The sequence below is a fragment of the Streptomyces sp. NPDC048277 genome (genome assembly GCF_040652235.1).
Lineage (GTDB): Bacteria > Actinomycetota > Actinomycetes > Streptomycetales > Streptomycetaceae > Streptomyces.
On record NZ_JBEZLQ010000021.1, the window covers coordinates 57,672 to 170,531 of the forward strand.

106 protein-coding genes and 3 pseudogenes (2 of these 109 running past the window's edge) are annotated in these 112,860 nt (G+C 72.3%); 60 read left to right on the forward strand and 49 right to left on the reverse strand.

Annotated features, from left to right (window positions below):
• Positions 1-777: the 5' portion of an FAD-dependent monooxygenase gene (locus AB0D85_RS36205; RefSeq protein ID WP_362329735.1), read on the reverse strand. The gene continues 321 nt to the left of window position 1, outside the view; 777 of the gene's 1,098 nt are visible here — the first part of the coding sequence; its start codon is at positions 775-777; its stop codon lies beyond the left edge, outside the window.
• Positions 778-881: 104 nt separating this feature from the next.
• On the opposite strand from AB0D85_RS36205, the gene AB0D85_RS36210 reads away from it, so the two are divergent.
• Positions 882-1,778 carry a LysR family transcriptional regulator gene (locus AB0D85_RS36210; RefSeq protein WP_362329738.1) on the forward strand — a complete coding sequence of 299 codons (897 nt, stop codon included), beginning with the start codon at positions 882-884 and terminating at the stop codon, positions 1,776-1,778.
• 210 nt (positions 1,779-1,988) lie between these two features.
• Positions 1,989-4,091, forward strand: coding sequence for a SpoIIE family protein phosphatase (locus AB0D85_RS36215; RefSeq protein WP_362329741.1), 2,103 nt, complete (start codon positions 1,989-1,991; stop codon positions 4,089-4,091).
• A gap of 23 nt (positions 4,092-4,114) precedes the next feature.
• Here AB0D85_RS36215 and AB0D85_RS36220 read toward each other — a convergent pair whose 3' ends face one another.
• Complete coding sequence (locus tag AB0D85_RS36220) at positions 4,115-5,449, reverse strand: alpha/beta fold hydrolase (RefSeq protein ID WP_362329744.1); 1,335 nt, start codon at positions 5,447-5,449, stop codon at positions 4,115-4,117.
• A 68-nt stretch (positions 5,450-5,517) separates the two neighbouring features.
• Here AB0D85_RS36220 and AB0D85_RS36225 point away from each other — a divergent pair, with 68 nt between their 5' ends.
• Positions 5,518-6,135: a TetR-like C-terminal domain-containing protein gene (locus AB0D85_RS36225; protein ID WP_362329747.1), complete on the forward strand. Its 618-nt coding sequence runs from the start codon at positions 5,518-5,520 to the stop codon at positions 6,133-6,135.
• A gap of 25 nt (positions 6,136-6,160) precedes the next feature.
• Here the strand turns inward: AB0D85_RS36225 and AB0D85_RS36230 are convergent, their stop codons facing one another.
• From AB0D85_RS36230 to AB0D85_RS36240, 3 genes are read right to left on the reverse strand one after another with little or no spacing between them, the layout of a single operon-like run.
• The gene (locus AB0D85_RS36230; protein ID WP_362329751.1) at positions 6,161-6,394 is read right to left on the reverse strand and encodes a hypothetical protein; all 234 of its coding nucleotides are present in this window, start codon (positions 6,392-6,394) and stop codon (positions 6,161-6,163) included.
• 20 nt (positions 6,395-6,414) lie between these two features.
• On the reverse strand, positions 6,415-8,562 hold the full coding sequence (locus AB0D85_RS36235; RefSeq protein ID WP_362329754.1) for an acetate--CoA ligase family protein: 2,148 nt from the start codon (positions 8,560-8,562) through the stop codon (positions 6,415-6,417).
• A 29-nt stretch (positions 8,563-8,591) separates the two neighbouring features.
• Positions 8,592-9,740, reverse strand: coding sequence for an acyl-CoA dehydrogenase (locus tag AB0D85_RS36240; RefSeq protein ID WP_362329757.1), 1,149 nt, complete (start codon positions 9,738-9,740; stop codon positions 8,592-8,594).
• Positions 9,741-9,873: 133 nt separating this feature from the next.
• Here AB0D85_RS36240 and AB0D85_RS36245 point away from each other — a divergent pair, with 133 nt between their 5' ends.
• From AB0D85_RS36245 to AB0D85_RS36255, 3 genes are all read left to right on the forward strand, one after another.
• A complete protein-coding gene (locus AB0D85_RS36245; RefSeq protein WP_362329760.1) occupies positions 9,874-10,662 on the forward strand; it encodes an SDR family NAD(P)-dependent oxidoreductase in 789 nt (262 codons plus the stop codon).
• A 20-nt stretch (positions 10,663-10,682) separates the two neighbouring features.
• Positions 10,683-11,492, forward strand: coding sequence for a crotonase/enoyl-CoA hydratase family protein (locus AB0D85_RS36250; protein ID WP_362329763.1), 810 nt, complete (start codon positions 10,683-10,685; stop codon positions 11,490-11,492).
• A 166-nt stretch (positions 11,493-11,658) separates the two neighbouring features.
• On the forward strand, positions 11,659-12,270 hold the full coding sequence (locus tag AB0D85_RS36255) for a TetR/AcrR family transcriptional regulator (protein WP_362329766.1): 612 nt from the start codon (positions 11,659-11,661) through the stop codon (positions 12,268-12,270).
• A 19-nt stretch (positions 12,271-12,289) separates the two neighbouring features.
• On the opposite strand, the gene AB0D85_RS36260 is transcribed toward AB0D85_RS36255, so the two are convergent.
• From AB0D85_RS36260 to AB0D85_RS36270, 3 genes are read right to left on the reverse strand one after another with little or no spacing between them, the layout of a single operon-like run.
• On the reverse strand, positions 12,290-12,673 hold the full coding sequence (locus AB0D85_RS36260; protein ID WP_362329769.1) for a hypothetical protein: 384 nt from the start codon (positions 12,671-12,673) through the stop codon (positions 12,290-12,292).
• Complete coding sequence (locus tag AB0D85_RS36265) at positions 12,670-13,824, reverse strand: thiolase family protein (RefSeq protein WP_362329772.1); 1,155 nt, start codon at positions 13,822-13,824, stop codon at positions 12,670-12,672. Before AB0D85_RS36265 ends, AB0D85_RS36260 begins: the two co-directional genes overlap by 4 nt.
• Entirely contained in the window at positions 13,821-14,189 is a 369-nt protein-coding gene (locus AB0D85_RS36270; protein WP_362329776.1) for an OB-fold domain-containing protein, read from the reverse strand. Before AB0D85_RS36270 ends, AB0D85_RS36265 begins: the two co-directional genes overlap by 4 nt.
• A 181-nt stretch (positions 14,190-14,370) precedes the next feature.
• Between AB0D85_RS36270 and AB0D85_RS36275 the strand changes: the two genes are divergently transcribed.
• Positions 14,371-14,988 carry a PadR family transcriptional regulator gene (locus tag AB0D85_RS36275; protein ID WP_362329779.1) on the forward strand — a complete coding sequence of 206 codons (618 nt, stop codon included), beginning with the start codon at positions 14,371-14,373 and terminating at the stop codon, positions 14,986-14,988.
• Between the two features lie 105 nt (positions 14,989-15,093).
• On the opposite strand, the gene AB0D85_RS36280 is transcribed toward AB0D85_RS36275, so the two are convergent.
• Both AB0D85_RS36280 and AB0D85_RS36285 read right to left on the reverse strand, forming a co-directional pair.
• Positions 15,094-15,522, reverse strand: a complete 429-nt coding sequence (locus tag AB0D85_RS36280; RefSeq protein ID WP_362329782.1) for an SRPBCC family protein — start codon at positions 15,520-15,522, stop codon at positions 15,094-15,096.
• A 114-nt stretch (positions 15,523-15,636) separates the two neighbouring features.
• Positions 15,637-15,831 carry a hypothetical protein gene (locus AB0D85_RS36285; RefSeq protein WP_362329785.1) on the reverse strand — a complete coding sequence of 65 codons (195 nt, stop codon included), beginning with the start codon at positions 15,829-15,831 and terminating at the stop codon, positions 15,637-15,639.
• Between the two features lie 199 nt (positions 15,832-16,030).
• Here AB0D85_RS36285 and AB0D85_RS36290 point away from each other — a divergent pair, with 199 nt between their 5' ends.
• Positions 16,031-16,606 (forward strand): Clp protease N-terminal domain-containing protein, encoded by a 576-nt coding sequence (locus AB0D85_RS36290; protein WP_362329788.1) that lies wholly within the window; start codon positions 16,031-16,033, stop codon positions 16,604-16,606.
• A 46-nt stretch (positions 16,607-16,652) separates the two neighbouring features.
• Positions 16,653-17,627: an EamA family transporter gene (locus tag AB0D85_RS36295; RefSeq protein ID WP_362329791.1), complete on the forward strand. Its 975-nt coding sequence runs from the start codon at positions 16,653-16,655 to the stop codon at positions 17,625-17,627.
• 52 nt (positions 17,628-17,679) lie between these two features.
• Here AB0D85_RS36295 and AB0D85_RS36300 read toward each other — a convergent pair whose 3' ends face one another.
• Positions 17,680-18,372, reverse strand: a complete 693-nt coding sequence (locus tag AB0D85_RS36300; protein WP_362329794.1) for a pyridoxamine 5'-phosphate oxidase family protein — start codon at positions 18,370-18,372, stop codon at positions 17,680-17,682.
• A gap of 35 nt (positions 18,373-18,407) precedes the next feature.
• Between AB0D85_RS36300 and AB0D85_RS36305 the strand changes: the two genes are divergently transcribed.
• From AB0D85_RS36305 to AB0D85_RS36330, 6 genes and pseudogenes are all read left to right on the forward strand, one after another.
• Positions 18,408-19,739, forward strand: coding sequence for an aminotransferase class I/II-fold pyridoxal phosphate-dependent enzyme (locus AB0D85_RS36305; RefSeq protein ID WP_362329797.1), 1,332 nt, complete (start codon positions 18,408-18,410; stop codon positions 19,737-19,739).
• Between the two features lie 89 nt (positions 19,740-19,828).
• A pseudogene (locus AB0D85_RS36310) lies at positions 19,829-20,485 on the forward strand (transposase); the annotation flags it as partial.
• A 31-nt stretch (positions 20,486-20,516) separates the two neighbouring features.
• Positions 20,517-20,881, forward strand: a pseudogene (locus AB0D85_RS36315) (glycoside hydrolase family 3 C-terminal domain-containing protein); the annotation flags it as partial.
• Positions 20,882-20,987: 106 nt separating this feature from the next.
• Positions 20,988-21,503: a hypothetical protein gene (locus AB0D85_RS36320; RefSeq protein WP_362329800.1), complete on the forward strand. Its 516-nt coding sequence runs from the start codon at positions 20,988-20,990 to the stop codon at positions 21,501-21,503.
• Between the two features lie 213 nt (positions 21,504-21,716).
• The gene (locus tag AB0D85_RS36325) at positions 21,717-22,844 is read left to right on the forward strand and encodes a histidine kinase (protein ID WP_362329803.1); all 1,128 of its coding nucleotides are present in this window, start codon (positions 21,717-21,719) and stop codon (positions 22,842-22,844) included.
• On the forward strand, positions 22,841-23,563 hold the full coding sequence (locus AB0D85_RS36330; RefSeq protein WP_362329806.1) for a response regulator transcription factor: 723 nt from the start codon (positions 22,841-22,843) through the stop codon (positions 23,561-23,563). The genes AB0D85_RS36325 and AB0D85_RS36330 overlap by 4 nt, the downstream gene beginning before the upstream one ends.
• A 170-nt stretch (positions 23,564-23,733) precedes the next feature.
• Here AB0D85_RS36330 and AB0D85_RS36335 read toward each other — a convergent pair whose 3' ends face one another.
• Entirely contained in the window at positions 23,734-24,321 is a 588-nt protein-coding gene (locus AB0D85_RS36335; protein ID WP_362329809.1) for a TetR/AcrR family transcriptional regulator, read from the reverse strand.
• An 80-nt stretch (positions 24,322-24,401) separates the two neighbouring features.
• On the opposite strand from AB0D85_RS36335, the gene AB0D85_RS36340 reads away from it, so the two are divergent.
• Positions 24,402-25,370, forward strand: a complete 969-nt coding sequence (locus AB0D85_RS36340) for an NADP-dependent oxidoreductase (protein WP_362329812.1) — start codon at positions 24,402-24,404, stop codon at positions 25,368-25,370.
• Positions 25,371-25,446: 76 nt separating this feature from the next.
• On the forward strand, positions 25,447-26,430 hold the full coding sequence (locus AB0D85_RS36345) for an IS481 family transposase (RefSeq protein WP_362329815.1): 984 nt from the start codon (positions 25,447-25,449) through the stop codon (positions 26,428-26,430).
• Positions 26,431-26,539: 109 nt separating this feature from the next.
• Here the strand turns inward: AB0D85_RS36345 and AB0D85_RS36350 are convergent, their stop codons facing one another.
• Positions 26,540-27,472 carry a DMT family transporter gene (locus AB0D85_RS36350; RefSeq protein WP_362329818.1) on the reverse strand — a complete coding sequence of 311 codons (933 nt, stop codon included), beginning with the start codon at positions 27,470-27,472 and terminating at the stop codon, positions 26,540-26,542.
• Between the two features lie 74 nt (positions 27,473-27,546).
• Between AB0D85_RS36350 and AB0D85_RS36355 the strand changes: the two genes are divergently transcribed.
• Positions 27,547-28,449, forward strand: a complete 903-nt coding sequence (locus tag AB0D85_RS36355; protein ID WP_362329821.1) for a LysR family transcriptional regulator — start codon at positions 27,547-27,549, stop codon at positions 28,447-28,449.
• Positions 28,450-28,482: 33 nt separating this feature from the next.
• On the opposite strand, the gene AB0D85_RS36360 is transcribed toward AB0D85_RS36355, so the two are convergent.
• Positions 28,483-28,950 carry a pyridoxamine 5'-phosphate oxidase family protein gene (locus AB0D85_RS36360; protein WP_362329824.1) on the reverse strand — a complete coding sequence of 156 codons (468 nt, stop codon included), beginning with the start codon at positions 28,948-28,950 and terminating at the stop codon, positions 28,483-28,485.
• A gap of 76 nt (positions 28,951-29,026) precedes the next feature.
• Between AB0D85_RS36360 and AB0D85_RS36365 the strand changes: the two genes are divergently transcribed.
• Positions 29,027-29,674: a cysteine hydrolase gene (locus AB0D85_RS36365; RefSeq protein ID WP_362329827.1), complete on the forward strand. Its 648-nt coding sequence runs from the start codon at positions 29,027-29,029 to the stop codon at positions 29,672-29,674.
• A gap of 2 nt (positions 29,675-29,676) precedes the next feature.
• Here the strand turns inward: AB0D85_RS36365 and AB0D85_RS36370 are convergent, their stop codons facing one another.
• From AB0D85_RS36370 to AB0D85_RS36395, 6 genes and pseudogenes are all read right to left on the reverse strand, one after another.
• Positions 29,677-30,186, reverse strand: a complete 510-nt coding sequence (locus tag AB0D85_RS36370; protein WP_362329830.1) for a Rieske (2Fe-2S) protein — start codon at positions 30,184-30,186, stop codon at positions 29,677-29,679.
• 158 nt (positions 30,187-30,344) lie between these two features.
• Positions 30,345-30,853, reverse strand: a pseudogene (locus tag AB0D85_RS36375) (flavin reductase).
• A 125-nt stretch (positions 30,854-30,978) separates the two neighbouring features.
• On the reverse strand, positions 30,979-31,764 hold the full coding sequence (locus tag AB0D85_RS36380; protein ID WP_362329833.1) for a polysaccharide deacetylase family protein: 786 nt from the start codon (positions 31,762-31,764) through the stop codon (positions 30,979-30,981).
• Between the two features lie 30 nt (positions 31,765-31,794).
• The gene (locus AB0D85_RS36385) at positions 31,795-32,073 is read right to left on the reverse strand and encodes a hypothetical protein (RefSeq protein ID WP_362329836.1); all 279 of its coding nucleotides are present in this window, start codon (positions 32,071-32,073) and stop codon (positions 31,795-31,797) included.
• Positions 32,074-32,165: 92 nt separating this feature from the next.
• Entirely contained in the window at positions 32,166-32,309 is a 144-nt protein-coding gene (locus tag AB0D85_RS36390) for a hypothetical protein (protein WP_362329838.1), read from the reverse strand.
• A complete protein-coding gene (locus tag AB0D85_RS36395) occupies positions 32,306-32,737 on the reverse strand; it encodes a GntR family transcriptional regulator (protein WP_362329841.1) in 432 nt (143 codons plus the stop codon). Before AB0D85_RS36395 ends, AB0D85_RS36390 begins: the two co-directional genes overlap by 4 nt.
• Before the next feature lie 200 nt (positions 32,738-32,937).
• Between AB0D85_RS36395 and AB0D85_RS36400 the strand changes: the two genes are divergently transcribed.
• From AB0D85_RS36400 to AB0D85_RS36430, 7 genes are all read left to right on the forward strand, one after another.
• Positions 32,938-33,702, forward strand: coding sequence for a HipA family kinase (locus tag AB0D85_RS36400; protein ID WP_362329844.1), 765 nt, complete (start codon positions 32,938-32,940; stop codon positions 33,700-33,702).
• Positions 33,699-34,148 carry a DUF3037 domain-containing protein gene (locus AB0D85_RS36405; RefSeq protein ID WP_362329847.1) on the forward strand — a complete coding sequence of 150 codons (450 nt, stop codon included), beginning with the start codon at positions 33,699-33,701 and terminating at the stop codon, positions 34,146-34,148. The genes AB0D85_RS36400 and AB0D85_RS36405 overlap by 4 nt, the downstream gene beginning before the upstream one ends.
• 150 nt (positions 34,149-34,298) lie before the next feature.
• Complete coding sequence (gene fabG, locus AB0D85_RS36410; RefSeq protein ID WP_362329850.1) at positions 34,299-35,060, forward strand: 3-oxoacyl-ACP reductase FabG; 762 nt, start codon at positions 34,299-34,301, stop codon at positions 35,058-35,060.
• Between the two features lie 41 nt (positions 35,061-35,101).
• Positions 35,102-35,863 (forward strand): SDR family oxidoreductase, encoded by a 762-nt coding sequence (locus AB0D85_RS36415; RefSeq protein WP_362329853.1) that lies wholly within the window; start codon positions 35,102-35,104, stop codon positions 35,861-35,863.
• Positions 35,864-36,074: 211 nt separating this feature from the next.
• Positions 36,075-37,652 (forward strand): ABC transporter substrate-binding protein, encoded by a 1,578-nt coding sequence (locus tag AB0D85_RS36420; RefSeq protein ID WP_362329856.1) that lies wholly within the window; start codon positions 36,075-36,077, stop codon positions 37,650-37,652.
• A 93-nt stretch (positions 37,653-37,745) separates the two neighbouring features.
• Entirely contained in the window at positions 37,746-38,429 is a 684-nt protein-coding gene (ung, locus tag AB0D85_RS36425; protein ID WP_362329858.1) for a uracil-DNA glycosylase, read from the forward strand.
• A 197-nt stretch (positions 38,430-38,626) separates the two neighbouring features.
• The gene (locus tag AB0D85_RS36430; RefSeq protein WP_362329860.1) at positions 38,627-39,127 is read left to right on the forward strand and encodes a hypothetical protein; all 501 of its coding nucleotides are present in this window, start codon (positions 38,627-38,629) and stop codon (positions 39,125-39,127) included.
• A 29-nt stretch (positions 39,128-39,156) separates the two neighbouring features.
• Here AB0D85_RS36430 and AB0D85_RS36435 read toward each other — a convergent pair whose 3' ends face one another.
• Entirely contained in the window at positions 39,157-39,621 is a 465-nt protein-coding gene (locus AB0D85_RS36435; RefSeq protein WP_362329862.1) for a hypothetical protein, read from the reverse strand.
• A 112-nt stretch (positions 39,622-39,733) separates the two neighbouring features.
• Positions 39,734-40,246 (reverse strand): DinB family protein, encoded by a 513-nt coding sequence (locus AB0D85_RS36440; RefSeq protein WP_362329865.1) that lies wholly within the window; start codon positions 40,244-40,246, stop codon positions 39,734-39,736.
• Positions 40,247-40,344: 98 nt separating this feature from the next.
• Here AB0D85_RS36440 and AB0D85_RS36445 point away from each other — a divergent pair, with 98 nt between their 5' ends.
• On the forward strand, positions 40,345-41,256 hold the full coding sequence (locus AB0D85_RS36445) for a Gfo/Idh/MocA family oxidoreductase (RefSeq protein ID WP_362329868.1): 912 nt from the start codon (positions 40,345-40,347) through the stop codon (positions 41,254-41,256).
• On the opposite strand, the gene lnt is transcribed toward AB0D85_RS36445, so the two are convergent.
• Positions 41,174-42,739 carry an apolipoprotein N-acyltransferase gene (gene lnt / locus AB0D85_RS36450; protein ID WP_362329871.1) on the reverse strand — a complete coding sequence of 522 codons (1,566 nt, stop codon included), beginning with the start codon at positions 42,737-42,739 and terminating at the stop codon, positions 41,174-41,176. The two genes, AB0D85_RS36445 and lnt, sit on opposite strands and share 83 nt — an antisense overlap.
• A gap of 76 nt (positions 42,740-42,815) precedes the next feature.
• A complete protein-coding gene (locus AB0D85_RS36455) occupies positions 42,816-43,301 on the reverse strand; it encodes a nuclear transport factor 2 family protein (protein WP_362329879.1) in 486 nt (161 codons plus the stop codon).
• A gap of 197 nt (positions 43,302-43,498) precedes the next feature.
• Here AB0D85_RS36455 and AB0D85_RS36460 point away from each other — a divergent pair, with 197 nt between their 5' ends.
• The 3 genes from AB0D85_RS36460 to AB0D85_RS36470 all read left to right on the forward strand — a co-directional run bounded on the left by AB0D85_RS36460 (position 43,499) and on the right by AB0D85_RS36470 (position 45,414).
• Complete coding sequence (locus tag AB0D85_RS36460) at positions 43,499-43,660, forward strand: hypothetical protein (RefSeq protein WP_362329882.1); 162 nt, start codon at positions 43,499-43,501, stop codon at positions 43,658-43,660.
• A 330-nt stretch (positions 43,661-43,990) separates the two neighbouring features.
• Positions 43,991-44,545, forward strand: coding sequence for a hypothetical protein (locus AB0D85_RS36465; protein WP_362329884.1), 555 nt, complete (start codon positions 43,991-43,993; stop codon positions 44,543-44,545).
• A 128-nt stretch (positions 44,546-44,673) separates the two neighbouring features.
• On the forward strand, positions 44,674-45,414 hold the full coding sequence (locus AB0D85_RS36470) for an SDR family oxidoreductase (protein WP_362329887.1): 741 nt from the start codon (positions 44,674-44,676) through the stop codon (positions 45,412-45,414).
• 64 nt (positions 45,415-45,478) lie between these two features.
• Here AB0D85_RS36470 and AB0D85_RS36475 read toward each other — a convergent pair whose 3' ends face one another.
• Together AB0D85_RS36475 and AB0D85_RS36480 are read right to left on the reverse strand one after the other, a co-directional pair.
• Complete coding sequence (locus AB0D85_RS36475; protein ID WP_362329890.1) at positions 45,479-45,658, reverse strand: hypothetical protein; 180 nt, start codon at positions 45,656-45,658, stop codon at positions 45,479-45,481.
• A 262-nt stretch (positions 45,659-45,920) separates the two neighbouring features.
• Positions 45,921-46,745: a helix-turn-helix transcriptional regulator gene (locus AB0D85_RS36480; protein WP_362329893.1), complete on the reverse strand. Its 825-nt coding sequence runs from the start codon at positions 46,743-46,745 to the stop codon at positions 45,921-45,923.
• A gap of 134 nt (positions 46,746-46,879) precedes the next feature.
• Here AB0D85_RS36480 and AB0D85_RS36485 point away from each other — a divergent pair, with 134 nt between their 5' ends.
• Positions 46,880-47,587, forward strand: coding sequence for an alpha/beta fold hydrolase (locus tag AB0D85_RS36485; protein ID WP_362329896.1), 708 nt, complete (start codon positions 46,880-46,882; stop codon positions 47,585-47,587).
• 53 nt (positions 47,588-47,640) lie between these two features.
• On the forward strand, positions 47,641-48,018 hold the full coding sequence (locus AB0D85_RS36490; RefSeq protein WP_362329899.1) for a DUF4440 domain-containing protein: 378 nt from the start codon (positions 47,641-47,643) through the stop codon (positions 48,016-48,018).
• A 122-nt stretch (positions 48,019-48,140) separates the two neighbouring features.
• Here AB0D85_RS36490 and AB0D85_RS36495 read toward each other — a convergent pair whose 3' ends face one another.
• Entirely contained in the window at positions 48,141-49,016 is an 876-nt protein-coding gene (locus tag AB0D85_RS36495) for an undecaprenyl-diphosphate phosphatase (protein WP_362329902.1), read from the reverse strand.
• A gap of 302 nt (positions 49,017-49,318) precedes the next feature.
• On the opposite strand from AB0D85_RS36495, the gene AB0D85_RS36500 reads away from it, so the two are divergent.
• From AB0D85_RS36500 to AB0D85_RS36510, 3 genes are read left to right on the forward strand one after another with little or no spacing between them, the layout of a single operon-like run.
• Complete coding sequence (locus AB0D85_RS36500) at positions 49,319-50,476, forward strand: Gfo/Idh/MocA family oxidoreductase (RefSeq protein WP_362329905.1); 1,158 nt, start codon at positions 49,319-49,321, stop codon at positions 50,474-50,476.
• Complete coding sequence (locus tag AB0D85_RS36505) at positions 50,473-51,402, forward strand: PmoA family protein (RefSeq protein WP_362329908.1); 930 nt, start codon at positions 50,473-50,475, stop codon at positions 51,400-51,402. Before AB0D85_RS36500 ends, AB0D85_RS36505 begins: the two co-directional genes overlap by 4 nt.
• Positions 51,399-52,124, forward strand: a complete 726-nt coding sequence (locus tag AB0D85_RS36510) for a cupin (RefSeq protein WP_362329910.1) — start codon at positions 51,399-51,401, stop codon at positions 52,122-52,124. The genes AB0D85_RS36505 and AB0D85_RS36510 overlap by 4 nt, the downstream gene beginning before the upstream one ends.
• An 8-nt stretch (positions 52,125-52,132) precedes the next feature.
• Here AB0D85_RS36510 and AB0D85_RS36515 read toward each other — a convergent pair whose 3' ends face one another.
• The gene (locus AB0D85_RS36515; RefSeq protein ID WP_362329913.1) at positions 52,133-52,603 is read right to left on the reverse strand and encodes a helix-turn-helix domain-containing protein; all 471 of its coding nucleotides are present in this window, start codon (positions 52,601-52,603) and stop codon (positions 52,133-52,135) included.
• 114 nt (positions 52,604-52,717) lie between these two features.
• Between AB0D85_RS36515 and AB0D85_RS36520 the strand changes: the two genes are divergently transcribed.
• Positions 52,718-53,890 carry a thiolase family protein gene (locus tag AB0D85_RS36520; protein WP_362329916.1) on the forward strand — a complete coding sequence of 391 codons (1,173 nt, stop codon included), beginning with the start codon at positions 52,718-52,720 and terminating at the stop codon, positions 53,888-53,890.
• A gap of 98 nt (positions 53,891-53,988) precedes the next feature.
• Here AB0D85_RS36520 and AB0D85_RS36525 read toward each other — a convergent pair whose 3' ends face one another.
• Positions 53,989-54,756 carry a TVP38/TMEM64 family protein gene (locus tag AB0D85_RS36525; RefSeq protein ID WP_362329919.1) on the reverse strand — a complete coding sequence of 256 codons (768 nt, stop codon included), beginning with the start codon at positions 54,754-54,756 and terminating at the stop codon, positions 53,989-53,991.
• A 334-nt stretch (positions 54,757-55,090) separates the two neighbouring features.
• On the opposite strand from AB0D85_RS36525, the gene tuf reads away from it, so the two are divergent.
• Both tuf and AB0D85_RS36535 read left to right on the forward strand, forming a co-directional pair.
• Positions 55,091-56,266, forward strand: a complete 1,176-nt coding sequence (tuf, locus tag AB0D85_RS36530; RefSeq protein WP_362329922.1) for an elongation factor Tu — start codon at positions 55,091-55,093, stop codon at positions 56,264-56,266.
• Positions 56,267-56,360: 94 nt separating this feature from the next.
• Positions 56,361-57,206 carry a fused MFS/spermidine synthase gene (locus tag AB0D85_RS36535; RefSeq protein WP_362329925.1) on the forward strand — a complete coding sequence of 282 codons (846 nt, stop codon included), beginning with the start codon at positions 56,361-56,363 and terminating at the stop codon, positions 57,204-57,206.
• Here AB0D85_RS36535 and AB0D85_RS36540 read toward each other — a convergent pair.
• Together AB0D85_RS36540 and AB0D85_RS36545 are read right to left on the reverse strand one after the other, a co-directional pair.
• Positions 57,168-58,490: an MFS transporter gene (locus tag AB0D85_RS36540; protein ID WP_362329928.1), complete on the reverse strand. Its 1,323-nt coding sequence runs from the start codon at positions 58,488-58,490 to the stop codon at positions 57,168-57,170. The genes AB0D85_RS36535 and AB0D85_RS36540 overlap by 39 nt on opposite strands.
• 67 nt (positions 58,491-58,557) lie before the next feature.
• Complete coding sequence (locus AB0D85_RS36545; RefSeq protein WP_362329931.1) at positions 58,558-59,571, reverse strand: hypothetical protein; 1,014 nt, start codon at positions 59,569-59,571, stop codon at positions 58,558-58,560.
• 209 nt (positions 59,572-59,780) lie between these two features.
• Here AB0D85_RS36545 and AB0D85_RS36550 point away from each other — a divergent pair, with 209 nt between their 5' ends.
• Complete coding sequence (locus tag AB0D85_RS36550) at positions 59,781-60,233, forward strand: DUF4442 domain-containing protein (protein ID WP_362329933.1); 453 nt, start codon at positions 59,781-59,783, stop codon at positions 60,231-60,233.
• A gap of 229 nt (positions 60,234-60,462) precedes the next feature.
• Here the strand turns inward: AB0D85_RS36550 and galU are convergent, their stop codons facing one another.
• Entirely contained in the window at positions 60,463-61,431 is a 969-nt protein-coding gene (gene galU, locus AB0D85_RS36555; RefSeq protein WP_362329936.1) for a UTP--glucose-1-phosphate uridylyltransferase GalU, read from the reverse strand.
• 424 nt (positions 61,432-61,855) lie between these two features.
• Here galU and AB0D85_RS36560 point away from each other — a divergent pair, with 424 nt between their 5' ends.
• Positions 61,856-63,688, forward strand: coding sequence for an RICIN domain-containing protein (locus AB0D85_RS36560; RefSeq protein ID WP_362329938.1), 1,833 nt, complete (start codon positions 61,856-61,858; stop codon positions 63,686-63,688).
• A gap of 55 nt (positions 63,689-63,743) precedes the next feature.
• On the opposite strand, the gene AB0D85_RS36565 is transcribed toward AB0D85_RS36560, so the two are convergent.
• The gene (locus AB0D85_RS36565; protein WP_362329942.1) at positions 63,744-65,462 is read right to left on the reverse strand and encodes an endo-1,4-beta-xylanase; all 1,719 of its coding nucleotides are present in this window, start codon (positions 65,460-65,462) and stop codon (positions 63,744-63,746) included.
• A 356-nt stretch (positions 65,463-65,818) separates the two neighbouring features.
• Between AB0D85_RS36565 and AB0D85_RS36570 the strand changes: the two genes are divergently transcribed.
• From AB0D85_RS36570 to AB0D85_RS36600, 7 genes are all read left to right on the forward strand, one after another.
• Positions 65,819-68,311 (forward strand): glycoside hydrolase family 3 N-terminal domain-containing protein, encoded by a 2,493-nt coding sequence (locus AB0D85_RS36570; RefSeq protein WP_362329945.1) that lies wholly within the window; start codon positions 65,819-65,821, stop codon positions 68,309-68,311.
• A gap of 529 nt (positions 68,312-68,840) precedes the next feature.
• Complete coding sequence (locus tag AB0D85_RS36575) at positions 68,841-75,707, forward strand: SDR family NAD(P)-dependent oxidoreductase (protein WP_362329948.1); 6,867 nt, start codon at positions 68,841-68,843, stop codon at positions 75,705-75,707.
• Between the two features lies 1 nt (position 75,708).
• Entirely contained in the window at positions 75,709-80,355 is a 4,647-nt protein-coding gene (locus AB0D85_RS36580) for a beta-ketoacyl synthase N-terminal-like domain-containing protein (protein WP_362329951.1), read from the forward strand.
• Complete coding sequence (locus AB0D85_RS36585) at positions 80,352-80,669, forward strand: acyl carrier protein (protein WP_362329954.1); 318 nt, start codon at positions 80,352-80,354, stop codon at positions 80,667-80,669. The genes AB0D85_RS36580 and AB0D85_RS36585 overlap by 4 nt, the downstream gene beginning before the upstream one ends.
• A 3-nt stretch (positions 80,670-80,672) precedes the next feature.
• Entirely contained in the window at positions 80,673-81,488 is an 816-nt protein-coding gene (locus AB0D85_RS36590; RefSeq protein ID WP_362329957.1) for an alpha/beta hydrolase, read from the forward strand.
• On the forward strand, positions 81,485-82,651 hold the full coding sequence (locus tag AB0D85_RS36595) for a glycosyltransferase (RefSeq protein ID WP_362329960.1): 1,167 nt from the start codon (positions 81,485-81,487) through the stop codon (positions 82,649-82,651). The genes AB0D85_RS36590 and AB0D85_RS36595 overlap by 4 nt, the downstream gene beginning before the upstream one ends.
• Positions 82,648-83,703 (forward strand): class I SAM-dependent methyltransferase, encoded by a 1,056-nt coding sequence (locus AB0D85_RS36600; RefSeq protein WP_362329963.1) that lies wholly within the window; start codon positions 82,648-82,650, stop codon positions 83,701-83,703. Before AB0D85_RS36595 ends, AB0D85_RS36600 begins: the two co-directional genes overlap by 4 nt.
• Positions 83,704-83,707: 4 nt before the next feature.
• On the opposite strand, the gene AB0D85_RS36605 is transcribed toward AB0D85_RS36600, so the two are convergent.
• Entirely contained in the window at positions 83,708-84,706 is a 999-nt protein-coding gene (locus AB0D85_RS36605) for a lysylphosphatidylglycerol synthase transmembrane domain-containing protein (protein WP_362329966.1), read from the reverse strand.
• A 201-nt stretch (positions 84,707-84,907) separates the two neighbouring features.
• Here AB0D85_RS36605 and AB0D85_RS36610 point away from each other — a divergent pair, with 201 nt between their 5' ends.
• A complete protein-coding gene (locus tag AB0D85_RS36610; protein ID WP_362330094.1) occupies positions 84,908-85,546 on the forward strand; it encodes a DedA family protein in 639 nt (212 codons plus the stop codon).
• Positions 85,547-85,634: 88 nt separating this feature from the next.
• Here AB0D85_RS36610 and AB0D85_RS36615 read toward each other — a convergent pair whose 3' ends face one another.
• Complete coding sequence (locus AB0D85_RS36615; RefSeq protein ID WP_362329969.1) at positions 85,635-86,162, reverse strand: gamma carbonic anhydrase family protein; 528 nt, start codon at positions 86,160-86,162, stop codon at positions 85,635-85,637.
• A gap of 110 nt (positions 86,163-86,272) precedes the next feature.
• Here AB0D85_RS36615 and AB0D85_RS36620 point away from each other — a divergent pair, with 110 nt between their 5' ends.
• Positions 86,273-87,037, forward strand: coding sequence for an acyltransferase (locus tag AB0D85_RS36620; RefSeq protein WP_362329972.1), 765 nt, complete (start codon positions 86,273-86,275; stop codon positions 87,035-87,037).
• Positions 87,038-87,123: 86 nt separating this feature from the next.
• On the opposite strand, the gene AB0D85_RS36625 is transcribed toward AB0D85_RS36620, so the two are convergent.
• Entirely contained in the window at positions 87,124-87,981 is an 858-nt protein-coding gene (locus AB0D85_RS36625) for a DMT family transporter (protein ID WP_362329975.1), read from the reverse strand.
• Between the two features lie 115 nt (positions 87,982-88,096).
• Here AB0D85_RS36625 and AB0D85_RS36630 point away from each other — a divergent pair, with 115 nt between their 5' ends.
• On the forward strand, positions 88,097-88,669 hold the full coding sequence (locus tag AB0D85_RS36630) for a helix-turn-helix domain-containing protein (RefSeq protein WP_362329978.1): 573 nt from the start codon (positions 88,097-88,099) through the stop codon (positions 88,667-88,669).
• Positions 88,670-88,700: 31 nt separating this feature from the next.
• On the forward strand, positions 88,701-89,255 hold the full coding sequence (locus AB0D85_RS36635; protein ID WP_362329981.1) for a YbaK/EbsC family protein: 555 nt from the start codon (positions 88,701-88,703) through the stop codon (positions 89,253-89,255).
• On the opposite strand, the gene AB0D85_RS36640 is transcribed toward AB0D85_RS36635, so the two are convergent.
• Positions 89,252-90,385: a cation diffusion facilitator family transporter gene (locus AB0D85_RS36640; protein WP_362329984.1), complete on the reverse strand. Its 1,134-nt coding sequence runs from the start codon at positions 90,383-90,385 to the stop codon at positions 89,252-89,254. The genes AB0D85_RS36635 and AB0D85_RS36640 overlap by 4 nt on opposite strands.
• Before the next feature lie 63 nt (positions 90,386-90,448).
• On the opposite strand from AB0D85_RS36640, the gene AB0D85_RS36645 reads away from it, so the two are divergent.
• Positions 90,449-90,826: a metalloregulator ArsR/SmtB family transcription factor gene (locus AB0D85_RS36645; protein ID WP_362329987.1), complete on the forward strand. Its 378-nt coding sequence runs from the start codon at positions 90,449-90,451 to the stop codon at positions 90,824-90,826.
• Positions 90,827-90,848: 22 nt separating this feature from the next.
• Here AB0D85_RS36645 and AB0D85_RS36650 read toward each other — a convergent pair whose 3' ends face one another.
• From AB0D85_RS36650 to AB0D85_RS36660, 3 genes are all read right to left on the reverse strand, one after another.
• Entirely contained in the window at positions 90,849-92,072 is a 1,224-nt protein-coding gene (locus tag AB0D85_RS36650) for a 4-hydroxybenzoate 3-monooxygenase (protein ID WP_362329990.1), read from the reverse strand.
• A gap of 75 nt (positions 92,073-92,147) precedes the next feature.
• Positions 92,148-93,785, reverse strand: coding sequence for an APC family permease (locus AB0D85_RS36655; protein ID WP_362329993.1), 1,638 nt, complete (start codon positions 93,783-93,785; stop codon positions 92,148-92,150).
• Between the two features lie 274 nt (positions 93,786-94,059).
• Positions 94,060-94,473, reverse strand: coding sequence for a CoA-binding protein (locus AB0D85_RS36660; RefSeq protein ID WP_362329996.1), 414 nt, complete (start codon positions 94,471-94,473; stop codon positions 94,060-94,062).
• 207 nt (positions 94,474-94,680) lie between these two features.
• Here AB0D85_RS36660 and AB0D85_RS36665 point away from each other — a divergent pair, with 207 nt between their 5' ends.
• From AB0D85_RS36665 to AB0D85_RS36685, 5 genes are all read left to right on the forward strand, one after another.
• On the forward strand, positions 94,681-95,412 hold the full coding sequence (locus AB0D85_RS36665; RefSeq protein WP_362329999.1) for a hypothetical protein: 732 nt from the start codon (positions 94,681-94,683) through the stop codon (positions 95,410-95,412).
• The gene (locus AB0D85_RS36670) at positions 95,409-95,951 is read left to right on the forward strand and encodes a histidine phosphatase family protein (RefSeq protein ID WP_362330002.1); all 543 of its coding nucleotides are present in this window, start codon (positions 95,409-95,411) and stop codon (positions 95,949-95,951) included. The genes AB0D85_RS36665 and AB0D85_RS36670 overlap by 4 nt, the downstream gene beginning before the upstream one ends.
• Positions 95,952-96,232: 281 nt before the next feature.
• Positions 96,233-96,859, forward strand: coding sequence for a YigZ family protein (locus tag AB0D85_RS36675; RefSeq protein ID WP_362330004.1), 627 nt, complete (start codon positions 96,233-96,235; stop codon positions 96,857-96,859).
• A gap of 171 nt (positions 96,860-97,030) precedes the next feature.
• Complete coding sequence (locus AB0D85_RS36680) at positions 97,031-98,194, forward strand: exonuclease SbcCD subunit D (RefSeq protein WP_362330007.1); 1,164 nt, start codon at positions 97,031-97,033, stop codon at positions 98,192-98,194.
• A gap of 70 nt (positions 98,195-98,264) precedes the next feature.
• Positions 98,265-101,255, forward strand: a complete 2,991-nt coding sequence (locus AB0D85_RS36685) for an SMC family ATPase (RefSeq protein ID WP_362330010.1) — start codon at positions 98,265-98,267, stop codon at positions 101,253-101,255.
• Positions 101,256-101,265: 10 nt separating this feature from the next.
• On the opposite strand, the gene AB0D85_RS36690 is transcribed toward AB0D85_RS36685, so the two are convergent.
• On the reverse strand, positions 101,266-101,712 hold the full coding sequence (locus AB0D85_RS36690) for an Lrp/AsnC family transcriptional regulator (RefSeq protein WP_362330013.1): 447 nt from the start codon (positions 101,710-101,712) through the stop codon (positions 101,266-101,268).
• Between the two features lie 145 nt (positions 101,713-101,857).
• Between AB0D85_RS36690 and AB0D85_RS36695 the strand changes: the two genes are divergently transcribed.
• Both AB0D85_RS36695 and AB0D85_RS36700 read left to right on the forward strand, forming a co-directional pair.
• On the forward strand, positions 101,858-102,340 hold the full coding sequence (locus tag AB0D85_RS36695; protein ID WP_362330016.1) for a rhodanese-like domain-containing protein: 483 nt from the start codon (positions 101,858-101,860) through the stop codon (positions 102,338-102,340).
• A 47-nt stretch (positions 102,341-102,387) separates the two neighbouring features.
• The gene (locus AB0D85_RS36700; RefSeq protein ID WP_362330020.1) at positions 102,388-102,903 is read left to right on the forward strand and encodes an immunity 21 family protein; all 516 of its coding nucleotides are present in this window, start codon (positions 102,388-102,390) and stop codon (positions 102,901-102,903) included.
• A 7-nt stretch (positions 102,904-102,910) separates the two neighbouring features.
• On the opposite strand, the gene AB0D85_RS36705 is transcribed toward AB0D85_RS36700, so the two are convergent.
• From AB0D85_RS36705 to AB0D85_RS36735, 7 genes are all read right to left on the reverse strand, one after another.
• Positions 102,911-104,140: a cytochrome P450 gene (locus tag AB0D85_RS36705; RefSeq protein WP_362330023.1), complete on the reverse strand. Its 1,230-nt coding sequence runs from the start codon at positions 104,138-104,140 to the stop codon at positions 102,911-102,913.
• Between the two features lie 34 nt (positions 104,141-104,174).
• Positions 104,175-105,569 carry an FAD/NAD(P)-binding oxidoreductase gene (locus tag AB0D85_RS36710; RefSeq protein WP_362330026.1) on the reverse strand — a complete coding sequence of 465 codons (1,395 nt, stop codon included), beginning with the start codon at positions 105,567-105,569 and terminating at the stop codon, positions 104,175-104,177.
• Positions 105,556-105,783, reverse strand: coding sequence for a ferredoxin (locus AB0D85_RS36715; protein ID WP_362330097.1), 228 nt, complete (start codon positions 105,781-105,783; stop codon positions 105,556-105,558). The genes AB0D85_RS36710 and AB0D85_RS36715 overlap by 14 nt, the downstream gene beginning before the upstream one ends.
• A 144-nt stretch (positions 105,784-105,927) precedes the next feature.
• Positions 105,928-106,599 carry a hypothetical protein gene (locus AB0D85_RS36720; RefSeq protein WP_362330029.1) on the reverse strand — a complete coding sequence of 224 codons (672 nt, stop codon included), beginning with the start codon at positions 106,597-106,599 and terminating at the stop codon, positions 105,928-105,930.
• Between the two features lie 94 nt (positions 106,600-106,693).
• Entirely contained in the window at positions 106,694-108,385 is a 1,692-nt protein-coding gene (locus tag AB0D85_RS36725) for a DUF885 domain-containing protein (RefSeq protein WP_362330032.1), read from the reverse strand.
• A 131-nt stretch (positions 108,386-108,516) separates the two neighbouring features.
• Entirely contained in the window at positions 108,517-110,205 is a 1,689-nt protein-coding gene (locus AB0D85_RS36730) for a DUF885 domain-containing protein (RefSeq protein WP_362330035.1), read from the reverse strand.
• A 33-nt stretch (positions 110,206-110,238) separates the two neighbouring features.
• Complete coding sequence (locus tag AB0D85_RS36735; RefSeq protein ID WP_362330038.1) at positions 110,239-110,730, reverse strand: Lrp/AsnC family transcriptional regulator; 492 nt, start codon at positions 110,728-110,730, stop codon at positions 110,239-110,241.
• A 59-nt stretch (positions 110,731-110,789) separates the two neighbouring features.
• Here AB0D85_RS36735 and AB0D85_RS36740 point away from each other — a divergent pair, with 59 nt between their 5' ends.
• On the forward strand, positions 110,790-111,947 hold the full coding sequence (locus AB0D85_RS36740; protein ID WP_362330041.1) for a PLP-dependent transferase: 1,158 nt from the start codon (positions 110,790-110,792) through the stop codon (positions 111,945-111,947).
• A gap of 101 nt (positions 111,948-112,048) precedes the next feature.
• On the opposite strand, the gene AB0D85_RS36745 is transcribed toward AB0D85_RS36740, so the two are convergent.
• Positions 112,049-112,860, reverse strand: the 3' portion of a protein-coding gene (locus AB0D85_RS36745; RefSeq protein ID WP_362330043.1) for a GNAT family N-acetyltransferase. Its footprint extends 610 nt past the window's final position; 812 of the gene's 1,422 nt are visible here — the last part of the coding sequence; its start codon lies off the right edge, out of view; its stop codon occupies positions 112,049-112,051.

Here is a 112,860-nt window from a genome sequence, read left to right on the forward strand (position 1 = left end):
GTTCTCCAGGATCGCCTCCTCGGGGGTGTCGGCGATCATCCGCAGCAGATCGTCGTGCCAGCCCGCCTCGGCCAGGTTCCGTGCGCGGTCAAGGGCCCGGTCCCGCTTGCCCCCGGTGAGCGGACCCGCTTCGAACTGGTTGACCATCCACATGGTCTGCCCGTCCGACACCCGCGCGTAGCCGCCCCGGGTGCGGTCCCTTCCGACCGTGAGCACCGTGCCCCCGGGCCGCTCGTCCCCGGCGGGCACGAGCGCGCGCCAGGCGTAGTGGCCGGCGTGCGGCGCGGCCTCGCTGCCGGGCGCGAGCTGCGCGCGCACCCGGGAGTGCACGCCGTCCGCGCCGATCAGCAGGTCCGCGCGCAGCTCCGCCCCGTCGGCCAGGTGGACGACGACCTCCGGCCCGTCCTCGGTGTACCCGCTCACGTGCGCGTCGAGCCGGATCCGGTCCCGGCCGACCGCGTCGGCGAGCACGATGTTCAGCGCGGGGCGGGGGACGAGCAGGAACCGGTGGTCGCTCGCGTCGTAGCCGTCGGCGCGTATCGGGCGGCCGGCGGCGTCGTGGAACCAGGTGTCGATCCCGTTGCCCAGGGCGCGGACCGCCGCGCCGATGCCGATCCGGTCGAACTCGCGCAGCGCGTTGGGCCACAGCCCGATGCCCGCTCCGGCGGCCCGCACCGCCGGCGCCTGCTCCAGCACGGTGACCTCGTGCCCGATCAGCCCGAGAGACGCGGCGGTGGTGAGCCCGACCAGTCCGCCCCCGACGATCACTGTACGCATCGCTGACTCCCCTCGACTCGGGCGCCGTTCGGCGCCGATGTCCAGTTAAGAAGGAGAGGCACATAACTTCAAATGCATAGTCGGCCATGCATAGCATTACTCTCATGCATCTGGATCTGAACCTTCTGATCGCGCTCGACGCCCTGCTCGAAGAGCGCGGCGTCGGTGCCGCCGCCGACCGGCTGCATCTCTCGCAGCCCGCCATGAGCCGCACGCTCGGCCGCATCAGGAAGGCGACCGGGGACGAGATCCTCGTGCGCTCGGGTCGCGCGATGCTGCCGACGCCGTACGCCGAGCAGATCCGCGACGAGGTCCACCAGCTCGTCACCCGGGCCCAGGCCGTACTCTCCCCGACGGCCGAGGTGGATCCCGCCACGCTGGAGCGCACGTTCACCCTCCAGTGCAACGACGTCGTCGCCGACGCCCTCCTGCCGCGCCTCGCCGCCCCGCTCGCCGTCGGCGCACCCGGCGTCTGCCTGCGGGTGCTCGGCGAGGCGGACACCTCCGTCGACGAGCTCCGCCGGGGGCGCGTCGATCTCCAGGTCACCGACGAGGCCCCGCAGCACGCCGACACGCGCTCCACGACCCTGCTCACCGACACCCTGGCCGTCGTCGGCCGCCGCGACCTGCCCCACGACCCGTCGACCTGGGCCGGATTCGCCGCCCTGCCCCAGGTCGTGATCTCCCGCCGCGGCCGCGTCCGCGGTCGTATCGACGACCTGCTGGAGGCCCGGGACCTGCGCAGACGCATCGCGTTCAGCGTGCCCACCCTGGCTCTGGCGCTGCGGACCGTGGCCGCCCACGAGCTCATCACCGTCGCCCCTGTGCTGCTCGGCGGCCAGGCGCTGCCGACTCCGCTCCGGACCTACCCCCTGCCCGTCGAGACCCCGGCCGTCCCCGCCGTCCTGGCCTGGCACGCCCGCCACGACCGCGACGCCGCACACCGCTGGCTGCGGACGCTGGTCGCGGACACCCTCATGGCGATCGGCCGCGACGGCTGACGGACGGAGAGTCGAGCGGCCCACCGTCCATGAGGTAGCAGGTGTTAACGTGATTTTGCGGTGGCTGATTGTCCATATATTTAACAACTTGTGTGGAGTGTTCCCTGCGAACGGGCAGGAGGCGAGACAGTGGCAGCTGGAAAGCCCGGCCTCGGGAGCCATGCGCAGGGGCCGCAGCCGACGTGGCCCGGTCTGTCGGCGGTCCCGGACGTGAAGCCGCGAGATGACGTGAAGCCGCGGGACGCGGAGACGGTGGCGGTGGCGCTCCAGCAGGTGACGACATGTCTGGGAGGCCTGGGGGCCGTTGTGCATCGACTCGATCCCGACGGCCACAGGCTGCTCCTGGTCGCCGCGGACGGGCCGGCCTCGGCCGCCGCGCAGGCGTGGGCGGAGCTGGGTGAGGAAGAGGAGGAGGCCCCTGTCCTCGCTCTTCGGCGTGGCGCCTACGCGTGGGTGGGCGGGGACAGTCTCGGAGTCGGAGCGGCCGGCACGGTGGCGATGCCCCTGGTCGGTACCGACGGGCCGATCGGTGCGCTGTCGGGGCTCGTGGCCGGGCCGGGTGAACCGGACGAGGTGCGGCGGTCGTTTCTGCGTACGGTGGCGCAGTGGGTCGGCACGGGCCTGATCGGCCCGCCAGGCACGCCACCCGGTCCGAGTGCTGTCTCCGCCGCCACGCGTTCCGTCCGGATGAGCGAGCTGACCGTCGCGCTCGCCGAGGCGATCACCACCCGGGACGTGGTCCGTGCCGTCGCGGACTACGTCCAGGCTCCGTTCGGCGCCGACGGGCTGGTCCTCGAGGTGCTCGAAGCCGGCTGGCTCCATGTGGTCGGTTCCGCCGGTTACCCGCGGGAATTCCTGCGCGTGCTCGAAGGAATCCCGCTCGAAGCCAATGAGACGGTCCACGACGTGGTGCGGACGCGCACTCCGCGGTTCATCGAGTCGCGAGCCGAGATCTACCAGCGCTATCCGGCGCTGCGGCCGGTGAACGAGCTGTCGCCGAAGGAGGCGTGGGCGTTCCTGCCCCTGATCGCCTCCGGGCGTGTCATCGGCCTGTGTGTCGTGTCCTTCAGTCAGCCGCGCACCTTCAGCGAAGGGGCGCGTATCTGGCTGATGGCGCTGAGCGGCCTGGTCGGCCAGGCGCTGGAGCGGGCCCGCCTGTACGACATGGAGCACGCCCGGGCTCGGGAACTGCAGCGCGGGCTGCTGCCGAGGGCCCTGCCCCGGCTGCCCGCCGCCTGCGCCGTCGCCCGCTATCTGCCGGCGGGCCAGGGCGAGGAGGTGGGCGGCGACTGGTACGACGTGATCCCGCTGCCGGCCGACCGGGTCGCCCTGGTGATCGGCGACGTGATGGGCCACGGCATCACGGAGGCGGCCACCATGGGGCGGCTGCGTACCGCGGTGCGCACGCTGGCCGACCTGGACATCCCGCCCGACGAGCTGTTCAGCCGCCTGAACGACCTGGTCAGCGACCTCGGCGAGGACACCTACGCCACGTGTCTGTACGCCGTCTTCGATCCGGTCGCCTGCACCTTCTCGTACTCCCTGGCCGGTCACCCTCCACCGGTCGTCGTCCACCCCGACGGCACCGTCCGCACGCCCGACGCGGCGCCCGACCCGCCGCTGGGCGCCGCCAAGCCCCCCTTCGGGCTCCACCGGCTGCACCTTCCGGACGGGAGCATGCTCGTGCTGTGCACCGACGGACTCGTCGAATCCGCCACCCGGGACGTGGACCAGGGAATGGCGCAGCTCCGGCAGATCCTCGCCGAGGCCGCGTCCCCCGCCGTACATTCCGCGGCAGCCGACGAGGATGACGACATCCGCTACCTGGAGGACCTGTGCGACAGGGTCGTCTCGGCACTGCTGCCCGACCGGGGGCAGATGAACGACGACGCGGGGCTGCTCATCGTCCGGGTCCGGCGCACCGCTCCCCGGGACGTCGTCTCCTGGAGTCTTCCGGTGGATCCCCGGGCCGCCGGGGAGGCACGGGACCACGTCCGCAAGCGGCTCGGCACCTGGGGTCTCGACGACCTGGTGCTCACCACCGAGTTGCTGGTGAGCGAACTGGTCGGCAACGTCGTCCGGCACGCCACGGGCCCGGTCCATCTGCGCATGCTGCGCAGCCGCACCCTGACCTGTGAGGTCTATGACGGCAGCCTCACCACTCCCCGCATCCGCCATCCCACCCACACCGACGAGGGCGGACGCGGCCTGCAACTCGTCGCCGCCCTCTCCCGGCGCTGGGGCGCCCGCTACCTCCAGGACGGCAAATGCATCTGGACCGAACAGGACCTGCCGGAACGGGTCGGCCACTGATCCGGTTGCGGGCTGCACCGTCTTCATTTGAGGTCGCGCAGGAACGCGGGGATCTCGTCGCGGGTCGGGTAGTTCGGCAGGGGGGCCGGCTTGCCCTGAAGGAACGCGGTGATGACGGCGGCGGCCCGGTCGTTGTTGTCGTCGAGGCCGTTCCACATGTGGTGTCCGACTCCTGGCAGGTACTGCGTGCGCTGGACGGCGGGGTCGTCGGCGAGGACGGTGGTCTCCCATTGACGGACCTGGGAGGAGCACTCGGCGATCATCAGCATCGCGGGGGTCCGGGATCGCCTCAGCCGCGGGGCGATGGAGGGTGAGTCCTTGACCGTCTGCTGGATGCGGAGGCTGGCGGCGGGGCTGAAGGAGAAGTTCTGTGCGGTGTCCTCGGCGGGGATGCGGTCCGCGTCGCGCGCGCAGTATCCGGATGCGGTGTCGCTGCCGAGGTCGGCGGCCGTGAACGCGTTGTCGCCTTCGGCCTGACCGATCAGTCCGGTGCCGGGGGTGAGGAGTCCGAGTCGCATGAGGCCGAACGCCACGGCGTACCGGGGGACGTGCGTCGATCGCGGTCCGGCCGGGGCCGGTGCGAGGCCGCGTGCGGACTTTCGGCCCCTGTGCCCGGTGATGTGTGCGGTGGGGCCGTCCATGGGGCCGGGCTCGGCGATGATCGCCCGGTGCAGGCGTGCGGCGACGCCCGGGTCGGCCAGGGCACGGGTGAGCACGGCCCCGCCCGAGGAGAATCCGAGGACGTCGACCTTGCCCCTGCCCAGGCGGTCGACGAAGGCGGCGAGGTCGCGGACCGACCTGGAGATCGTGTACCGGCCCATGGGGAGCAGGTCGCTTCGGCCGCCGCCGGCCTGTTCGTAGGCGTAGACGTCGTAGCCCCGGCGTGCCAGGAGTCGCAGGAACCGGTGGTCGAGCAGCGAGATGCCGCGGACCGGTCCGCCGTTGAGGTACACGAGCGGGACGGGACGGCGGGTGCCGGGGTTCGCGGGCGGGTAGTGGTACACCGCTACCCGGCTGCCCGTGGCCAGCCTCCAGTGCTGTGTGACCACGAAGGGCAGGGAGGGCGGGTACCGCCGGGCCGTCGGCACGGTCGGGATGCAGACCGTCGCTGTCAACGCCGCCGCGACGACCACCGGCAGGAACGGCACGAGCCGCGCCGGCCAGGTGCGGCGCCGGCCCCGCCACAGTGCGGCGACGGTTCCGACTCCAAGGGCCGGTAACCATGCGCCGAGCCCTGAGCCTGCCCCGTCCGTGAGGACGATCAGGACGAGGAAGACGCCGATCAGCGCTACGACGGCCGCAAGGGTCAGCAGCAAGCGTCCGGTGAAGTGGACGAGGCGTATGGCGGATGTGGGCACGGCGGACCTCCGACAGTTTCAGAACGGCGTTTCAAAACGACGTTATCAGAGGGGGTAGGCTGCTGGCCGTGGGTAGGCCGAGAACAAACGACGAGGCCGTCAAAGAGCGGCTTGTGGAGTGCGCGAGCGAGATGCTCGCCACCCGTCCGCGGGAGTCGGTCACGGTCCGCGCCGTGGCCGCCGCCGCCGAGGCGTCGACCACGGCGGTGTACTCCTTGTTCGGCGGTAAGGACGGGCTGATCGGTGCGGTGCGCGACAGAGCCGTCGCCGGCCTGTTCCAGGACTTGGCGGCGGTGCGGACCTCCGCGGACCCTCTCGCCGACCTCTACGCGCTGGCCGTCGCCTACCGTCGTTGGGGGCGCGGACACAGCCACCTCTACACGGTGCTGTTCGGTGGCGTGCAGTCCTTCGACCCGTCGGGGGAGGTCGGTGCCGGTGACCCGATCCGTCCGCTCCTGGCGGCGATCGACCGCGCCTTGACGGCGTCCGTCCTCGCCGGCGACGCGACCTCGATCGCCCTGTCGGTCTGGGGAACACTGCATGGGCTCGTGGCTCTCGAACTGGCCGGGGCCCTCGACGCCACCACGGCCGAGGCCGCGTTCCGCCCCACGATTCACGCCATGCTGCGCGGATGGACGACCCCGGAGTTGTTCCGCGGTCTCCGCGAAGCCGAACTCGCTCGGTGACGGGACCAGGGCCGTATCCGGGGTTTCACGGTCCTGGCCGAGGCGGTGGTGCGCGGTCGGCGAGGACCGGCATGCCAAGGTCTACCAGCCGCGGCCCCGGCCGCTCGACCTTGGCGGCGTGGGCGGCGAGTTCGGCCAGGTTCCGGGTGAGGGTCGGACCGGGCAGCAGTTCGCCGAAGCCGAAGTCGACGGCGGTGATCCCGGCGAGCGGGGCGAACCCGTCGCCGGTCCCGGCCGCGGTGTGCGCGGCATCGCTCATGCCGTCGGCACTCGTTCTGCCTAGGGGGCCGTGGCCGGCACGACGAGCGCGTCCAGGACGAGGGCGCCCGGTCCCCCGGCTCCGACCGGCCGTACCCGGACCGGGTTGAGGTCCAGCGAGTCCAACCCGTCCGCGTGGTCGCTCACCAGCCGCGACACCGCCAGCAGCAGTTCCACCAGCGCGTCGACGTCGCAGCGCGGGCGGCCGCGTACCCCGTCCAGCAGGGGCCACGCGCGCAGGCGCCGGAGCATCGCGTGAGCGCGCGGCGCGTCGAGGGGCAGCAGTTCCCGTTCCACGTCCTTGAGGACCTCGACGTGGATGCCGCCGAGCCCGACGGTGAGCAGATGCCCGAAGACCGGGTCGCGATGCACGCCGACCAGCATCTCCACGCCGTCGTCGGGTGCCATCCGTTCGACGAGCACCCCGTCCAGCACCGCGTCCGGGGCGCGGTCGGCGACCGAGCGGAGGATGCGCTCGCGCGCGGCCACCGCCTCCTCGGGGGTGGTGAGGCCCACCGCGACCGCGCCGGCTTCGGTCTTGTGCGGCAGGCCGGTGCTGACGCCTTTCAGTACGAGCGGACCGCCGAGCCGTGCCGCCGCGGCACGGGTGTCCTCCGCGTCGCGGGCGACGACGCCGTCGGGCACGGGGATTCCGTGGGCGGCCAGCCACGCTTTGGCCGCGGGTTCGGTGGTGACGTCGGGGAGAGGGGACGTGACCACCGAACCAGCGGTGCCCAGGGCGAGTGGTGCCGGGGCGGGCTCGCCGATGCGTGCCGCGAGCCAGGCGCCGTACCCGGCCCAGCGGGTGATCGCGAGCATGGCCTTGTCGAGGCTGTGGACCGGGGCCAGACCGCCCTCGGCCAGGACCTGGTGGCCGGGGCCGCGGCGGTCGCTCATCCACACCGGCAGCAGCGGGGTCGCGCTGTGCTGCTGCGCCTCGACCATGGCGTGGCAGCTCAGCGTGGACAGCTCGCCGTAGTCGAGCGGGATGGGCAGCAGGACCAGGTCGACCCCGGGATCGGCGGCGACGGCGCGCAGCGCCTGGTCGGTGAGGTCGGGGTCGGTGATGACCGTGGCGGTGGTGTCCACGGGGTTGCCGACGGCGGCGAAGTGGGGGAGTACCTCGCGCAGCCGGGCGGTGGTCTCCTCGGTGAACTCCGCCAGCTCCAGACCGGCCGCGCCGGCCAGGTCGGCGGCGAAGGCGAGGGCACCGCCGGACCCGCCGAAGACTGCGAGGCGCGGGGTGTGCGCGGGGGCGGGTGCCCGCGACAGCAGCCAGGCGACGTCGATCATCTCGTCGAGGTCCCCGGCCTCGACGATGCCGGCCCGCCGGAACGCCGTACTGGTGACGGCCGCCGAACCGGCCAGGGCCGCGGTGTGCGACCGCACGGCCCGCGCACCGAGTTCGGAGCGGCCGACCTTGAGAGCGACGACGGGCTTGCCCGCCTCCGCGGCGCTTTCGGCGGCGGCCAGGAGGCGACCGCCGTCCCGTATGCCCTCCAGGACGGTGAGGACGACCGAGATCCGCTCGTCCCCGGCCATGTGGTGGATGAAGTCCGGTACGTCGAGGTCGGCGGCGTTTCCCACGGACGCCCACAGGGCGGTGCCGACGCCGCGTTCCCCGGCCTGGATCAGGTTGCGGCCCAGTCCGCCGCCCTGGGTGGCGATACCGAGCGGGCCGGTGATCCTGTCGGTGGCGAAGGCGGGGGAGAAGCTCATGCCGACGCGGTCGGCGAGGTTGACCAGGCCGGGGCAGTTGGGCCCGTAGATCCGGGTGCCGCTGTCGGCGGCCAGTTCGCTGATGCGGCGCTGTACGGCCGCTCCGTCGTCGCCCGTCTCGCCGAACCCGGAGGAGAGGATGACGGCGAACGGGACCTTGCGCGCCGCGCACTGTTCCAGCGCGGGCAGCACGGCCGGGCCCGGGACGACGATCACCGCGACGTCGGGGGTCTCCGGCAGCGAGGCGAGGTCCGGGTGGCAGGGCAGTCCGTCGATGGTGTCGCGGCTCGGGTTGACCAGGTGGATGCGGTCCTCGTCGAGGGTGCGGGTGATCCGCAGGTTGGCCAGGGTGCGGTGGCCCATGCTGCCCGGGGTCGCGGAGGCACCGACCAGGGCGACGGAGCGGGGGCGTACCAGCCGTTCGAGATCGGGAAAGCTGTGGTTGTGCATGGTGCGGCTCCTTGCGCGGCGGGCGGCGGTCAGCGGATGGCGGAGATGCCGAGGAGCTCACGGCCGATGATGAGGGTCTGGACCTCGGTGGTGCCCTCGGGGATGGTGCCGCCGCGGGTGTCGCGGAAGATCCGCTCGATGGGGTACTCCTCGCTGTAGCCGATCGCGCCGTGCACCTGCAGGGCCATGTTCGCGACCTCGTGGGCGGCCTCGGTGGCGTAGAGCTTGGCGATCGAACCCTCCAGGCGGGCCGGACGCCCGGCGTCGAGGGCGGCGGCGGCCTGGTAGCACAGCGCGCGGGAGGCGTCGATGCGCATCTTCATGTCGACCAGGTGCTTCTGGATCAGCTGGAAGGAGCCGATGGGCCGGCCGAACTGCTCGCGCTTCCTGGCGTAGTCGAGGGTGAGGTCGAAGGCGCGCTGGGCGGTGCCGACCGCGCCCATGCCGACGTTGACGCGGGCCACACCGAGGCCGGTGAGGGTGGACCGCAGCGCGTCGCCCTGCTCGCCGAGCAGGTTCTCCCTGGGGATGCGCAGCCCGTCGAAGGTCAGCTCCGCGGTGCCGGTGCAGCGCAGCACCATCGTGTCGATCTTCCGTGACTCGAACGGCGTCTCGCGCCGGTCGACGAGGAAGAGGGACAGCCCGCCGTCGCAGTCGGGGCTGTAGGTGCGGGCCACCACGGTGCCGAAATCGCCGTCCGCGCCGCCGGTGATCCACATCTTCGAGCCGGTGATCACCCATTCGTCGCCGTCCAGCTCGGCCCGGGTGCGGACGGAGGAGACGTCGGAGCCGACGTCGGGCTCGGTGATGCCGTTGAACACCTTCGCGCGGCCCGCCAGCAGCGGCTCGAGATAGCGCCGCTTCTGTTCCTCGGTGCCGTAGCGGGAGAGACGCTCGACGGGGCCGTTGGAGATGTTGACCATGACGCGCAGCGAGGTCCAGGCCCAGCCCAGCTGCTCGATCATCATCGCCCAGGTCACCCGGTCGATCCCCAGGCCGCCCTCCTCCTCGGGAAGGTAGCCCCCGAAGTAGCCGAACCGGGCGAGGCCCGGAAGCAGCGAGTAGGGGATGGTCCGGCTCTTCTCGTGCTCGTCGACGACCGGCAGGACCTCCTGTTCCAGGAACCTGCGGATCGAGGCCCGCAGGTCCTGCTGCTCGGTGGTCAGATCGAAGTTCATCGGCTCCTCCTTGAGCTGTTCAGCTGTCCCGAGGACCGGGGTGCGCGTGACTCGGGCATCCGCGGTCTTCTCCGGTTCTTCTCCATGGCAGCATATTTGCTGTACGGTCAGCAAGGATCTTACGGAGGTTTCCATGACCGATCTTCTGGACATCAAGGGGCGCACCGCCTTCGTCACCGGTGCGGGGCAGGGCGTGGGGCGCCGTGTCGCCCTGCATTTCGCCGAGCACGGAGCCGGCGCCGTCGTCGTCAACGACTTCCGGCCGGAGCGTGCCGAGGCCGTCGCGGAGGAGGTGGAGAAGGCCGGAGCCAAGGCGCTCGCCGTCTCCGGTGACGTCAGCGACCTGGAGTCGGTGCGCGAGGGGGTGCGGCGGGCGCTGGCGGCGTTCGGCGGCGTCGACATCCTCGTCAACAACGCGGGCAACGCCGGTCCGAACCCGACCGAGGCCATGAACCGCCCGTTCTGGGAGCAGACCCCGCAGGAGTGGCAGGGCTACCTGGGCACGAACCTCTACGGCGTCCTCAACACGACCCACAGCGTGCTGCCGGGCATGATCGAGCGGCAGTACGGCCGGATCGTCAACGTCATCTCCGAGGCGGCCCGGCACGGCGAGCCGGGACGCGAGTGCTACTCCGCCGCCAAGGCCGGCGCCGCGGGCTTCACCCGGGCCGTCGCCGCGAGCGGCGGGCGCCACGGCGTTACCGCCAACTGCGTCTCGCTGGGCGCCACCTACACCCCGCGCACCGCGCAGGGGCTGGACAACGCGGAGCTGCTGAAGAAGGCGATGCAGAAGTACGTCGTCCGCCGCCCCGGCCGGCCCGAGGACGCCGCCAACATGATCCTCTTCCTGGCCTCCGACGCCGCGCCCTGGATCACCGGCCAGACCGTCCCGGTCAACGGCGGCTACACCTACTCCCTCTGAGCCCCGGGGAAGGAGGCATCATGACCCGCACCGTCACCACCGCCCCTACGGCCACGGCCACCGAGCCCGTGGTCCTCTCCGAGATCCGCGACCGCGTCGGCATCCTCACACTCAACCGGCCCAGGGTGCGCAACGCGCTCGACCTTCAGCTCCGCGAGGAGATGCAGCGGGTGCTGAAGGAGTTCGACGCCGACCCGGCGGTCCGGGCCGTCGTGCTCATGGGCGCGGGCGGCAGCTTCTGCTCCGGGCAGGACCTGAAGGCCGCCGCAGCGGGGGAGCCGATGTACCGCGACCGGGCGGCGCAGCAGTCGGCCTTCAACCGCACCTCCGTCCGCAAGCCGGTCATCGCCGCGGTGCAGGGCCACTGCCTGGCCGGAGGCTTCGAACTCGCCCTGTCCTGCGACCTGATCGTCGCCGACCGGGACGCCTCCTTCGGACTTCCGGAGGTCAGGCGCAACCTGGTCGCGGTCGGCGGCGGGCTCATCCGGCTCCCGCTGCGCATCCCGTACCACCGGGCGATGGAACTGGCGCTCACCGGAGAACCGGTCGGCGCCGAGAAGATGGCCGAATGGGGCGTCGTCTCCCGCGTCGTGGACCCGGGAACCGCGCCCGGGGCGGCCGTCGACCTCGGCCGGCTCATCGGCCGGAACGGCCCGACCGCCGTACGGGCCACGAAGGAGATCGTGCGCCGGGCCCACGCCTGGGGCAGCGAGGCCGACGCCTTCGACGCACAACTCGCGGCGGCCGAGCCGGCGTTCTCCTCCCCGGACCGCAAGGAGGGCGTCGCGGCCTTCCTGGAGAAGCGGGACCCGGTCTGGACCTGCGACTGAGGCGGGCGCACGCGACAGGCGGTCCAGGAATCTCCCGGACCGCCTGAGCTCTCCGTGCCGGAACGAGGCGCCGGGCACTTCCCCGAGCGTGCGCACCGAACCTCATAAACTTAGTGAACGGCCAGCAACTTCATGACTGGCTCTCCCCTGTGACAAGGAGCCCGGCATGCCCGCGACCCAGGCGGAGCGCAGCGACGCCTCCCGCCGCACCCTCGTCCAGACCACCATCGAGCTGCTGGCACGCGAGGGCTACCGCGCCGCATCCATCGTCCGCATCCAGGAGGCGTCCGGACTCAGCCGCGGCCTGGTCGGCTACCACTTCGGCTCCAAGCTCAAGCTGATGGAGGCCGTGGTCACCGAGATGCGCCGGGTGTTCGTCGAGGAGACCGAGGGCGAGGACGACGCGCGTGCCCTCACCGGCGCCCAGCGCATCGTCGGGTTCTTCGACTCCTACTTCACCCGGCTCGCCCGCAACCCGGACCCTGCCCGGGCCATGCTCGTCCTGGCCGTCGAGTCCGTCGCGAACGCGCCGGAGCTGAGGCCGCGCGTTCGGGAGGCGTACGCGGGCGTACGCGAAGGTCTCGCGGACCGGCTCCGCGCCGGGGTCGCGGACGGGAGTGTCCGTCCGAACCTGGACCCCGACGCGCATGCCGCCGTGCTGGAGGGGATGCTCCGGGGAATCGTGCTGGAACACTTCGTCGACCCGGACGGTTTCGACCTGGGCGCCGCGCACCGGGCCGCGGTGGCATCACTGGAGCACGACCTGACCGTACGGTGAGGCCGCGCGGCGCCGGCCGTCACCCGCGGCGGCGTGCGGACAGCCGCACCGGCAGCCCCGGGACCGCCGCCGAGAGGCGGTCGGGGACCCCGCGTCCGCACCGCACGGCCCGTGGAACCGCGGACACAACCGTCCGGCACCTCGCCGTATCGCCGGTCCGGCGCCCCGCCGTACCGCGCCGGTCGAGCGCGCGGTGCAACTCGTCTCCCCGCGCGACGACACCGGCCGTGTGCACCACCTCGTCCGGCACCAGGCGCGTCAACTCCGCCCAGCGACCCGGCGAGGAAGTCCGCGACAGCGCGTGCGGCCGGACGGCCAGGCCGCCGGAGGAGGCATCGGCGGCCACGTCCAGCCGGGCGGCCTCCAGCGACGGCGCGGACTTCACGCGCCCGGTGCTGCTCACGCGCCCGGTGCCGCGAGTACGTGGACCAGGCACACGGCGCCGATGCCGACCAGGTGCGCGAGTCCGAACCGTGCGCCCGGCTGTTGCCGGTCTCCGGCTTCCCCGCGCAGCTGGCGCACCACTTCCGCGATCTGACCGGCGCCGGTCGGCCCGATCGGATGGCCCATCGCCAGCAGCCCGCCGGACGGACTGACCGCCACCCGCCCGCCGATCGCGAACTCGCCGTCCTTGAGCCGGCCCGGTGCCTCGCCCTCCGGGCACAGGCCCATGGCCTCCACGTACTGCAACTCCTCGATGGCGAAGGCGTCGTGCAGTTCCACCACGTCCACCTGCCCGGCGCCGATCCCGGCCTCGGCCAGCGCCTGGGCGGTGGTGGCACGGGTGAGCTCGGCGTCGAAGCTCTTGCTGCCGTACAGCTCCTCGCTGCGCTGCGCCGAGGCCAGCACGCGCACCGCGCGCCCGGCGTCCACGCCCAGCCGTTCGACCGCCGCGGCGGAGGCGACCAGCACCGCCGAGGCGCCCTCTCCGACCGGGCAGCACCCCAGCCGGGTGATCGCCCCGGCGATCGGACGGTCCGCCAGCACCTCCTCCAGCGTCCGCTCGCGCTGCCGCTGGGCGTACGGATTGCGGGCGCCGTTGGCGTGGTTCTTGACCGCGACCCGGGCCAGGTCCTCCGGTCCGGCGCCGCGTTCGCGCAGGTACTCCTCGGCGAGCAGCGCGTAGTGCGCGGCGGGGAAGAGCAGGCCGTCCTCCGGCCGCCGCACTCCGGTGAGGTCCTCGGCGCGCGGGACGTTACGGGGCTTGTCGACACCGCAGGCCAGCGCCACGTCCGCGTATCCGGCGGCGACATCGCGCACGGCGAGCCGGAACGCGCTGGAGCTGGAGGCCGAGGCGTTCTCCACCTGGGTCATGGGGATGCCGGTGACGCCGAGATGGCGCAGCAGCGGGCGGGAGACGGCCATGCCGAGCCGGGTGGTGCCGGTGTAGGCGGCCTCGACCTCGGACCACTGGACGCCTGCGTCCGCGAGCGCGGCGCGTACCGCGGTCAGTCCGAGGCGTACGAAGCTGGTCTCGCTCTCGCGCTGGTAGCGGTGCAGTCCGACGCCGATGACGTACACCGGGCGCCGCTCGCTCAGCCGGCGGGCGTTCATGCGTCGGTCTCCTTCTCGGCATGCCGGACCGCGAAGGCGGGCCGGCCGTCGGCCGCCAGGTCCACGACGACCGGTGCCCCCGCGCGCAGTTCGGGGCCGTGCAGCAGGGCACGGACCACGGGTCCCTCGTCGAGCCGCACGCTGCCGAGGGTGAAGGGCGGCTCGACGGCGGGGGCGGGGTGGCGGTGGACGGTCGTCAGCGCGAGGACGACACCGCGTCCGCTGAGCTCGACCTCCTCCAGATCGAGGTCGTGCGCGCCGCAGCTCTCACAGCCGAAATCCTGCACGGGCACTGCTGCCCGGCCGCAGCGACGGCAGCGCAGGGCACGCAGCGGAAGGGCCGGCTCGGGCCCGGAGTCGTCCATGAGAAGTTCCCTTCGGCGGGGTGTGAGGCGACCACCGTAAACAACTTGCTGGACGTATAGCAAGTAAGTTTCTCGCGGATCGCTCGATCCGGCAGGGGGTTGCCATCCGAACTCTTCCGATATATCGTTGAGGCATCGCGAACGATACGCGACAGATCAACGATGGAATGGAGTGATGGAGATGCGTTCCCACGGATTCGAGCGTGGACATGGACAGGACCGTTCCCGCCCGCAGGGCGGCTTCGGTGGACGTGAGGGTCGCCGTGCGGCGTTCGGGCCCTTCGGTCCCGGCGGCCCCGGTGGGCCCGGTTTCGGGCCGGGGCACTGGGGGCCGCGAGGGCGCGGCGGCCCGAGGGGAAGGGCGCGGCGCGGTGATGTACGGGCCTCGATCCTGGCCCTGCTGAAGGACCGCCCGATGCACGGTTACGAGATGATCCAGGAGATCGCCGAGCGCAGCGGCGGTGCGTGGAAGCCCAGCCCCGGCTCGGTCTACCCCACCCTGCAGCTGCTGGAGGACGAGGGCCTGATCACCAGTGAGAGCGAGGGCGGCAAGAAGCTGTTCTCCCTCACCGGCAGCGGCCGTACCGCCGCCGACGAGGGCCCCGACGCCCCTTGGGAAGAGGCTTCCCGTGGGGTCGACTTCGAGGCGCTGAGCGAGATCCGGCAGGCCGGGTTCGGTCTGATGGAGGCCTTCGGGCAGGTCTGGAAGACCGGCAGCAAGGAACAGCGCGAGAAGGCGCTGGCCGTCATCAACGAGACCCGCAAGAAGCTGTACCTCATCCTCGCCGACGAGGACTGACCGCCGTACGGACGGAGATCGATCCCCGTCCGTACGCGGAACAGGGCGCCCCGTGGAGTGATCCGCGGGGCGCCCTGCCGTGTCCGCGGGGCCGGGTCCGGTCGCTCAGGCCACCAGTCCGCCCAGCTTGCGCAGCGACTCGTTGAGGGCCGCCGACGCCGAGTCCTTGAGCTTGCCCGCCATCAGCGACACGGCCGCGCCCGTGAACTCCCCGTCGATCCGCACCCCGGTCGCGTCCCCGTCCGGGGTCAGCGTGTAACGCGTCGCGACGGTCACCGCCATCGGGCCCTTGCCGCGGATCGCCAGCACTCGCGCCGGCTCCAGCTCCTCGATGGTCCACTCGACCTCCGCCGGGAAGCCCATCAGCTTCATGTTCTCCTGGAAGGTCCCGCCCACCGCGAGGGTCTCGGGGCCGCCCTTGGGGAAATTGGTGTGGGTGGCGTTCCACTCCCCGTACGCCGACCAGTCCGTGAGCTGTGCCCACACCTTCTCGGCCGGTGCCTGGATGCGTGCCTCCGCGCTGACTTCGGCCATGCGACCACCCCTTCGTATCACGCTACGGTGTCGCGGAACGTAGCCGCAGGGCCTCGAACATTCAATACTGATGAACCGTCAGGAAATGTGCGGATCCCGGGCCGAGGCCTGCCCTCAGTCCAGCCGCCGTATCTCCGCCGCGTCGAACAGGTCCCACGCGCGCGGGAACGCGCTCTCGTCGTGGCAGTGCCAGGCGTCCCAGAACAGGTCGGCGAGCAGCGCGTCCCGCGGGGCGTACACCCGGTACACGTACTGCCTGCCGTCGACGGCAGGCAGGGCGACCAGCCAGCATCCGCACCAGCTCTCCATGTCGGTGGGAGACGTGCGACCGGTGCGCGACGGTTGCGCGCGGGGCGCACAGCAAGGCGGCGCGCGCCCCTGTGGGGGAATCGGCCTGATCTCATCCGTAAGGAGGAGATTCCGTCCGAGGGTGTCCACTCTGCGTGGGACGCGGAAATGCTTCCCCTTGGCGATGACTCGAGCCCTTGAGATTGATGGGGTAGGGGATGTGCAACCCCGTATTCCCCGCCAGCCCGTCCAGGACCAGGGCAGTATCCACGCGGACGACGATGCCGGGCTCGGTGCCGAGCTGGCAGCGGTGGTCGCCGGTGCCCGCCGCAGGGCCGTGCGGGACGGGGACCGCCAGGTCGACACCGCCCATCTGCTGCACTCCCTGATCGAGTACGACCCCGAGGTCCGCGCCGCCATCGGAGACGCCCCGCAACTCGCCCGGCTGCTCGGCTACCTCGTGCAGCGCAGCATCGGCTACGGGCTGCGCTGGCAGAGCGGGGTCGAGGACTCCGGCGCGCTGCCGGTCGTCCCGGAGGCCGGGGGGAAGGGCGACGGCGCCCGGTCGCCGGTCGCCGCGGCCGCCCTGGAGTACGCCCGCAGCCGGGCCCGGCGTCGCGGCGCGGACCACGCAGCGGGCATCGACCTGCTCGCGGGCCTGGTCGTCGACCCGGAGTCCAGGGCCGTCGAGGTGCTGGAGCGGGCCGGTGTGGCCGCCCGTGACCTGGCCGTGCGGATCGACGGGGACGGCGCGGTGCGGGACCCCGGGGCGGAGCGCCGCACGTCCAGCCGTTGAGACAGGTGTCATGGGTGGTGACGCTCATGTCGTCCCCTGTCATCATGTGCCGGTGCGTACCACTGACAGCAGCCATGGAAAGGGCCTCGGGCTCTCCCTCGCCATCGGATCGGCGCTCGCCTTCGGCGGGTCCGGCGTCGCGGCCAAGCCCCTGATCGAGGCCGGGCTCGCGCCGCTGCACGTGGTGTGGCTGCGGGTGGCGGGTGCCGCGCTGGTGATGCTTCCGCTCGCCGTCCGCCACCGCGATCTGCCGCGCCGCCGGCCCGCGCTGCTCGCCGGGTTCGGTCTGCTCGCCGTCGCCGGCGTCCAGGCCTGCTACTTCGCCGCGATCTCCCGCATACCGGTGGGCGTGGCGCTGCTCGTGGAGTACCTCGCCCCCGCGCTGGTGCTCGGCTGGGTCCGCTTCGTGCAGCGGCGGCCGGTCACCCGAGCGGCCGCGCTCGGTGTCGTTCTCGCGGCCGGCGGTCTCGCGTGCGTCGTGGAGGTGTGGTCGGGGCTGAGCTTCGACGCGCTGGGGCTGGTGCTGGCGCTGGGGGCGGCGTGCTGCCAGGTGGGGTACTTCGTCCTGTCCGACCACGGCGGGGGCGACGGGGCGGATCCGCTCGGGGTCATCGCCTACGGGTTGCTGGTGGGGGCCGGGCTGCTGACGGTGGTGGCGCGGCCGTGGGAGATGGACTGGTCGGTGCTGGGGGGCTCCGCGCGGATGAACGGGGCAACGGTGCCGGCGGCTGTGTTGCTGGTGTGGATCGTGCTGGTCGCTACGGTCGTCGCGTACGTCACGGGTGTGGTGTCGGTTCGGCGGCTGTCTCCGCAGGTGGCGGGGGTTGTGGCGTGCCTGGAGGCGGTGGTGGCGAGTGTGCTGGCCTGGGTGCTGCTCGGGGAGCATCTGGCGGCGCCGCAGGTGGTGGGTGGGGTGATTGTGCTGGTCGGGGCGTTCATTGCGCAGTCTTCCGCACCTGCCAAGGGCTCGGTGGAGCCCTTGGCGCGTGGTGAGGGTGTTGTGCGGGAGCCGGCTGTCTGAGCGTTGTCGGCCGCCGGTGCGTTGTGGCTGGTCGCGCAGTTCCCCGCGCCCCTTACGGGGCGCTCTTCAGGTACGACGGCACCGCAACGTCCGTCGCCAGGTCTCCGTTCGCGATCGGAGTGTCGTACCCCTTGCGCAGCGGGACCACGCCCGCCCAGTAGGGGAGGTCCAGGTCCTCCGGGTCGTCGTTCGCGTCGCCCGTGCGGGTCTTGGCGGAGACCTCGGTCAGGTCGAGGCGGATCACCGCGGTCGCGGCCAGTTCCTTCTTGTCGGCCGGTCGGGAGTCCGCGGAGCGGCCCGGGATCACGTGGTCGACCAGGGCGTCCAGGGCGAGGCGCTTCTCCTCGGGGTCGGTGACCTGGTGGGCGACGCCGTGCACCACGACCGAGCGGTAGTTGATCGAGTGGTGGAAGGCGGAGCGGGCCAGCACGAGGCCGTCGACATGGGTGACCGTCACGCACACCGGGAGCCCGGGGTCGGTCTGCCCGCTCATCCGCAGGGGACGCGAGCCCGTCGAGCCGTGCAGGTACAGCACCTCGCCGACCCGGCCGAACAGCGTCGGCAGCACCACGGGTGAGCCGTCGCGCACGAAGCCGAGGTGGCAGACGTAGGCCTCGTCGAGGATCGAGTGCACCAGGTCCCTGTCGTACGACGCCCGCTCGGCGGAGCGCGTGGGAACGGTGCGGTCGGTCCTGGGGTAGGCGGTGGGCTGTGTCGGCACGGTCCCCTGTGTCGCCGTCTCCATTGCGATCTCCATTGCACTAGTGCATAATCTGCTTTGTGCTAGGAGAATACGCGATCGAAGGCCGTGGCGCAGCGGAGATTGCCGCCAGCGTCGAGCGCGCGGTGGGTTCCGGGGAGCTGGAGGCGGGGCAACTGCTGCCACCCATGCGGGAGTTGGCGACCCGCCTCGGGGTGAATCCCAATACGGTCGCGGCCGCGTACCGCACCCTGCGGGAGCGCGGGGTCATCGAGACCGCCGGTCGGCGGGGCAGCCGGATCCGCCCCAAGCCGGCGACGACCGGGCGCGACCAGGTCCGGGTGGTCGTGCCGGACGGGGTACGCGACCTGTCCGACGGCAACCCCGACACCGCGCTGCTCCCGCCCCTGGCGGAGGCGTTCGCCGCGGCCGCCGCGCAGACCGACCGCGAACCCGTGCTGTACGGGGACGATCCCGTCGAGCCGGAGCTGGCGCGCCTCGCCCGCGCCGCGATGGACGCCGACGGAGTGCCGGACGGTCCCGTCGCCGTCGCCTCCGGCTCGCTCGACGCCGTGGAGCGGGTCCTCATGGCGCATCTCAAGCCCGGCGACGCGGTCGCCGTGGAGGATCCCGGCTGGGGCAGCCTGCTGGATCTGGTCCCCGCGCTGGGGCTGCGCGCGGTCCCCGTCGGTGTCGACGACGAAGGACCGTGCCCCGACGACGTGCGGCGCGCGCTGGGCTCGGGCGCTCGGGCGCTGATCGTCACGGACCGGGCGCAGAACCCGACGGGCGCGGCCGTGACGGCTCCCCGGGCGCGGGAACTCCGGGCGGTGCTGCGGGATCACCCGGACGTGCTGCTGGTCGAGGACGACCACGGCCACGACATCGTCGAGGTGCCGCTGCACGCGCTGGCGGGGGTGACCCGGCACTGGGCCCTCGTGCGCTCCGTCGCCAAGGCGTGGGGGCCGGATCTGCGGCTCGCGGTGCTCACCGGGGACGCGGTCACCCTCGACCGGGTGCGCGGGCGGCAGCGGCTGGGCCCGGGCTGGGTGAGCCGGCTCGTCCAGCGGGCGGTGGTGCGGCTGTGGAGCGACGGCGCGGTGGACCCTCGCGAGGTGGCGGCGTCGTACCGGGCCCGCCGGGACGCCCTGATCCGGGAGCTGGCCGAGCGCGGCGTGGTGGCGCACGGCGTCAGCGGGATGAACGTGTGGGTGCCGGTCCCCGACGAGACGGGCGCGGTGGCCCGTCTCCTGCACGGGGGCTGGGCGGTCGCCCCGGGGGCCCGGTTCCGGCTGGGCTCGCCGCCCGGTGTCCGCGTCACGATCGCGACCCTGACCGCCGAGGAGACGGACCGGCTGGCGGAAGCGGTGGCGACGGCGATCGGGCCGGCCCGGGGCCGGATCCAGGCCTAGGTGTATTGCCCACAATCGTTGTTGACGGCGGGTTCGTGCGGGAGCAGGCCGTGAGGTGAAGGCGTCAACCACGGTCTGGGGAGCCAGAAATGACGAAGCGGCTGCCGTGTCCTCCCGCACCGGGTCCGCTGGAAGCGGATGCAGCCGGCTTCGAGGATCTCTTCCAGACGTTGGCCCAGCGGCGGGGGTTTCGGGAGTACCTGGCCGGCACCGAGCCCGTGGAGGGTGCCCAGCATGCGGCGGTACAGCGCCTGCAGTTCTTCCTGTCCGAGTCGACCTGGGACGGTGAGCAGGTCAAGGCCCGCCGCCTTGCGTTGTTGCTGGCCGACCCGGCCACTGTGCCGCATGAAGGAGGGGTGCTGGCCATCGACGATTCCGGTGATCGCAACTACGGCAGCGCGACCGCGCACGTGGGCAAGCGGTATCCCGGTTCGGTCGGGAAAATCGGCCGGGGCGTGGTCACGGTGACCATGTGCTGGGCCGACGAACGCCTCTACTACCCGCTGCATACGGTGCCCTACACGCCCGCCCACCACTTCCCAGGTGGGAAGAATGACCCGGCTTTCCGCACCAAGCTGCAGATCGGGGCCGGCCTGGCCCGCGCGGCGAAGACTGCCGGCGTGGTGTTCCGGGCGGTCGTCGCCGACTGCGCCTATGGCGACCACAACACCTTCCGCGTTGAACTGTCCAACGCCCGCTTGCCGTTCGTGATGGCCCTCAAACGCGGACACGGCACCTGGCAGTACAAAGACGCCTTCCGGCCCGTCGATGCCGCCCGCGGCCTCGCCTGGCACGGGCCCGTCAGCCGAGGCGGCGGCCCGGGCGGTGGCGGCGGCCGGGGAGGCGGACGCGGTGGTGCTGACGACGTACAACGTCACCGCGGCGAGTGCCCAGCGCGCCCTGGCGGACCGGGCAGCGGCGACGGGCCGGCCGGTGATCGCGGTGGCAGTCCGCAACCCATACGACGCCGCCCACCTCGCCTCCACCTGGCCTGGCCACCTATTCATGGTCCAGAGGCCGAACTGCGCGCCTCCGCACGGGTGATCGCGGGGACGGTACGCCCGGGACGGCTCCCGGTGCCGGTGCCACGGGCGGACGACCCGGCCCGCGAGCTCTACCCCCTCGGCCACGGGCTGACGTAACCCGGGCGGTCTCGTGCGTCAACCCGTGGGTTGACGCCGGGTATCAAACCAGGAGTCAACCCGCGGGCCGAGGCCGTGCGGCGCCGCGGGCGGCAAGCTCTTCCCCATGACGACGACTGACTACCTCATCTCCGCCGCCCTGATCCTTCTGGTGATTCCGCAGATGCGCGGCGGCCGTCTGACGCCCCGCACGCTCCTGCTGCCGCTGGTGTCCGTCAGCGCCGCGGCCGCGCACTACCTTCATTCCTTCCCGACCGAGGGCCACGACGTCCAGCTGGACCTCTTCGGCGTCACGATGGGCATAGTGCTGGGACTGGCCAGTGGACTGGCCACCCGCGTCAGCCTGACCGAGGACGGCGCCGCGTACTCCAAAGCCGGGTGGCTGGCCGCCCTTCTGTGGGTGCTGGGCATGGGCGCGCGCTCAGCCTTCGTGTACTGGGCCGAGCACAGCGGCGCTCACACCATGGCGCAGTTCAGCCGCGACAACCTGATCACCGGCACCGCCGCCTGGACCGCCGCGCTGCTGCTGATGGCCGTCACTCAGGTGGTGTGCCGCCTGGTGGTGGTGCGCGTCCGGGCCTACCGGCTTACCTCCCCCCTTGCCACCCCCGCCACGGCCTGAAGCGTGGCACCCAGCGGACCGCCGCTCGCAACACACTCCGCCCCGGCCCGGTTCCGCGTTCGCGGGCCCGGGCCGGGCTTTGCGATCAGCGGCGCAGCGCGCATCTATTCTTCAGAAGTGACGGACACACTTCAGCCGACGGGCCAGGTCAGTCCACGGCTGGCCGTGGCTCTTGCCAGTGCGCGGGAGCGACGCGAAGGCAGGGGCCGGCGTATGCAGCCCGTGTTGTGGGGGGTCATGGCCGCCGTCGCCGTTCAGTCCCTGCACGCTTCCCCCGCCCCCGGCGTCAGAGGCAGGCACCTGGCAGTCACCCTGGTGCTCGTCGGCTGTCTGCTGCCCATGGCCGCGGCCGCGTCGAACCTGTGGCCCCTCACCGGTCGCCCTGCCCGCTGCCTGGTGTTCTGCGTGCTGGTGGACGGCTTCGGGTTTACTCTGGGCATCCTGCAGCCCGGCTCGATGTCCACCCTGCCACCGTCCGTCGTGGTCCTGACGGCCTTCCTCATCCTGGAGCGACGGGCGGCCACCGTGCTCGCGGTCGTCGTCATGGGCTGTCTGACCGGCGCGGCGGCCGCCGGGTTGGACGGCGGTACCGACAACTTCCTGCATCAGGTCCTGTTCGGCGTCCTCCTGGCCGTCGTGGGCATGGTGGTGCGGCAGTCGATCATCAACGAGGTGGCCGTCACCGTGCTGCTGGCCCAGCTCGAGGACGCCCGGGAGGCGGAGACCGAGGCGGCGGCGCTGGCCGAACGCACCCGTATCGCCCAGGATCTGCACGACGTGCTCGCCCATACTCTGTCCGGACTGGCCGTGCAGATACAGGCCGCCCGGCGGATGGCCCGGCGCGACCAGGCGAGCGGGGATCTGCGGGGGCTGCTGGACCGGGCCGGTGAGCTGGTCAAGGAGGGTGTGGCCGATGCGCGCCGGGCTGTGCGGGCGCTGCGCGGCGAGCGTGTGCCCTCTCTCGAGCGGCTGCCCGAACTGGTCGAACGCTATCGGGTGGACCTGGAGCTCGACGTGACGCTGTCCGTGATGGGGCCGCACCGGGAGCTGCAGCCCGACGTTGGTGAAGCCCTGTACCGCGGTGTGCAGGAGGCGTTGACCAATACGGTCCGCTACGCACGCGACGCGCAGGCCACGGTGACGCTCGTCTATGAGCCCAGTGCCACCATCCTGACCGTCGAAGACCGCCGGACCGGGCCTGGACCGGTCCGGGCGGCACTGGTCGAAGGCTCCGGTCTGGGGCTGACCGGCATGCGCGAACGCGTGACCGGGGTCGGCGGCACCATGCACGCGGGGCCGACAGCGCACGGATGGGAAGTACGGATGGAGATACCCGCGTGACGGAGCCCGGCGAAACGGCATCTGACGGCGAGAAGATCAAAGTACTGGTCGCGGACGATCAGCAGATCGTACGCAAGGGCCTGGTCTTGCTGATCGGCATGCTGGACGGCATCGAGGTGGTCGGCGCAGCCCGTGACGGTGCGGAAGCGGTGCTGCTCGCCGGACAACAGGCCCCGGACGTAGTACTGATGGACCTGAACATGCCGGTCCTCAACGGTGTCGCGGCCACTGCGACACTGCGTGAGCAGGTACCCGGCTGCAAGGTACTCGTCCTGACCACTTACGCCGACGACGACTCCGTCTTCCCAGCACTGCAAGCGGGAGCGCGGGGCTATCTCACCAAGGACGCCGACGACGACGCGATCGAGGACGCCATCCGCAGCGTCCACGAAGGCCGTATCTGGCTCGATCCTGAGGTACAGGCCCGCCTGGTCACGGCCGTGCAGACCAGCGAGGTCGCACCGCCCGCCGCGCAGCGACAACAGGCCCACACGCCGCAAACTCCCGCACCTTCCGACGTTCTGACCCCGCGTGAGACCCAGGTACTCATCCTCATCGCCCGGGGCCTGTCCAACGCGGAGATCTGCGCCCGGCTCGTCGTCAGCCCGGCCACAGTGAAGACGCACATCAACCGCATCTTCACCAAGATCGGCGCAGCCGACCGTGCCCAGGCCGTCGGCTACGCCTATCGCAACAACCTGGTCGAGCCCTGGGACTAGGTGTATTGACCACGAGCGTTATTGACGGGGGGCATCTGCAGCGGCTACTGGCAAGTGAGGCCATCGAGATTTGCGGAATATCCAAGGGGCCGAGGGTGTGCCGAGAGGGTCCGATGAGACGGGGCCCCTGTCCGGCTCAGTCATGCCTGTCGCGTTCTCTCGGCTGGTCCTCACGTTTGCTTCTGAGGTCTAAGGCCGTCGAGGAGGATGTCCAGGAGCCGATCGGTTGTGACCGCGTGGCCAGACTGGTGCGCGACGGTGAAGATCCCGATCAGGCAGGCTGCAACCTCTTCGGCGGTGACATCGGGCCGGAGATCCCCCGCAGTGCGCCCTGCGTCGAGGATCGTTGATATCGCGTTCAGAAGCTCGTCCCTGGTTTGGGCGTGACCGACCGCGCCGGACTCGATCAGGGTCGGGAGGGTGTCGAGCATGCCGTTCTTCGTCGCGATCCAGTTGCCGAAGAGGTCCATCCAGCGGCGCATCGCAACGGCCGGAGCCACGTCGGCGAGCAAGTCCCGCGCGCCGCTCGTCAGGCGGATGACCTGGTCGCGGTAGACGGCCTCCACGAGGGACTCGCGGGTCGGGAAGTGACGGTAGAGCGTTGCGATGCCGACGCTGGCCTCGCGGGCGATAGCACGCATGGACGTCTCGGCGTCAGGCGAGGCGAGCACGCGCGTGGCGACTTCAAGCAGTTGTTCGCGGTTGCGGGCGGCGTCGGCCCGCGTCGCCCGCGGCTTTGAACTCGTCAAACGGATCACGCTCCGGTTATGCTGGATTCCATAACCGGAGCATAGTCCGTTTTAGGTGACTCCAGGAATCACGAGGGAGCGAGCAAGACATGCAGCAACGCGGTGACGCACTCCGAGTCGGTGCGAGCAGGGCTGTCCTGCTTGATTCGTTCGGCGGCCCGGAGGTCATGGCCCTCAAGGAGGTGCCTGAACCTCAGGCGGGCGATGGGCAGATCCGCGTCCGCGTGTCGGCAGCCGGGCTGAACCCGATGGACTGGTTCATGACCTCCGACGCCGAGACCGCGGCGCGGTTCGGCCTGAGCCTGCCCTGCGGGTTCGGGACCGACTACGCCGGAGTCGTCGACCAGGTCGGCGCCGGCGCCAGCGGCTACACGGTCGGCGACCGCGTGTTCGGGGCGGCCCTGTCCCGGGCGGTCGCCGACTACGTTGTCCTCGACGCGAACGGGAACATCGCGAGCGGCATCGCCCACCACACTCCGGATGGCGTCGACGACCGCACGGCCGCCACGCTCTCGATCGCGGGCAGCACCGCGTCCGCCGCTCTCGACGTCCTTGGCCTCGGCCCGGACGACACGGTGCTGGTCGGCGGCGCGGGCGGCGGGGTCGGCGTGTTCGCAGTCCAGCTGGCGCGGATCGCGGGTGCGCGCGTCATCGGGACCGGCTCGCCGTCATCGGCGGAGTATCTGCGCAGCCTCGGCGCAGAACCGGTCGCCTACGGAGAGGGCCTGGCCGACAGGGTCCGGAACCTCGGTGCGGGCTCTGTCACCGCTGCGCTGGACCTGCACGGGACGGACACGGTGCACGTCGCTCGCGAGCTGGAAGTTCCGGATGACCGCATCTGCACAATTGCGGGCCAGGTCGACGGCGTTCCCGCCGCCAACGGCGCCAACGCCGCGCCCGACGCGCTCGAGAACATCGCGCGCCTTGTCGCGGCCGGCCGTCTGCCTGTACCCATCGCAGCGACCTACCCAGTCGAAGATATCCGCGCGGCCGTCGAGCTCCAGGCGGCCCGACACGTCCGCGGCAAGGTCGTCATCGACCTCTTGCCTCAGCCCTGACAGCGCGTGCCCAGCCCAGGATCGGCCGACGCGGCACGCAGACACCCCCTTGGCCCCGTCCCCTGCAGAGGTCCTCGTGCCCCACCCCAATGCCCGGCTGACCGTTCACGGCAGACGGCTCCTGGTCGACCGGGTCCGCTCTGGCCGCCCTGTCGCGCATGTGGCCGACGAAATGGGCCTCTCCCGCGCCACAGCCCACAAGTGGGTGCGCCGCTGGCGAGCCGAGGGCGACGCGGGCCTGTACGACCGCACAAGCCGCCCCTTGACCACCCCGCACCGCACCTCGGCCGACCTCGAAGCCCAGATTTGTGCACAGCGGCGCGAGCGGAAACTGGGGCCCGCCCGGATCGGCCCGATTCTGGGCGTACCCGCCTCGACAGTCCACCGTGTCCTGACCCGCTACGGCATGAACCGGCTCCGCTGGATGGACCGGCCCACCGGCCAGGTCATCCGCCGCTACGAACGCGAACGGCCCGGCGAGCTCATCCATGTCGACATTAAGAAGCTCGGCAACATCCCCGACGGCGGCGGCCACCGCATCATGCCGCGCCAGCAGGGCATCGCCAACCGGCAGGCCGCCACCGGTGTCCGCAGGAACGGGCATCCCGTGATCGGCTACAGCTTCGTCCACACCGCTATCGACGACCACTCCCGGCTCGCCTACAGCGAGGTCCTGACGAACGAACGCAAGGAAACCGCCGCGGCGTTCTGGCTGCGCGCGAACGCCTTCTTCATGGCACACGGCATCAACGTCGAGCGAGTCCTGACCGACAACGGTTCCTGCTACAGGTCCAGGCTGTTCGCCCAGACTTTGAGCACCGCAGGCATCGCCCACAAGCGCACCCGGCCGTATCGCCCGCAGACGAACGGCAAGGTTGAGCGGCTGAGTCGCACCCTGCTCGAGGAGTGGGCGTACGTGCGCCCGTACTCCAGCAACGCCGAGCGGACCGAGGCCCTGGCGGACTTCCTCCATACCTACAACCACCACCGGTGCCACACCGCACTCGGCGGGCAGCCACCCATAAGCCGAGTCAACAACCCTCCGGGTCAATACACCTAGACGCTCCGCCGGATGTGCGGCGACTTGTTGTCGTGGCTCGTCTGCGGCGCCGTCGTGGCTGGTCGCGCGCACGCGGCGGTAGCCGCACATCGATACCGCCCCGCGCCCCTTAGGGGCGCTTCTTCACCTGGGTGAGTGCGGCGCCCGCGAGGACGATCACCGCCCCGACCGGTGTGCTCCACCGCAGCGACTCGCCCAGCACGGCGACCCCCGCCGCAGTGGCGATCACCGGAATGAAGTACGTCACCATCTGGGCGGTGGTCGGCCCCACCTCGGCGACCAGCCCGTACTGGACGAGCACCGCAAGCCCCGTCCCCAACGCCCCCAGCGCGGCGATCGCCAGCAGCGGAACCCACGAGACGTGTCCCGGGACCGACGTGAACAGCGGTGTCACCACGGCCAGTTGGACCGTCGCCAGCAACAGCTGCGCCCCGGTCATGGACAGATGCGACTCACCCGTGCCCGCCAGCGTCCGCCGGACGTAGATCCAGCCGATCGGATAGCTCAGCGACGCCAGCAGCGCCATCAGTGTCCCGGTGACATCCAGCCCGTGGAAACCCTCCCAGGCTCCCAGCACCGTCAGCACCCCGAGAAAGCCCAGGCCGAGGCCGGCGACGCGCACCCGGGTCGGCCGGTCCTCCGACAGGGCCACCAGCGACAACGCCATCCCCCACAGCGGCGAGGTCGCGTTGCAGATCCCGGCCAGGGTGGAGGGGATCGTCAGTTCCGAGTAGGCGAAGAGGGAGAACGGCAGCGCGTTCAGCAGGAACGCGGCGACGGCCAGATGGCCCCAGGTGCGGGCCCCGCGCGGCAGCCGCTCCCGCTTCCAGGCCAGCGCCGCCGCCAGGACCGCCGTACCGAACACCAGCCTCCCCAGCGTGACCTGGAAGGGTGCGTACCCCTCCGTCCCCACCTTGATGAACAGGAAGCTGAAGCCCCAGATCAGTGAGAGGACGCCGAAGCGGAGGCGCCAGTCGAGGCGGGGGCGGGAACGGTCGGCGCCGAGCGTCTTCTCGCCGGTCGCGGTGGTCACGGTGCTCATGCCCTCCACCCTGCGGGAGCCGACCGCGTAGCACAATCGAGATTTCTCGCCCAGTACCTCTTAGAATCGCTTACATGTTGAACTTGGAGCGCCTGCGCACCCTCGACGCCCTCGCCCGGCACGGCTCGGTCAGCGGGGCCGCCGAGGCCCTGCACGTCACGACGTCGGCCGTCTCGCAGCAGATGGGCAAGCTGGAGCGCGAGGTGGACCAGCAGCTCCTGGCCAGGAACGGCCGAGGGGTCCGGCTCACCGACGCCGGGCGGCTGCTCGCCGAGCACGCGTCCCGGATCCTCTCCCAGGTGGAGCTGGCCCAGTCCGACCTGGAGGCGCACCGGGGTCAGGTCGTCGGCGAGCTCAGACTGTCGGCGTTCCCGACGGCCGCCCGCGGCCTGTTCCCGACCGCGCTGGCCGAGCTGCGCGCCCGGCATCCGGCGCTGCGCGTCCGCTCCAGCGAGCTGGAACCGGAGAAGGGCATCGCCGGGGTCGTCCGCGGCGACCTCGACCTGGCCATCGTCCTGGACTGGTACAACAAGCCGATGCCGCTGCCCGACGGACTCGTCAAGGCACCCCTTCTCGACGACCCCGCGGACGTGGCCATGCCGGTCTCGCACCGGCTCGCCGGCCGCGCGGAGGTCGACCTGGGGGAGTTCGTCGAGGACGAGTGGATCACCTGGGGCGAGGGCGAGTTCTGCCACGAGTGGCTGATGTTCACGCTGCGCTCGCGGGGCGTCGAACCGATCGTCGGTCACCGCGCGGGCGAGACGCACACCCAGCTCAACCTGGTCGCCGCCGGGTTGGGGGTGTGCATCGCCCCGGTCCTGGGGCGTCACCCGGTGCCGGAGGGCGTCGCCACGGTCCCGCTCAAGCAGGGGGTGCGCCGCCATGTGTACGTCGTCTGGCGGGCCGACGCCGACCGCCGCCCCTCGATCCGGGCGGCGGTGCAGGCCCTGCGTGGCGCGGCCGAGGCGTTTGCCTGAACTTCTCGAACTGCCGGAACTTCTCGAACTGCGTTACGCCGAGCCCAACTTGCGGAAGTCCCAGGAGGCGATCTTCGTCGGGGTGAGCCGCGCCCAGGCGTGCCGTCCGTCGTGCGGCATCTCGTCCAGGGCGAAGTTCTTCCGGGCGAACAGCGTCTCCACGTAGTCGAGTTCGGCGACCAGCTCCCCCGTACGGGGCACCTCGCCCACGAACTCCACGGTCCCGCGCAGCTCGACGCCGCGCAACTGGTCGTACTCCTCACCGGAGTCGACCACGACCGCGACCCGCGGATCGCGTGCGAGGTCCTTCCAGCGCTGGCTGCGGACCACCGAGTAGAGCCACAGGGACTTGCCGTCCCAGGCGAACCACAGGGCGCTCACGTGCGGAGCACCCTCCGCCGACACGGTCGCGACCCGGCAGGTGCGCTGTGTGGTGAGGAACTCGTCGAGCTCACCGGGCGTCATCATGATCTTCCGGCCCCGGCGCTGAGTGACGGTCATCCGGCCCCCTCTTCTTCCGTTCCCGCGCAATGCTGGTTAGTCTCGCCCGCCCCGCACCAAGGCGGAAGGGGGCGTCATGCCGTCGTCGTACGAACGGCTCGCGGAACTCCTCGATCCCGTGAGCACCGTCCTGCTCACCGTCGAGTGTCAGCAGGGCGTGGTGGGGCCGGACAGCGCGCTGCCCGAACTCGCCCACGAGGCCCGGGCGTCCGGCGCGCTCGACAACATCGCCCGTCTCGTCGCCGCCGCGCACGACACCGGCGTCCAGGTGATCCACGCGGTCGCCGAACGCCGCCCGGACGGCCGGGGCGCGAACCGCAACGCCCGCCTGTTCCGCGCCGCCGAACGGCTTCCGGTCCAGCAGCTGTCCGGCACGACGGCCGTGCGTGTGGCGCCCCCGATCGAGGTCTCGGAGGACGACCTGGTCGTACGACGGCTGCACGGCCTGTCGCCGATCCAGGGCACCGACGTCGACCCGCTGCTGCGCAACCTCGGCTGCCGCACCCTGATCGTCACCGGTGTCTCGGCCAACGTGGCCGTACCGAACGCCGTGTTCGACGCGGTGAACCGGGGCTACACGGCCGTCGTCCCGGCCGACGCCGTCGCGGGAGTGCCCCCCGAGTACACCCCCGCGATGGTCCGCCACACCCTCGCTTTGGTCGCTACGGTCGCGACCACGGACGAGGTGCTCGGCTGCCTCAAGAGGCCGCGCCGACAGGCCTGAAGTCAGGCCAGCGTGATCTGGTCGCCGGAGACGGTGATGTTCGCGGCCGTCAGACCGGTGGTCGCGGGGCCCTTCTTCACGCTGCCGTCCTCGATGGAGAACTGGCTGCCGTGACAGGGGCAGACGATCGCGCCGTTGGCCACGCTGGTCACCGGGCAGCCGGCGTGCGGGCACTTCGTCGCGAACGCCTTGTAGGTGCCCGAGGCCGGCTGGGTGACGACGACGGCCTGGTCCTTGAAGATCGTGCCGCCGCCCTCGGGGATGTCCGTGGTCTTGGCGAGCGCCGTGCCGCCGGCCGCCGCGGAGGCGGTCGAGTTGTCGGTGGCGCCGCCACCCGAGGCGTTGCTGTCCTGGGTGGTGGAGCCGGCCCCGTTGTTCGTGGTCGTCGTGCCCGACGAGTCGTCCGACGACCCGCAGGCGGTCAGCGCGGCGGCGAGCCCCGCCGCTCCGGCCGCCGCCACGATGGTACGGCGGGCCGGTCCGGCTGAGGGGTTGAGCGGTGCGCTGGTCATGTGAGGGGTTCCCTTCCGCGAAGCTTCTGGTTGATCCGTCCAGGGGTACGGTCTTCGAGCACCACCTGTTCAGACGGCATCCAGATAGTGACCCCCTTTACATGAGGCTTCGGTAAAACGGCGCTGTCGGTTCGCTGTCGACCTGGAACGGTGCCGGTTCAGCGGGCGCCGGGCTCCTCGTAGGGGATACGGTTCAGGTGCAGGACCTCACCCAGAGTGCCCCACTCGTCGCCGCCGAGTTTGGTGAGCGGACGCAGCAGTCCGCTGTCGGGCCGCCCGTCGACCAGGCAGTCCTCGTCGACAGCGGCATGGACCACCCGTCCGAATACCAGGGTGGAATTCCCCATGCGCAGGGTGGTGTGCGAACGGCATTCCAAAACCACGCGGGAGGCGGCGACTCTGGACGGACGTACACATCTGCTGGCCTCACGCTCGATTCCCGCGGTGTCGAATTCGCTGACCGATCGGGGGAAGTCGGTGGCGGTGCGGTTGATCTGCTGCAGGAGCGCTTCGGACGAGAAATGAAGGAGTGCGGGGCCAGGTTCTCGGTGGTTCCGTCGGGTGTGACCGTGGAGACCCAGGCGATCGGTCTCGGAATGACGACCGACGTCAGGAGCCTGAAGAAGTCCCTGCTGCTCATCGTCTCAGGGGCGTATTCCACACGCATGATGGCCTCTCAGGAGCTGTCGCGGCCGGTGGCGAAACCCGCTTTTCCGTACAACGGAAGGCTATGGCGACTGCGACCGGACCGGTGACATTCACCACGCGGCCTCCGGACCTCGCGTCGCTCCCTCAGGGCCGGTAGACCATGCCCGGCTGCGGCTTGGCGGGGGCGAGCAGCTGCGACACGGTGACGATGGTGTAGCCGCGCTGTTCGAGCGCCTTGATGATCCCCGGGACGGCGGGCACGGTCCCCTTGTGCAGGTCGTGCAGCAGGATGATGCCGTCGCGCCGGGTCTGGTCGAGCACCCTCTTGGTGATCAGGGCCGAGTCGGTCGTCTCGTAGTCCTTGGCCGTGACGCTCCACAGCACCTGCGCCAGCCCCAACTCCTTGCAGATCTTGGCCACTTTGCGACTGGTGCGGCCCTCCGGGGGACGCATCAGGACGGGCCTGGTGCCGGTGATCCTCTCGATGGCGTCCTGCGTCCGGGTCAGTTCCCGGCGGGCGTCGGCCTCGTCGAGGTCCGTGAGCCTCGGATGGGTCCAGGTGTGGTTGCCGATCTCGTGCCCCTCGTCCCCGATACGGCGCAGGATGGCGGGGTACTTCGAGATGTGGCCCCTGCCCTGCACGAAGAACGTGGCGTGCAGACCGTCCTGTTTGAGGATGTCCAGCAGCTTGGGGGTCGTCGGGCTGGGGCCTCCGTCGAAGGTCAGGGCCACGCACTTCGCCCGGCGGCAGTCGACGTCTCCGGGCACATAGGCCGATCCCGACGCCTTCTCGCGGGCGGCGCGCGGTGAGGTGTGGTCATAGGTCGTGACCGTCAGGGCCAGTGTCAGCGCGACGGCCAGGGCGGCGGCCACCGCTGTCACGGCGGCGACGAGTATGCGCGAGCGTCTGGTGCGCGGTGTGAAGGGCATGTGCGACCTTTCTTCGTCTCGGAGCCCGTCTCAGACGGTGGGCAGAGGTGAGCGGCTGACGCGCATCTTCGACCGGCCGTGCGGGCGCCGCTCCCAGTCCTCCCCGGTGATGGTCAGATGTGGCGGCTTGTCCTGGACACGGCGCTCGACGAGGGGCTTCTTGGCGGCCGTCAGGATGTCGGGCGAGATGCCGATGCCGTAGCAGTTGCCGGTGTCGAGGTGGCTGATGAAGCGCCGGCCGCCGCGCAGGTGGGTGAGGGCGGCCCGGTTGTCGCGCGGTTTCTTCGGTGACCTGGCGTCTGCGGGCATGGCGAAGCGACCTCCGTGCAGGAGCAGCGGGGGAATCCCGCCGGGGAAGGAGATGAAGAGGCGGAGCGGATGGTTGCGTGCGGTCGCCGCGGTCAGACGCGGCGGTGCAGCAGCAGGACGGTGGCGACCGTGAGCGGAGCGGCGAGGCCGCCGAGGGGACGAGGCCGGCGCTGACGTAGGTGTGCGGGGGGACCAGCAGCCGGGCCCGGTGCGTCCACTCCAGCAGGACCGGTCATGCGTCCTCCCTCTTCGGTTCCCGGCCGCGCGGGGGGCTGCCGTCGTGCTCGTTGTCGTACGCGTCCAGGACGGCCGTGACCAGGGCGAGGACATCGGCCCGCTCCAGCCCCGCGGCCCGCGCGCGGGTCACCCAGTCGGTGGCCTCCCGGCGCAGCGGGGAGTCGTCCTCCGCGCCGGGCCGGGCGAGCGACCGGGTCACGAAGGTCCCGAGGCCGCGGCGCAGTTCGACCAGACCCGCCTGCTCCAGGTCGCGGTAGGCCCGCAGCACGGTGTTGGGGTTGATGGCGGTCGCCGCCACCACCTCCCTGGCCGTGGGCAGCTTGTCCCCGACCCGCAAGGTGCCCATCCGGAGCGCCTGTTCGGTCTGCTCGATGATCTGCACGTAGGCCGGTACGCCGCTGCCACGGTCGATCCGGTAGTCGATCACATCGCCTTCCTCGGTTCCACCATGCTTGTGCTAATGAATTAATGGAAGCATGGTGGGAGTCCGGCGGCGATGTCAAACACCGGGGGAGAGTGCCGGAGGGCGGACGTCACTCGGAAACCGCTCGCCGCGGTCACCCTCGGTTACTATGCTCACTTCGTGCCGGGGGCCGGCAGCGCTGAAGAGATGGGTGGCCTGGGAACGTGCTGAAAGGGGTCACCGCGACCCGCTACATCACGCCGTTGCGTGAGGGCGGCTCGCTGCCGGGGCTCGTCGAGGCCGACGACTTCGGGACGTACGTCATGAAGTTCACCGGAGCCGGACAGGGCCGCAAGACGCTGGTCGCCGAGGTCGTCTGCGGCGAGCTCGCCCGCCGGCTCGGCTTCCGGATGCCGCGCCTCGTCACCGTCGAGCTGGACCCGGTGCTCGGGCTCGGCGAACCCGAGCAGCAGGTCCAGGACCTGCTGCGGGGCAGCGGCGGCACCAACCTCGGCATGGACTTCCTCTCCGGCGCCCTCGGCTTCGACCCGCTCGCGTTCTCCGTGAGCCCCGAGGAGGCCGGGCGGATCGTCTGGTTCGACGCGCTGATCAACAACGTCGACCGCTCCTGGCGCAACCCCAACCTGCTGATGCACCGCGGCGACCTGTGGCTCATCGACCACGGCGCCACCATGATCTGGCAGCACAACTGGCCGTCGGCGGAGACCTCCGCCGCCCGGCCGTACGACGCCTCGGACCACGCGCTGAGCGGCTTCGCCCCCGATGTCCGGGCCGCCGCCGCCCAGTTGGCGCCCCGGGTCACCGAGGATCTCCTCGCCGAGGTCACCGCCGAGATCCCGGACGTCTGGCTGGCCGGTGAGCCCGGCTTCGACACGCCCGACGACCTCCGGCGCACCTACGCCCGTCCGCTGCTCGCCCGGGCCGCCGTCATCCACGAGCGCATCACCGGCATCGAGGGGGCCAAGTGAGCGAGACCCATATCTACATGGCCGGACATGTGACCGAGCGCCACATCACCCGGGGAGGCCAGGGCGGCGACCGGGACGTCTTCGAGTACGCCCTGCTGCGGGTCGTCCCCCGTGTGGAGCGCGGCGAGTGCATCAACGCGGGTGTGATCGTCTACTGCCGGGCCAAGACCTACGTCGGCGCCCGCACCCATCTCGACGAGGCCCGGCTGCTGGCCCTGGACCCGGACGCGGACGTCGCCGGGGTGCGGGCCGCGCTCGGGGCGGTGGAGGGGGTCTGCGCGGGCGGCGCGGCGGCGGGACACGCGGCGGGCGACGACCCGGGGAAGCGGTTCCGGTGGCTCGTCGCGCCCCGGTCCACCGTCGTGCAGCCCGGTCCCGTGCACACCGGACTCACCCTCGATCCGGCGGCCGAGACGGATCGGTTGCTGGACCTCCTGGTGAGGTAATGGATCACACCGCGCGGCGGAACGTTGACACCGCGTGCCAGTGCTTCTAGCGTCACGTCTGTCGAAGGTACTAAGCGGTCGCTCACCGCCGAGGGGTTCCATGGACGGGCCCTCTCGATCAGGTTCTCTCAAGGGCGAGGAGACACAGGAATGTCCACCACTGAGCAGCGGGTAGCCGTCGTCACGGGTGCCGCGCGCGGTATCGGCGCAGCCACCGCCGTACGACTGGCCGCCGAGGGTCGCGCGGTCGCCGTGGTCGACCTCGACGAGGCCGCCTGCAAGGACACCGTCGAGAAGATCACCGCGGCCGGCGGCAAGGCGATCGCCGTCGGCGCCGACGTCTCCGACGAGGCCCAGGTCAACGCCGCGATCGCACGGATCGTGGAGGAGCTCGGCGCCCCGACCATCCTGGTCAACAACGCCGGCGTGCTCCGCGACAACCTGCTGTTCAAGATGTCCGCGTCCGACTGGGACACGGTCCTGAACGTGCACCTGCGCGGCTCGTTCCTGATGACCAAGGCCGTCCAGCAGCACATGGTCGAGGCCGGCTGGGGACGCGTGGTCAACCTGTCCTCCTCCTCGGCGCTCGGCAACCGCGGCCAGGCCAACTACTCCGCCGCCAAGGCCGGTCTGCAGGGCTTCACCAAGACCCTCGCCATCGAGCTCGGCAAGTTCGGCATCACCGCCAACGCCGTCGCCCCCGGCTTCATCGCCACCGAGATGACCAAGGCCACCGCCGAGCGCGTCAAGATGGGCTTCGAGGAGTTCAAGGCCGCCGCCGCCACCCAGATCCCCGTGCAGCGTGTCGGCGAGCCCGAGGACATCGCCAACGCCATCGCCTTCTTCACGAACGAGGCCGCCGGTTTCGTCTCCGGCCAGGTCCTGTACGTGGCCGGCGGGCCGCTGGACTAGCGGGCACCAGGGACTCTCCAGGACTATCGAGGATCACGGACATGACTGAACTGCCCGAGCTGTCCGGCAAGGTCGCCATCGTCACCGGCGCCAGCCGCGGCATCGGCTACGGCGTCGCCGAGGCGCTGATCGCCCGTGGCGACCGGGTCGCCATAACCGGCCGCAACGAGGACGCCCTCAAGGAGGCCGTCGAGAGCCTCGGCGCCGAACGCGTCATCGGCATCGCAGGCAAGGCGCACGACCTCGCCCACCAGACCGAGGTCGTCGAGCGCACCATGGAGGCCTTCGGCCGCGTCGACCACCTGGTCAACAACGCCGGTACCAACCCGGTGTTCGGCCCGATCGCCGACGTCGACCTGGACGTCGCCCGCAAGGTGTTCGAGACCAACGTGATCTCGGCCCTCGGCTTCGCCCAGAAGACCTGGCACGCCTGGCAGAAGGACAACGGCGGCGCCATCGTCAACATAGCCTCCGTCGCGGGCCTTTCGGCCTCGCCGTTCATCGGCGCGTACGGCATCAGCAAGGCCGCGATGATCAACCTGACCCAGCAGTTGGCGCACGAGTTCGCGCCACGGGTGCGGGTCAACGCCATCGCCCCCGCTGTCGTCAAGACCAAGTTCGCCGAGGCTCTCTACGAGGGCCGGGAGGCGGAGGCCGCCGCGGCCTACCCGCTGAAGCGGCTCGGCGTGCCCTCCGACATCGGCGGCGCCGCCGCGTTCCTCACCTCGGAGCAGTCCGACTGGATCACCGGCCAGACGCTCGTCGTCGACGGCGGCATTTTCCTCAACGCCGGGGTGGCCTGACGAACCCTCGGGCGTCGTTTTCGTCACAGACATTTGCCGCAGTCGCGACGGAAACGACGCTCGGACGCTCGTACGCGATCCGCACAGCCCGATGACAACGTCGTCATAGCACACCCGATCAACGCCCGTGTTTCCGGGGTGGTTCAAGGCGCGCAACGCTGCGGTATGGTCTGCCGCCGACCCCTGGTATGGCGGATCGAGGAGCGTGCGCGTGTTCAAGCGGAACCGAGGCCTGCGAAGAGTGGCTGCGGTCGCGTCCATATCCCTGGTGGCCGGCTGCGGCGTGTTCTCCAGCAGCAGCGCGGGGGCCGGCGGGCCGATCGTCGTCGGGACGACCAGCGCCCCCAGCACCCTCGATCCCGCCGGGTCCTGGGACGGCTCCTGGGAGTTGTTCCGGAACATCTACCAGACGCTGCTCGCCTACCCGAACGGCGCCACCACCCCCCGGCCCGACGCCGCCCGCAGCTGCGCCTTCACGGACTCCGGCAACCGCACCTACCGCTGCGAACTGCGCTCCGGCCTGAAGTTCGCCGACGGCGACCCGCTCGACGCCACGGCCGTCAAGTACTCCATCGACCGGATCCGCACCATCAACGCGCCCAGCGGACCGGCCGGACTGCTCGGCAGCCTCGACCGGGTGCAGGTGCTCGGCGACCGCGAGGTGGTCTTCCACCTCAACAAGGCCGACACCACCTTCCCGTTCGTGCTCGCCACCCCGGCCATGTCGATCGTCGACCCCGACGACTACCCCGCCAGGTCCCTGCGCAAGGACGCGTCGGTGCACGGCTCCGGGCCGTACACGCTCAAGTCCTACGAGGACGGCAAGACGGCCCAGCTCGTCCGCAACGACTCCTACCAGGGCTTCGCCGACCGGCAGAACGACGCGGTGACCATCCGCTACTTCCAGGACTCCGCCACCATGGTCAAGGCCCTGCGGTCCGGGAACATCGACGTCACCTACCGCGGCCTCGCCGCCTCCGACACCGTCGCCCTCCAGGCGCACTCCGACACCGACCTGCAGCTGGTCGACGGCGCCGGCACCGACATCAGCTACCTGGTGTTCAACCCCAAGGACCCGTGGGCCAAGGTGCCCGCCGTGCGCAAGGCCGTCGCCCAGCTCGTCGACCGCGACGCGATCGCCCAGACGGTCTACAAGGGCACCGTCGACCCGCTCTACTCCATGGTCCCGGCGGGCCTCACCGGCCACACCACCGGCTTCTTCGACGACTACGGCGACCCCAGCACCTCCAAGGCCCACAAGATCCTCGCCGACGCCGGCATCACCCAGCGGGTCCCGCTCACGTTCTGGTACACCACCGACCGCTACGGCTCCGAGACCGCCAGGATGTTCCAGCTGCTCAAGCAGCAGCTGGACGACTCCGGGCTGTTCACCATCACCCTCAAGAGCCGCCCCTGGAAGACCTACGTCGTCGGCTACCAGAAGGGCGAGTACCCGGTGTTCGGGCGCGGCTGGTTCCCGGACTTCCCCGACGCCGACAACTTCATCGCCCCCTTCGTGGGCGACCAGAACGCCCTCGGCACGCCCTACCCGTCACCCGTGATCACGGGGAAGCTGCTGCCCCAGTCGCGCAGCGTCAGCGACCGCGCGAAGGTCGTGAAGGAGTTCGAGGAGGCCCAGCAGATCCTCGTCAACGACGCCCGGCTGATCCCGCTGTGGCAGGGCCGTCAGTACGTCGCGGCCAGCGACGACATCTCCGGTGGCGAACAGGCGCTCGACCCGTCGACGATCATGATGATGTGGGAGCTGCACCGCAAGACGAGCTGGTGAATCGGCCGTCCGGCACCCGTTGTCAGTGGTCGCCTGTAGGTTCTTGGGCATCGGCAGGAACTGCAAGTGACCGCAATTCGTGAGGACGTTGACGTGACCGACATCGCCATGCTGCCCGAGTCCTGGCGCGGGGTTCTGGGTGACGAGCTGCAGCAGCCCTACTTCAAGGAGCTGACCGAGTTCGTCGAGGAGGAGCGGGCGAAGGGCCCCGTCTATCCGCCGCGCGAGGAGGTCTTCGCCGCGCTCGACGCGACGCCGTACGACAAGGTCAAGGTGCTGGTCCTCGGCCAGGACCCGTACCACGGCGAGGGCCAGGGCCACGGCCTGTGCTTCTCCGTCCGCCCCGGCGTCAAGACCCCGCCGTCCCTGCGGAACATCTACAAGGAGATGAAGGAGGAGCTGGGCCTGGAGGTCCCCGACAACGGCTATCTGATGCCGTGGGCCCAGCAGGGCGTCCTGCTGCTCAACGCGGTGCTGACGGTCCGTGCCGGCGAGGCCAACTCGCACAAGGGCAAGGGCTGGGAGAAGTTCACCGACGCGGTGATCCGCGCCGTCGCCGAGCGCCCCGACCCGGCGGTCTTCGTCCTCTGGGGCAACTACGCCCAGAAGAAGCTCAAGCTGATCGACGAGACCCGGCACGTGGTGATCCAGGGCGCCCACCCGTCCCCGCTCTCCGCGAAGAAGTTCTTCGGCTCCCGCCCCTTCACCCACATCGACGAGGCGGTCGCGGCACAGGGCCACGAGGCGATCGACTGGCAGATCCCCAACCTGGGCTGAGAACCGGCGGGGGCGCAACCCCCTGGGGGCGCTGGGGGTACCCCCGGCCGAAGGCTGGGGGAGGAACTGCGCGATCAGCCCCCACCGGCCGTCAGCCGGCCACCGGCCCGAAGTGAAACGGCGCCGCCTGACCACAAAAACAGGCGGCTCCACTTAACGTCGGCAACACACAACCGGCCGACAGCCCGGAGGGCCCCGTGGCGGAGCGACAGGAGCGGACCGCACCCGATGCCGTGCTCACGCGGATCGGGCAGGTCGTGATGTTGCACCACGCCGGGGACCGTGAGGAGGCCCGCCGGCGACTGCTCGACCTGTGGACGGAGCTCGGCGCGCACGGCGACCCGCTGCACCGCTGCACCCTGGCCCACTACCTCGCCGACACCCAGGACGACCCGGCCGACGAACTGGCCTGGGATCTGCGCGCGTTGTCGGCGGCGGACGAGGCGGCGACATCCGCGGGGCTGCGCGGCTTCTACCCCTCCCTGCACCTCAACCTCGCCGCCGACTATGTGAAACTCGGCCGCACCGAGGCCGCCCGCAGCCATCTGCACCGGGCCCGCGGGGCGGCCGCCACGCTCGGCGACGACGGATACGGCGACGGCGTGTGGGCGGCGATCAGCAGACTGGAACTCCGCCTCGGGGACGACGACCCCCCGGCCGACGAATCCTGGGGCCCGCCGCGCCAGCGGCCGAACTAAGGGGTTCGGCAGCGCCCCGAGTAGGCACGTCAACGCCCGTACGTCTGCTCACAGATCCGCGCCTGCGGGCTGTCCGCACTCCAGCCGCCGTACTGCTTGCCGAGGGCACACACGTCCGGCGCCTTCGGGACGGAACGGGCAGCGTCGGGGACGCCGACATGCTGGTCGCGCGACCGGTGGGAACGCGGATGCGAGGGCACGGCGCGCTGGACCGGCGGCCGCTGAGGGGCCGGGGGAGCGGCCGCCGGGGCGTGCGGGGCGGTGCTCACGGAGCGGGTGGGCGTCCTGGACGGGCCCACCATCTCCAGGGCCTCCTTGGCCGGCGCCTGCACCACCCGGGGCACGGTGCTGCCGTCCGGGCGGGGCACCGACGGCAGCGAGCGCGCCGTACCCGGCGGGCCGGGCGCCGCCGGACGCTGGACCGTCACGCAGCCGGAGAGGGCCGAGACGGTCACGGTGACCAGGAGCGCTGCGGTGGTCGTCGTTCGATGCACCCGCGCAACTCTGCTGGGTCCGCGCGGAACTTGGCACCGCCGACAGGGGTTTGGGCCCCCGCACGGGTGATCTCGCGCCCCGTACGGGGGGCGGGCGGGTGCGAGGCTGACGTCAGTCGCCGGTCGCGCCGTCGATCCGCTCCCGGATCAGGTCGGCGTGGCCGTTGTGCCGGGCGTACTCCTCGATCATGTGGGTGTGGATCCAGCGCAGGCTGATCCGCTTGCCGGTGCGGCGGTGGCGGCCCTCGGAGAGGTCGTCCAGGCCGAAGCCGGCCGCGTTGCGCCGGGCGGCCTCGACCTCGGCCTGCCAGGTCGCGTACGTCCGCTGCCAGGTGTCCGCCTCGGTGAGGTGGAACTCGCCGTCCGGGTCCTCGTCGCTCCAGTGGAGCGACGGCGCCGTCTCGCCGGCGAGGACCCTGCGGTACCAGGACCGCTCCACGTCGGCCAGATGCCGCACCAGCCCCATGAGGGACAGCGGGGACGGCGCCACGGAGGCGGTTCTGAGCTGGGCATCGGTCAGGCCCTCGCACTTCATCACGAGGGTCTGCCGGTGGAACTCCAACCAGCCCTCCAGCATGGTGCGTTCGCCGGCGTCGACGTCGGGCATACGGCGTTCGGTCGTCATGCCCGGCATCCTCGCCCACCGCGTTCGGCGCCACCACGAATTTTCGGCCCCGTATGCTTCCGGACAGGCACGCGTAGGCAACTGCCAGGGGAGCGAAAGTGAAGGTCGGCTGCATCGGACTCGGCGACATCGCGCAGAAGGCGTACCTGCCGGTGCTGGGCACCCGGCCAGGCGTCGAACTCCACCTCCAGACCCGCACCCCCGCCACCCTCGACCGGGTCGCCGACAGCCTCCATCTGCCCGCCGGCCGCCGCCACGCGACCCTCGGCGACCTCCTCGACCAGGATCTCGACGCCGCCTTCGTGCACGCCCCCACGGGCGCCCACCCCGAGATCGTCACCCGGCTCCTGGAGGCGGGCATACCCACGTACGTCGACAAGCCCCTCGCCTACCGGCTCGCCGACTCCGAGCGGCTGGTGACCCTGGCCGAGGCACGCGACGTGTCGCTGTTCGTCGGCTTCAACCGGCGCTACGCCCCCGGCTACGTCCAGTGCGCCGACCATCCGCGCGAGCTGATCCTGATGCAGAAGAACCGCATCGGACTGCCCGAGGAACCCCGCACGATGATCCTCGACGACTTCATCCACGTCGTCGACACCCTGCGCTTCCTCGCCCCCGGCCCGGTCGACGACGTCACCGTCCGCGCCCGGCTCGTCGACGGACTGCTGCACCACGTGGTCCTCCAGCTCGCCGGGGACGGCTTCACCGCGCTCGGCGTGATGAACCGGCTCAGCGGCTCGGCGGAGGAGATCCTGGAGGTCTCGGGACAGGACACCAAGCGCCAGGTCGTCAATCTCGCCGAGGTGATCGATCACAAGGGGCAGCCGACGGTCCGGCGGCGCGGCGACTGGGTGCCGGTCGCCCGGCAGCGCGGCATCGAACAGGCCGTGCTCGCCTTCCTCGACGCCGTCCGCGCCGGCAAGGTGCTCAGTGCCCGTGACGCACTGACGACTCACGAACTGTGCGAGCAGGTCGTACGAGAGGTTCGCCGGCGTTCCGGCGCAGCCTGACCGCTCGCAGGCCCTCGCCCAGGCAGTAGGCCGCCAGTACCAGCAGCGCGCCGTCCACCGCCCAGTCGCCGTAGCGCACGAACGGTGTGACACCGCGGGCGATCGGCACCTCGTAGACCCGTGCGGTGTCCGCGTCCGTGCCCAGCCAGGGGCCGATGCGCTCCCCGCTCGGCCCGTACACGGCGGAGACGCCGGTCAGCGTGGCGTGGACCATCGTGCGGCCGGTCTCGGCGGCGCGCAGGGCGGCCAGCGAGGCGTGCTGCTCGGGGGCCCAGCTGTGCTGGAACGTGGAGGTCGCGGACTGCCCTATCAGCACCTCGGCGCCGTCCTGCGCGAGATGCCGGCTCATGTCGGGGAACGCCGTCTCGAAGCAGATCATCGGGCCGACGCGCAGGCCGTGCCCGACGTCCATCACCACCTGCTCGGTGCCGCGCCGCCGGTCCTCGCCGGCCGCCTTGCCGACCGAGGTGGCCCAGCCGAGCAGGGAACGCGCCGGTATGTACTCGCCGAACGGGACGAGGCGCATCTTGTCGTACCGCTCCGCGGTCGGACCGTCCGGGCCCACCAGGATGGAGCTCTTGTAGATGCCGGGCCGGTCGGAGCGCCGGGCGTCCACGTTGACCAGGATGTCCGCACCGGTCTGCCGGGACAGCGCGGCGATGCGCTTCGCCAGGTCGGGCCGGTCCCCGAGGTCGAAGCCGACGCTGCTCTCGCCCCAGACGATCAGATCGGGATGCTGCCCGGCCAGCTGCCGGGTCAGCTGTTCCTCCCGGTCGAAGCGCCGGTCGCCGCCGTCGAGGATGCCGGGCTGCACGACGGCGATCCGGACGTGACCGTCCACGTCCGGGCGGGGTGACCACACCCAGGCGGCGGAGGTCGCGGCGGCCGTGGCCACGAGCGAGGCGACGGCAGGCATCCGCGCCTCACGCACGGAGACGAGCAGGGTGACGGCGACATTGACGGCCACCACCAGGAAGCTCAGCAGCCACACCCCGCCGACCGAGGCCAGCCGCAGCGCCGGGGCCACCTGCCACTGGGTCGCGCCGAGCATGCCCCACGGCCCGCCGAGTCCCTGCCAGGACCGCACCAGCTCCACCATCAGCCACCCCGACGGCAGCACCAGCACCGCGACCGCGGCCCGCCCCGGTGACGGCGTGCCGCCCAGCAGGCGGCGGGTCAGCAGGCCCCAGGGCATCCAGAGCAGGCTCAGCAGTGCGGCGATCAGGAAGATGAAGACGTGCAGGCTCGGCAGCAGCCAGTGGTGCACGGCGACCATGAACCCGAACCCGCCGCACCAGCCGTCGTACGCCGCCCGTCGCCCGGTCGGCGCCGAGCGGGCCAGCAGCAGCCACGGGACCAGCGCGACATAGGCGAACCACCACAACGACGGCGCCGGGAAGGCGAGCACGGGCAGCGCGCCCGCGAGCGCCCCGACGCAGGAACGCCGCCACGGGGAGGTGAGCCAGCGTTCGACGGTCCTCATGCGTCGCCTCCTGCCTGCGGGTCCTTCCAGTGTGCGCGACCGGGAGGGATCTCCGACAGGGGGCATGGGAGCGGGCTCAGTCGGACACGGCGACCGGGCGCGGATCGGGCAGCCGGCGCCACTTCTCCTCGACGACGACCCGGCGCAGCCGCCAGCCGTCCGGGGTGCGCAGGAACGCGAAGGCGTAGCGGCCGCCGCACACGAAGTCAGGGGCGGTGGCGGTGCCGTCGCCGCCGGCGAAGCGCATGGGGTTGATGTAGTCGGCCTGGACGCGGGCGGTGTCCCCGGCGTCGTGGTCCAGGGTCCCGAACCGCACCCGGCGGTTGACGATCAGATGCTGTCGCATCGAGAACAGGGTGAGGCTCTCCGCGAGCCATCCGGCCACCTGCCCGGCATCACCCTCGATCCCGCCGGCGGACCGGTAGTCGGCCCGCCCGTCCGCGGTGAACAGTCTCCGGTACGCCGCCCAGTCACCGTCGTCGACGGCCACCGCGTACTCGGTGACCAACTCGTCCACGGCCAGCCGGTCCATCACGGTCGCGAGCTCCACGCGCTGCGTCATCGGCACAGTGTTGGGCACGGGACCGGCGGAGCCAAGGGGCACGGGCGATATTCGGTGATGTTCCACCCGGGCATCCCCGAACCCGGTCATGCGAACGCCCGCTCCGTCGAACAAGAACCCAAGTTCCGTATCCGCGCCCGACAGACGGACAACCCGGTGGGCACGTCCTGACACGGCAACCGGTCCACCAGGCCGGGATGCCGGACGCCGTCGGACACCGCAAGGAGCCCGCCGGGCTGACGCCGCGGGCCCGGCTCCGGGAGCAGTGGCTCGAACTCGGGGGCGAGTTCGGCATCCTTGACGATCGTCGGACGCCGGGAGCGGTGCCGGGCGAGGCCGACCGTCCGGGAGGCGGGTGAGCCGTCCCCTGTCCCGTCGGTGGTGGTGACAACGCCGCCGTTAGGCCGGATGCCGTTTGCGGATGCGGGTCGGGGGCCTCCCGTCACAGGATCCTGATCATGCGGCCATCTACCGAGATACCGTCCTGTCCTCTGCCGGCGCGGCGCCGTGGCGCGCGTCATGCCATATCCGCGGCCCTTGCCTGCGGTGTCCTGCTGGTCGGCGCCGCGGCGTGCGCCGGGGCCGGCGAGCAGCCGGGTCACGTCGGTGCACCGGGTGACAACAACCTTGCCGCGCCCGGCTCCCCCGGCCCGGGAGCGGGCCCGCGCCCTCCGGGTGTCGGAAGCCGTATGTGGAAGCGCGTACCGGCCGACACCCGCCAGACGGTGGTCGTCTACGGCGACGGCCGGGACTCGGCCGAGAGCACCGTCGTGCTCTACGAGAAGGAGGGCGCCGCCTGGCAGCGTGCGGGCAGTTGGCCCGCGCACAACGGCAGGCTGGGCTGGACGACCGACCATCACATGGACGACGAGCGCAGTCCCGTCGGGGTGTTCTCCCTGACGGACGCGGGAGGGTCTCTCAGGGACCCGGGCAGCCGTATGCGCTACTGGTACGACGACAACGCCTTCGCGGCCATGACAGAGGACGGCGACGAGCACGTCCACGACTTCGACTACGTCATCGCCATCGACTACAACCGGCTCAAGGGCGTCCCCCCGTTCGACTGGAACCGCCCCCAGGGAGTGGAGAAGGGCGGCGGCATATGGCTGCACCTGGACCACGGCGACGGCACGTCCGCCTGTGTCACGGTTCCGGAGTCCGGCATGAGGACCCTGCTGCGCGTCCTGGATCCCCGCCTTCACCCCGTCGTGGTGATGGGTGACCTGGAGCGGCTGGGAGCCTGACGGCCGGCCGGTGAACTCGCGGGCCCGGCAGGACTGTTGCCCGTGGAGCGGCCGTGACCGGTGGCCGGCAGGGCGCTCGCGCGTCCGTGGTCGTAAGATCACCGTCTGGTCGGTCCGAGGAGGCTCATATGGCACGTCCCGTCACGGTCGTCACCGGTGGCAGCCGGGGTATCGGCGCCGCGACCTGTCTGCGGCTCGCCGCCGACGGGCACGATCTCGCGATCGGATACCTCCGGGACGCCGACGCCGCCAAGGCGGTCGCGGAGGAGGTGCGGAAGGCCGGGGCACGGGCTGTCGCCGTACCGGTGGACACGGCCGCGGAGGCCGATGTGGAGCGGCTCTTCGACACCGCGGAGGAACGGCTCGGCCCCGTCACCGGGCTGGTGAACAACGCTGCCGTGACCGGGCCGTTCGGGCGGCTGGCCGATGCCCAGGCCGCCGATCTGCGGCGGGTCGTGGAGGTCAACCTGCTGGGCGCGCTGCTGTGTTCGCGGCGGGCGGCGCGGCTGATGGCGGCGCGGGGGAGCGGGGCGATCGTGAACGTGTCGTCGGCGGCGGCCACGCTCGGCAGCCCCGGCGAGTACGTCCACTACGCGGCGACCAAGGCCGCCGTCGACGCCCTCACCGTGGGCCTCGCCAAGGAACTCGGCCCGGACGGCGTGCGGGTCAACGCCGTGGCGCCCGGCGTCATCGAGACCGGGATCCACGCGGCGATGGGCGACCCCGGCCGGGCCGGGCGGGTCGGTGCCACCACGCCGTTGGGCCGTGCCGGGCAGCCGGAGGAGATCGCCGCCGCGATCGCCTGGCTGCTGTCGCCGGAGGCCTCCTACACGACGGGCGCGGTCCTGCGGGTCTCCGGCGGCCGCTGAACCAAAAGGGTGCGTCCGGCGCTTCCCCTGGCCGGTCCGATCCGCCGGGCACCACCCAGCCGGGTCAGGCGGCCTCGATGATCGGTCCGCGGATCGCCTCGGCCCACTCGACCACCAGCAGCTCGTACTCCGACCGCTCCTGGGCGGACAGCGATCCGCCCGCACGCAGCCACAGCGCCCGGATGTGCTCGTTGACCTCGGCAGCAGACCGCGCGGAACCAGGGGTTCGAGAATCGGGGGACATACCGAACAGCGTAGGGGCAAGAACTGACCGTGCGCTACCGGGCCACTACGCAGACCGTATGGGGTTGGTCACGGGCTGGACGGCGGACGGGGGGCCGAGCCTCGGCCTTTCCTCGGCATTTGCCGGACCGGCGGCCGTGACGCGGATACGGCGGTCCGCCCCCGTTCCAGCCTTCGCCCTCGCCGGAGCCGGTGCGGCGGTCCCGCGCCCCCGGAAAGCGGGGGACGCCGGGGGTTGGCCGAGATGAGGCGCCCGGCCGGACTCACGCCGTGGGCAGCGCCGAGGCGAGCAGCGCCAGCTTCTCCGCGCTGTCGCTGCCCGGGTCCGGGTGGTAGACGACGAGCGTCTGCCCCGTCGTGCCGCTGACGTCCAGCCGTTCCCGGTTCAGCCGCAGGCGTCCGACCTGAGGATGGTCGATGTGCTTCGCGGCGCCCTCGCAGGAGGCCACGTCATGGCGGGCCCAGAGTCGGCTGAACTGGGGGCTGGCCAGGGAGAGTTCGCCGACGAGGTCGATGACCCGGGGATCGTCCGTGTCCGTCCCGACGGACCGGCGGAAACCGGCGACCATACCCGCGCCGGCGTCGGCCCACTCGGGGTGGAGGGCCTGCTCGGCGGGGTCGAGGAAGAGGTCCCGCAGCCGGTTGGCGCCCACCGTCAGGCGCGGTGACAGCGCGGTCGCCAGGGCGTTGACGGCGAGGACGTCGAAGTAGCGGCCCTCGACCAGCGCGGGCAGTGGAAGGGCGGCGACCAGCCGGACGATCCCGGGCGGGACCGTCTCCCTGCGGGGGCGCCGCCGGCGCCGTCGCGGCTTTCCGGCGCCGAGGCTCAGCAGATAGGCCGTCCCGTCCTCCTCGAGGCGCAGCACCCGGGCGAGGGACTCCAGGACCTGCACGGAGGGGTTGCGGTCGCGGCCCTGCTCCAGCCGCAGGTAGTAGTCCGCGCTGATGCCGGCCAGCATCGCGACCTCCTCCCGGCGCAGTCCCGGCACCCGCCGTACCCCGAGCACCGGGATGCCGGCCTGCTCGGGCGTGACGAGCTCGCGGCGGGCCCGGACGTACGCGCCCAGCAGGTTCGGTTCGTCGGTCACCCCGCCACCGTAGTGCGGGCTCCGCGCCCCTGCCTGGTCCTGTCACCCCCAGGATCGCCGGGGCTCTGCCTCGGCCGGGGCCCGCGCGGAAACGTGCTCGGCGACGGTCACGAGCACGGCTGAGGAGCACATTCATGGCTACGTATCTGCTGGTCCACGGTGCCTGGCACAGCGGGCAGGTCTGGGAGCGGGTGGTCCCGCTGCTGGCGGCGGAAGGGCACCGGGTGTACGCGCCCTCCCTGACCGGTCACGGCGAGAAGGCGCACCTGCTCGGCCCCGGCGTCGGCCTCGACACGCACGTCGACGACATCGTGCGGCTCATCACGGACGAGGACCTCACGGAGGTCGTACTCGTGGGACACAGTTACGCGGGACTGGTCGTCTCGGCCGTGGCCAACCAAGTCCCCGACCGCATCGGCCACTTGGTCCACCTCGACGCGATGGTCCCGGCCGACGGCGAGACCGCGGCCGACATCCAGCCCGTGTCCCGGGCCCTGATCGACCGCGCGTTGGCCTCGGAGAGCGGCTGGCGGGTCCCGCCGCTGCCCGAACTGCCGCCGCCGTACGGCCTGTTCGGGGTCACCGATCCGGCGGACACGGCCTGGCTGCGCGGACTGCTGTCCGACCAGTCGGTGCGCTCCTTCCAGCAGCCGGTACACCTGGACAACCCGGCGGTACACACGATCCCCCGGACCCACATCCACTGCGTGGCCCACGTACCGGAAGGCGTCGTCCGCCGCCCGGTGCCCGCGACCCAGCAGGTGTGGGAACTGCCCACCGGCCACGACTGCATGATCACCATGCCGGCCGAACTCACCGGGCTCCTGCTCAAGCTCGGCTGATCCCGGGGGATATCCGCTGGTCCCGGGCAGCGGTACGTCCGTAGGGTCGCCCCATGACGGACGAGAACCAGCGGGCGGTACAGGCGGCGATCGACGCGGAGCTGCGGCTCCTGGACCCCGGAGTACGCGCCTCACCGGCCCTCGTCCTGGAACTCCTCGACCCGGAGTTCACCGAGGTCGGAGCGTCCGGCCGACGCTGGGACGCGACGTCGATCCTCACGGTGACCGGCGACGGATCGGTGTCCCCGGAGTCCCCGGTCGAGGTGACCGGGATGTCCGGCACCGTCCTGGCCCCCGGCATCGTCCACCTGACGTACTTCACGGACCACCGGGGACGCCGGGTCTGGCGCAGCTCCCTGTGGCGGCTGACGGACACGGGCTGGCGAATGTACTTCCACCAGGGAACCCCGGCCGCCGTGGAGGGGGACTGAGCGCTCCGCCGGAAGTGCCGCGATACACAGGTGATCGTCTGCGGCGCCGTCGTGGCTGGTCGCGCAGTTCCTCCCCCAGCCTTCGGCCGGGGGTACCCCCAGCGCCCCGTCGGGGCGCTGCCTCAGCCCGCCGACTCCGCCGCGTGCGGGCTCAGGGCCCCCGCCGAGACCAGGGCGATGATGACGATGCCCAGGGCGACGCGGTACCAGACGAACGGCATGAAGCTCTTGTTGGAGATCCACTTCATAAACCATGCGATTACGGCATATCCCGAGGCGAACGCGATCACCGTCGCGAACAGGGTCGGGCCCCAGTCCACACGGCCCTCGCTCACCGAGTCCTTGACCTCGAAGGCGCCGGAGGCCAGTACGGCCGGGATGGCGAGGAGGAAGGAGTAGCGGGCCGCCGCCTCGCGCTTGTAGCCCATGAACAGGCCGCCGCTGATGGTGGCGCCGGAGCGGGAGACGCCGGGGATCAGGGCGCAGGCCTGGCAGAGGCCGAAGATCAGGCCGTCCTTGACCCGGAGGTTCTCCAGCGTCTTGCGCTGCTTGGGCGCGCGGTGCTTGCCGCCCGTCTCGTCACGGGCGGCGAGCCGGTCGGCGATGCCGATGACGACGCCGACGACGATGAGCATGGTCGCGGTGATCCGCAGATCGCGGAACGGGCCCTCGATCTGGTCCTTGAGCGTCACGCCCAGCACACCGATCGGGATCGACCCGACGATCACCAGCCAGCCCATCCGGGCGTCGTGGTCGTGCCGCATCGCCTTGTCGAACAGCGACCGGAACCAGGCCGAGACGATCCGCCCGATGTCCTTGCGGAAGTAGATCAGCACCGCGGTCTCCGTGCCGATCTGGGTGATCGCCGTGAAGGCGGCACCCGGGTCCTTCCAGCCGGAGAAGGCCGCGGTCAGCCGCAGATGCGCGCTGGAGGAGACGGGCAGGAACTCGGTCAGCCCCTGGACGAGTCCGAGGATCAGCGATTCAAACCAAGACATGAAGGTACGGCGTCCCAGGGGTGAGGGGGCGGCTGGTGGTCGCGCCGGCGCGCGTGATCATGCGTGTGCAACGGCAGCGTAGCGGGCCCGAAGGGCAGCCCGGACACAGGGGTTCGGAGCGTGGACGGGAGTTCGAGGGGCGGACCTGGGCGAGGGGGTGTTGACCGGTCAAGGCACTGCCGCTTACGTTTCCCCAGGAGAAAGCGCTTGCTCCCGCACATCGACGTGCGTGTGCGGCGCATGTGGGGCGGTGGATCGCGCCCATCGTCCGGTACACGCCCCGAGGAGTGCTGATCACGTCCATGCCCCGCACGCCCCTTTCCGCGGCTCCCTTCGCCGGCCGGCGCATCCGGGCCGCCGTCGTCGGCGCCGGCGCCATCGGGCGCGGTTCGCATCTGCCCGCGCTCGCCCAGCTGGCCGCCGAGGGCGAGACCGAGGTCGTCGCAGCCGTCGACATCGATGCCACCGCCGTCGAGGCGTTCCGCGCCGAGGCCGGCATCCCGCACGCCTACACCGACCTGGACCGGATGCTCGCCGAGCAGCGGCCCGACCTGGTCACCATCGGCACCCCGCCGACCCTGCACAAGGCGCAGACGGTGGCCGCGCTCCGGGCCGGCGCCTGGGTCTGGTGCGAGAAGCCGCCGATGCCGTCCCTCGCCGACTTCGACGCGGTCGAGACGGAGGAGGGCACCGACGGCGGGCCGTACGCCTCGATCGTCTTCCAGCACCGCTTCGGCTCCGCCTCCACCCACGTGCGCAGGCTGCTGGCCGAGGGGGCGCTGGGCCGCCCGCTGGTCGCCCACTGCCAGACCACCTGGTACCGGGACACCGCTTACTACGCCGTGCCCTGGCGGGGCCGCTGGGCGACCGAGGGCGGCGGTCCGGCGATGGGCCACGGCATCCACCAGATGGACCTCCTGCTGGACCTGCTCGGGCCGTGGAGCGAGGTGAAGGCCATGGCCGGCCGGCTCGTCCACGACGTGGAGACCGAGGACGTCTCCACCGCCCTGGTCCGCTTCCCGAACGGCGCCCTGGCGACCGTGGTGAACAGCGTGCTCAGCCCCGACGAGGTCAGCCGCATCCGCATCGACTGCGAGCGCGCCACCGTCGAGCTGACCCACCTGTACGGCCACAGCAACGCCGACTGGCGCATCACCCCGGCCCCGGACGTCCCCGCCGAGGAGGCCGCGGCCTGGCAGGACTTCGGCCCGGACGTGCCCAGCTCGCACCTGGCCCAGCTGCGCGAGCTGATCGCCGGCATGCGCGCCGGGGAGCGGCCGCGCAGCAGCGGCGCCGACGGGCGCACCAGCCTGGAGCTGATCACCGCGCTCTACAAGGCGGCGTTCACCGACACGACCGTCCGTGCGGGCGAGATCGGTCCGGGCGATCCTTATTACACGGCCCTGCACGGCGGTGCCCAGGGCTGGGCGCCGGCCGACCGCGAGGAGGTGTCCGCGTGAGCGGCGAACTGCGGATCACGCACGCCCACGGCGACCGGGTCACGGTGACCGAGCCGGTCACCGGGGTGCAGCTCTTCGCCTACGTCTACCGGCCCGAGGCGGCCTGGGAGGCGCCGCGGCCGTACCTGCACCCGATCCGGACCCTCGCCGGGGACGTCGTCACCGACTACCGGCCCAACGACCACCGCTGGCACAAGGGTCTCTCCCTGACCGCCTCGCACCTGTCCGGCGCGAACCTGTGGGGCGGCAACTCCTATGTCCACGGCCAGGGTTACCTCGCCATCCCGGAACGCGTCGGCTCGATGCGGCACATCGGCTTCGACGAGCTGTCGTCGGGCGACGGGCGCCTGGTCATCGCGGAGCGGCTGACCTGGCATCCGTACGACGGCACGCTGTGGGCGGACGAGCGGCGCCGGATCGAGGTCCATGACGTCGACCCCGACTCCGGCTCCTGGGCGCTGACTTGGGAAAGCGCGATCACCAACCGCCGTGACGAACCCCTCCTGTTCGGCAGCCCGACCACCGCGGGGCGTGAACAGGCGGGCTACACCGGCCTGTTCTGGCGCGGCCCGCGCGCCTTCCGGGACGGCCGGATCATCGGCCCGCAGGGGGAGGGCCCGGAGCTGATGGGCTCCCAGTCCTCCTGGCTGGCCCTCTCCGGCGAGCACGACGGCACCGACGGCCACGCCACCGTCCTCTTCGAACACGCCCCGGAGAACGACCACTCGGGCACGGACGGCACCCACCCCGCGCACTGGTTCGTCCGCAACGACCCGTTCGCCGGCATCGCCCCCTCCTGGGCCTTCTACGACGAACTCGCACTGGCCCCCGGTGACACCCTCCGGCGCCGCTACCGGGTCGTCTTCGCGAACGGCGCCTGGGAGCGCGCGGACATCGCCAAGTACCTGGAGGCGCATCCGTGGTGAGCGACGGGGAGTTCACGTTCGCCGGGCTGCCCGGCGGGGTCGCGGTCTCGCACCTGTGCGTGTACGACTGGCCCGCCGCCGACGGCGAGCGCGGCGGAACTCCCCATCTGCACCTGACCTGTTCGGAGGCGTACGTCGTCACCGGCGGCCGGGGCGCGGTGCAGACGCTCACCACCTCCGGGTACGAGGTCACGCCCCTCGCGCCCGGGACGGTCGCCTGGTTCACGCCGGGCACCGTCCACCGCCTCGTCAACGAGGACGGCCTGCGCATCACCGTCCTGATGCAGAACAGCGGGCTCCCGGAGGCCGGGGACGCGGTGCTCACCCTGCCCCCGGAGTACCTGACCGACCCGGAGACTTACGCGGCGGCGACCACCGTCCCGGCGGACGCGCCGGAGGCCGAGCGGGAGCGGTTCGCCCGCGCCCGCCGCGACCTCGCCCTGCAGGGCTACCGCGCCCTGCGCGAGGCCACCGGCCCCGAGCCCCTGGCCGCCTTCCACCGGGCCGCCGCGGCGCTGGTACGGCCCCGGCTCGCCGGCTGGCGCGAACGCTGGCAGCGCGGCGCCCAGGCGGCCGCCGCGGCCACGGGGGACCAGCTCGACCGCCTCGAACGGGGCGATGTCACCCACCTCGCGGACGCCGTCGTACGGTCCGAACAGCCCTCTGAGCAGGGCAGGTTCGGGATGTGCGGACGGCTCGACGTGTACCGCCAGGGGCAGTAGGGCGGCCGCTACACGGCCGACGGGCCGGCGACCGTCCAGCCCGGCGCCTGCGGGTGCGCCGTGAGGTCCTTGTGGTGGACCGGGGCGCCGCAGGCCGTGCAGGTGACGACCGGGACCAGGTCGTTGCCGCAGTTGTGCTCGATCAGCATGGGACGGTCGCCCTCCTGGCGGAGGTGGCGGTCGCCCCACGCCATGAGGGTCATCAGGACCGGCTCCAGTTCGAGGCCCGCCTCCGTCGGCCGGTACTCGAAGCGCTGCGGGCGCTCGCTGTAGACGCGCTTGGTGAGGATCCCGGCGTCCAGGAGCCGGCGCAGCCGGGTGGCGAGGATGTCGCGCGGGGCGCCGATGTTGCGGACCAGCTGGTCGAAGCGGCCGTTGCCCAGGCACACCTCCCGCAGGACCAGCAGGGAGTACTTCTCGCCGACGAGCGCCAGGGTGTCGGCGATCGAGCAGGGGCGGGGGTCCTTCGGGGCGGCCATGCCCGCCATTCTAAGGGCGCTTCCTGGGAGGGTTTGATTTTCCAACTTCAGGAGTTATGGTGAGTTCGGATTTCCTACTCACTGGTAATCAAGACTGGCAATCGAGGCCCCGTGATGCGTGACGCAGTCATCGTCGAAGCCGTGCGCACCCCCGTCGGGAAGGGCAAGCCGAACGGCGCCCTCGCCCACGTCCACCCCGTCGAACTCCTCGCCCACACCCTGCGCACCCTCGTAGAGCGCTCCGGTGTCGACCCGGCGCTCATCGACGACGTCATCGGCGGCACCGTCGACCAGGTCGGCGAGCAGGCCATGAACACCACCAGGTACGCCGTCCTGTCCGCCGGCTTCCCCGAGACGGTCCCGGCGACCACCGTGGACCGCCAGTGCGGCTCCTCCCAGCAGGCCGTGCACTTCGCCGCGCAGGGCGTCATGTCCGGCGCCTACGACGCCGTCGTGGCCTGCGGCGTCGAGTCGATGAGCAGGGTGCCGATGTGGTCCAACGTGCCGCCCGGCAAGGACCCCTTCGGCCCCGGAGTCGCCGCGCGCTACCCCGAGGGCCTGGTGCCGCAGGGCATCAGCGCCGAGCTCATCGCGGCGAAGTGGTCGATCTCGCGGGCCGAGATGGACGCCTTCGCGGTCTCCTCGCACCAGCGGGCGGCGGCCGCGTGGGACGCGGGGCTGTTCGACGCGCAGGTCGCCCCGTTGGAGGGTGTCGGCCGCGACGAGTCCGTACGGCCTGGGACCACCGCGGAGATCCTCGCCGGGCTGAAGCCCGCGTACTACGACCCCGGGTTCGCCGAGCGCTTCCCGCAGATCGAGTGGAACGTCACGGCGGGCAACGCGAGCCCGGTCAACGACGGCGCGTCCGCGGTACTGATCATGGCCGGCGAGACCGCGGCGCGGCTCGGGCTGCGGCCGCTGGCCCGGCTGCACTCGTTCGCCGTGACCGGCTCCGACCCGTTGCTCATGCTGACCGGGGTCATCCCGGCGACGGAGAAGGTGCTGCGGCGGGCCGGGCTCGGCCTCGGGGACATCGACCTGTTCGAGGTCAACGAGGCGTTCTCCAGCGTCGTGCTGGCCTGGCGGCAGGAGACCGGGGCGGACCTGGCCAAGGTGAACGTGCACGGTGGGGCCATCGCGCTGGGGCATCCGCTGGGAGCGAGTGGGACCCGGCTGACCACGACGCTGGTGCATGCCATGCGGGAGCGCGGCGCTCGCTTCGGGCTGCAGACCATGTGCGAGGCGGGTGGGCTGGCGAACGCGATGATTCTGGAGGCGGTTCGGTAGGGGGCGGGCCGCCCGAGGGGGCGCCGCGCTGTGCCGCTGTGCGCCCGGCCCGCCGTTGTGGCTGGTCGCGCGGTTCCCCGCGCCCCTTTCGGGGCGCTCTACTTGGGGGTGTTGCGCAGGTGATGGCGCTTCTGCCACGCCACGACCGCGCCCGCCACCGCCGGGATGACGATCGCGGCCACCGAGATCAGGAACACGGGCGAGGTCGGTGTGGAAGCCCGGGCGCCCGCCACCACGTATGCGGCCACGTTCGGGATCGAGCCGAGGGCTGTAGCGGTCAGGAACGGGGTGTAGCGCATGCGGGAGACGGCGGCCGCGTAGTTCGCGGCCCAGAAGGGGACGCCGGGGAACAGGCGTACCGCCAGCATCGAGCGGAATCCGTGCTTGCTGAACTGGTTGTCCGCGGCCTTCAGCAGCCGGCCGCGCAGCAGCGGGCGCAGGGCGTCCTGGCCGAGCATCCGGCCCAGCGCGAAGGAGATCCACGCCCCCAGCACCGTGCCGGCCATGGCCGCGCCCATGCCCAGCGCCGAGCCGAACAGCGCGCCGGCCGCGAGGTTCAGGAACGGCCGGGGCACGAACGCCACGGTGACCAGGCCGTACACCACGGTGAAGACCACCAGCGCGGTGGCGCCCTGGGCCTGGGGCGGCCAGCCGTGCGTCAGGAGCTTCTGAGGCTCGAAGAGCAGGACCGACGCCCCGGCCGCCGCGAGCAGGGCGACCAGCAGGGAGAGCCGGGACCAGGGCGACAGCAGCGCTCTGGTGCACCGCGCGACGAAGGCCGGCGGTGCGGGTACGGCGACGGGAAGCTCCGTGGCGGCGGCCCGGGGAGAGGCCGTGGCGGTGCCAGAGCGGTTGGCATCGAGCATTCGGTGACACTAACCGACGGGGATGTGTGATCGCCGTATGGATGCTGTCCATTGGGCGAAACCGGCGCCACGGAAAACCGTTCGACGTGGGGCGGCGCGTCGGCGATGATCTGTGTCATGTTCCGGTTCGCCTTCCTCGTCGCAGCATCCGCAGTCGCGGATGCGCCGAAGGCTGCCGTTCCCGTTCTCACGGCCGCTGTCGACGGCGCCCGAAGCTGACCCTCTCCGGATCGTCCGGCGGACCCCGCAGGGGGAGGGTCGGCCAGGTTCCCGGGGTCCCCGCGTCTCGCGCTGACGAGACGCATCAACGCAGTTCAGGCTTCGAGGTAGAGCCATGCCCAAGACGGCGTACGTCCGCACCAAACCGCATCTCAACATCGGCACGATGGGTCATGTCGACCACGGCAAGACCACCCTGACCGCCGCCATCACCAAGGTCCTCGCCGAGCGCGGCACCGGCACGTTCGTGCCGTTCGACCGCATCGACCGGGCCCCCGAGGAGGCCGCCCGCGGCATCACCATCAACATCGCGCACGTCGAGTACGAGACCGACACCCGGCACTACGCGCACGTGGACATGCCGGGCCATGCCGACTACGTCAAGAACATGGTCACCGGGGCCGCGCAGCTGGACGGGGCGATCCTGGTCGTGTCCGCGCTCGACGGGATCATGCCGCAGACCGCCGAACACGTGCTGCTCGCCCGGCAGGTGGGCGTCGACCACATCGTCGTCGCGCTCAACAAGGCCGACGCTGGCGACGAGGAGCTCACCGACCTAGTGGAGCTGGAGGTCCGGGAACTGCTCACCGCGCAGGGGTACGGCGGTGACTCCGTGCCCGTCGTACGGGTCTCCGGGCTCAAGGCCCTGGAGGGGGACCCGCGTTGGACGGCGTCCATCGAGGCGCTGCTCGACGCGGTGGACACGTACGTGCCCATGCCGGAGCGGTATCTGGACGCGCCGTTCCTGCTGCCGGTGGAGAACGTGCTCACCATCACCGGCCGCGGGACCGTCGTGACCGGGGCGGTGGAGCGGGGGACCGTGCGGGTCGGGGACCGGATCGAGGTCCTCGGCGCGGACGTCGAGACCGTCGTCACCGGACTGGAGACCTTCGGGAAGCCGATGGACGAGGCGCAGGCCGGGGACAACGTGGCGCTGCTGCTGCGGGGCGTGCCCCGGGACGCGGTGCGGCGCGGGCACGTGGTCGCGGCGCCGGGGAGCGTGGTGCCGGCGCGGCGGTTCTCGGCGCGGGTGTACGTCCTGTCGGGCCGCGAAGGGGGTCGTACGACTCCGGTCTCGACGGGCTACCGGCCGCAGTTCTACATCCGTACGGCGGACGTGGTCGGGGACGTCGACCTCGGCGAGGTGGCGGTGGCCCGGCCCGGCGACACGGTCGAGATGACCGTGGAGCTGGGGCGGGAGGTGCCGCTGGAGGCGGGGCTCGGGTTCGCGATCCGTGAGGGGGGCCGGACCGTGGGGGCGGGGACGGTGACCGCCGTCCAGGGTCCGTAGCGGGTTGCGGTGCGTGGGGGACTGCGGGGCCGTTGTGGCTGGTCGCGCAGTCCCCCACGCCCCTGGGTGGGGAAAGTCATCGCACAATGGAGGAGTGAACGAAGCCATACCCGTCGTCCGTGTCACCGAGCACGGCACCGCCAAGCTCATGCCCGATGTCGATCGGGAGCGGGCCTGGTTGCTGACCGTCGACGGGGCGCCCCAGTCGTACGTCGACCTCGACGAGCCGACGTATCTCGAGTTCGAGTACGCCCGGCGGCTCGGGCACGTACTGGACGTGGTCGCGGAGGCCGGGGCGCCCCTGGACGTGCTGCATCTCGGTGGGGGTGCCCTCACGCTGCCCCGGTATGTGGCGGCGACCCGGCCCGGGTCCCGGCAGGATGTCGTGGACGCCGACCGGGGGCTGCTGGAGCTGGTCACCGAGCAGCTGCCGCTGGCGGACGGCACCGGGATCGCCCTGCACGCCGCCGACGCGCGGGGCTGGCTGGAAGGGGCTCCAGGGGACTCGGCCGACGTGCTGATCGCCGATGTCTTCGGGGGGTCCCGGATCCCCGCGCATCTGACCTCGCTGGACTATGCGCGGGAGGCCGAGCGGGTGCTGCGGGGGGACGGGGTGTACCTCGCGAACCTCGCGGACTCCGCTCCCTTCGACTTCCTGCGCTCTCAACTCGCCACGTTCGCGGCCGTGTTCGAGGAGCTCGCGGTGATCGCCGAGCCGGGGGTGCTGCGCGGGCGGCGGTTCGGGAACGCCGTGCTCATCGCCTCGCACCGGCCGGTCGACGTGGCGGCGCTGGCCCGGCGCACGGCCGCCGACGCCTTTCCGGCGCGGGTCGAACACGGGCCCGCGCTGCGGGAGTTCGTGGGCGGCGCCCGCCCGGTCGGGGACGCGGACGCGGTGCCGTCACCCGAGCCCCCCGGCGGAACGTTCGGCATCGGGTGAGCCGGCCGACGCGGCGACCTGGACCGTGCGACGGGTGAGGTTGCGTACGTCGGGCACGAGGAGCACCGCAGCCGTGACGACGACGACCACCCACGCGCACCCCCACAGGGCCGGCCCCCGCCCGAACGCGTCCTCCGCCGGACCCGCCAGCGCCGTCGCCAGCGGCAGCAGAGAGAGCGAACCGAACCAGTCGTACGCCGAGACCCGGGAGAGCTTCTCCTCGGGTATCTCCTGGTGCAGCGCGGTCATCCACGAGACGCCGAAGATCTCCACCGTCGTGCCGGCCACGAACATCACCGCGTAGAGGGCGCCTACGGGGACGGGTACCGCCAGGGCCGCGGAGGGGAGGGCGAGCGGGAAGATGCCGAGTGTGCCGGTGAACAGCAGGCGGCGGGGTTTCCAGCGGGTCATCAGGAGCGCGCCGGCCACCGTGCCCGCGCCGAACGCGCCCAGGGCGAGGCCCCAGGGGCCCGGGCCGCCCAGGCTGTCGCGGGCCACCAGCGGGCCGTAGACCGCGTCGGCGGCGCCCACCATCGCGTTCGCGATCGAGAACTGGACGACGATGCCCCACAGCCAGGGACGGCCGGTGAACTCCCGCCAGCCCTCCCGGAGATCGGCCAGCATCCCCTCGCCGGGGGCACGCGGCGGAATGTGGCCGACGTCGAGGAAGGAGCGGAGCGTACCGGCGATCACGAAGGCCGCCGCGTCCAGCGCCAGTACCCAGCCCGGGCCGATCGCGGCCACCATCGCGCCGCCCAGAGCCGCGCCGCCAAGGGCCGCGCCCTGCATCGCCATCCGGAACACCGCAAAGGCGCGGCCGGCCTGTTCCCCGCTCACGGAGGACATCAGCATGCCCTCCGCCGCCGGGCTGAAGAACGCCTGGCCGGTGCCGCCCAGCGCGGTGAGCAGCATCATCTGCCACAGCCGGGGCTCGCCTGCCAGCACGAGGACGGCGAAGGTGCCCTGGGAGAGGAAGTTGAGGGCGTTGGCCGCGACCATCACACGGTGACGGGGGAACCGGTCCGCCACCGCGCCGCCGATGAGCAGGAACAGCACCAGCGGGAGGGTGCGGGCGGCGGCCACCAGGCCGACGTCCCCGCCGTCGCCGCCCGCGTCCAGCACCGCGAACGCGGCGGCGATCAGTGAGCCGTTGGCGCCCAGGCTCGTCACGATCGCCGCCGCGGTCAGCAGGCTGTAGTTGCGGTCCGCCCAGGCGGGTCCCCGCAGGCGGGCGGGGGTGCCGGGGGAACTGGAGGAGCCGGAGGAGTCGGAGGCGGAGGTCACCGGCCGACTATCCCCGGCGGTGGACCGGCTTGCCAAACCAATTGCGGGGGTCGGCTCCCGGCCCCGGTCAGCTCCCGGTCGGGGTGCCGTGCAGGCGTACCGTGCTGAGGATCTTCATGATCGTCGCGGTGGGGACCTCGCCGTTCACGCCCGTGGCGCCGTAGAAGTCCCACGACACCAGGTCACCGGCCGAGTTCTCGAAGCCGAACGTGATCGCCTTGCCGTCGCCCGCGCACTTGCCCTTCTGCGGGGTGTGCGCCGAACGCGCCCAGGCGTAGGCGCCCTTGAGGCCCGACGCGGTGGTGTAGGCGGTGGCCTTCTTGTCGTAGGTGATGCTCTTCTTGTCCGGCTGCGTGTAGCCGCCGTACACCCACCAGGGGACCTCCCTGACGGCCGCGTCGCCCCCGCTCTTCGCGCCGCTCTCGCCCTTGGTGCCCACCGCGGCCAGGGCCGTGTCCTCGGTCCTGCCGTCCTTGTCGTCGTCGCTCGTGCACCACTTCGACTTGTACTCGGCGGGCGCCGACATCGTGATGATCGGCTTTCCGTCCTTGTCCTCGAAGCCGACGGACGTACCGGAGGTCAGGACCTCCCAGTCGGCCGGTACGTCGAAGGCCGTGCCCCACTTGGGGTTCACGACGGTCTTCCAGCCCGCGACCGTCGGCTTCTCGGCCGCCGCGTCACCGCGCGTGCTGTCGTCAGTGGAGGCCGAGGCAGACGCGGACGCGTTCGGCGAAGTCGTCGGCGACTGGGTCGCCCGCTGGTTCCCGCCGCTGTCCGCCTTGTCGTCCTTCCTGCCGCCGAGCACCAGGAACCCGGTCACCCCGGCCGCCACCACGACGGCCGTGGCCGCGACGATCGCGACCAGCCTGGTCCGGTTGCCGCCGCCCCCGCCCTGCGGTACCTGCGGCGCCCCGGCGGGTCCCGACGGACCCCACTGCGGCTGCTGCCCGTACCCGCCCGGCTGCGGGTACTGCTGGTAGCCGGGCTGTTGATACGGATTCGGCTGCTGGTAACCCGGTTGCTGATACGGGTTGTTCTGCGGGTACTGCTCGCCCCCTGGCGGCTGCTGTTCTGGCCACATGGCTGGTAACCCTAGTGCCGCCCGGGACGCGGCGCGGTCACCGGTCCTCGGCGGGGGCGTGCCGAGATGTCGGCCGGGCGCGGCCACCTTCGTGCGGCGGCCGTCCACCGCCCGGCGGCTGTTCCCCTGGCCGCATGGGCCGTCGCGACGACAACGATCACCGCTCCGGCTCTGGTCAGGCCCGGCTACCCGTGAGTAACATGACCGTCATGAGCACAGACCAGATGTCGATCGGCGAGATGCTCGCCGCCACGGTTCCGATGGTGCGGACCCTCAACCTGGAGTACCTGGAGACCACCCCGGAGCGGGCCGTGCTGTCCCTGCCGGACCAGGGTGACTTCCACAACCACATCGGCGGCCCGCACGCGGGCGCGATGTTCACCCTCGCCGAGTCCGCCAGTGGCGCGATCGTCCTCGCCGCCTTCGGCGACCAGCTCTCCCGCGCCGTGCCGCTCGCGGTCAGTGCCGAGATCGCCTACAAGAAGGTCGCCCTCGGCGCGGTCAAGGCCACCGCGACCCTGGGCCGCCCGATCGCCGACGTCGTCGCCGAACTCGACGAGGGCAAGCGCCCGGAGTTCCCGGTCGCCGTCGCCCTCACGCGCGAGGACGGCGCGGTGACGGGCGAGATGACCGTGGTCTGGACGCTGCGGCCCAACGGCTGACCGGGCGGGATGGTGGTCGTTCGGCCGCCGCGTGCCGATGCGGAGCAGGTCGTTGGCCGCCGCGTGCCGATAGCCGACCGGGCGGAGCCGGTCGTCCGGCCGCCGCGTGCCGACAGCTGACCGGCTGAGGCGACGGACGTCCGGCCGCCGTGTGCAACGTCCGGCCGGCCTTCGGTCGCCGGATGGGGTGAGGGCCGCCGGGCCCTCACCCCATCCCTCATGGGGCCGCTCAGGCGGCGCGGCTTTCCTCCCGCCCGGCCCCGGCCTCTTCCAGGCCCACCACGAACTCCTTCAGCCAGGCCGTGAACTCGGGCCCCAGATCCGGGCGTTCGCAGGCGAGCCGGACCACCGTGCGCAGATAGTCGGCCTTGTCGCCGGTGTCGTAGCGCAGTCCGTCGAAGACGACCCCGTGCACCGTGCCGCCCGCCGCCAGTTCCTGCAGCGCGTCGGTCAGCTGGATCTCGCCGCCACGGCCGGGCGCGGTCCGCTCCAGGACCTCGAACACCTCCGGGTCGAGGACGTAACGGCCGATGACCGCGTAGTTGCTCGGCGCGTTCTCCGGGGACGGCTTCTCCACCAGGCCGGTCACCTTGACCACGCCGTCCTCGCCGGTCGGCTCGACGGCGGCGCAGCCGTAGAGGTGGACCTGGGACGGGTCGACCTTCATCAGCGCCACGACACTGCCCTGGAAGCGGTCGCGGACGTCCAGCATCTGGCTCAGGAGGGTCTCGCGGGCGTCGATCAGGTCGTCGCCGAGCAGGACCGCGAAGGGCTGGTCGCCCACGTGGTGCTTGGCGCACAGCACCGCGTGGCCGAGGCCGAGCGGGTCGCCCTGGCGGATGTGGTGGATGTCGGCGAGCCGCGCGGGATCGCGTACGGCGTCCAGGCGCACGGTGTCGCCCTTGGCGGCCAGTGCCTGCTCCAGTTCGAAGGCGTTGTCGAAGTGGTCCTCGATCGCCCGCTTGTGCCGTCCGGTGACCATGAGGATGTCGTCGAGTCCGGCCTTGGCGGCCTCCTCGACGACGTACTGGATGGCCGGCTTGTCGACGACCGGCAGCATTTCCTTCGGGGTCGCCTTGGTGGCGGGCAGGAACCGGGTGCCGAGCCCGGCGGCCGGGACGACGGCCTTGCGTACCGGCCGGGGGGACGCGGGGGCGGGTGAGGCGTCGGCGGTGTGGGAGGCGTGGGGGGCGGTCATGCCGCCATGCTGGCCCGCCGGGATGAGAGCACACCGAGAGAAGCCTGGGAGACGGCTGTGGAACGTCTGGTTCCGCGTGCCGTGCCGGTGGTGCCGGTGGTGGTGCCGGGAGTTGGAGATTTCGTGTGCCGCCGGGTCCGTGACGCACACAAGTTGAACCTGTGCCGCCGCTGATTAACGCCAGAGTGCGGATACCGCCGGTAACCTATTTGAATTCCCTGGTCTTTGAACTCCGGTCACTCCAACTTCTTGTTTCCTGTGAGGCGTGTGTGCGAGTGTGAGCCTCCTCGCGGGAGGGTCCAGGGGGCGCGCGGTCCATAAGGCCGGTCCTTATGGACCCTAAAAGGTACGCACCAATCAGGCACCGTATTCCGTCAGGGCGCCATTTCGGAGGCCGTCCGGCGGCTCGGAAGGAAATGGTTCAGTGCAATCCCCCTACCCCCCACGCCCGCCTTACCCGCCTCGCCCCGGTTCGGCCCCGGGGGAGTCCGACCGCAATCTCGTCGCGCACCTCACCGGCACCCCTGAGGCCAGACACCATGCCGTCGCCCTGCTGCTCGCCCGGCACTGGCGCGCCACCTGCGACTACGCGATCGTCTGCCTCGCCTCCGCCACGCCCGCCGCCCAGTTGGTGGCCAGCGCGGCCTTCGAGCGGGTCCTCGGCCGGATGGCCGGCGGGGCGGTCGGCGGCGCCCTTCGTCCGCAACTGCTCGTGGCCGTACGGGAGACGGTCCGAGCGTGGGCCGCCGACGAAGCCATTTCCGTGGTCGTGCCGGAACTGCGCAAAACCACCGGAGGCCGTGGACTCAGCGCCGCGAGAGCCGGAACCCCGGAAAGGAGGCAACTCGCCGAACGTGCTTTCCAGGCCCTTCCGGGAGCCTCGCAATGCCTCCTCTGGCACACCGAGGTCGAAGCCGAACCCATAAACATACCAGCCGGTCTGCTGGGGGTCGACACCGGTACCGCGACCGCCGCACTCGACCAGGCCCGCGAGCAATTCCGGTCCGGCTTGGTACGCGCCCACCGGGAACTCGCGCCCTCGAAGGAATGCCGCTTCTACAACCGTCTCCTCGACGTCCCCATTCGCCGCGGCGGCTCTCTGCTGCCCGATGTGCAACGGCACTTGTCGGACTGCCGCTACTGCCGGCACGCCGCCGAACAGCTCAGCCATGTCGACGGCGGCCTGGAGGTGCTGCTCGCCGAGACCGTGCTCGGCTGGGGCGCCCGCCGCTATCTCGACTCACGGCCCGGTCACGGCGCGGTCGTCGAGGCGTGGCCGGCCGACGGCGAACCCGCGCCCGCGGCGGCCTCGGGCGGACGGCACCGCACCGCCTCCGAGAGCGGTCGGCGCAAGGCCGTACTGGCCGGCGCCGGCCTGGTCTCCCTCGTGCTGCTCGCCACCGTGCTCGTGGCCAAGGGCTGGTCCGACGACAGGGGTGTCCCGCGCCCCGGCGCCACCACCTGGGGAGCCCCCAGCCACGGCACCACCCGGCCCGGCCCCGCGAAGACCCCGCCTCCCGCGGCCTCCCCGTCCCCGGCCTCCGTGGGCGAGCCCGTCGAGATCGCCCACGGCAGCCTGCGCAGCCTCGACGCCGGGCTCTGTGCCGACGTGCGCGGCGGCCGGGTGCGGGCCGGGGCGGACCTGCGGCTCGGCCCGTGTACGGACGCCGGGTCCCAGCAGTGGTCGTACCAGGACGACGGCATGCTGCGCAGCGCGCTCGACCCCACCCTCTGCCTCGTCGCCGACCCGGGCACACGCGGTGTCGTCGTCTCGGGATGTCTGGTGCACGCGGGGGAGGTGTCGTACGACCTGACGGTGGGCGGCGAACTCCTGCTGCGCTGGGACCAGGGGCTCGCGCTGTCCGCGGACGGCACGCATGTGGTGGTGGCCGGGCGGAACGGGTCGGTGCGGCAGCGGTGGTCGCTGGAGACGGGCTCCGCATCACCTGGGCCGTCGTCGCCCGAGCCGCAGAAGGACGCGCGTACGGCGGCCCAACAGCCGCCCCGACGGCCCGCCCAGCCCGCCCCGCCCACTCCGGACCAGGAGTTCGGCGGACCGCAGGACCCGTCGTACGGTACGCGGGTCGCGCAGGTCGGATCCCACGACGGTCCCGTTCCGGTCGCACCGCCCCGGCAGCCCGTCGCTTCCCTCACCGAAGCCGCGGGGCATGCGCGGGACTCCGTGCCGGACGTCGTGAGCGGGGTCGGCACCCTGCTGAGCCAGGCACTTTCCGGCGGATCCCGGACGGAGTCATGACCTCATGGCCCCGGTGGTGAGGGAGCCGCGGAAAAACGTAGGCCCTTGACGCCGTCTATGACGCCGCGGTCCGGCGGCGAGAGCGGCCGAGGACGTCGCGCAGGGCCCAGTACGCGGGTTTCGCCTCGTACGCCGCGTCCCAGGGAAGGGCGTTTCCCGGACTCGGGGGATAGCTGCGGATGTCGGCCGTGGAACCGTAGCGGTCGGTGAAGCCCCAGGTGGAGAAGGACGTGCAGTTGGGCTCTTCTCTGCAGACGGCGAGCTTCCCCGCGAACTGGCGGGCCTGGACGTCCTCCTCGCTCTCGTCGACGAGGACGTCCATCTCCGAGACCCGGGCCTTCAGGCCGAGTCCGGCCAGCGCCCGAACCTTGCGCCGGAAGACTTCGGGGTCGGTGCGGTCGGCGGCGGTGTACTCGTGGTTCTGGAAACCGACACCGTCGATCGGAACGCCGCGTTGCTTGAGCCGGACCAGCAGCGCGTAGAGGGCGTCCCAGCGCGGTCCGTCCTCCTCCACCCCGTACTCGTTGAGGTAGAGCACCGCATGCGGGTCGGCCGCGCGGGCCGTACGGAAGGCGATGTCGATGTACTGCTCGCCCATCGCCTCGAACCAGAGGTGCGGCCGCACGCCCAGGTTGCCGTTGGTGTAGTCCTCGTCCTCGTCGGACATGGGCTCGTTCACCACGTCCCATTCCGCCACCTTCCCCCGGAAGTGGCCCGCGACCGCCCGGATGTGCTCCGTCATGACGTGCCTGCGGTCCTCGTGCGTCATCTCGGCGCGCATCCATGACGGCAGGGCCTCGAACCACACGAGCGTGTGCGCGTGCACCTGCATCCCGTTGGCCGCGGCGAAGTCCACCAGGGTGTCGCCCTCCTCGAAGGCGAACACACCGCGTCGCGGCTGGACGAACTGTGCCTTGAAGTCGTTCTCCGGCGTGAGCATGGAGAACTCCTCACCCGCCGTCCTGCGGTAGGCGTCGTCGGTCAGCAGAGGGCCGGCGGCCAGGGCGGTGCCCAGGCGGATCGGACGCCGCAGGTCCGCCGCCAGGTCGCGCAACGCGTCGGTGGAGCGGGGTACTTTCAGGCCGGGGGCGTCCCGGACGGACATCCGGCCCCGGCCCAGCGGCATCGCGCGGAGTTCGCCGAGTGTCCAGCCTTCCCCGCTGCCCTGCGCGTCGGCGCCGAACCAGATACGGCCCTGCGCGAAGACGTCCCGGCCCGGAACGGTCCCCACGACGTTCCCGTCGGCCTCCAGCACCAGCCTGTTCCCCCGCACCTCGACGGCGAGGCGGACGTCGTCCCCGAAGCCCTTGCCGAAGGTACGGGTCGCGGCGGGCCCGTCCGAGGTTCCGTCCCAGCGGTCGAACCGGACCCGGCCGCCGGCCACACCGATCCGCATGCCGCGCCGCTCGTAGCGCCACTCGTCGTACACGACGGGAGTCTCACCGTAGAGATGCAGGTAGGCATCCGTGCCGTCCGTGCGTCTCAGGCGCGCCTCGATCCGGATGTCGCCCCGGAACGCGAGGTGGGGACCGCGCAGGTTCACCGGGGGATTCGGCTGCCCACCACTGCCGTCCTGCCGTGTGATGCGCCGGTCGAGGCGCCTGATGCGCACTCCCGACCGCGTCGGCTCCGCCCCGGCGAAGTGGGCCCAGTCCCGGCCGTCGAGCAGATCCGTCGCCGGCCCCCGGGCGGGCCCGGAGCCGCCGGTGCAGGACACCGAGGCCCCGGCGAGCAGGGCGCAGGCAACAGCGCTGACAACGCTCCTGCGCCGCATGCCCATCGGCATCCCCCTCCGACGCCTCGTCCCCGACCGTACCGCCGCCCTCATCATCGCCGGGGCGACCGGGTACGCGGTACGCGGGGTACCCCGCAAGATCCCCGAGCAGCTCCCGCATGTCCCGTCCGGGAAACCGGGGTTGGTTCGATTCTTGTCGGCTTCCGGGCGATTCTTGTTCAGATCGTTGACACGAGTCACCACCGGATCTACGTTTCCGACGCGCCGGTGGTGCGATTGACGGGTCGTCAAGGTCGTGTGGCGGGAGATGCGTTCACATGGCGAACGCGGTCCGCGCGCCCGGGCGCCCTCGCGGTTCACATCGTCGTGCCCGCACACCGAAGGAGTGACGGCTCATGTCCGAAACCGTCTCCCGACGATCCGCCCTTCGTCTCACGGCCGGAGCCATCGCGGTCGCCGCCGCGGCCACCGGCCCGCTGATCCCGCTCACGCCCGCCGCCGCGGCCGGCAGACCCGGGGCCGGGGCCGGCCCCCGTGTCGAGCGGCTGCTCGCCAGACTCACGCTGGACGAGAAGATCTCCCTGCTGCACGGGGCCACCGACCCCGACTCGCTCGGCCAGGCCGGCTATGTGCCCGGCGTCCCCCGCCTGAACATCCCGCCCCTCAGACTCGCCGACGGCCCGGCCGGCGTCCGTATCACCCGGCACGCCACCGCCCTGCCCGCGCCGGTCCTGCTCGCCTCCGCCTTCGACCCCGAACTGGCCCGCCGCTACGGTCAGGTGATCGGCCGCGAGGGCCGCGCCCTCGGCCAGGACGTGCTGCTCTCCCCGATGGTCAACACCATCCGCACCCCCTACGCGGGCCGCAACTTCGAGACCTTCAGCGAGGACCCGCTGCTCGCCTCCGACGTGGTCGCCGCCGAGATCGGGGGCATCCAGGGCGAGGGCCTGATCGCGACCGTCAAGCACTTCGCCCTCAACAACCAGGAGAAGGACCGCAATTCGATCGACGTGCGCGCGGACGAACAGACGATGCACGAGATCGAACTGCGTGGCTTCGAGGCGGCCGTGGACGCCGGCACCGGCGCGGTCATGGGCTCCTACAACAAGGTCAACGGCACCTTCGCCTGCGAGAACAAGACCCTCCTCACGGACATCCTGCGCGACCAGTGGGGATTCACGGGCTGGGTGATGACCGACTGGTTCGCCGCGCACAGCACCGCCGCCGCGATCACCGCCGGGCTCGACATGGAGATGCCCGACGACACCTACTTCGGTGCGGCCCTCAAGTCGGCGGTGCGGAACGGCGGCGTGGCCGAGGCGTACGTCGACCGGGCCGTTCGGCGCGTGCTGTCCGTGATGGACCGCTTCGGACTGCTCGACGGCAGTGCTCCGCCGCGCCCCGACCGGGACGCCGCGGCGGGCGCGGCCGTCGCCCTGGAGGTCGCCAAGGCCGGCGCCACCCTGCTGCGCAACGAGCGCCGCACCCTGCCGCTGGACGGCGGCGGCATCGCGGTGATCGGCCCGACCGGGCAACTGCCCTTCGTCAGCGGCGGCGGCAGCGCCCACGTCATCCCCGACCGGGCCGACAGCCCCCTCGACGCCATCAGGGCCCGGGCGAAGGGCACGGTCACCTACGCCCTCGGCGAGGACCTCTTCGGCAAGGCCGTACCCGCGTCCGCCTTCAGTCCCGCCCTCGCGAGCGAGGGCCAGGAGGTGGCCGCCGGGAAGACGTGGGAGTACGACGGCACGCTCACCGCCGGCGAGGACGACGAGTGGACCTTCGTGCTCCACTTCTCCTCGGCGGCCACCGCCCGCCCCAAGGTCCTGCTGGACGGCGAGGAACTCTTCCCGCTCGCGGCCGGATACGGCGAGTACTTCTCCGGCGGCCTCGTCGCCCTCGCCCCCGACGGCCTCGGCGTGCGCCGCAAGACGGTCCAACTCGCCGAGGGCGCCCACACGTTGAGGATCACGGCGGACGGCGGCGACTCGGGCCTGCTGTTCCGGCTGCGCCGGATCACCGGCGCCACCCGCGCCCAGGACCTGGCCGAGGCCGTGCACGCGGCCCAAGTCGCCCGCCACGCCGTGCTGTTCGCCTACGAGGACGCCACCGAGGGGCTCGACCGCACGACCCTCGCCCTGCCCGGCCACCAGGAGCAGCTGATCCGGGCGGTGACCGCGGCCAACCCGCGCACCACCGTCGTCCTCAACACCTCCTCGTCCACCTCGATGCCATGGCTGGCGGACACCGGAGCCGTGCTCCAGATGTACTACCCGGGCCAGGAGGGTGCGGCCGCCACCGCCGCCGTGCTCTTCGGCGACAGCGACCCCGGCGGGCGCCTCACCCAGTCCTTCCCGGTCGACGACGACCACCACCCGGTCGCCGGCGACCCGCGCCGCTACCCCGGAGTCGACGGCACCGAGGAGTACTCGGAGGGCATCCACGTCGGCTACCGCTGGTACGACGCACAGGGCGTGCGGCCCCTGTTCCCCTTCGGGCACGGGCTGTCGTACACCTCCTTCGCCTACTCCGACCCGCAGGCGCACTGGACACGCGGCGGCCTGGAGGTGACGTTCACCGTGCGCAACACCGGGCGCCGGGCCGGGACCGAGGTTCCGCAGGTGTACGTCGGACGGTCACCCGATGTCCGACTCGACCAGGCGGTCCGGGTACTGGGCGGCTACCGGCGGCTGGCGCTGCGGGCGGGGGAGCGGCGCCGGGTCACCGTGCGGGTCGCCGCGCGCACCCTGTCGTCGTGGGACGCGCAGCACCATCGCTGGACGCTCGGCACCGGACGGCGCACCGTCTGGGTCGGCGCCTCCTCGGGTGACCTGAGGCTGCGGACGAGCGCACAGGTCGACGGCCGGGGCGACGGCGGTCACCGCTGAATCCATGTCGATGACCGGCCGGGGAGCGCGGGCTCTCCGGCCGCTTTACTTCAAGGGTTTACGAGAATTTTCCCCACCGTGTGTTTCATTTGAAGTAATACAGTTGACGACAGGTTTCTGTCAGGCTTGGGTCAGGGTTGACGCAGGAGTGTTCGCCGCGCGTTTCCGGTGTGCCACGATCTGGCCAGCGGACCGAAGTCATCTCGAATTTACAGAGCTCGGCGGGGTCGCACGGCGCGTTGCGCCGGGGTGAGTGCCGGGTGAATGGCCCGGGTGCTTTGGCGGGGTTGTGGGGGTGTGGCGCCAGTGGTCCGCACTCCCGATGGCCGTTGATCCGCAGTGAAATGCTCGGATTTTCGGCTCTTGCGGTGAATTCCCCCGGCTGGCCGAATCAATGCTACCGGGCGCGATAGGGCAGCGTCGTTATTGACCCGCGAGTAATGAACTCGCTAGTTTCCGGTGGCCTCACCACGAGCTTTCCGCCGCACACATCCCCCACCGTGCTGTCCTCCCGATTATTCGGAGCATCATGACGTCCCCTGTGCGTGCCGTCGACCTGATCATCTGCATCACCCCATTCGGAGAACCCGATGCCAGGCTTGCCACAGCGGTCTGCGCCGCCGGCGGACTCGGCGTCCTCGACCTGGGCCGCGGCGACCGAAGAACCCGGGAGGCGCTGGCCCGGCTGAAACGGGCCGCGCCCGGACCCTACGGCGTACGGGTGGCCGCGGGCTGCGCGCTCGCCCCGGAGGACCTCGGCCCCGCGCCCGACACGGTGGTCCTGGCCCCCGACGCACCCTGGACCGTCGACCGACTCGCCCCGCACAGCCGGGTGCTGGCCGAGGTCACCGATCTGGCCGGGGCGCGCGAGGCCGTCGCGGCCGGCGCGCACGGGCTGATCGCCCGGGGCGCCGAGAGCGGCGGCCGGGTCGGCGGATCGAGCACCTTCGTCCTCCTCCAGCAACTCCTCGACGCACCCGAGTTGGACGTGCCCGTCTGGGCCTGCGGTGGCATCGGACCACGCACGGCGGCGGCCGCGGTGGCCGGGGGCGCGGCCGGAGTCGTCCTGGACAGCCAGCTGGCCCTGCTCGCCGAGTCCCGGCTCCCCGAGGCCACGGCGGCCGCGCTGCGCGCCCTCGACGGCTCCGAGACGGTCGTCGTGGCCGGTCACCGGGTACTGCACCGCCGCGGCCCCGACGCCGTGCACCCGCCCGCCGACGACCCGGCCGCGGTGACCGCGCTGCTCGGCGCCGAGGACCTGCGCACCCAGCTGCTGCCGGTGGGCCAGGACGGCTTCCTGGCCGCGCGGTTCGCCGAGCTGTGGGGTGATGTACGGCGGACCGTACGGGAGTTGACCGCCGCGATACGCGGGAACGGTGCCGCCGCCGGTGACGCCCTGCGGCCCGGTGCGTCCCCCATGAGCCGTGCCCTGGGCACCCGGCTGCCCGTCGCCCAGGGCCCGATGACCCGGGTCAGCGACCGGGCCGCCTTCGCCGCGGCCGTCGCCGCCGACGGGGCGCTGCCCTTCCTGGCGCTCGCCCTCGCCGACGGCAGGCGCACCCGGGAGATGCTCACCGAGGCCAAGGCCGCCCTGGACGGCCGCCCCTGGGGCGTCGGCGTACTGGGCTTCGCACCCGAGGACCTCAGGAACGCCCAGCTCGAAGCCGTACGCGAACTGCGGCCCAGCCACGCGATCGTCGCGGGCGGCCGCCCCGCCCAGGCGGAGGCGCTGGAGCGGGCCGGGATCAGCACCTTCCTGCACGTGCCCTCGCCGGGGCTGCTGCGGCAGTTCCTGGAGGCCGGGGCCCGGAAGTTCGTGTTCGAGGGCTCCGAGTGCGGCGGCCATGTCGGGCCGCGCGCGAGCTTCCCGCTCTGGGAGGCCCAGCTCGCCGTACTGGAGGACTTCCCGGACGCCGAAGGCCTGGAGGTGTTCTTCGCGGGCGGCATCCACGACGAACGCTCCGCGGCCATGGTCGCCGCACTCGCCGCACCGCTCACCGCCCGGGGCGCGGCCGTCGGCCTCCTCATGGGCACCGCCTACCTCTTCACCGAGGAGGCGGTCGACCGGGGAGCGATCCAGCCCCTCTTCCAGCGCCAGGTCATGGCGGCCACCTCGACCGCACTCCTGGAGACCGCACCCGGCCACGCCACCCGCTGTGTGCCCAGCCCCTTCACCCTCAACTACCTCAAGTTCGAAGCAGAGTTGCGGGCCGACGGAGTGCCGGACCGGCGGCTGTGGGAGGAGCTGGAGCGCCTCAACGTCGGCCGGCTCCGCATCGCCAGCAAGGGCGTCGACCGCGAGGACGGCGGCGAGTTGACGCACGTGGACGAGCAACGCCAGCTCAACGACGGGATGTTCATGGCGGGAGAGGTCGCCGTGCTGCGCTCGGCGACCACCACCGTGGCGGCCCTGCACCACGCCGTGACCGACGGCGCGGCCGAGTTCCTCGCACGACGGCCGGAGCCCGAGGAGCACGGGGAGCCGCCGGCCCCCGCCCCCCTCGACGTCGCCGTCGTCGGTATGGCCTGTATGTTCCCGCAGGCCCCCGACCTCGCCACCTTCTGGGCCAACGTCGTCGCCGGACACGACGCGGTCACCGAGGTCCCGCCCGAGCGCTGGGACCCGGCCGTCCACCACGCCGACGGCAGCACCACCTCGAAGTGGGGCGGCTTCCTGCCGCCGATTCCCTTCGACCCGCTGAGCTACGGCATCCCGCCCGCCTCCCTCGGCCACATCGAGCCCGTCCAGCTGCTCTCCCTGGAGGCCGCCCGGCGCGCCCTCGCCGACGCCGGATACGGCGAGCGGGGACGCGAGTTCGACCGCTCCCGCACCTCCGTCGTCTTCGGCGCCGAGGCCGGCAGCGACCTCTCCAACGCGGGCACCCTGCGCGCCGTACTGCCCTCCTACTACGGCAAGGTGCCGGACGGCCTCGAAGACCAGCTGCCCCGGCTGACCGAGGACTCCTTCCCCGGCATGCTCGCCAACGTCATCTCGGGCCGCATCGCCAACCGGCTCGACCTCGGCGGCGCCAACTTCACCGTCGACGCGGCCTGCGCCTCCTCGCTGGCCGCCCTCGACGTCGCCTGCAAGGAACTGGTCGCCGGCACCAGCGACGTCGTCCTCTGCGGCGGCGCCGACCTGCACAACGGCATCAACGACTACGTCCTCTTCTCCTCCGTGCACGCCCTGTCCCCGACCGGCCGCTCCCGCGCCTTCGACGGCTCCGCGGACGGGATCGCGCTGGGTGAGGGCGTCGCGTGTGTCGTGCTCAAGCGCCTCGCCGACGCCGAACGCGACGGCGACCGCGTCTACGGCGTGATCAAGGGCCTCGGATCGTCCAGCGACGGCCGCTCCCTGGGCCTGACCGCACCCCGCCCCGAGGGCCAGCGTGCCGCGCTGCTCCGCGCGTACCGCAACGCCGGTGTCTCCCCGGCGCAGGTCGGCCTGGTCGAGGCGCACGGCACCGGGACCGTGGTCGGTGACCGCACCGAACTCACCATCCTCAGCGAGGTGTTCGCGGAGGCGGGCGCCGAGAACGGCGGTTGCGCGCTCGGGTCGGTCAAGTCCCAGATCGGGCACACCAAATGCGCCGCCGGACTCGCGGGCCTGATCAAGACCACCCTCGCCCTGCACACCGGCGTCAAGCCCCCCACCCTGCACCTCGACCACCCCAACCCGGCGTGGAAGGAGGACGCCAGCCCGTTCGCCTTCCACGCCGAGGCCCGGCCCTGGGCCGCCCCGGCCGCCGAACGGGTCGCCGGAGTCAGCGCGTTCGGATTCGGCGGCACCAACTTCCATGTGGTGGTGAGCGCGTACGACGGCGCCGTACCGCCGGAGCAGGGGCTGGACGCCTGGCCCGCCGAGCTGTTCGTGTTCCGGGGGCGGGACGAGAAGGCCGCCCACCGAGGTGTCGAGGAGATCCTGAAGGCTGCCGAGACCGGTTCCTGGCGGCTGCGGGACCTGGCACTCGCCGCCGCCCGCCGCTCGGACGCCACGCACGAGCCGGTGCGGGCCGCGGTGGTCGCGAGCGACGTGGACGGACTGGTCGGACAGCTGCGCCGCGTCCTCAGGGGAGAGCACGACCCGCGCGCCGGGATCCATCTGGCCGATGCGCCCCAGGACGCGGCTGCCAAGGTCGCGTTCCTCTTCCCCGGCCAGGGCAGCCAGCGCCCGGGCATGCTCGCCGACGTGTTCATCGCCTTCCCCGAGCTGCAGCACTACCTCCAGCTCGGCCGGGCCCACGCGGGCCCCCTCTACCCGCCCACCGCGTTCGACGACACCACCCGCGAGCGCCGCCGGACCGCCCTCACCGACACCCGGGCCGCCCAGCCCGCCCTCGGCATCACCGGCCTCGCCGCCCACGCCCTCCTGACGGCGGCCGGCGTCCGCCCCGACATGGCCGCCGGACACAGCTACGGCGAGCTGGTCGCCCTCTGCTCGGCCGGCGCCCTCACCCCCGAGACCCTTCTGGAGCTGAGCGCCGAACGCGCGGCCGCGATCCTGGCTGCCGCGGGAGACGAACCCGGCACGATGGCCGCCGTCTCCGCCGGGGCGGAGGACGTCGAGCGGGCACTGCGCACCGTCGGAGCCCCGGCCCAGGTCGTCCTCGCCAACCACAACTCGCCCCAGCAGACGGTGATATCGGGTCCGACCGGCGAAGTCACCGAGGCGGTGCGGCTGTTGCGCGAGGCCGGATTCGGGGCGAAGCGCATCCCGGTCGCCTGCGCCTTCCACAGCCCGGTCGTGGCGAACGCGGGAGAGCGGTTCGCCGAGGTCCTCGCCGAACGGGCCGTACGGCCGCCCGAGTTCCCGGTGTGGTCCAACCGCACCGCGGCCCCCTACCGGCCGGACGCCGACGCCGTCCGCGCCGAACTCGCCGCCCAGATCGGCTCGCCCGTCGCCTTCGCCGCCCAGATCGAGGCGATGTACGAGGCCGGGGCCCGCGTCTTCGTCGAGGCCGGGCCCGGGACCGTCCTCACCCGGCTCGTCGGGCAGATCCTCGGCGACCGGCCGCACACCACCGTGGCCTGCGAGCCCCGCGCCGACAGCGGACTGCGCGGCTGGCTCGACGCGCTCGCCCAACTGGCCGTGACCGGCGTACCGGTACGCACCGCCTGGCTGCTGCGCGGCCGCGACGCCGTCGACGCCGTCCGCACCCCGGCGCCGAAGCGGCCCGGCTGGACCGTCGACGGACAGCTGGTGCGCACCGCCGCCGGAGACCTCCTGCCCGGTGCCCTCGCACCGGCCCGACGAGTCGTGGAGACGACGACCGTGACGACGAACCAGCCGCAGGGTGTCCCGGCCGACCGGGACGCGCTGATCTCCGAATTCCTGCGTACCAGCCGGGAGATGATCGCCGCGCAGCGCGATGTGCTGCTCACCTACTTCGGCGCGACACCGGGGGCGGTGCCCGCCGCGCCGATGGCTCCGATTCCGCAGGTGCCCGTCGACATCGTGGTGTCGCAGCCGCAGCCGCAGCCGCAGCCGGAGTTGGAGGCCGCCCAGGTCGTCGAGTCGGTGCCGGAGACCGACGTCGAGCGGGTCGTCCTGGAGATCATCAGCGAACGCACCGGCTACCCCGTCGACATGATCGAGCCCGACCTCGACCTGGAGGCGGACCTGAGCATCGACTCGATCAAACGGGCCGAGATCGCGGGCGAGCTGGCGAAGCGGCTCGGGATCGCGGGCGGGGCCGAGACCCTGGACGACAGCGAGTTGGAGGAGCTGACCAAGGCGCGCACGGCGGCCGCAGTGACCGGATGGCTGACGGCTCGCGTCGGAGCGGGCGCGGAGCCGGCGACCGCCGCCGAGACGGAGCCGGCACCCCCTGCTGCGGCAGAACCGGTGCGCCCTGCCGCAGCAGAGCCGGCAACCTCTGCCGTGGCGGAGCCGGTGAGCACCGCCGTGTCCGAGGAGCCCCTCACGGGTGTGGCCCCCAAGCGTTTCGAGATGCGGCCCGTCACCCTGGCACAGCAGCCGGACGCGGTGGCCGACCCCGCCGCCCTGCTGTCGGGCAAGCGGTTCTTCGTGCTCGGGGACGGTGCGCAGACGGCGGAACGGCTCTCCGCGTACGGCGCCGAGGCCGTGACCGTCGCGCCGGACCACCTGCTCGGCGAGGCGGACGGAACCGTGGACGGCGTGCTGTATCTGGGCGCGCTGCCGGGCAACGGCGACGCGCCGGTGCTGCCGGACGCCTTCCCCGTCCTGCGGGCGGCCCTGGCCCGCGGCCCGCGCTGGCTGCTGGCCGCCCGGCCCGCCGACGGCGAGGACGCGGCGCGCGCGGCCGGACTGCACGGGCTGTTCCGCACCGTCGCCCGGGAGTACCCGGACACCGTCGCCCGGGTCGTGACCCTTGGGGACACCGCTCCCGCCGCCGTCGCCGACGCGCTGCTCGCCGAGCTGCTCGCACCGGAGCCCGCCCCTGTCGTGCTGCGCACGGCGGCAGGCCGGCAGGGTCTCGACCTGGTCGAGGTGCCGCTCGGCACCCTCGGCAGCACCGGGGCCGGACCGGCCGGAGAGGGCGCCGCCGAGGCCGCCGCGCTCGGCCTCGACCGGGACTCCGTGGTGCTGCTGGTCGGCGGGGCCCGTGGCATCACCGCGAAGTTCGCGGCCACCCTCGCCGCCGCCTGCCGCTGCCGTATCGAACTGCTCGGCCGGACACCCGCGCCGGCCGGCCCCGAGGCCCAGGACACCGCCGGAGCGCGTACCCCGGCCGAACTCCGCGCGGCCCTCGCCGCCCGGGGCGGACTCAAGCCCGCCGAGGTGGGCCGGGAGGCCGAACTGATCCTCGCCCAGCGGGAGATCATCGCCACCCTGGACGAACTCGCCGCCCTTGGCAGCGAGGCGCGCTACCGCGCCGTGGACTTCCGCGACCGGGACGCGGCCCTGCAGGCCGTCAAGGAGATCCACGCCGACCACGGGCGCCTGGACGGGGTGGTCTTCGCGGCCGGGGTGATCGAGGACCGGCTGATCGCCGAGAAGACGCCGGAGTCCTTCCAGCGGGTCTACGGGACGAAGACGGCCGGCGCCGCCACGCTCCTCGCCGCACTGGAGGAACTCCCCAACGGACCTGGATTCGCCGTGCTGTTCGGCAGCATCTCCGCCGTCCTCGGCAACCGCGGCCAGGCCGACTACGCCGCCGCCAACGACGCCCTGGAGAGCCTCGGCGCGGGCTGGGCGGAACGCACCGGCAACCGGGCGCTGACCGTGCACTGGGGGCCGTGGGCGCCCGTCGGCGGCCACACCGGCATGGTCAGCCCGGAGCTGGGGCGCGAGTACGCACGGCGCGGGGTGCAGCTGATCGATCCCGAGGAGGGCACCGCTGTCCTGCTGCGGGAGCTGGCCTGGGGCGAGGAGTCCGCACGTGCCGTCGTCTACACCGCGTCGGGCTGGTGACATGAGCGACGACGACCGTCAGGCACCGGTCGCGATCGTGGGGATGGCGGTGCTGCTGCCCGGCGCCGCGGGCCTCGACGCGTACTGGAGGAACCTGCGCGACGGGGTGGACGCGATCGGCGAGGTGCCCGAAGGGCGCTGGGACGCGGACTACTACCGGCCCGGCTCGGCGGCCGGACCCGCCGTCCCCGACCAGGTGTACTGCCGGCGCGGCGGCTTCGTGGACGGGCTGGCCGAGGTGGAGGTCACCCGGTACGGGATCATGCCGAACTCCGTGGACGGCACCGAGCCCGACCAGCTGATCGCCCTCGACGTGGCCGCCGCCGCGATCGCCGACGCGGGCGGCGAGGACCGGCTGCCCGACCGGCACCGGATCGGTGTGGTGCTGGGCCGGGGCGGCTATCTCACGCCCGGCCTGGTCCGGCTCGACCAGCGGGTCCGGACGGCAGGACAACTCGTGCGCACCCTGGGCGAGTTGGTGCCGGACCTCACCCCGGGCCAGCTGGCCCGGGTGCGTGAGGCGTTCACCGAGCGGCTCGGTCCCGCCAGCCCCGAGTCGGCGATCGGCCTGGTGCCCAACCTCGCCGCCTCCCGGATCGCCAACCGCCTCGACCTGCGCGGCCCCGCCTACACCGTGGACGCGGCCTGCGCCTCCTCGCTGGTCGCCGTCGACCAGGCGGTCACCGAACTGGCCGCCGGACGCTGCGACATGATGCTGGCCGGGGGAGTGCACCACTGCCACGACATCACCCTGTGGAGCGTGTTCTCCCAGCTCCGCGCCCTCTCCCCGAGCCAGCGCATCCGCCCCTTCCACCGCGAGGCCGACGGCATCCTCATCGGCGAGGGCACCGGAGTCGTCGTCCTCAAACGCCTCGCCGACGCCGAACGCGACGGCGACCGCGTCTACGCCGTGATCCGCGGCACCGGCGTGGCCAGCGACGGCCGCACCGCCGGACTCGTCAACCCCGACCCCGGCGGCCAGGCCCACGCCGTACGCCAGGCCTGGCACGCGGCCGGTCTCGACCCCACCGCACCCCGCTCGGTCGGCCTCCTGGAGGCCCACGGCACCGCGACCCCGGCGGGCGACGGGGCCGAACTCACCACCCTCGCCGAGGTGTTCGGGACGGGCGGCGCCGGCGACGAACGGGCCGTGCTGGGCTCCGTGAAGTCGATGATCGGCCACACCATGCCGGCCGCGGGAGTCGCGGGGCTGGTCAAGGCGGCACTCGCCCTCCACCACGCCACCCTGCTGCCCACCCTGCACTGCGACGACCCGCACCCGGCCCTCGCGAAGACCCGCTTCCGCACCCTGGACCGCGCCGAGCCCTGGGAGACCACCCCGGAGCAGCCGGTGCGCCGGGCCGGGGTGAACGCCTTCGGGTTCGGCGGGATCAACGCCCACGTGGTACTGGAGGAGGCACCCCGCAGGAGCCCCGGCACCGCCCTCACCAGGGTCACCGAACCCGAGCGCATCCTCCTCCTCGCCGCCCGCACCACCGAACAGCTCGACGCCACCCTCGCCGCAGGCGACTCGACCGTCCTCGTCGCCGGTCTCGACCCCGCGCACCCGCACCCGGAGGCCGGCCCGGTACGCCTCGGCATCGTCGACCCCACCGCCAAACGGCTCGCCCTCGCCCGCCGCGCCGTCGGCAAGGGCCGGGCCTGGCAGGGCCGCAACGACGTCTGGTTCCGGCCCGCCTCCCTGCTCCGCACCGGCAGGCTGGCCTTCGTCTTCCCGGGCCTGGAAGGCGAGTTCACTCCCCGCGTCGACGACATCGCCGCGCATTTCGGCCTCCCCACCGTCACCGCGGGACCCGCCGCTCAGGACGTGCGGGTCGGTGACGTAGGCCGTCATGGGTTCGGTGTCGTCGGCGTGGGGCGGCTCCTCGACAGCGCGCTGCGCCGGATGGGCGTGACCCCGGACGCGGTCGCCGGGCACAGCGTCGGCGAGTGGACGGCGATGGCGGCCGCCGGACTCTACTCCGACGAGCAGGTCGACGCGTTCATGGACGGGTTCGACCCCGACGCGGTCACCGTCCCGGGCCTCGCCTTCGCGGCGATCGGTGCCCCCGCCGACCGGGTCCTGGCCGCGCTCCACGACGACTGGGCGGACGCCGGGATCGTCCTCTCCCACGACAACGCCCCGAACCAGTCGATGATCTGCGGTCCCGACCAGGCGGTGGACGGCTTCGTCCGCGCCTTCCGGGCCGACGGCGTGCTGTGCCAGGTGCTGCCGTTCCGGTCCGGCTTCCACACGCCGATGCTGGAGCCGTACCTGAGCCCCATCAAGGAGGCCGCCGACCGCTTCCGGCTGCACCGGCCCACCGTCCCGGTCTGGTCCGGCACCACCGCGGCACCCTTCCCGGAGGCCGAGGCGGAGGTGCGCGAACTGTTCGTCCGCCACCTGCTGGAGCCCGTCCGCTTCCGCCAGTTGATCGAGGCGCTCTACGCCGCCGGCCACCGCACCTTCGTGCAGACCGGCCCCGGCCAACTGGCCTCCCTCATCGGAGACATCCTCGGCGACCGCGACCACCTCGCCGTCGCCGCCAACTCCCCGCACCGCTCCGGACTGGCCCAACTCCGCCGGGTGGCCACGGCGTTGTGGACGGCGGGCGCGACCGTGGCGCCGGCAGTGCCGGGAACGGACGCGGTGGCCGTCGCTCCGGCGGTGCGGGGAGCCAAGGGCACGACCACGGCCGTGGGGCACCGCCCGCCCGTCCGCCTCGACCTGGACGGCGCCCTGGTCTCCCTCGACGGCCCGGTCCTGCACCGGCTCCGCGCGGAGCTGGGACGACCGCAAACGACCACGGGCGCGTCCCCGCTCGACGAACTCGCCGTACGCATCCCGGCCGCCGCCGAACTGAGTGCGCTGCTGCGCGACACCGCGGACACGGCCGCCGCCGTACTCGGGGCGGTCCGTACGACGGCCACGACGGCCCCGGCCGTACCCACACCCCGCACACCCACGCCCACGCCCACCGGACCCCGAGTCCCGGTCGCGCCGGCCGAGGCACCCCGCGTCCCGGCCGCACGGGCCGGTACACCCCACGCCCCGGCCGGGATACCCCCCGCCCCGGCCGCACCCGCCGAGGCACCCCGCACCACCACCCTCCGGGTGTCACCCGAGGCCATGCCCCACCTCCTCGACCACTGCTTCTTCCCGCAACGCCCCGACTGGCCCGAGGTCGAGGACCGTTGGCCGGTGGTGCCGGCCACCACGATCGTCCGGCACCTGATGGACGCGGCGGAGGAGGCCACCGGACTGCGGGCGGTCGCCGTGCACGGGGCCCGCTTCGACCGCTGGCTCACCGCCACACCCCCCGTCGACGTCCCGGTCACCGTCACCCCCGAGAGCCCCGGCCGGGTCTCCGTGACCTTCGGCCCCACCGCCCGCGCGGTCGTCGAACTCGCCCCCGGCCATGCGCCGGCACCCGCCGCCCCCGCCCGGCCGCCGGCCCCCGAACGCACCCCCGACCACACCGCCGCCCAGCTCTACTCCGAGCGGTGGATGTTCCACGGCCCGGCGTTCCAGGGCGTCACCGACCTCACCGCGATCGGCGACCGGCACGTCCGCGGGGTGATCACCACGCCCGCCGCACCGGGCGCCCTGCTGGACAACGTCGGCCAGATCCTCGGCTACTGGATCATGGCCACCCGCACCGAGCGGACCGTCGTCTTCCCCGTGCAGATGCGGGAGATGCGCTTCCACGGACCGCATCCGGAGCCCGGCACCGAGGTCGGATGCCTGGTGCGGATCACCTCGCTCACCGACACCGTCCTGGAGGCGGACGTGGAGCTCACCGTCGACGGCCGGGTCTGGGCGAGCATCGCGGGCTGGCAGGACCGGCGCTTCGACAACGACCCGCAGACCCGCCCCGTCGAGCGCTTCCCCGAGCGCAACACCCTCTCCGAGGCACAGCCCGGCGGCTGGACACTGCTCCACGAACGCTGGCCGGACCTCGCCTCCCGGGAGCTCATCATGCGCAACTCCCTGGGCGGAACGGAGCGTTCGGAGTACGCCGAGCACGCCCCGCGCGGCCGAAGACAGTGGCTGCTGGGCCGGATCGCCGCCAAGGACGCCGTACGGCAGTGGCTCTGGCAGCACGGCGAGGGACCCGTCTATCCGGCCGAACTCCGTATCCGCAACGACGAGTTGGGTCGGCCGTACGTGGTCGGTGTGCACGGCCGCGCGCTGCCCGCGCTGGACGTCTCCCTCGCCCACCGGGCCGAGGCGGCCGCCGCGATCGTACGCCCGCACACACCAGGACCCGGCCCGGGCATCGACCTCGAAGAGGTCACCGAACGCGACCCGGCCGCCATGGAAGCCGTGCTCGGCGCGGACGAACTCCGGCTGCTGCGCACGCTCTCCACGGACGACTCCGTCGCACGGTGGTTCACCCGGTTCTGGGCCGCCAAGGAAGCCGTCGCCAAGGCGGAGGGCACCGGATTCGGCGGCCGGCCACGGGACTTCACCGTCCTGGAGGCGGCCCCGGACGGCAGCCGGCTGCTCGTCTCGGGCCGGCTGGAACGCGCCTACCCGGTGCGGTGCGCGCCGGTCCGCAATCCCCCCGCACTGCCGGACCGCGACTACGTCGTGGCCTGGACGACCGGACCGGCAGCCGCAGACCCAGAGGAGGACCCGCGATGAATCCCACCGAGCCCGAGATCCGCGCCGACGAGGAGGCGGTGCTCGCCGACCTCACCCGGATGCTCCGCACCCTCCTGGAGGAGTACGGCGACGACGACGCCGTGATCGGTATGAGCACCACCTTCAACCGGGACCTGGAGCTGGAGAGCATCGACCTGGTGACCTTGGCCGGGCTGCTGGAGGAGCGGTACGGCAGGCGGGTCAACTTCGCCGAGTTCCTGGCCGGGATGGAGTTCGACGAGATCATCGAACTCACCGTCGGCCGGCTCGTCGAGTACGTCGTGTGGAGCCTGAAGGCCACGGAGGCGGGCTGAGCCATGGCGATGGTCGACACCGGAGACATCCGGCTGCACGTACAGCGCATGGGCCCGGCGGAGGGCCGCAGCCCCGTCGCCACCGTGGTCCTCGTGCACGGGCTGCTCACCGACAGCCTCGCGAGCTACTACTTCACCGTGGCCCCGGCCTTCGCCGCCTCCGGCCTGGACGTGGTCATGTACGACCTGCGCGGCCACGGCCGCAGCGCCCGCCCGGCCGGCGGCTACACCCTCGACCACAACATCGACGACCTCGAAGCCCTGCTCGACCACCTGTCGATCAGCGGCCCGGTCCACCTGGTCGGGAACTCCTACGGCGGCACGATCGCCTTCGGCTACGCGGCCCGCCACCCCGAACGCGCCGCCAGCCTCACCCTGATCGAGTCGGAACCCGCCACCGCCGCCTGGGCCCTCAAGCTCCGCGGCATCCTGCACCGGGTCGTCACCGAACTCGCCCACAACGAGTCCGACGCGATCGCCTGGATCACCGCCAACCGCAGCCACAACACCGCCCGGCTGGCCAGGGGCGCGGCCCGCCTCGCCCGCGAGACCAGCCTCGGCCGGGACATCCCCGCCAGCCGGGTCCTCACCGAGGAACAGATCAGCGCCGTACGTTGCCCGGTCCTCGGGGTCTACGGCGGCGACTCGGACCTGGTGGACGTGGTCCCGCTGAAGGAGACCCTGCTGACGGACTTCCGGTCGGTGGTGCTGCCCGGGCACGAGCACTCCGTGCTGGTCGAGGCGTCCGGCACGGTCGGCGGACACATCCTGGAGCTGATCCACTCGGTCGGCGGAGCGCGGACGGCCGCGGTCCGGTGAGCGGCTTCCTGTTCGTCGTACCGCCCCTGGTCGGGCACATCAACCCGGCCGTCGGCGTCGCGGCCGAACTCACCGCGCGCGGGCACCGGGTGGCCTGGGTCTGCCCCGACGCCGGGCTGGTACGACGGCTGGCGGGACCGCAGGCACGGGTGTTCCCCTGCGCGGGCGCCGTCGAGGGCGAACGGCCCGCCGACCTGCGCGGTGCGGAGGCGCTGAAGTTCCTGTGGGAGTGGTTCCTGGTGCCGCTCGCCGACGCGATGGCCCCCGGAGTGCAGGCCGCCGTGGACGAGTTCCGCCCCGATGCCGTCGTCGCCGACCAACAGGCCTTCGCCGGCGCCCTGGTGGCCGAACGGCTCGGCCTGCCCTGGGCGACCTCGGCGACCACCTCCGCCGAGTTCGGCGGCGCCTACGACGGCATCCCCAAGGTCGCCGAATGGCTCCGGGCCCGGCTCACCGAACTCCGGGACCGCAACGGCGACCCGGCGGGTACGGCCGACCCACGCTTCTCGCCCCATCTGACGCTTGCCTTCACCACGCCCGAACTCGCGGGCCCCACGGACCAGTCGGCGGTCCGCTACGTGGGCCCGTCGGTCTCCGAGCGCCCCACGGCCGACGGCTTCCCCTGGGAGTGGCTGGACCCCGGCCGCAAGAAGGTCCTCGTCTCCCTCGGCACCGCCAACGCGGACGTCGGCGGACGCTTCCTCGCCGAGTGCGTGGCGGCGGTACGCGAACGGGCCGACCGGGTCCAGGCGTTGGTCGCCGACCCCGGCGCCATCCTGCCCCCGGCACCCGATGACAAGGACGTCCTCGTCCTGCCCTCGCTGCCCCAGCTCCCGCTCCTGGAACGGGTCGACGCGGTCGTCTGCCACGCCGGGCACAACACCGTGTGCGAGGCGCTGTGGCACGGGGTCCCGCTGGTCGTCGCCCCCATCCGCGACGACCAGCCCGTGATCGCCGGACAGGTCGTCGCCGCGGGCGCGGGCATCCGGGTCCGGTTCGGCCGGGTCACCGCCGCGAAGCTGGGCGAGGCCCTCGACACCGTCCTGTACGAACCCGCGCAGCGCACGGCGGCGGCCCGGATCCGTACCGCGTTCCGCGCGGCGGGCGGTGCGCCGGCCGCCGCGACCCACCTCGAACACCTCGCAGCCCAGGAGACCCGATGAGCAAGCAGAGTGAGATCGAGGCGCTGCGCTCCGCCTACCAGCGGGACCTGGCCGAAGGGACCGACCGCTTCTTCGAGCCCCGGCGCACCTCCTGCCCCTGGTGCCACTCGGACCGGCTCACCACACGCCTGCGCACCACCGACCTGCTGCAGCACAAGCCGGGTGCCTTCGCCCTGGACCGCTGCGCGGACTGCGGACACACCTTCCAGAACCCGCAACTGAACGAGAGTGGCCTGGAGTTCTACTACCGCGACTTCTACGACGGCCTGGGCGAACAGAAGATGAGCGGCACCTTCGGCGGCCGCACCAAGATGTACCAGGGCCGCGCCCGGTCCATGGTCCCGCACGACGCGACCCCGAAGAACTGGCTCGACGTCGGCACCGGCCACGGCCACTTCTGCGAGGCCGCCCGCGAGGTGCTGCCCGGCACATCCTTCGACGGCCTCGACTTCACCGACGGCGTCGAACTCGCCGCCCGTGAGGGCCGGGTGGAGCACGCCTACCGGGGTGCCTTCCCCGACCTCGCCCCCGATCTCACCGCCCGCTACGACGTCGTCAGCATGTTCCACTACCTGGAGCACAGCACCGACCCCGACCGCGAACTGCGCGCCGCCCACGAGACGGTACGCCCCGGCGGCCACCTCCTGATCGAGGTCCCCGACCCCGAGAGCCGCTACGCCCGCCTGCTCGGCCGCTGGTGGCTGCCCTGGCTCCAGCCGCAGCACCTGCACTTCATCCCCGTCGCCAACCTCCGCGAACGCCTCACCGGCCTCGGCTTCACGGTGGTCGCCGAAGAGCACGCCGAGGCCCACGACCCCGTCGACCTGCTGGCCGCCGTCTGGCTCGCCCTGGACCACACCGCCCCGCGCGAGGACGCCCCCTGGCTGCCGACACCGCCCGGCACCCTCGCCAAGACGCTCCGCGCCGCCCTGCTCATCGCGGGCATCCCGGCCCTGATCGCGGGCACCCTCCTGGACCGCTTCGCCGTACGGCCGCTCTCGCACCGCCTCCGCGTCTCCAACGCCTACCGCATCGTCGCCCGCCGCGACTGAGGCCTCACAGCGCCTTGGCGCGGATCATCGCCGACAGCACCAGGGCGCCCGGCAGCAGCGGCACCCAGTCGGTCAGGACGCGGTAGCCGATCACGGTCGCGGTGGCCACCGCCAGCGGGGAGCCGAACGCGGCCAGCGTGAACACCAGCGCCGCGTCCACCGCGACCCCGCCGGGCACCGGCACGGCGCCCCCGGCGGTGCCCGCCGCCAGATACGCCAGGATCACGTTCCCCCAGGACAGCCCGAGCCCGAGCGCCTCCCCGGTGCAGGCCAGCACGCTCGCCTGCACCAGCGGCATCGCCGTGGCCCCGCCCCACAGGGCGAGCACCCGCGAGGGGCGCGCATGGACCGTCCGGGCGTCGACGAGCGCGGTGCGCACCATGGTGGTGAGCGGCCGCCGCAGCGGTCGTACGACGGCCATCGCCACGCCGGCCAGGGTGACGACGGCGGCGACCGGGATCAGCACCATGCCGTCCGGGACGAGCTCGCCCAGCCGCCGCCAGGCGGACGAGGACAGCAGGAACACGATGAGCACGACCGTCTTCGCACCCGACTTAGCCACCGAGTACAGGGCGATCGAGGCGGTGGCCCGTTCCAGGGGGACACCCCGGGTGCGCAGGAAGCGCACGGTGACGGCGTGCGCACCGAGCCCGGCGGGCAGCGCGTGGTTGGCGGCCCCGGCGGCGAACTGCGAGGCCAGCAGCAGCCCCGGCGGCAGCCGGTCGGGCACGGCGCCCTGCCGCATACAGGCGGCCACCACCCAGGTCAGGCAGGTGAGACCGCCCCCGGCCAGCAGCCACACCGGCTCGGCGTGGGTGAGCCGGGTGACACCCTCGTACAGCAGGGACTGGTTGGTCAGCCCCCAGATCGCGGCGATCAGCAGCGGGGACAGACACAGGGCGAGCCGGAGCGGCCGGCCCGCCGTCGAGTGCGTCGGCAGCGGGCGCACGGGCGCGTCGGGGCGGGCCGACGACAGCGAGGACAGTGAGGACAGTGAGGACACGGGGACGTTGTCCTTCCACAGCGGGCCCGAGGTGGGGAGCCACGGGCGAGCGAGACCGCCCGGAGCCTTCCCGTCCCGTATGACACCCGGATGTCCGAAAACCGAAGGCGGGAGGGCGGGTGGGTGCCGCGGGCGCTGCCGTACCCCGCCGACCCGGTAGCCTTCCTGGGGAAGGAGCCCACGACAGGGGAGGACCCCGCGGTGCACGTCCAGGAATGGCTCGACTCGGTGCCGGCGATCGCCGTCTACGCAACGGTGGCGCTGGTCATCGGTCTGGAGAGCCTGGGCATCCCGCTGCCGGGCGAGATCGTCCTGGTCTCCGCCGCGCTGCTCTCCTCCCAGCACTCGGGCATCAACCCGGTCGTCCTCGGCGCCTGCGCCGTCGCGGGCGCGGTCATCGGCGACTCCATCGGCTACGCGATCGGCCGCAAGGGCGGCCGCCCGCTGCTGGCCTGGCTGGGCAGGAAGTTCCCGAGACACTTCAGCGAGGGCCATGTGGCCACCGCCGAGCGCTCCTTCGAGAAGTGGGGCATGTGGGCGGTCTTCTTCGGCCGCTTCATCGCCCTGCTCCGCATCTTCGCGGGCCCGCTCGCGGGCGTCCTCCACATGCCGTACTGGAAGTTCCTCACGGCGAACCTGCTGGGCGGCATCTGCTGGGCAGGTGGCACGACGGCGGTCGTCTACTACGTCGGGATCGTCGCGGAGGACTGGCTGAAGAGGTTCTCGTACGTGGGCCTGGCGGCGGCGGTCCTGGTGGGCCTGGCGTCGATGCTGATCGTGAAGCGCAAGGCAAGCAAGGCTCAGGAGAAGGAGCCTGAGCCTGTAGGTGCTGGGGAGTAGTTGTTTTAGGGGCGCGGGGCTGTATCGATTTGCTGCTACCGCTGCGTGGGCGCGACCAGCCCCCACACCGCCGCACCCGCCGTACGACCTACTCGTGCACCCCGCGATGCGCCTTCGCCAACTCCGCGTACAGGGTGCCGTTGAGGGTCACCCCCTGCCGCTCCTCCTCACTCAGCTCCCGCCGCACCTTCGCCGGCACCCCCGCCACCAACGACCCCGGCGGCACCTCCATCCCCTGCGGCACCAATGCCTGCGCGGCGACCAGGGACCCCGCCCCGATCACCGCCCCGTTCAGCACGGTCGCCCCCATCCCGATGAGGCAGTCGTCCCCGACGGTCGCCCCGTGCACGACCGCGTTGTGCCCGATGGACACCCGCTCCCCGACGGTCACCGGAAACCCCGGATCCGCGTGCAGCGTCACGTTGTCCTGCACATTCGCCTGGGCCCCCACGGTGATCTTCTCGACGTCCCCCCGCACCACCGCGCCGTACCAGACACTCGCCCCGGCCCTGAGCGTCACGTCCCCGATCACCGAGGCCGTGGGCGCCACGAACACGTCGGCCTCGATCTTCGGCTCCCGCCCCCCGATCCCCACGATCAGCGCCTTCTGCGTCATCACCGTCTCCCGTCGTCATCGATGTCCACGGCAACCTAGCCCACCGCCTGGGGCGAAGATCACAGCGGCCCGCCCTCTTGTCGGCGCCCTCCGCTGAGTAGCGTGACCCCGTGCCGAAGCCCAAGAACACGTTCTCGTCCTGGCGCCGCCGCCTCACCCAGCGCGCGGTGCACGCGGTCTGGGCCTGGGCGCAGCGCACCGGTTCCGTCGCCGCCGACCGCCCCGGCCGCTTCCGCTTCGGCGCGCTCGGCGAAGCCACCCGCCTCGCCTTCCCGCTCGGCACGGTCTTCGGCGAACCGTGGATCCATATCGGCTCGCACTGCATCGTCGGCGAACAGGTCACGCTCACCGCGGGCCTGATGCCCGACCTCGACCTCGGCCCCGACCCGATCCTGCGCATCGGCGACGGCGTGGTCCTCGGCCGCGGCAGCCATGTGATCGCCGACACGACCGTCACCATCGGCAGCGACTGCTACTTCGGCCCGTACGTCTACGTCACCTCGACGAACCACTCGTACGACGATCCGCATGAGCCGATCGGCAAGCAGTGGCCGCGCATGGAGCCGGTGGAGATCGGCCCGGGCTGCTGGATCGGCACCGGCGCGGTGATCCTGCCGGGCGCGCGGATCGGCCGGAACGTGGTGGTGGCCGCCGGCGCGGTGGTCCGGGGCGCGGTGCCCGACCACGCCGTGGTGGCGGGGGCCCCGGCCCGGGTCGTACGACGCTGGACCGCCGAGACCGGCTGGCAGCCGCCGCTGCGTACGCCCGCGCCGGTGCCGATCCCGGAGGGCATGACGCCGGAGCAGCTGCGCGCGCTGGCGGAACTGGACGAGGAGGACGTGGCGAGGCTCGCCGAACTGGAGACGGAGAGCTGAGCGTCAGCCCCGCCGAGCCGCCCGCCGAGCCGCCCGCCGAGCCGCCCGCCGAGCCGCCCGCCGAGCCGCCCGCCGAGGCGTCCGGCTCAGCCGGTGGCCAGCAGCAGTGTTCCCACCAGCGCCAGCCCCGCCCCCGCCGCCTGGATCGCGCGCAGCCGCTCGCTGAGGAAGCCGCGGGCCGCGAGCGCGGTGACCACCGGGTACAGCGAGGCGAGCACCGCGGCGACGGTGATCGGCCCGTGCTGGGCGGCGACCGAGTACGTGCCGTTGGCCGCGACGTCCGCGAGACCGACGAAGCCCAGTGCCGGGAGCGTGGACCAGGCGAAGCCGCCCTCCGGAAGCGCGGCCGCGCCCCTGCGCACGGACAGCCACAGGGCCGCGCCGCCCGCCGTGACGTTCGTCAGCCGCTGCACGAACAGGGCCAGGAACAGACCGGTGACCGTGGTGGACGCCTCCGTGATCAGCGCGAACACCGTGCCGAAGCCGCCCGCCGCGACCAGCGTGAGCAGGATCGCCCGGCGCTGGACGGGCGCGCCGCGCAGCTGCGGGCCGCCCGCCAGGACGACCCCGCTGACGGCGACCGCGATGCCCGCGACCTGGAGCAGCCCCGGACGCTCGCCGAGGAACAGCCCGACGCCGACCGGGACGGCGACGCTCAGCGTGGCCAGCGGGGAGACGACGCCCATCGGGCCCAGGGCGAGGGCCCGGTAGAAGGAGAACAGGGCGACCGGCCCCACCAACCCCGCCGCGACCGCGAACCAGAGCCGCGGCCCGGCCTCGCTCCAGCCACCCGTGGCGACCACGATCACGCCGAGTACCACCGCCGCGATGCCCTGTGAGACGACGACCACCGTCAGCGCCGGGGTGCGTCGTGTGAGCAGCCCGCCGCCGAAGTCGGCCAGTCCCCACAGGACACTGGTGGTCAGGGCGAAGAATGCTGTCACGGCCCGCCTCGCAGTACAGTTCGGTGAACGATCAGGTACACCCCACCGTAGTTCATTTAGTTGAACTCTGTCATTCAGAATACTGGACCACGATGATCTCGACGATGGACGGAACGTGTCGGACCTCGACCTGCTGACCCAGTCCCTGGCCCGGAACGTCAAGCACTGGCGCTCGGTGCGCGGGTTCACCCTCGACGTGCTCGCGGCCCGTGCCGGGGTCAGCCGGGGCATGCTCATCCAGATCGAGCAGGCCCGCACCAACCCGAGCATCGGCACGGTCGTGAAGATCGGTGACGCCCTCGGTGTCAGCGTCACCACCCTGCTCGACTACGAGCAGGGCCCGCGGGTCCGGCTGGTCCCCGCCGACAAGGCCGTACGGCTGTGGCACACCGAGGCCGGCAGCTACAACCGCCTGCTCGCCGGCACCGAGGCGCCCGGCCCGCTGGAGATGTGGGACTGGCATCTGATGCCGGGCGAGAGCAGCCCGTCGGAGCCGCACCCCGCCGGCACCGTGGAGATCGTCCATGTCACCGCCGGTGAACTGACCCTCACCGTGGACGGGGTCGAGTACCGGGTGCCGACGGGCGCGAGTGCCTCCTTCGAGGCCAACACGCCCCATGTGTACGGCAACACCGGGGACGTTCCGATGGAGATGGTGATGACGGTCTCCGTCCCGCCCGTCTCCTGAGCCCTCCGGACCGGGCTGTTAGCGTGCGGACATGCGCGCACCCATCGGAGACTTCGACACCGCCACCCCGGCTCCCGACTGCCTCGACGAGCTGACCGCCCCGGTCGCCGACGCCGTACGGCACTGGAGCGGTGCCGTCCCCGCGGACCAGATCCTCTATGTCGAGACCGACCCGCAGTGGGCGGACACCGCCGTCTTCGTCGAGCACTACGGGCGCGATCTGCTGGAGCGGTCGGCCAACTGCGTGGTCGTGGCGGGCAAGCGCGGCGGCGAGTCGACGCTGGCGGCCTGTCTGGTCCTGTCGACGACGAAAGTCGACGTCAACGGTGTCGTACGCCGCCAACTGGGCGCCCGGAAGGCCTCGTTCGCCTCCATGGACACCGCCACCGGCGAGACCGGCATGGAGTACGGCGGCATCACCCCGATCGGACTCCCGGGCGACTGGCCCCTGTTGGTGGACACGGCCGTCGTCGACCTGCCCTGGGTCCTGGTCGGCAGCGGCCGCCGCCGCGGCAAACTCCTGGTCCCCGGCAAGGCGTTCGCCCAGCTGCCGGGCGCGGTGGTGCTCGACGGACTCGGGGTCTAGGAAAGGGCGTGGGCGTGGTGCGCCAACGCCAGGTGCGGGTCCGCCTCGCCCGGTGCCGGTGCCGGATCGGCGTGCACCAGGACCGCCGTCAGCCGCGGTACGGCGTGCAGCAGCGCGTGCTCGGCCTCGACGGCGATCGCGTGGGCCTGCCGTACGGTCGCCTCGCCGTCCACGACGACCGCGACCTCGGCGCGCAGCCGGTGCCCGATCCAGCGCAGCCGCAGCTCGCCCACCGCGCGTACCCCCGGCACCTCGCGCAACGCCCGCTCGGCCCGGTCCACCAGCTCCGGGTCGACGGCGTCCATCACGCGCCGGAACACCTCGCGTGCCGCGTCCCGCAGCACCAGCGCGATCGCGGCGGTGATCGCCAACCCCACGATCGGGTCGGCGAGTTGCCGGCCGAGCGCCGAGCCACCGGCCCCCAGCAGCACGGCCAGTGAGGCGAATCCGTCGGTGCGGGCGTGCAGCCCGTCGGCCACCAGTGCCGCCGAGCCGATCTCCCGGCCCACCCGGACCCGGTACCGGGCCACCCACTCGTTCCCGGCGAACCCCACCAGCGCGGCCACCGCGACCGCCGGGAGATGCGCGACCGGGCGCGGGGCCAGCAGCCGGTCCACCGCGGTCCACGCGGCGAACGCGGCCGACGCCGTGATCGTCAGCACGATCGCGATCCCGGCGAGATCCTCGGCCCGCCCGTACCCGTAGGTGAAGCGGCGGTTCGCGGCGCGGCGTCCGAGCACGAACGCGATGCCCAGCGGTACGGCGGTCAGCGCGTCGGCGGCGTTGTGCACCGTGTCCCCGAGCAGGGCGACGGAGCCGGACAGGACCACGACGACCGCCTGGACGAGCGCCGTCGCGCCGAGCACGGCCAGCGAGACCCACAGCGCCCGCATGCCCCGCGCCGAGGACTCCAGCGCGGAGTCGAGCTTGTCGGCGGTCTCGTGGGAGTGGGGCGTGAGGAGGTGGGCGAGGCGGTGGGTGATGCCGTGGCGGAGGCCGCCGGCCGAGGAGTGGGAGTGATCGTGGTCATGACCGTGCGCGTGCTCGCCGTGCCGGTCGTCCGCGTGTGCGTGCTCCTGGCGGTGGTCGTCCGCGTGTGCGTGTTCATGGTGGTGGTGCCGGTCGCTCATGCGGCTCCCCTCTCCGGTGCGCGGGGCGTGGACACAAGGCGCCCACGACGCCATTATGTGCGTATGAGCGCACGCTTGCACCTATCACCTGCGCATCATGCGCATCCGCGCACCCCGGGCGAGGAACAGTTCGCGCTCGCCGCCGAACTCCTCGCCCTGCTCGGCGACCGCACCCGGCTCACCCTGCTGCACGCCCTGACGGCGGGGGAGGCCGATGTCACCACGCTCACCGAGGTGTGCGGTGCCGCCCGGCCGGCCGTCAGCCAGCATCTGGCCCGGCTGCGGCTCGCGGGTCTGGTGGGCACGCGCAAGGAGGGGCGCCGGGTGGTGTACTCGCTGCGCCACGGCCATCTGCGGCGGCTGGTCGACGAGGCGCTGAACGTGGCGGACCACCGGCTCACCGAGACCGCGACGGCAAGCCCCGCAGAGGGAGAGAGCTAGGCGGAGGGAGAGAGCCGGCAGGTCAGAACGCGGCGGCCGAACCCAGGTACTGCTCGGCGAAGGCCGTCGCCGCCGCGCGCGAGGTGAACAGCCTGCGCAGCCGGGCCAGGGTGGTGCCGGCGAGGAACGGATCGCCGGAGGACGTGCCGTGGTAGATGCCGGACAGGAACTGTGAGAACTCCTGGTAGTCCCAGACCCTGCGCAGACAGGCGTGCGAGTAGCCGTCCAGCCCGGAGTCGTCGCCCTTCGTGACGTGCGCGACGAGCGCGTCGCCCAGCAGGAAGGCGTCGTTGAGGGCGAGGTTCATGCCCTTGGCGGCGATCGGCGCGGTCAGATGACCGGCGTCACCGGCCAGGAAGAGGCGGCCGAACACCAGGGGCTCGACCACGTAGTTGTGCATGTCCAGCACGCGCTTCTCGATCAGCCGCCCCTCGTTGAGCGGCGGTGCGCCCAGCGCGCCGAGGCGTTCGCGCAGCTCCGTCCAGACCCGGTCGTGGGACCAGTTCTCCGGATCGTCGCCGGGCGGGCACTGGAGGTAGTAGCGGGTGACCTCGGGGCTGCGCGCCATGTGCCCGGCGAACCCGTTCGGATGGACGCCGAACAGCACACAGTCGGAGGAGGGCGGCGCCTCGGCGAGCAGCGCCAGCCACCCTATGCCGTAGTCCTGCCGCCCGATGCGCACCCGCCCGGCCGGAATCGCGTCCCGGCTCACCCCGCGTGCCCCGTCGCAGCCCGCGACGAACTCGCAGCGCAGGACGTGCCGTCGACCGGTCTCGGGGTCGACGTACGACACGGCGGGCCGGTCGGTCTCCAGGTCGTGCAGCGTGACGTCCCGCACCCCGAACCTGATGTCCCCGCCGCGGACGTCGGCGTACTCCCGCACCAGGTCCGTCACCAGCAACGGCTGCGGATAGACGTAATGGTGACAGACCGTCAACTCGCCGTAGTCGAACCGGAAGCGCTCACCGGCGAAGCGGAACTCGCACTCGGAGTGCACCTGCGCCCGGCTGAGCAGGTTGTCGGCCAGACCGCGCTGGCGGAGGCCGTGCACCGCCCATTCCTCGATGACCCCGGCCCGGGGCCGCGTCTCGATGAACTGCCTGCTCTCGGTCTCCAGGACAACACAGTCGACGGCGGCGGCCCGCAGGATGTTCCCGACGGTCAGCCCGGCGGGCCCGGCGCCCACGACGACGACCGTACGGCGTTCCTCGGGCGCGGAGCCGGAGTGGGGGGAGGGGTGAGTCACCCCCGCATTATGACGGTGTCCCGTCAGCCACGGCAGAGCCGCCGGGGCTGACGGGACACCCTGCGAGGACCGGGGTCAGTGCGCCGGAGCGTCCGTGACCACGACCTCGTCGATGCTGCGCTCGATGTCCAGGGCCGTGGACGAGGTCGCCTTGGCCCAGTAGTAGATGCCGACCGAGAAGACGGCGATGACCACGATGTCCCACCACAGGGCGATGTGGCCCTGGCCGCCGAAGCCGCCCTGCCAGGAGATCAGGCCCATGCCCAGCAGGTAGGCGGGCAGCCACTGGGCGGCCCGGAAGTCCAGCCGGGGCGCGTCCGGCAGGTTCTTGCCGATGGCGTAGAAGGCGTAGCCGCCGAGCAGCAGATAGCCGAGCACGATCGCGATGCCGAGCCGCCACAGGATGTCCCAGCCGGACCAGTAGATGATCAGGTTGGCGACCACGAACGACAGCGGGGAGAGCACCTTGCCGGCCGGCAGCCGGTACGGCCGCTCGAGGTTCGGCAGCTTGTCGGCGAAGACCCCGTACGCCAGCGGCGCGCCGGCGTACATCAGCACGCTCGCCGAGGTGATGAAGCCGACCAGCTGCTGCCAGCTCGGGAACGGCAGGAAGCAGACCACACCGGTCACGAAGGACATGATGAGCCCGAACCACGGCACACCGCGGGAGTCGGTCCGGGTGAAGAGCTTCGGCGCGTAGCCGTTCTTCGCCAGACCGTAGGAGACCCGGGAGGTGGCGGTGGTGTAGATGAGGCCGGTGCCGCCGGGGGAGATCACCGCGTCGATGTACAGCACCACGGCCAGCCAGCCGAGGCCCACCAGGGTGGCGAGGCCGGCCCACGGACCGCTGATGCCCTTGTAGTCGAGGTGCGCCCAGCCGTGCGCGAACGTGCTGTGCGGCAGCGCGGCGATGAACACGACCTGGAGCGCGACATAGATGACGGCGCCGATCGCGACCGAGCCGAGCGTGGCGCGCGGCAGGTCCTTCTTCGGGTTGCGGCTCTCACCGGCCAGCTGGATGGCCTGCTCGAAGCCGAGCAGCGCGAAGATGATGCCGCTGGTGCTGATCGCGGCCAGCACACCCTTGGCGCCGAAGGGGGCGAAGCCCTCGGAGTGGAAGTTCGACGGGTGGAAGTTGCCGATGGCGATGATGAAGATCGCGGCCAGCGGCACGGCGATCTTCCACCAGGTCGCGGCGCTGTTGGTGTGCGCCAGTACCCGTACGCCGAAGAAGTTGACCCCGACGAACAGGGCCATGAGCACGACGGCCACCAGCAGACCGCTCGCGGTCAGGGTCTGGTCGGTGTGCTGGAGGTGCTGGGCCCACTTCCAGTGACCGGCGTAACCGATCATGGCCTCGACCTCGATCGGGGCGACGGTCGCCGCCTGGAGCCAGGAGAACCAGCCGAACGACATACCGGCCAGACCGCCGAAGGCGTAGTGCGGGTAACGGGCGGTGCCGCCCGCGACCGGGAACATGCCGCCGAGCTCGGCGTGCACCAGTGCCAGCAGCACGATCGCGACCGCGCCGATCACCCACGAGATGATCGCCGCGGGACCGGCCAGGCCGACGGCCTTCTCGGCGCCGTACAGCCATCCCGAGCCGATGATCGAGCCCACCGAGGCCCACATCAGGCCGATCAGGCCGACGTCCCGCCTCAGACCGCCCGAAGGCCTGGTGTCCTCCGGTGCAGTTTTCTCGACACTCACCATGTCAAGCGGCCTCTCAGTTTCTGAACGCAGATTTAACGAGCAAGAGGCCACAAGGTAAGGGTCCATTCCGCAAGGACAGAAGAGCGTTGTCAAAGATTTGACCCTCGATCTTGCCTGTCTTGGCCAAAGCTTTTGCGCAGGTGAGCGAGGGTCACGGAATGTCCGTATTCAGTTGTGATATGTGAGAAGAGGGTAAGACAGGAAAGCTCAGATCCAGCTCAAATCCCGCACGGATCGGGACTGAATCGGGGCTCGGATCGGGCTCAGATCCGGGTCAGATCCGGGTCAGCCGAGGAATTTCGATGGCCGGGCAGCGGTCCATCACCATGTCCGGTCCCGCGGCCCGCACCCGCTCGTACGCCGCCTCGTCGACCACCCCGAGCTGGAACCACACCGCCCTCGCGCCCTTCGCCACCGCCTCGTCCGCGACCGCCCCGGCCAGGTCGCTGTTGACGAAGACGTCCACCACGTCGACGTCGAAGGGGATGTCCGCCAGCGACGCGTAGCCCTGCTCCCCGTGCACCGTCTCCGCCTTGGGGTGGACCGGCACGATCCGCTTGCCGAACCGCTGCAGCACCTGCGCCACCCCGTACGCCGCGCGCCCCCGGTTGGCGGACAGCCCCACCACCGCCCAGGTGTCGCCCGTCTCGGTCAGGATCCTGCGGATCGTCGTTTCGTCGCCGTACACCGTCGGCCTCCTCGGCTCAGGGGAACACTCCCCGTGACCAACCGCGTCCGCCGGGCCTGGATTCCCTGGCCCGGGCCGGGTTCCGCGCAGTACCGTCGGGACAGTCCGCGCGGCAGGGGGTGTTCCATGTCCCACATGTCCCGCCACGGTGACCGGAATCGTCGCAAGGTGCCTGCGTACGGGCCTCCGCGCGCCTACGCTCAGCCCGTGCTGCGCATCCTCGACGCCAAGACCGGTGAGACCGTCCCCGCCTCCCCCGCCCGCCGTGCCCTGACCCGGGTCGAGGCGCACGCCTCCGGGTACGACCTGACGGCGCTGCGGGTCCTGCTCACCACCGACCTGCTCCTGCGCGCCCTGGAGATAGGCGGCACCCCGGTCCTGCCCCTGCTCACCGCCGACCGCCACCAGGCCGAGCTGCACGCCGCCGCCACCACCCTCGGCATCCGCCCCTTCGAGGACGGCCGGGACCTGTCGTCGGGACTGGGCGAGGCCCAGGTCGTCCACGTGGCGGCGCGGGGCGTCACCGTGCCCGGCGCCGGCGTGACCGTCGCCGTCGCCCCGGCCGGCGGTCCGGACGCCGACGTCCTCAACGGGCTCGCCGACCCCGCCGCCCTCCGGCTCGCCCTCCTCGACGCCCCGCGCGGCACGGCCGTCCACCTCGGCGCTGGCGCCCTCGGCGCGGCCGGGCAGCGGCTCGGCCGGCTGCGGCAGTCGGTGGCCCAGTGGGCGCGCAGCCCCTCGCGGCCGGTGCCCGAGAAGGTACGGGGGCGGCTGCGGGACGCCTGGGAGGACGACCTGGACGTGCCGGCGGTGCTCGCAGTCCTGCGCTGGATGGAGAACCAGGCCGAGATCCCGGACGGCGCCCGCTTCGAGACCTGCGCCTACGCCGACCGGCTGCTCGCCCTCGACCTCACCCGCGACGTCGGACGGTTCGCGTGATCGCCCGGGCGGGCGCGGGCCCGCTGCGCCGCCTGGTCGTCCTGCGGCACGCCAAGTCCGCCTGGCCCGAGGGCGTCCCCGACCGGCTGCGTCCGCTCGCGGAACGCGGCCGCCGCGACGCCCCCGCCGCCGGCCGCGCCCTCGCCGAGTCCGACTGCCTGCCCGACCTCGCGGTCTGCTCCACCGCCGTACGCGCCCGGCAGACCTGGGACCTCGCCTCCGGCCAGTGGGGCACCCCGCCCCCGGTGCGCTACGACCGGCGGGTGTACGCGGCCGACGTCCCCGACCTGCTGGCGGTCGTGCGCGAGGTCCCGGCCGAGGTGGAGACACTGCTGCTGGTCGGGCACAACCCCGGACTGGAGGAACTGGTCCTCGAACTCGCCGGGGACGGCCTCGACGACACGCTGGAGCAGGTCAACAAGAAGTTCCCGACGTCCGCGATCGCCGTCCTGGCCTGGCACGGGACGGGGTGGGCGGCGCTGGGGCCGGGGACGGCACTGCTGACGGAGGTGAGGGTGCCGCGGGGCGAGAAGGAGTAGCCGGTGTGAGAGGTTCTCGCGTTCGTAAGGGGGCGGCTTTCGTTAGGGGTACTCGCGTCTGTGAGAAGGGGCGCGTGGGTTAGAGGTCCTCGTGTCTGTGAGAGGCGCCGCCTGCGTTAGAGGTACTCGCGCCTGCGAGAGGGGCCGCCTGGGTTAGAGGTGCTCGCGTCTGTGAGAGGCGCCGCCTGCGTTAGAGGTACTCGCGCCTGCGAGAAGGGCCCCCTCTGTGAGAGGCACTCACCTTGGTGAGAAGCGCCCCGGCGTCCGCATAGGCTGGGCGGATGCAGGACGAGTACCGCACAGTCACCCGCGCGGGCACGCACGAGACCGAGGTCAACCGCTCCCGCTTCCTGTGTGCCCTCGCCCCGGCGGCCACCGAGCAGGAGGCCCAGGACTTCGTCGCCGCGATCCGCAAGGAGTACGCCGACGCCACCCACAACTGCTGGGCCTACGTCATCGGCGCCGACGCCTCCACCCAGAAGGCCAGCGACGACGGCGAACCGGGCGGTACCGCCGGCGTCCCCATGCTCCAGATGCTGCTGCGCCGCGACATGCGTTACGTCGTCGCCGTCGTCACCCGCTACTACGGCGGGGTCAAGCTCGGCGCCGGCGGACTCATCCGCGCGTACGGCGGCGCGGTCGGCGAGGCCCTCGACACGCTCGGCACGATCACCCGCCGCCGCTTCCGGCTCGCCACGGTGACCGTCGACCACCAGCGTGCCGGCAAGGTCCAGAACGACCTGCGCGCCACCGGCCGCGAGGTCCGCGACGTCCGTTACGGCGAGGCGGTCACCATCGAGATCGGGCTGCCGGACGCCGATGTGGACGGCTTCCGCGCGTGGCTCGCGGACGCGACGGCGGGCACCGCGCGCCTCGAACTGGGCGGGGAGGCCTACGGGGACGCGTGACGGTCCGGTCCGGGCAGGGGCAGTAGGGGGTGAAGTCGAATAAATGGGGACATTTGGTCGCCTCGTGAGTGAGGGGGAGGTTCACGTAGTGGATGTCCTGCCCGGATCATCACGGGCCGATACGGGAGTAACCGCCCGTGATGTCAGACCCGGCCGTTAACCTCGGGGATCATGAGACTCCTGCACACTTCCGACTGGCATCTCGGCCGGGCGTTCCACCGGGTGAACATGCTCGGCGCCCAAGGCGAGTTCATCGGTCACCTCGTCGCGACCGTGCGTGAGCACGCCGTCGACGCCGTGGTCGTGGCGGGGGACGTGTACGACCGTGCGGTCCCGCCGCTGGCCGCGGTCGAGCTCTTCGACGACGCCCTGCACCGACTCGCCGACCTGGGTGTGCCCACGGTGATGATCTCCGGAAACCACGACTCGGCCCGCCGCCTCGGCGTCGGCGCAGGTCTCATCGACCGCGCGGGCATCCATCTGCGCACCGAACCGTCGGCGGTCGGCACGCCCGTCGTGCTCACCGACGCCTTCGGTGACGTGGCCTTCTACGGTCTGCCGTATCTCGAACCCGCCCTGGTGAAGGACGAGTTCGCCGTCGAGAAGGCAGGGCACGAGGCGGTGCTGGCCGCCGCCATGGACCGGGTCCACGCCGACCTCGCCGGCCGCCCGTCCGGCACCCGTTCCGTCGTCCTCGCGCACGCCTTCGTCACCGGCGGTGAGCCCAGCGACAGCGAGCGGGACATCACCGTCGGCGGGGTGGCCGCCGTCCCGGCCGGGGTCTTCGACGGCGTCGACTATGTGGCGCTGGGCCATCTGCACGGCTGCCAGACCATCACCGAGCGGGTCCGCTACTCCGGCTCCCCGCTGGCGTACTCCTTCTCCGAGGCGGATCACCGCAAGAGCATGTGGCTCGTCGACCTGGCCGCCGACGGCAGCGTCACCGCCGAGCGCCTCGACTGCCCCGTACCGCGCCCGCTGGCCCGCATCCGGGGCACCCTGGACGACCTGCTCGCCGACCGCGCCCTGACCCGGCACGAGGACGCCTGGATCGAGGCCACCCTCACCGACCCGGTCCGCCCCGCCGACCCCATGGCCCGCCTCACCGACCGCTTCCCGGGCACCCTCAGCCTGGTCTTCGCCCCCGACCGTGCCCCGGACGACCCCGACGTCTCCTACGCCAGGCGCCTGGCCGGCCGCTCCGACCGGCAGATCGCCGAGGACTTCGTCGCCCATGTGCGGGGCGCGGGCCCCGACGAGCGGGAGCTGGCCGTGCTGGGCGAGGCGTTCGACGCCGTACGCGCGGACGACGTGGTGCGGGAGGTGGCCCGGTGACCGATCATGTCCACGGCGCGGTGACCCGCCACGTCCACGGCTCGGTGCCGCGGCCCGCGGAGGTGGCCGCGTGAGGCTCCACCGGCTCGACATCACCGCCTTCGGCCCCTTCGGCGGCAGCCGGAGCGTCGACTTCGACGCCCTCTCCGCCGCCGGGCTCTTCCTCCTGCACGGCCCCACCGGCGCCGGGAAGACCTCCGTCCTGGACGCCGTCTGCTACGCGCTCTACGGCACCGTCCCCGGTGCGCGCCAGACCGGCCAGGGCATGTCGCTGCGCAGCGACCACGCCGAGGCGACCGCCCGTACCGAGGTGAGCCTCGAACTCACCGTCGCCGGACGCCGGTTGGAGATCACCCGGCAGCCGCCCTGGGAGCGCCCCAAGAAGCGTGGCTCCGGCACCACCCTGGACAAGGCTCAGACGTGGCTGCGCGAGTACGACGCGACGGCCGGGGCCTGGAAGGACCTCAGCCGTTCCCACCAGGAGATCGGCGAGGAGATCACCCAACTGCTCGGCATGAGTCGCGAGCAGTTCTGCCAGGTCGTGCTGTTGCCCCAGGGCGACTTCGCCCGTTTTCTGCGCGCCGACGCGGGCGCGCGCGGCCAGTTGCTCGGCCGCCTCTTCGACACCCAGCGCTTCGCCGACGTCGAGAAGCGCCTCGCGGAGCGCCGGAAGGCGGCCGAGGCCCGGGTGCGGGACGGCGACTCCGCGCTGCTGGCCGAGGCGCACCGTATGCAGCAGGAAGCCGGCGACGCGATGGAGCTGCCGGAGCTGAACCCGGGCGAACCGGGGCTGGCCGAGGCCGTTCTCGGTGCCGCCGCCGTGGCCCGCAGTACGGCGCGCGAGCGCCTGACCGTCGCGGACTGCCGCCTCACCGCCGCCGAGTCCGCGCAGTTCGCCGCCGACCGCGCGCTGGCCGGCGTACGCGAACTGGCGCGGTTGCAGGGGCGGTTCGCCGAGGCGCGGCAGCGGGCGGTACGGCTGGAGGAGCGGGCCGGGGCGCACCGTGAGGCGCTGGCGCGGATGGAGCGGGCGCGGAAGGCGCAGGCGGTGGCGCCGGCGCTGGAGCTGCGGGAGGCCGCCGAGGCCGGGCACCGCGGGGCGGCCGCCGCCGAGGCACGCGCGCGTGCGCTGCTGCCGGAGACGTTCGCCGGAGCCGGTGGGGCGGGGCTCGCCACCGCCGCCCGCCGGGCCGCCGAGGAGCTGGGCGGGCTGGAGTCCGCGCGCCGGGCCGAGCGACGGCTCGCCGATGTCGTCGACGAGCGCGGCCGCCTCGACCGGCAGGAGCGGGACGACGAGGACGTCCTCCGCGAGGCGGAGGGCTGGCTCGCCGACTGGGACGTCACGCGGGCCGGGGTGCAGTCCCGGATCGACTCCGCCCAGGAGGCCGCGACCCGCGCCGAGCAACTCGCCGTCCAGCGTGACCCCGCGCGCCGGCGGCTGGAAGCGGCGCGGCTCAGGGACGAGCTGGGCCGGGACACGGACGAGGCCCAGCGTGCGGCACTCGCCTCCGCGCAGCGGGCCGCCGACGCCCGCACGCACTGGCTCGACCTCAAGGAACAGCGGCTGAACGGCATCGCCGCCGAGCTCGCCGCGCATCTCACCGACGGCGAGCCCTGTGCGGTCTGCGGGGCCACCGAACACCCCTCGCCCGCACGGAAGTTCGCCGGTCATGTGGACGGCGAGGCCGAGCAGCGCGCGGAGGCCGCCTACCAGCGCGCCGACGAGCGGCGCGCCGAGGACGAGCGGCGCCTCGGCGTCGTACGAGAGGCGCTGGCCGCCGCCTCCGCCGAGGCCGGTGACACGCCGACCGCCCAACTTGCCGTGGAGTCGAATGAGTTGGAGCAGGAGTACGTGCGGGCCCGGCGTGCCGCGTCCGCCCTGCATCCGGCACACGAGGAGCTGCGGCTGGCCGAGCAGGAGCGCGAGCGGCGGCTGGCCGACCGGCAGCAGGCCGAGATCCGGGCCGCCGCGCGGCTGACCCGACGCGAGGGTCTGGACAGCGAACTCGCCTCGTTGGAGGAGGAGTTGGTCAGGGCTCGGGGGAATGCAGGCAGTGTGGCCGCGCGGGCCGCGCAGCTGGAGCGGCAGGTGGCGCTGCTCACCGACGCCGCCGACTCCGCGCGCGCCGCCGAGGACACCGCCCAGCATCTGAAGGACGCCGACGCGCGGCTGGCGGACGCCGCCTACCGCGCCGGCTTCGACACCCCGCAGGCCGCGGCCGCCGCGCTCCTCGACGACACCGCCCACCGTGAGCTCCAACGGCGCCTGGACGAGCGGCAGTCCGAGGAGGCGGCGGTGCGTGCGGTGCTGGCGGAGGCGGACACCGCGGCCGCGGCCCAGCAGCCGCCCGCCGACCTCGCCGCGGCGGAGCGTGCGGCCGCCACCGCGGCCCAGCTCCTGCGCGACGCGTCCTCCGCCCGTGACCGGTCCGCCCGCAGCTGCACCGAACTGGACCGGCTGTCGGCCCGCGCGACCGCGGGAGTACGTCAACTCGCCCCGCTGCGCGAGGAGTACGACCGGGTTGCCCGGCTCGCCGCCCTCACCGCGGGCACCTCGGCCGACAACGAGCGCAAGATGCGCCTGGAGTCGTACGTGCTGGCCGCCCGCCTGGAACAGGTCGCCGCCGCCGCGACCGTACGACTGCAACGCATGTCGTCCGGCCGCTACACCCTGGTCCACTCCGACGACCGCACCGGACGCGGCCGCAGCGGCCTCGGGCTGCATGTCGTCGACGCCTGGACCGGACGCGAGCGCGACACCGCCACCCTGTCCGGCGGCGAGACCTTCTTCGCCTCCCTCGCGCTCGCCCTCGGCCTCGCGGACGTGGTCACCGACGAGGCCGGCGGGGTCCGGCTCGACACCCTCTTCATCGACGAGGGCTTCGGCAGCCTCGACGACCAGACCCTGGACGAGGTCCTCGACGTCCTCGACTCGCTGCGCGAACGCGACCGCAGCGTCGGCATCGTCAGCCATGTCGCCGACCTGCGCCGCCGGATCCACGCCCAACTGGAGGTGGTGAAGGGCAGATCGGGCTCGACACTGCGGCAGAGCGGGGTCTAGTTCCCGGCTTCTAGGTGTTGATCGCGCGGCGGGGGAGCGGTGAGGAGTAGACGACGCTCGCCGTCACCGAGCCCAGGGTGCCGATCTTGCCGGAGATCTCCTCCAGGTGGCGCATCGAGCGGGCGGTGACCTTGATGACGAAGCAGTCGTCGCCCGTGACGTGGTGCGCCTCCAGGATCTCCGGGGTGGCGGCGACCAGGTCGTGGAAGGGCTTGTAGTTGCCGTTCGGGTACCTGAGTCGGACGAAGGCGAGGATCGGCAGGCCGAGCCGCTCCGGGTCGACCACCGCGGCGTACCCCTGGATCACGCCCGCCTCCTCCAGCCTGCGCACGCGTTCGGTCACCGCGCTCGGGGACATCGCGACGGCACGGGCCAGCTCGGCGAAGCTGGCCCGGCCCTCGCGCTGGAGGACGTCGAGGATGCGCCAGTCGGTGGCGTCCGGGGAAAACGCGGTCATGGGGGATGGATAACAGGGAATCCCCGGCCGGACAAGGCCAGGGCCGGGGATCACACCTTCAGGGCGGCCGATCACCGGCCGTAGATTTCCGGTCATGGAGATCCGCCGCACCGGCGGCCGGAGCGACCGGAGTGAGAGGCCCGACATGACCCAGACGAGTGCCGGCACCGTCAACCCCGTACTGCGCGTCGCCCCCGCCGCGCCCGCCGAGGCGGCCGCCCACTTCCGGGCGAGCCTCGTCTTCCACGCCGACGTCTCCGACGTGGCCGCCGCCCTCGCCCCCGACGGCGACCCCGGCTTCGTCGTGCTGGACTCGCGCTCGACCGCGTCCTGGGACCAGGGGCACATTCCCGGCGCCGTCCACCTGCCCACCGCGCTCATCCGGGAGCAGGCGGCCCGACTCCTCGACAGGGACGTGCCGGTGGTGACGTACTGCTGGGGTCCCGGCTGCAACGGTGCGACCCGCGCCGCCCTCGCGCTGGCCGAACTCGGCTACCGGGTCAAGGAGATGCTCGGCGGGTTCGAGTACTGGGTGCGTGAGGGCTTCGAGTTCGAGACCTGGCAGGGCCGCGAACGCCGGGTCGCCGACCCGCTGACCGCTCCCGTCGAGGGCGACTGCGGTTGCTGATTCCCGGAGGCGAACCTGTGCCGTCGCTGTACGTGTAGGTTCACCCCATGACTCGTTATGCGGATCCAGGCGTCGTGGAGTGGGTGGAGTCGGGCGGCGGCCCGCTGGTGGCGGTCCCGGAGACGGTCCTGCCGTTCTGGGCCGGCGCCGACAGCGAGGACCTGGCCACCGACTACGACCGCGCCTGCGAGGTCGACGGCTACGTCGGACTGCTCCCGGTCGGGGACAGCGTGGCCCTGGTCCTCGGCGACGAACCCGCCTCGACGTCCTTCCTGCCGGACCACGGCACCTTCGTACGGTGGTCCGCCGCGAACTCCGAGGACGAGCTCCTGGCCCAGGTCCCCGCGGCCCTCGACAGCGCCGTGTGGGAGAACGAGATCCGCTGGCAAGTACCAGGCCCTGTCGTCCTGTTCGACTCGGCGTGGCCGGGCGGCGAGGCGGAGGGCGGGGACCATCTGCGGGTCCCGCTGGAGCCCGGCACCTACGCGGTGCGCGCCGCCTACACCAGACCCGGCCCCGAAACCTGGCTGGGACTGGTGCAGTTGCGCAGGCTCACCTCCTGACCAATCGTCACCTCGGCCCGTCGATCGCGATGTTGAGGTGACGCGGGCCGCGCAGCACCGCGTTCGGCCGGTACGGCGGCGGGTCCTCGACGAGCCGGGGGTTCTCGAGCCGGCGGGCCAGTTGCGACAGCGCGATCTGGGCCTCGAGGCGGGCCAGCGGGGCGCCGAAGCAGCTGTGGATGCCGCTGCCGAAGCCGAAGTGCTGGAGGTCCTGACGGTCCGGGTCGAAGCGGTCGGGATCGGTGAACCGGTGCGGGTCCCGGTTACCCGCGGCCAGCATGAGATAGATGCGCGAACCCTTGGGAATGGTCACCCCGTGCACCTCGATGTCGGTGATGCAGGTGCGCTGCGGCAGGAGATGCACCGGCGGCTCGTAGCGCAGCAGTTCCTCCACGATCCGCACCGACAGTCCCGGGTCGTTGCGCAGCCGCTCCAGAATCTCCGGGTGCCGCAGCAGTGTGAGCATGCCGTTGGTGATGAGGTTGACGGTCGTCTCGTGGCCGGCGATGAGCAGGAGCACCGCCGTGCTGAGTACTTCCATGGTCGTCATGGAACCGTCCGGACCGCTGCTGTGCACCAGGTCCGAGAGCATGTCCTCACGGGGTTCCTTGGCGCGCTGCTCCACCATCCCGTTGAGGTACATGCCGAGCTGCAGCCGGGCCTCCTGCGCGGCGCGGTGGGAGTCGGCGGCCGTACGGGTGTCGGGGTCCAGGCCGGCGACGATCGGGTCGACCCAGGCCCGGAAGCGCGGCTCGTCCTCGCGGGGCACGCCGAGCAGTCGGCAGATCGCGGTGACCGGGAAGGGGTAGGCCACCTGGTCGACCAGGTCGAACTCCCGTGCGTCCCCGAGGCCGTCGATCAGCCCGGTGACGATCTCCTCCAGCTTGGGCCGCATGTCGTCGATCCGGCGCGGCCGGTGCGGCGGCCCGAAGGAGCCGTTGGCGATCCGGCGCAGCCGGTCGTGCTCCGGCGGGTCGAGCCGGATGAAGCTCGGCGGCAGTCCCGTCGCCTCCGGACCGGACAGCTCGTCGTCCGCGCCGACCGTGACGTTGGCTTCGTCGGAGCTGATCCGCGGATCATGGAGCAGGGCCTCGATGTCGTGGTAGGTGCTGATGAGGTAGGGGCCGTCCTCCTCCTCGTGCAGCACCGGTGTCTTGCGGAGTTCCTCGTACAGCGGGTACGGGTTGGCGCGGTTCGCGAAGTCGGTGATCCGGTGCAACATCGAGGTCTGCGGCATGACAGGTCCTTGCAGCGTCGGGGCCGGGTGGCGGTCAGTGGCGGGCGGGGTGGAAGACCAGCTGCTGGTCGGTCGGCGAGTAGCCGCTGAGGGTCACCATGGGGTCGTGCGTCGGCAGGGCCGGGTCCGGGAAGTCGGCGCCGACCGGCACCCGCCCCTCGGGACGGCGGTCCACCGTCGGGAACTCCACCGGGAACGGCGCGCCCTTCTCGATCTGCCGCTGGTAGAACTCCAGCCACCGTGTGTTGTCGAAGGTCACCGCGGCGATCGTCCGGCCCTGGTAGCCGTACACCCCGACGAACCGGCGCTCGGCCAGCGAACCCTGCGTGATCATGATCTGGTCGCCCATCGGCGGCACCCCGACCGACTTGATGTTCACCCCGAACTGCGAGGACCAGAACGCCGGCACCCACAGATGCGGCTTGCGCTCCGCGCTCGCGCTGATCATGTTGTGCGCGGCGATCTCGGCCTGGGCGATGGCGTTGCCCCAGTGCTCCAGGGACAGGAACTGGTAGCCGAACAGCGCGTGCGGGGACCGGGCGACATCGCCGGCGACGAAGATGTCGTCGGTCACGATGCCCCGGAAGTCGAAGGCACGGCAGCCCGCGTCGCAGGCGATGCCCCGCGGACCCGCGCCGAGCCCCGATCCGGTCAGCCAGTCGGTGTTGCGGACCGCGCCGAGCGACACGATCACCACGTCCGCCTCGACGACGGACTCGTCGGACAGATGGACCGCCCGCACCCGCCCGGCGGGATCGCCCTCCAGCGCGGTGACCATGACCCCGGTGCGCAGGTCCACCCCGTTCTCGCGGTGCATCTCGGCCGCGACCGCGCCGATCACCCCGCCGAGGGCTCCCACCAGCGGCGCGCCCGCGCGTTCCGCCACGGTGACCGGGATGCCGTGCTCCCGGCAGGCCGAGGCGATCTCCGAGCCGGTGAACCCGGCGCCGATCACGAACACCCGGCGCGGCCCGGCCTTCAGCCGCCGCAGCAGCGCCGCCGCGTCGTCCCGGGTGCGCAGCGTGAAGACGCCGTCCAGACGGGCCTCGTCCTCCTTGGGCCAGGGCCGGGCACGCACTCCGGTGGCGATCAGCAGCCGGTCGTACTCGACCTCGTCACCGTCGGCCAGCCGCACCCGCTTGGCCTCGAGGTCGAGACCTGTCGCCGCGACGCCCAGCCGCCACTTCGCGTCGACCTCCCGGCGGTGCGGCAGCTCGGTGTGGTGGGGGGTCGCCTTGCCGAGCAGCACTCCCTTGGACAGCGGCGGGCGGTCGTACGGCTCGTACGGCTCGTCGCCGATCATGGTGAGTTCCCCGGCGAAGCCCTCGGCGCGCAGCGTCTCGGCGCCGCGCAGACCGGCGAGCGAGGCACCCACGACCACGATCCGGCCCTCGCGCCGGAGCCAGTCCAGGTAGTCAGTGGGTGGCATCGGAGTACCCTCCCGCCACCCCGTCCAGGCCGTCGGCCGTGATCGCCTGCACCGGGCAGGCGGCGACGGCGCGCGCCAGCCGTTCCCGCTGCTCCTCCTCGGCCCGTGGGTTGTAGACGAGGGACTCCTCGCCGTGCATGGCGAAGACGTCCGGAGCGAGGAACGCGCACTGCGCGTATCCCTGACATCTGTTGAGATCGACGACAAGGCGCATCATGGCTCCGCCCTTCCGGTGGCCAGGTCCGGTGCGTACCGCCGGTCCGTCACCTCGGTCCCGGACGGCGGAGAACTCCCCGCACGCCAGCATGGGAGCCCGCGCCCACCGGCGCGCGCCGGGGCCTTCCGATCGGGTGACCCCTCAGGACGCCGGGGCCGCGGCGGGGCGCCGGAGGCTCGCCACGACGATGTGCGTGCTGAGCAGCAGCGACCAGGCCGGGAAGACCAGCTCCGCCCAGGGCGCGGAGGACGAGACGAACAGCAGCACCACGGTGACGAGCAGGCCCAGCACGGTGAGCCAGCGGGGCAGGATGCCCAGGCGGTGTCCGATCACCGACGTGGAGCAGGTGAAGACGGCGGCCATCCGCATCGCGTACCCGGTCAGCAGCGTGTACGCCAGGTGCTGACCGAAGTCCCAGACGGGCCGGGAGGGCGAGGTGCCCGCCGGATGCGCGGTGTCGAGCACGGCCGCGGCCGCGGCGGCGCCGCCGAACAGCGTGGCGGTGAAGATCAGACCGCTGCCGAGGAACACGGTGGCGAGGAACTGGTCCTCGCCCTTGCCGACATGGGCGCGCACCGCGCCGGCGAACCACAGGAAGAGGATGCCGGCGAACGGCACCAGCGCGAGGGCCGCGTGGACGGTGCTGCGCCGGGTGGGATCCGGTGCCTGGGCGGTGACCGCGTCGGCACCCTGCGGGACTCCCAGCCGGATCAGCACCATGGCGGCGGCGAGCAGCAGTGCGAAGACGATCCCTGCCACACCGGCGGCGCGGGGTGTCTCCAACGGCTCCCGTGGCGGCGTGGAGGTCTGCATGCGCGGCTCGCTTCCCGTGGTCCGGTGGCCCCGGCACCAGCAAGCCGCCTGCGACCGGCCGCCGCCACCGGAGCACCCCCGAACGGCAGACCGGTCAGAGCCGCGACAGCTCGTCCACCAGGTCGTCCAGGCCGAGCGAGCCCTGGGAGAGGGCCGCCATGTGCCAGGCCTTGAGGTCGAAGCCGTCGCCGTGCCGCTCGCGGGCCTTCTCCCGGCCCCGCAGCCAGGCCCGTTCGCCCAGCTTGTAGCCGATGGCCTGGCCGGGAATCGTCAGATAGCGGGTCATCTCGCTCTCCACGAAGTCCGCCGGACGGCTGTTGTGCAGGCCGAAGAACTCCTGTGCCAGCTCCACCGTCCACCGCTCACCCGGGTGGTACGGCGAGTGCGCCGGGATCTCCAGCTCCAGGTGCATGCCGATGTCCACGATCACCCGGACCGCCCGCACCATCTGCAGGGCCAGATAGCCGAGCCGCTGCTCGGCGTCGGTCAGATAGCCCAGTTCGTCCATCAGCCGCTCCGCGTACAGTGCCCAGCCCTCGGCGTTGGCGCTGACCTCGCCCACCGTGGCCTGGTAGCGGGAGAGGTTCTCGGCCACGTGCGTCCACTGCGCGAGCTGGAGGTGGTGGCCGGGCACGCCCTCGTGGTACCAGGTCGAGACCAGGTCGTACACCGGGAACCGGGTCCGCCCCAGCGTCGGCAGCCAGGTGCGGCCGGGGCGGGAGAAGTCCTCGGAGGGGGACGTGTAGTAGGGGGCCGCCGCGCTGCCGGGCGGGGCGATGTGGGTCTCCACCCTGCGTACCCGTTCGGCGAGTTCGAAGTGCGTGCCGTCCAGGTCGGCGATCGCCCGCTCCATCAGGCCCTGCAGCCACTGGCGGACCTCTTCGACACCCTCGATGTGCGGGCCGTGTGCGTCGAGATGTGCCAGCGCCGCCTGCGGGGTCTCGGCGCCGGGCAGGACCTTCTCGGCCTCCTCGCGCATCTCGCCGAGGATGCGGTGGAACTCGGACCAGCCGTACGTGTAAGCCTCGTCGAGGTCGAGGTCGGTGCCGTTGTAGTAGCGGACCCAGCGGGCGTACCGCTCGCGGCCCACCGTGTCCGGTGCGCCCTCGATCGCCGGCGCGTAGACGTCCCGCAGCCAGTCCCGCAGCTCCACGAGCGCGGCCGTCGCCACCCGGGCCGCCGCGTCCAGCTCCGGGCGCGACTGCTCGGGTCCGGCCGCCACGAAGTCCTCGAACCAGCCGCGGCCCGTGCCGGCCACGTCGATCCACTCCGTGAGCTGCTCGACGCACGTCGCCGTCGGGCGCGGACCCGCGTACAGCTTCCGGTCCAGGCCCAGCGCCAGCGACTCCCGGTACCCGCCGAGCGAGGCGGGCACCGCCCGCAGCCGCTCGGCGATCGCCGCCCAGTCCTCGGCCGTCTCCGTCGGCGTCACGGTGAACGCCTCGCGCACCCAGTGCGGCGGTGTGTGCATGTTGCCGACCGTGCGCAGGCCCTCCTCGGCCTCGTGCACGGCGAGTTGGGCGGTCAGCCGCTCGCGCAGCAGCCGTCCGCAGCGCCGTTCCGCGGCACTGTCCGCCCCGGGTCGCCGCTCGGCCTCGGCCAGCTCGGCGAGCGTGGCCCGCGCCAGCTCCGCCACCGCCTCCTGGCCCGCGGGCGAGTAGTCGGGCAGCCTGCTCGAACTCTCCTTGACGCCGAGAAACGTACCGGTCACCGGATCGAGGGCGATGAGGCCGTCGACGTACGCGTCGGCGACCTGCCGGGGCAACGGGCTCGTGGTGTCAGACATGCCGTCCATCCTCGTGCGGCGGCACGTCCGCGTCACCCCCGCGTGCCCCGGATTCCGCGCTGGGCGCGACCGGGGCACACGGTCTCTTCAGGGAAACAACTCTCAAGCCAGCCAATAGCCCTGACGGGTCGTCAGAGCTGCGACAGCTCGTCCACCAGGTCGTCCAGGCCGAGCGAACCCTGGGAGAGGGCCGCCATGTGCCAGGCCTTCAGGTCGAACCCCTCGCCCTGCCGCCCGCGGGCCTGCTCCCGGCCCAGCAGCCAGGCCCGTTCGCCCAGCTTGTAGCCGATGGCCTGGCCCGGCATGGACAGGTACCGGGTCAGCTCGCTCTCCACGAAGTCCGCCGGGCGGCTGCTGTGCGCACCGAAGAACTCCTGCGCCAGCGCGGGCGTCCAGCGCTCCCCGGGGTGGAAGGGGGAGTCGTCCGGGATCGTCAGCTCCAGGTGCATGCCGATGTCGATGATCACCCGCGCGGCCCGCATCATCTGCGCGTCCAGATAGCCCAGGCGGCGCTCCGGGTCGGTGAGGAAACCCAGTTCGTCCATCAGCCGCTCCGCGTACAGCGCCCAGCCCTCCGCGTTGGCGCTGACCATGCCCACGCTGGCCTGGTAACGGGAGAGGTTCTCCGCGATGTGCTTCCACTGCGCGAGCTGGAGGTGATGGCCCGGCACGCCCTCGTGGTACCAGGTCGACACCAGGTCGTAGACCGGGAACCGGGTCTGGCCCATGGTCGGCAGCCAGGTGATGCCCGGGCGCGAGAAATCGTCCGACGGGGGCGTGTAGTACGGCGCCGCCGCGCTGCCGGGCGGGGCGATCCGGGACTCGACCCGGCGGACCCGCTCGGCCAGGTCGAAGTGGGTGCCGTCGAGCTTCTCGATGGCCTCGTCCATCACGGACTGCAGCCACTCCCGCACCTCGTCGACGCCCTCGATGTGGGTGCCCTGCTCGTCCAGGTGCGCCAGCGCCACCCACGGGGTCTCGGCGCCCGGCAGGATCTTCTCGGCCTCGGTCTTCATCTCGCCGAGCAGACGGTGGTACTCGGACCAGCCGTACGCGTACGCCTCGTCCAGGTCGAGGTCGGTGCCGTTGTAGTAGCGGACCCAGCGCGCGTACCGCTCGCGGCCCACCACGTCCGGCGCGCCCTCGACGGCCGGCGCGTACACGTCCCCCATCCAGTCGCGCAGCGCCACCACGGCCTGCGTGGCCGCGCGGGCCGCCTCGTCCAGCTCGGAGCGCAGCGCCTCGGGCCCGGCCGCCGCGAACTGCTCGAACCAGCCCCGGCCGTCGCCCGTGTCGGACCACTCGCCGAGCTGTCCGACGAAGGTGGCCGTCGCGCGCGGACCCGCGCACAGCTTCCGGTCCAGGCCGAGGGCGAGGGACTGCCGGTAGCCCTCCAGCGCGGCCGGCACCGCGCGCAGCCGCTCGGCGACCGCCGCCCAGTCCTCCTCGGTGGCGGTGGGCGTCACGGTGAACACCTGGCGCACGGCGTGCGCGACCGAGCTCAGGTTGCTGACGGAACGCAGGCTCTCGTCCGCCTCGTGCACGGCCAGCGAGGCGGTGAGCCGCTCGCGCAGCAGGCGCGCGCAGCGACGCTCGATGTCACTGTCCGCGCCGGGCCGCCGCTCGGCCTCGTCGAGCCGGGCCAGCGTGTCGCGCCGAAGCCGGGCGAGCGCTTCGTCACCGGCCGGCGAGGTGTCGGGCAGCCGGCTCGAACTCTCTTTGACGCCGAGGAACGTACCGGTGATCGGATCGAGGGCGATGAGTTCGTCGACGAAGGTGTCGGCGACCTGGCGGGGCAGCGGGCTGTTGGTCTGTGACATGCGGCCCATCCTCGTACGACGGGCCGCCGCGCGTCACTGGGATTGAGCTGATGGCGTAGGAGGGAGCAGGGGTCCGCAGTCCCACTGCTGGAAGATCAGCCGAGTCTCCACCCGGGCCACCTCCCGCTGTGACGTGAACTCGTCCAGGACCAGCCGCTGCAGGTCCGTCATGTCGGCCACGGCCACATGGACGAGGTAGTCGTCGGGACCGGTCAGATGGAACACCGTCCGCGACTCCGGCAGCGCCCGGATCCGCTCCACGAACGGCCCCACCAACTCCCGCCGGTGCGGCCTGACCTGCACCGACAGCAGCGCCTCCAGACCCCGCCCGAGCTTGGCCGGATCGAGCTCCAGCCGGTGCCCGAGGATCACCCCGGACCGCCGCAGCCGGGTCACCCGGTCCAGACAGGTCGACGGCGCCACACCCACCTGGGCGGCGAGGTCGCGGTAGGTGGACCGGGCGTCGTTCTGCAGCAGCCGCAGCAGATGCAGATCCACCGGATCCAGTACGACAGATTCGGCCATACCCCGAACGTAACACGGCCCTCGCCGCACACACCCCGTTCGGTGTTCACCCTGCGACCATGGACTCCGTCAGCATCCGCGACCACGTATCCGGCGCACCGCGCGCCCTGGCCACCGAGGCTGTGCACGCCGGCCGCGACGACCTCGCCCGCCAGGGCCTGCACGCCCCGCCGATCGACCTGTCCACCACCTACCCGTCGTACGACAGCCGCGCCGAGGCCGCCCGCATCGACGCCTTCGCCACCGACGGCGCCGACCCGACGGGACCCCCGGTCTACGGACGCCTCGGCAACCCGACGGTCGCCCGGTTCGAGACCGCTCTCGCCCGCCTCGAAGGCACCGGGTCCGCCGTCGCCTTCGCCAGCGGCATGGCCGCCCTGTCCGCCGTCCTCCTCGCCCGCGCCTCGACGGGCCTGCGCCATGTCGTCGCCGTACGGCCCCTGTACGGCTGCAGCGACCACCTCCTCACCGCCGGTCTCCTCGGCACCGAGGTCACCTGGACCGACCCGGCGGGCATCACCGACGCGCTGCGCCCCGACACCGGCCTGGTCCTGGTCGAGTCCCCGGCCAACCCGACCCTCGCCGAACTCGACCTGCGCGCCGTCGCCCACGCCTGCGGCACGGTCCCGCTGCTCGCCGACAACACCTTCGCCACCCCGGTGCTCCAGCGCCCCGCCGAACACGGCGCCCGGCTGGTGCTGCACAGCGCCACCAAGTACCTCGGCGGCCACGGCGACGTACTGGCCGGGGTGGTGGCCTGCGACGAGGAACTCGCCGGGCAGCTCAGGAAGATACGTTTCGCGACCGGAGGCGTCCTGCACCCGCTGGCCGGCTATCTGCTGCTGCGCGGCCTGTCCACGCTCCCGGTACGGGTCCGCGCCGCCTCCGCCACCGCCGCCGAACTGGCCCGCCGCCTCACCGCCGACCCACGCGTGGCCCGCGTCCACTACCCGCGCCTGGGCGGCGCGATGATCGCCTTCGAGGTCTACGACGACCCGCACGAGGTCGTCTCCCGGGTACGGCTGATCACCCCGGCCGTCAGCCTCGGCAGCGTCGACACCCTCATCCAGCACCCGGCATCCATCAGCCACCGCATAGTGGACCCCGCCGACCGCCACAGCGCCGGCGTCAGCGACCGGCTGCTGCGACTGTCGGTGGGCCTGGAGGACGTGGACGATCTGTGGACGGACCTGGACTTGGCATTGGGGCCGTATTAGAGCGCCCCGCCAGGGGCGCGGGGCTGTGTTCATGTGCGGCTACCGCCGCGCGGGCGCGACGAGCCACGACGCACCCGCAGTCGCCGCGCAGTCCGCAACCCCTACGGCGCTTCGGCCCTCCCCGCCTCACCCGCACGAGAAAGCCCCGTAACCGCCACGGCATCCAAGCGCGCGGTGATGACGAGCGTCCCCTCCTCGATCTGGTAATCGAGCGGCAACCCCAACGCCCGCATCGCCGCCACCATCCCCGTGTTGGACGCCTGCGTCACCGCGTACACGCTCTCGCAGCCCGCCTCCACGGCCATGCCCACCAGCCGGCCCAGCAACTCGCCGCCGATACCGCGCCGCTGCCACTCGTCCTCGACGAGCAGCGCGACCTCCGTCTCGTCCCCGTCCCACAGCAGATGCCCGAGGCCCACGATCCGGCCCGACGCGGTCTGCACCGCCAGCGTCCGGCCGAAGCGCGGGCTGAGCAGGTGGTTCAGATAGCGGTCCGCGTCGGCGACCGGCCCGTGGTAACGCAGCCCCAGCGTCCGCGACGAGCACCGCTCGTGCATGGCCTTCGCCGCCTCCAGGTCACCGGTGTCGGCCCGGCGCACGGTGATCGCGTTGCCCTCGGGCAGCGTGAGCACGTCCTGGCTGCGCGGGATGCGCGGCCCGAGCCGGGCGTCCAGCTCCACCAGCGCCCGCGCCCGAGCGAACTCGGTGGGCGTGAACGGCAGATACGGCCGCTCCACGGTGATCACTCCGCCTTCCGGTGCGCGCAGCCGCATCACGGTGTCCTCCAGCGCCCCTTCGACGGGGACCGTCTCGGGGCTCCGGGCCCCGCCGACCGGATGGGCGGGGAGCGAGCGGATCGTGCACCTACCCAACAACTGCCGGAGGGCCAGCGGAAGTTCCGCCGCGTCCAGCG

Excerpts from the sequence above, each read along its gene's own strand:
- AB0D85_RS36485 (WP_362329896.1), top strand. The coding sequence starts at position 46,880 with ATGGCTACGTATCTGCTGGTCCACGGTGCCTGGCACAGCGGGCAGGTC.
- AB0D85_RS36500 (WP_362329905.1), top strand. The coding sequence starts at position 49,319 with ATGCCCCGCACGCCCCTTTCCGCGGCTCCCTTCGCCGGCCGGCGCATC.
- AB0D85_RS36545 (WP_362329931.1), bottom strand. The coding sequence starts at position 59,571 with ATGTGGCCAGAACAGCAGCCGCCAGGGGGCGAGCAGTACCCGCAGAAC.
- AB0D85_RS36655 (WP_362329993.1), bottom strand. The coding sequence starts at position 93,785 with ATGGTGAGTGTCGAGAAAACTGCACCGGAGGACACCAGGCCTTCGGGC.
- AB0D85_RS36690 (WP_362330013.1), bottom strand. The coding sequence starts at position 101,712 with ATGACCGCGTTTTCCCCGGACGCCACCGACTGGCGCATCCTCGACGTC.
- AB0D85_RS36255 (WP_362329766.1), top strand. The coding sequence starts at position 11,659 with ATGCCCGCGACCCAGGCGGAGCGCAGCGACGCCTCCCGCCGCACCCTC.
- AB0D85_RS36590 (WP_362329957.1), top strand. The coding sequence starts at position 80,673 with ATGGCGATGGTCGACACCGGAGACATCCGGCTGCACGTACAGCGCATG.
- AB0D85_RS36455 (WP_362329879.1), bottom strand. The coding sequence starts at position 43,301 with ATGACGCAGCGCGTGGAGCTCGCGACCGTGATGGACCGGCTGGCCGTG.
- AB0D85_RS36675 (WP_362330004.1), top strand. The coding sequence starts at position 96,233 with ATGCAGGACGAGTACCGCACAGTCACCCGCGCGGGCACGCACGAGACC.
- AB0D85_RS36470 (WP_362329887.1), top strand. The coding sequence starts at position 44,674 with ATGGCACGTCCCGTCACGGTCGTCACCGGTGGCAGCCGGGGTATCGGC.
- AB0D85_RS36415 (WP_362329853.1), top strand. The coding sequence starts at position 35,102 with ATGACTGAACTGCCCGAGCTGTCCGGCAAGGTCGCCATCGTCACCGGC.
- AB0D85_RS36340 (WP_362329812.1), top strand. The coding sequence starts at position 24,402 with ATGCAGCAACGCGGTGACGCACTCCGAGTCGGTGCGAGCAGGGCTGTC.
- AB0D85_RS36725 (WP_362330032.1), bottom strand. The coding sequence starts at position 108,385 with ATGTCTGACACCACGAGCCCGTTGCCCCGGCAGGTCGCCGACGCGTAC.
- AB0D85_RS36390 (WP_362329838.1), bottom strand. The coding sequence starts at position 32,309 with ATGACCGGTCCTGCTGGAGTGGACGCACCGGGCCCGGCTGCTGGTCCC.
- AB0D85_RS36720 (WP_362330029.1), bottom strand. The coding sequence starts at position 106,599 with ATGCAGACCTCCACGCCGCCACGGGAGCCGTTGGAGACACCCCGCGCC.
- fabG (WP_362329850.1), top strand. The coding sequence starts at position 34,299 with ATGTCCACCACTGAGCAGCGGGTAGCCGTCGTCACGGGTGCCGCGCGC.
- AB0D85_RS36580 (WP_362329951.1), top strand. The coding sequence starts at position 75,709 with ATGAGCGACGACGACCGTCAGGCACCGGTCGCGATCGTGGGGATGGCG.
- AB0D85_RS36275 (WP_362329779.1), top strand. The coding sequence starts at position 14,371 with ATGCGTTCCCACGGATTCGAGCGTGGACATGGACAGGACCGTTCCCGC.
- AB0D85_RS36365 (WP_362329827.1), top strand. The coding sequence starts at position 29,027 with ATGCCGTCGTCGTACGAACGGCTCGCGGAACTCCTCGATCCCGTGAGC.
- AB0D85_RS36710 (WP_362330026.1), bottom strand. The coding sequence starts at position 105,569 with ATGCCACCCACTGACTACCTGGACTGGCTCCGGCGCGAGGGCCGGATC.
- AB0D85_RS36280 (WP_362329782.1), bottom strand. The coding sequence starts at position 15,522 with ATGGCCGAAGTCAGCGCGGAGGCACGCATCCAGGCACCGGCCGAGAAG.
- AB0D85_RS36570 (WP_362329945.1), top strand. The coding sequence starts at position 65,819 with ATGTCCGAAACCGTCTCCCGACGATCCGCCCTTCGTCTCACGGCCGGA.
- AB0D85_RS36585 (WP_362329954.1), top strand. The coding sequence starts at position 80,352 with ATGAATCCCACCGAGCCCGAGATCCGCGCCGACGAGGAGGCGGTGCTC.
- AB0D85_RS36250 (WP_362329763.1), top strand. The coding sequence starts at position 10,683 with ATGACCCGCACCGTCACCACCGCCCCTACGGCCACGGCCACCGAGCCC.
- AB0D85_RS36265 (WP_362329772.1), bottom strand. The coding sequence starts at position 13,824 with ATGAACGCCCGCCGGCTGAGCGAGCGGCGCCCGGTGTACGTCATCGGC.
- AB0D85_RS36525 (WP_362329919.1), bottom strand. The coding sequence starts at position 54,756 with ATGCTCGATGCCAACCGCTCTGGCACCGCCACGGCCTCTCCCCGGGCC.
- AB0D85_RS36490 (WP_362329899.1), top strand. The coding sequence starts at position 47,641 with ATGACGGACGAGAACCAGCGGGCGGTACAGGCGGCGATCGACGCGGAG.
- AB0D85_RS36475 (WP_362329890.1), bottom strand. The coding sequence starts at position 45,658 with ATGTCCCCCGATTCTCGAACCCCTGGTTCCGCGCGGTCTGCTGCCGAG.
- AB0D85_RS36700 (WP_362330020.1), top strand. The coding sequence starts at position 102,388 with ATGACTCGTTATGCGGATCCAGGCGTCGTGGAGTGGGTGGAGTCGGGC.
- AB0D85_RS36730 (WP_362330035.1), bottom strand. The coding sequence starts at position 110,205 with ATGTCACAGACCAACAGCCCGCTGCCCCGCCAGGTCGCCGACACCTTC.
- lnt (WP_362329871.1), bottom strand. The coding sequence starts at position 42,739 with ATGAGGACCGTCGAACGCTGGCTCACCTCCCCGTGGCGGCGTTCCTGC.
- AB0D85_RS36325 (WP_362329803.1), top strand. The coding sequence starts at position 21,717 with ATGCAGCCCGTGTTGTGGGGGGTCATGGCCGCCGTCGCCGTTCAGTCC.
- AB0D85_RS36270 (WP_362329776.1), bottom strand. The coding sequence starts at position 14,189 with ATGGACGACTCCGGGCCCGAGCCGGCCCTTCCGCTGCGTGCCCTGCGC.
- AB0D85_RS36520 (WP_362329916.1), top strand. The coding sequence starts at position 52,718 with ATGCGTGACGCAGTCATCGTCGAAGCCGTGCGCACCCCCGTCGGGAAG.
- AB0D85_RS36230 (WP_362329751.1), bottom strand. The coding sequence starts at position 6,394 with ATGAGCGATGCCGCGCACACCGCGGCCGGGACCGGCGACGGGTTCGCC.
- AB0D85_RS36285 (WP_362329785.1), bottom strand. The coding sequence starts at position 15,831 with ATGGAGAGCTGGTGCGGATGCTGGCTGGTCGCCCTGCCTGCCGTCGAC.
- AB0D85_RS36355 (WP_362329821.1), top strand. The coding sequence starts at position 27,547 with ATGTTGAACTTGGAGCGCCTGCGCACCCTCGACGCCCTCGCCCGGCAC.
- AB0D85_RS36680 (WP_362330007.1), top strand. The coding sequence starts at position 97,031 with ATGAGACTCCTGCACACTTCCGACTGGCATCTCGGCCGGGCGTTCCAC.
- AB0D85_RS36385 (WP_362329836.1), bottom strand. The coding sequence starts at position 32,073 with ATGCCCGCAGACGCCAGGTCACCGAAGAAACCGCGCGACAACCGGGCC.
- AB0D85_RS36615 (WP_362329969.1), bottom strand. The coding sequence starts at position 86,162 with ATGACGCAGAAGGCGCTGATCGTGGGGATCGGGGGGCGGGAGCCGAAG.
- AB0D85_RS36350 (WP_362329818.1), bottom strand. The coding sequence starts at position 27,472 with ATGAGCACCGTGACCACCGCGACCGGCGAGAAGACGCTCGGCGCCGAC.
- AB0D85_RS36735 (WP_362330038.1), bottom strand. The coding sequence starts at position 110,730 with ATGGCCGAATCTGTCGTACTGGATCCGGTGGATCTGCATCTGCTGCGG.
- AB0D85_RS36715 (WP_362330097.1), bottom strand. The coding sequence starts at position 105,783 with ATGCGCCTTGTCGTCGATCTCAACAGATGTCAGGGATACGCGCAGTGC.
- AB0D85_RS36360 (WP_362329824.1), bottom strand. The coding sequence starts at position 28,950 with ATGACCGTCACTCAGCGCCGGGGCCGGAAGATCATGATGACGCCCGGT.
- AB0D85_RS36565 (WP_362329942.1), bottom strand. The coding sequence starts at position 65,462 with ATGCGGCGCAGGAGCGTTGTCAGCGCTGTTGCCTGCGCCCTGCTCGCC.
- AB0D85_RS36495 (WP_362329902.1), bottom strand. The coding sequence starts at position 49,016 with ATGTCTTGGTTTGAATCGCTGATCCTCGGACTCGTCCAGGGGCTGACC.
- galU (WP_362329936.1), bottom strand. The coding sequence starts at position 61,431 with ATGACCGCCCCCCACGCCTCCCACACCGCCGACGCCTCACCCGCCCCC.
- AB0D85_RS36635 (WP_362329981.1), top strand. The coding sequence starts at position 88,701 with ATGCGCGCACCCATCGGAGACTTCGACACCGCCACCCCGGCTCCCGAC.
- AB0D85_RS36600 (WP_362329963.1), top strand. The coding sequence starts at position 82,648 with ATGAGCAAGCAGAGTGAGATCGAGGCGCTGCGCTCCGCCTACCAGCGG.
- AB0D85_RS36465 (WP_362329884.1), top strand. The coding sequence starts at position 43,991 with ATGTGGAAGCGCGTACCGGCCGACACCCGCCAGACGGTGGTCGTCTAC.
- AB0D85_RS36695 (WP_362330016.1), top strand. The coding sequence starts at position 101,858 with ATGACCCAGACGAGTGCCGGCACCGTCAACCCCGTACTGCGCGTCGCC.
- AB0D85_RS36300 (WP_362329794.1), bottom strand. The coding sequence starts at position 18,372 with ATGGAGACGGCGACACAGGGGACCGTGCCGACACAGCCCACCGCCTAC.
- AB0D85_RS36320 (WP_362329800.1), top strand. The coding sequence starts at position 20,988 with ATGACGACGACTGACTACCTCATCTCCGCCGCCCTGATCCTTCTGGTG.
- AB0D85_RS36515 (WP_362329913.1), bottom strand. The coding sequence starts at position 52,603 with ATGGCCGCCCCGAAGGACCCCCGCCCCTGCTCGATCGCCGACACCCTG.
- AB0D85_RS36705 (WP_362330023.1), bottom strand. The coding sequence starts at position 104,140 with ATGCCGCAGACCTCGATGTTGCACCGGATCACCGACTTCGCGAACCGC.
- AB0D85_RS36240 (WP_362329757.1), bottom strand. The coding sequence starts at position 9,740 with ATGAACTTCGATCTGACCACCGAGCAGCAGGACCTGCGGGCCTCGATC.
- AB0D85_RS36640 (WP_362329984.1), bottom strand. The coding sequence starts at position 90,385 with ATGAGCGACCGGCACCACCACCATGAACACGCACACGCGGACGACCAC.
- AB0D85_RS36245 (WP_362329760.1), top strand. The coding sequence starts at position 9,874 with ATGACCGATCTTCTGGACATCAAGGGGCGCACCGCCTTCGTCACCGGT.
- AB0D85_RS36645 (WP_362329987.1), top strand. The coding sequence starts at position 90,449 with ATGAGCGCACGCTTGCACCTATCACCTGCGCATCATGCGCATCCGCGC.
- tuf (WP_362329922.1), top strand. The coding sequence starts at position 55,091 with ATGCCCAAGACGGCGTACGTCCGCACCAAACCGCATCTCAACATCGGC.
- AB0D85_RS36210 (WP_362329738.1), top strand. The coding sequence starts at position 882 with ATGCATCTGGATCTGAACCTTCTGATCGCGCTCGACGCCCTGCTCGAA.
- AB0D85_RS36740 (WP_362330041.1), top strand. The coding sequence starts at position 110,790 with ATGGACTCCGTCAGCATCCGCGACCACGTATCCGGCGCACCGCGCGCC.
- AB0D85_RS36550 (WP_362329933.1), top strand. The coding sequence starts at position 59,781 with ATGAGCACAGACCAGATGTCGATCGGCGAGATGCTCGCCGCCACGGTT.
- AB0D85_RS36575 (WP_362329948.1), top strand. The coding sequence starts at position 68,841 with ATGACGTCCCCTGTGCGTGCCGTCGACCTGATCATCTGCATCACCCCA.
- AB0D85_RS36440 (WP_362329865.1), bottom strand. The coding sequence starts at position 40,246 with ATGACGACCGAACGCCGTATGCCCGACGTCGACGCCGGCGAACGCACC.
- AB0D85_RS36370 (WP_362329830.1), bottom strand. The coding sequence starts at position 30,186 with ATGACCAGCGCACCGCTCAACCCCTCAGCCGGACCGGCCCGCCGTACC.
- AB0D85_RS36235 (WP_362329754.1), bottom strand. The coding sequence starts at position 8,562 with ATGCACAACCACAGCTTTCCCGATCTCGAACGGCTGGTACGCCCCCGC.
- AB0D85_RS36460 (WP_362329882.1), top strand. The coding sequence starts at position 43,499 with ATGCCGGACGCCGTCGGACACCGCAAGGAGCCCGCCGGGCTGACGCCG.
- AB0D85_RS36380 (WP_362329833.1), bottom strand. The coding sequence starts at position 31,764 with ATGCCCTTCACACCGCGCACCAGACGCTCGCGCATACTCGTCGCCGCC.